Source organism: Streptomyces sp. NPDC045431 (assembly GCF_040646655.1).
GTDB lineage: Bacteria > Actinomycetota > Actinomycetes > Streptomycetales > Streptomycetaceae > Streptomyces.
In genome coordinates this window covers 564,895-678,756 of the sequence record NZ_JBEZAQ010000001.1, presented here as the reverse complement: position 1 = coordinate 678,756, position 113,862 = coordinate 564,895, and the positions used below count along the sequence as shown (strand labels likewise).

Sequence of the window (113,862 nt, the reverse complement as noted above, 5' to 3'; positions counted from 1 at the left end):
CGGTGAACTCCGGGAAGTTGTTCGTGGCGTGCAGGCGCTCGCTCGCGGCCTGCCAGTCCTCGCGGTAGGCGTAGTCGTTCCACTCGGGGATGAGGTTTCCGAGCGGGCAGCCGTTGTGGCAGAACGGGATGCCGCAGTCCATGCACCGGCCGGCCTGCTTGCTGATGATCGGCAGCAGGGAGCCGGGGACGTAGACCTCGTTCCAGTCCTTGACGCGCTCGGCCACGGGGCGGGTCTTGGCGCCCTCGCGCCCGGTGGTCAGGAAGCCCTTGGGGTCAGCCATGGGTCGCCGCCTCCATCATCTTCTCGGTGGTCTCCTGCTCGGAGAGACCGGCGAGCTCAGCGGCGTCCTTGGCGGCGAGCACTGCCTTGTACGTGGTCGGGATGATCTTGCTGAATCGGGCCACCGCGGTGTCCCAGTCGGCAAGGAGCTTCTCGGCTACGGTCGAGCCCGTCTCCTCCTGGTGGCGGCGCACGACGTCGTGCAGCCACGCCCGGTCGGTCTCGTCCAGGGCCTCGATCGCGCCCACGTTGCCGGAGTTGACGTTGTCCCGGTCGAGGTCGATGACGTACGCGACGCCACCCGACATGCCGGCCGCGAAGTTGCGGCCCGTCTCGCCGAGGACGACCGCGTGACCGCCGGTCATGTACTCGCAGCCGTGGTCGCCCACGCCCTCGGAGACGACCAGCGCGCCGGAGTTGCGGACGCAGAACCGCTCGCCGGTGCGGCCGCGGAGGAACATCTCGCCGCCGGTCGCGCCGTACCCGATGGTGTTGCCGGCGATGGTGGAGTACTCGGCCAGGTGGTCGGCGCCCCGGTCGGGGCGGACGATCACGCGGCCGCCGGACAGGCCCTTGCCGACGTAGTCGTTGGCGTCGCCCTCCAGGCGCAGCGTGACGCCGCGCGGCAGGAACGCGCCGAAGGACTGGCCGGCCGAGCCGGTGAAGGTGATGTCGATGGTGTCGTCGGGCAGGCCCGCGCCACCGAACTTCTTCGTCACCTCGTGGCCGAGCATGGTGCCGACCGTGCGGTTGATGTTGCGGATCGCGACCTGGGCGCGGACCGGCTGGGCCTGCTCCGGCGTCTCGGCGGCGAGGGCGTCGGCGGCGAGCCTGATCAGCTCGTTGTCGAGCGCCTTCTCCAGGCCGTGGTCCTGCTCGATCACCTGGTGGCGCACCGCGCCCTCGGGCAGCTCGGGCACGTGGAACAGCGGGGCCAGGTCGAGGCCCTGCGCCTTCCAGTGGTCGACGGCCTTGGCGGTGTCGAGGAGCTCGGCGTGGCCGACGGCCTCCTCCAGGGTGCGGAAGCCGAGCTCGGCGAGGAGCTCGCGCACCTCCTGGGCGATGAACTCGAAGAAGTTGACGACGAATTCGGCCTTGCCGGAGAAGCGCTCGCGCAGCACCGGGTTCTGGGTGGCGATGCCGACCGGGCAGGTGTCCAGGTGGCAGACGCGCATCATGACGCAGCCGGAGACGACGAGCGGCGCGGTCGCGAAACCGAACTCCTCGGCGCCGAGCAGCGCGGCGATGACGACGTCGCGGCCGGTCTTGAGCTGACCGTCGGTCTGGACGACGATCCGGTCGCGCAGGCCGTTCAGCAGCAGGGTCTGCTGGGTCTCGGCGAGGCCGAGCTCCCAGGGGCCGCCCGCGTGCTTCAGCGAGGTGAGCGGCGAGGCGCCCGTACCGCCGTCGTGGCCGGAGATGAGCACCACGTCCGCGTGGGCCTTGGAGACACCGGCGGCGACCGTGCCCACGCCGACCTCGGACACCAGCTTCACGTGGATGCGGGCGGCCGGGTTGGCGTTCTTGAGGTCGTGGATCAGCTGGGCCAGGTCCTCGATGGAGTAGATGTCGTGGTGCGGCGGCGGCGAGATCAGGCCGACACCCGGGGTGGAGTGCCGGGTCTTGGCGACCCACGGGTAGACCTTGTGGCCGGGCAGCTGGCCGCCCTCGCCGGGCTTGGCGCCCTGGGCCATCTTGATCTGGATGTCGTCGGCGTTGACCAGGTACTCGGACGTCACACCGAAGCGGCCGGAGGCGACCTGCTTGATCGACGACCGGCGCGCCGGGTCGTACAGGCGCTCCGGGTCCTCGCCGCCCTCACCGGTGTTGGACTTGCCGCCCAGCTGGTTCATGGCGATGGCGAGGGTCTCGTGCGCCTCCTTGGAGATGGAGCCGTACGACATGGCGCCGGTGGAGAAGCGCTTGACGATCTCGCTGACCGGCTCGACCTCGTCGATGGAGATCGGCTCGCGGTCGCTCTTGAAGTCGAACAGGCCGCGGAGCGTCATGAGCCGCTCGGACTGCTCGTTCACGCGGTCCGTGTACTTCTTGAAGATGTCGTACCGCTTGTTGCGCGTGGCGTGCTGGAGGCGGAAGACCGTCTCCGGGTCGAACAGGTGCGGCTCGCCCTCGCGGCGCCACTGGTACTCGCCGCCGATCTCCAGCGCGCGGTGCGCGGAGGGGACGCCGGAGGCGGGGTACGCCTTGGCGTGGCGGGCGGCGACCTCCTTGGCGACGACGTCCAGGCCGGCACCACCGATCTTGGTGGCCGTGCCGTTGAAGTACTTCTCGACGAAGGCCTCGTCCAGGCCGACGGCCTCGAAGACCTGCGCGCCGCGGTAGGAGGCGACCGTCGAGATGCCCATCTTGGACATGACCTTCAGGACGCCCTTGCCGAGGGCGTAGATCAGGTTGCGGATGGCCTGCTCGGGCTCCAGGCCCTCGACGAAGGTGCCGGCGCGGACCAGGTCCTCGACGGACTCCATGGCGAGGTACGGGTTGACGGCGGCGGCGCCGTACCCGATGAGGAGCGCGACGTGGTGGACCTCGCGGACGTCGCCGGCCTCGACCAGCAGGCCCACCTGGGTGCGCTGCTTGGTACGGATGAGGTGGTGGTGCACCGCCGAGGTGAGCAGCAGCGACGGGATCGGCGCGTGCTCGGCGTCGGAGTGCCGGTCGGAGAGCACGATCAGGCGGGCGCCGCCCTCGATGGCGGCGTCGGCCTCGGCGCAGATCTCCTCGATGCGGGCCGCGAGGGCCTCGCCGCCACCGGAGACCCGGTAGAGGCCGGAGAGCGTGGCGGCCTTCATACCGGGCATGTCGCCGTCGGCGTTGATGTGGATGAGCTTGGCCAGCTCGTCGTTGTCGATCACCGGGAAGGGCAGCGTGACGCTGCGGCAGGACGCCGAGGTCGGCTCCAGCAGGTTGCCCTGCGGGCCGAGCGAGGAGTGCAGCGAGGTGACGAGCTCCTCGCGGATGGCGTCCAGCGGCGGGTTGGTGACCTGCGCGAACAGCTGGGTGAAGTAGTCGAACAGCAGCCGCGGGCGCTCGGAGAGCGCGGCGATCGGCGAGTCCGTGCCCATGGAGCCGATCGGCTCGGCGCCGGTGCGGGCCATCGGCGCGAGGAGGACGCGCAGCTCCTCCTCGGTGTAGCCGAAGGTCTGCTGGCGGCGGGTGACCGAGGCGTGGGTGTGGACGATGTGCTCGCGCTCGGGGAGGTCCTCGAGCTCGATGATGCCCGTCTCCAGCCACTCCTGGTACGGGTGCTCGGCGGCGAGGGCGGCCTTGATCTCGTCGTCCTCGATGATGCGGTGCTCGGCGGTGTCGACGAGGAACATCTTGCCGGGCTGGAGGCGGCCCTTGCGGACGACCTTGGCGGGGTCGATGTCGAGGACGCCGACCTCGGAGGAGAGGACCACGAGCCCGTCGTCGGTGACCCAGTAGCGGCCGGGGCGCAGACCGTTGCGGTCGAGAACGGCACCCACCTGCACGCCGTCGGTGAAGGTGACACAGGCCGGGCCGTCCCAGGGCTCCATCATCGTGGAGTGGTACTGGTAGAAGGCGCGCCGGGCCGGGTCCATGGACTCGTGGTTCTCCCACGCCTCGGGGACCATCATCAGGACGCTGTGCGGCAGCGAACGGCCACCGAGGTGGAGCAGCTCCAGGACCTCGTCGAAGGAGGCGGAGTCGGAGGCGTCCGGCGTACAGACCGGGAAGATCCGCTCCAGCTTCTCGGCGCCGAAGAGGTCGGAGGCGAGCTGCGACTCGCGCGCCCGCATCCAGTTGCGGTTGCCCTTGACCGTGTTGATCTCGCCGTTGTGCGCGACGAAGCGGTACGGGTGGGCGAGCGGCCAGCTCGGGAAGGTGTTGGTGGAGAACCGGGAGTGGACGAGGGCCACGGCGGTGGCGCAGCGGCGGTCCGACAGGTCCGGGAAGAAGGGCTCCAGCTGACCGGTGGTGAGCATGCCCTTGTAGACGATGGTGCGCGCGGAGAGGGAGGGGAAGTAGACCCCGGCCTCGCGCTCGGCGCGCTTGCGCAGCAGGAACGCCTTGCGGTCCAGCTCGATGCCGGCGCTGGTGCCGTCGCTCACGAAGAGCTGGCGGAACTCGGGCATGGTGGAGCGGGCGGTCGCGCCGAGCAGCTCGGGGGCGACGGGGACCTCGCGCCAGCCGAGGACCGTGAGGCCCTCCTCGGCGGCGATCGCCTCGATCCGCTCGACGGCCTGTGCGGAGCCGTCGGCGGGGAGGAAGGCGATGCCGACGGCGTACTCGCCGGCTGCCGGGAGGGCGAAGTCGGTGACCTCGCGGAGGAACGCGTCGGGGACCTGGAGCAGGATGCCGGCGCCGTCGCCGGAGTCGGGCTCGGAGCCGGTGGCGCCCCGGTGCTCCAGGTTGCGCAGAACGGTCAGCGCCTGCTCCACCAGCGCGTGGCTGGCGACACCGGTGAGGGTGGCAACGAAGCCGACACCACAGGCGTCGTGCTCGTTGCGGGGGTCGTACATACCCTGCGGGGCGGGGCGACCGTCCATGGGCGACCAGGCGTCGGAACGCATCGGCTCTCCCGTCGTCGTCGTGGCATATGCAGTGCCAGAGGGACGACGTTGGCCCTCCGCGAAATTTCGTGCAGATTACATGATGGAACGTTTCTCGGAACGCGGATAGTTCATTCCAGCATGCGGACACCGCGTGGCGGTGGTGGAGTGTTCTCCAGGTACGAGCTGACCGGCATCCGACCTGCACCTTGACCGGCCTCGTCGGCCGTCCGGCGCGTCCTGGTAGGGGGAGCGGGCTTCATTGCCCGCAGCGCTAACGGCTCATGCCCGCTGATGAAGGAATCGAAACCGCCGCGTTACGGCTGAGTATGCGCCGCGGTGCATAGTGTCTCATCGGCGGGCCGGATCCCGCCATTGGAGCTTCGTCACAAGGATCGGGGGCGGCGTCGCGCCCGCCTTGTCGGGATCGCCACCGTAACCGCGAAGCGCCCACGGGGGAAGAGTGGCAGACGCCCCCGCCCCGCGGGGACGGGCGGCGCGGCGCGGAGACCGTACGGGCATGCACGGGCAGGTACGGGGCCGGGCGGCAGGTACGGGGCCCGGCCGGGAGGCGCGGGGCCCGGGCTGCAGGCGCGGGGCCCCGTCGGCACTCAGCACTCGGCACTCGGCACTCGGCCACGGTCAACGGCGCCCGGCGCCCGGTCCTGGCCAGCCCGGCCAGTCGGCAGTCGGCAGTCGGCAGTCGGCAGTCGGCAGTCGGCAGTCGGCAGTCGGCAGTCGGCAGTCGGCAGTCGGCGGAGGCTACAGCGCCGCGCCGAACAACGCCCCCAGCGCGTACGTCACCGCCGCCGCCGCGCCGCCGAGTGCGAGCTGGCGCAGGCCGCTGTACCACCAGCTGCGCGCGGTCACGCGGGCCACCAGCGCACCGCAGGCGAACAGCCCGAGCAGCGCCAGCAGCACGGCGGGCCACAGGGCGGTGGCGCCCAGCAGGTACGGCAGGACGGGGAGCAGCGCGCCGAGCGCGAAGGACCCGAAGGACGACAGCGCGGCGACCGTCGGCGACGGCAGGTCGTCCGGGTCGATGCCGAGCTCCTCGCGGGCATGGATCTCCAGCGCCTGCTCGGGGTCCTTCGACAACTGCATGGCCACCTCGCGGGCGAGCGGGGGCTCCACGCCGCGGGCCACGTACAGGGCGGCGAGCTCCTCCATCTCGTCGACGGGGTGCTTGCGCAACTGGTGGCGCTCGACGTCCAGTTCCGCCTCGACCAGCTCGCGCTGGGACGCGACGGACGTGTACTCGCCGGCCGCCATGGAGAAGGCACCCGCCGCGAGCCCGGCCAGCCCCGTGATCACGATGGTCTGCTGGGACACCGCGCCGCCGGCGACACCGGTCATCAGCGCGAGGTTCGACACGAGACCGTCCATCGCACCGAACACCGCCGGACGCAGCCAGCCGCCGTTCACGTCGCGGTGCGTGTGGTTGTCGCGGTGCGCCTCGTGAAGCGTCGCCTCGGTCTCGATGATGGACACAGCTCTCCCCTTGCGTCGTGCGGCGGGCTCGTACCGGCCCGCGCCCCCTCAACACCTCGAAAGTACGCGCGATGTAAGGGGCGCGCCAGCAAGGCAGGCTTTACTAACCAGCGGTCGTCGGGGCGTCATCGGGGTGACAGAGCGGCCCTCCGCGACAACCACCCGGGCCCGCGTGGCACGCATCCAGGAAGCGGATCGATCGACGCGCATCGAAAGGCCCACGCGATGGAGTCGAAGTCGACGGCACCTTCGGTTCTCCTCGACCGAGCCCGGGGCGCGCTGCTCGGACTGGCCGTCGGAGACGCACTCGGGGCGCCCGCCGAGAACATGCGACCGTCCGAGATCCGCCGCAGGTGGGGCCGTATCGAGGGCTTCGTCAGCGAGGACCCGGCGGGCACGGACGACACGGAGTACGCGATCTTCTCCGGCCTGCTCCTCGCCCGACACGGCTCGGCGTTGACGGTGGCGCACGTCGAGAAGGCGTGGCATCACTGGATCGCGGACCTGGACGAGGGCCCGTTCCGGGGTGCGGGTTTCAGCGAGCGCGGCACGCTGGAGAACCTCCGGCGGGGTCTCGCCGCACCCATCTCGGCGCAGCACCGGCACGCCTGGAGCGACGGGCTGGCCATACGGGCGGCGCCGTTCGGGGTGTTCGCGGCGGGGCGCCCGGCGGAGGCGGCGCGGCTGGTGGCGATCGACGGCACGGTCAGCCACGAGGGCGAGGGGATCTACGGCGGCCAGGCGGTCGCGGCGGGTGTGGCGGCGGCCATGTCCGGCGCCGACCCGGCCTCGGTCATCGCCGCCGCGCTCTCGGTCGTGCCGATGGACTCGTGGACCGCGCGCTCGATGCGCCGCGCGGTCGTCGCGGCCCAGCGCGTACAGCCCGATCCGCTGGTCCGCGAGCGCGCCGTGCGCTCCGCCGTCGTCATCGGCGGCTACCCGTGGACGGACCTGGCCCCGGAGGCGGTCGGCCTGGCGTTCGGTGCGTTCGCGGCGGCGCGCGGCGATTTCCGTACGTCGGTCCTGACCGCGGTGAACATGGGCCGCGACGCCGACACGACGGCCGCGGTGGCGGGCGCCCTGGCCGGCGCGATGTCGGGGGCGTCGGCGATCCCCCCGGAGTGGTCGGCCCCCATCGGCCCGGTCCGGGGCAGCTGCCTGCCGTCCATGCGCGGCTACCACGTCCTGGACATCGCGGACCTCCTGACCCCCGACGAATCCGAGGCCCTCTGATGCCCCAGACCCCCTTCTCAGGCGACCCGCAGGGGCGCACCGCTTCCCCGGGCGGTGACCCGCTCGGCGACGGGCGGGGAGACGCACCCGGCGCCCCATGGGGCGGCACGCTCGGACATTCGCAGGGCGCCGCACTCGGGCACCCGCCGGACGCCGCGCTCGGGCACCCGCAGGGCGGCACACTCGTGCACCCGCCGGACGCCGCGCTCGGGCACCCGCTCGGAAGCGCTCCGACGAGCAGCGACCCGCCGGTCCAGCCGTCACCGGTCCAGTCCCCGCCGATCGACCCCCTGGCGGTCCAACCCCCATCGGTTCAGCCCCCGACGGCCGGGTCCCCTTCGCCTCAGCCCCCGCCGGTCCAGGCCCCGACGGCCGGGTCCCCTTCGCCTCAGCCCCCGCCGGTCCAGGCCCCGACGGCCGGGTCCCCTTCGCCTCAGCCCCCGACGGTCCAACCCCCGGCAGCCGACACCCCTACCCCTACGGTCCAGTCCCCGGTGGCCGACTCCCCGGCGGCCCAGCCCCCGCCGATCCAGCCCCCGGCGCCTCAGCCCCCGCCGATTCAGCCCCCGGCGGCCCAGCCCCCGGCGGCCGAGTCTCGACCGGCCGAGTCTCCTTCGGCTCAGTCACCCGCGACCCGCGCCCGGACGGGCTGCGCCTCCCTGTCCGCGCCGCCGCAGGCACCGGGACCCGCGCCGGGCGGTCTCGTCGGTGCCGGCGAGTGGGGCCTGCTGGCGCCGGGGGACCTCACGGTGGCCACCCCCGAGCCGACGGGCCCCGCGGCCGGAGGCGGGCCGGCCACCGTCTCGCGCGCCGGGGACGGCGCGGCGGACGCCCCGGGGGAACGCGGCGTACGGCGCCCGGCCCACCGCCCCCGCGCGGCGAGCCGCATCGAGGGACTGCTCCTCGGCCTCGCCGCGGGCGACGCCGCCGGGTGGCCCGCCGCGCGCCACCGCGCCGCCCGGATGCCCGAGTGGACCCGCCGCCTCACCCGTGAGCTGGACACCTTCGCCGAGCAGAACGCCACCACCACCCTCCCCGTCCCCATCGCCCTCAACCAGCCGCCCGAGCCCCTCCGCCTCGGCCCCTCCGACGACGCCGAGTGGGCGGTCTTCACCGCCGAGACGCTCCTCGCCGCCGACGGCGAGCTGCTCCGCGGCCTCCCTCCCGCCCGCCGCCTGTGCGCCGCGGTCGACCTCGCCTGGAACTCCCTCGCCGCCGAGATCGCCGCCGCCGCCGACCGCGCCCCCGAGGTGGAGTCGGCCGTGCTGCCCCTGCGCGCCCGCATCTCGGTACGCGCCGGGCTGGGCAATCTCGCCACGGGCCTGCGCCCGCCCGCCACGGGCCACGACAACCCGCACTACTTCGACGACGCCGCCTGCGTACGGGCGGCCGTCCTCGCCGTCGCACACCCGGGCGACCCGCGCGCCGCGGCCGAGCTCGCGGAGTTCGACGCGCGCTACACGCAGGACGGCGACGGGGTCCACGGCGCCCGCGCCATGGCCGCCGCGGTCGCCACGGCACTCGGCGGCGCGCCGGTCGACGAGGCGGTCGACGCCGCGCTCGACCAGCTGCCGTACGCCACCGAGATCGGCCGCAACGCCCAGCACGCCACCCGGCTCGCCCGTGCCGCCGACACCGCCTTCGAGCTGGTGCCGCTCCTGGAACACCAGATCGTCGACCACGTCTACAGCTACGGCATCGCCGCCGCCGAGACGGTCCCGGTCGCCCTGGCGCTCGCCATCGCCGCCGGCGGCAGGGTCACCGAGGCGGTACCGGCGGCGGCCTGCCTGTCGCGGGTCGCCGACTCCGCACCTGCTCTCGCGGGCGCACTGACCGGCGCGTTCAGCGGCGGCGACGGGGTGCCGGCCACCTGGCGGGAGGCGTGCCGGACGCTCGCGGGCTGCGCACTCCCCCGCCTGGCGGGCACGGACCTCGTGGAACTCGCCGGGCGGCTGGCACACACGGAACTCGCCACACCGGGTGGACAATTCCGACATGACGACCATCACCCCCACGCCCTCGACCCTCGAGGACCGGATCACCGGCAGCCTCATCGGAGCCGCCGTCGGTGACGCCCTCGGCGGCCCGGTCGAGGGGTACAGCCCCGAGCAGATCGCGGAGCGCCACTTCGGCCGCGTCACCGGCATCGTCGGCCCCTGGCACGGCGACGCCTGGCGCACCGCCCGGCCCCTCGCCCCGTACCACAAGGGCGACGGGCACGTCACCGACGACACCCTGATGACCCACGCGCTGATCCGGGTGTACGACACGGTCCGCGACCACCTCGACGCGTACGCCATCGCCGACCACCTCGTCCCCGACCTGATCTCCACCCCGCGCTGGATTCCGGAGCTGGAGGCCGAGGCGCTGCCCCTCCAGCGGCTCTTCCTCGCCGAGAAGTGGCTGGTCACCCGGCTCCACTACGGCCATGTCGACCCGCGCGAGGCGGGCACCGGAAACATCGTCAACTGCGGTGCCGCGATGTACATGGCGCCCGTCGGGCTGGTCAACGCCGCCAACCCGGAGGCCGCGTACACCGAGGCCCTCGACATCGCCGGCGCCCACCAGTCGTCCTACGGCCGTGAGGCGGCGGGCGTCTTCGCGGCGGCGGTCGCCGAGGCGTGCCGGCCGACCGCGACTCCGACGACCGTGGTGGACGCGGCGCTCTCCCTCGCCAAGGACGGCACCCGGGCGGCGATCGAAGCGGTGTGCGAGGTGGCCGCGCTCCACACCGACTTCGAGTCCGCCCTGCGCCCCCTCCGCGAGGCGGTCGCCCCCTTCGACACGGTCGGCCCCGACTACCGCTCCCCCTCCCTGGCCGCGCGTCGGCCCTCCCGACTGCACTCCATCGAAGAACTCCCCATCGCCCTCGGCATGCTGCTGGTCGGTGAGGGCGACTACCGCCGTACGGTGCTGGGCGCCGTCAACTACGGCCGCGACTGCGACTCGATCGCCACCATGGCGGGAGCGATCGTGGGCGCGCTGCACGGCGAGGCGGCGATCCCGGCGTTCTGGGTGAAGCAGGTCGCCGAGGCCAGCCACCTCGACCTGCACGCCCCGGCGGCGGTGCTGGCCGAGGTGGCCCGCGAGATCTTCATGCGGGACACGGTCCGCCGCCGCGCCCACGAGACGGCGTTCATCGCCCTCTCCCCCCGGCCCGGGGTGACCCCGTGAGCGTGCGCCTCACCTGGGTCCAGCCGGAGGACCTGATCGGCCACGAGCTGCGGCAGGCCGCCGAGGACGGGCGCGACGCCTCGGCCGTCGAGGCCCGCTGGCTCGCCGCCGGCGGCACCCGCGCCCCCGCGGCGGCCGGCGCCTCCCCCACGCCCGCGCCCCCGCACCTGCGCGCCCTCGCGGAGCGCCTCCTGGACGAACTGGCCGCCGTGCCGAGTCCGTTGGCCGCGGCCGAGCCCACCTCCCTCCCCCGTATCATCCGGTCCTGCCCGGCCTGGCCGTCCCCCGAACCGCTCACCACCTCCGCCACCACGCCGACCAGCGCCTCGGCGTGCGCCCCCGCCGAAGCAGCCCCGACGGGCGGCACCCGGTACGCGGCCGCCGGACGCCCGCCGGGTCGGGCCCGGACCTGCGCCGCAGACGCCCCGCCGCGGGCCTCCGGCGACGCGCGGGGTTCCGGACCGGCGGACGCCCAGCGGACCGGCGCGCACCCCGCCCGCGCCGCGGGCCCGCACCCCGCCTGCACCGTGGCGCCCGGCCTGGGTGAGCGGCTGCACGCCGCCTGGCTCGGCCGCGCCGCCGGGTGCCTGCTCGGCAAGCCCGTCGAGAAGCTACCCCTCGCCGCCCTCCGCGCCCTCGCCCGCGCCACCGGGAACTGGCCGCTGACCTCCTGGTTCACCGCCAAGGGCCTGCCCCCGGCACTCGCCGCGGCCCACCCCTGGAACCGCCGTTCCGCCACCACCTCCCTCGCCGAGAACATCGACGGCATGCCCGAGGACGACGACCTCAACTACCCGCTGCTCACCCTCCTGCTCCTCCAGCGGTACGGCCACGGCTTCACCACCGCGGACGTCGCCCGCCTCTGGCTCGACGAACTGCCCGCCGGCCGCACCTTCACCGCCGAGCGCGTCGCCTACCGCAACCTCCTCTCCGGGCTCGAACCCCCGCTGACCGCCACCCACCGCAACCCGTTCCGCGAATGGATCGGCGCCCAGATCCGCGCCGACGTCCACGGCTGGACCCACCCCGGCGACCCGGCCGCCGCGGCCGAACAGGCCCATCGGGACGCGGTACTCACGCACACCGCGAACGGCGTGTACGGGGCGATGTTCGCCGCCGCCGTCATCGCCACCGCCGCCTCCGGCACCGCCGACGTCCACCGGTCACTCGCCGCCGGGCTCACCGTCGTCCCGCCGGACTCCCGCCTGGCCCGGGCGGTGCGCTTCGGCATCGCCACGGCCCGCGCCCACGCCGACTTCGACACGGTCACCGACCGCCTCCACACCGCCTACGGCGCCTACCACTGGGTGCACGCCGTCCCGAACGCCGCCCTCCTCTCCGCCGCCCTCACCCACGCCGACGGCGACTTCACCCTCTCCATCTGCCGCGCCGTCTCCGGCGGCTGGGACACCGACTCCAACGGCGCCACCGCCGGCTCCGTCGCCGGCCTCCTCGCCGGGCACTCCGACCGGATCCCGGACCGCTGGACCTCCCCCCTCAAGAACCGGCTCGCCACGTCCGTACGCCCCTTCGACGGCATCGGCTTCGACACACTGGCCGCACTCACGCACGACCTCGTCCACCAGGAGGCACACCGCCCATGACCCACATCGCGGTACTCGGCAGCACCAACATGGACCTGGTCGCCTATGTGCACCGGGCGCCCAAGCTCGGTGAGACCGTCACCGGGCGCGAGTTCCGTACGATCCCCGGCGGCAAGGGCGCCAACCAGGCCGTCGCCGCCGCCCGCGCCGGCGCCCGGGTGTCGATGATCGGCGCCGTCGGCTCCGACGACTTCGGCACCCGCCTGCGCGCCGAGCTCGACGGCGCCGGTGTGGCCACCGAACGTCTCCGTACCGTCGAAGGCCCCTCGGGGACCGCCCACATCGTCGTCGACGACGACGGCGACAACGCGATCATCGTCATCCCCGGTGCGAACGGCACCGTCACCTCCCTCTCCCCCGGCGACGAACCGCTCATCGCCACCGCAGACTCCCTACTGCTCCAACTCGAACTCCCCCTCTCCGCCGTCATCGCCGGCGCGGAGGCCGCCCGCCGCCACGGCGTCCGGACCGTCCTCACCCCCGCACCCGCGCAGCCGCTGCCGCCCGAACTCCTCGCGGCCACCGACCTCCTGGTGCCCAACGAGCACGAGGCCGCGGCCCTCACCGGCGTCGCCGACCCGCACGCCGCCGCCGAGCAGCTGCTGCGGTACGTCCCCGAGGTGGTCGTCACCCTGGGCTCGTCCGGCAGCCTCTACGCGGCGCGCGGCGCGCGCCCCGTCACCGTCCCCGCCCCGCGCGTGCGGGCCGTGGACACCACCGCCGCGGGCGACACCTTCACCGGCGCCCTCGCCGTGGCGCTCGGCGAGGGACGTCCCGTACCCGACGCCCTGGCCTGGGCGTCGGCCGCCGCCGCGCTGTCGGTCCAGCGCCCCGGCGCCTCCTCCTCGATGCCGTACCGCTCGGAGATCGACGCCCTATGACCAGCACACCGACGACCAGCACAGCCCCGACCGCCGCCGCGGCGACCAGCACCCCTCCCCTCCGAGGACTCCGCGTCCTCGACCTCGCCACCCTCTTCGCCGGCCCGCTCGCGGCGACCATGCTCGGCGACTTCGGCGCCGACGTCATCAAGATCGAGCACCCCCGCAAGCCCGACCCCTCCCGTGGCCACGGCCCCGCCAAGGACGGCGTCGGCCTGTGGTGGAAGCTGCTCGGCCGCAACAAGCGCACCCTCACCCTCGACCTGTCCACCCCGGGCGGCCGCACCACCCTGCTGCGTCTCGCCGCCACCGCCGACGTGGTCGTCGAGAACTTCCGCCCGGGCACCCTGGAGCGCTGGGGCCTCGGCTGGCCCGAGCTCTCCGCCGCCAACGACCGCCTGGTCCTGGCCCGCGTCACGGGCTTCGGCCAGACCGGCCCCTATGCGCACCGCCCCGGCTTCGGCACCCTCGCCGAGGCGATGAGCGGCTTCGCCGCCATCACCGGCGAGCCCGACGGCCCGCCCACGCTCCCTCCCTTCGGCCTCGCCGACTCCATCGCCGCCCTGGCCACGGCCTACGCCGTGATGACCGCCCTGCACGCCCGCACCGCCACCGGCCGTGGCCAGGTCGTCGACATGGCGATCATCGAACCGATCCTCATGGTCCTCGGCCCGCAACCGCTCTGGTACGACCAGCTCGGCTACGTCCAGCCCCGCACCGGAAACCGCTCCCGCAACAACGCCCCCCGCAACACCTACCGCACCGCGGACGGCTCCTGGGTGGCCGTCTCCACCTCCGCCCAGTCCGTCGCCGAACGCGTGATGCGCCTGGTCGGCCGCCCCGAGCTCATCGACGAGCCGTGGTTCGCCGAAGGCACCACCCGCGCGGACCACGCCGACGAGCTGGACGAGGCGGTCGGCGGCTGGATCGCCCGGCACACCCGCGAGGAGGCCATGTCCGCGTTCGAGAAGGCGGAGGCGGCGATCGCCCCGGTCTACGACATCCGCGACGTCATGGAGGACCCCCAGTACCGGGCGCTGGAGACCATCACCGAAGTCCCCGACCCCGAGCTCGGCCCGCTCCGTATGCAGAACATCCTCTTCCGCCTCTCCGAGACTCCCGGCTCCATCCGCTGGTCCGGCCGCCCGCACGGCGCGGACACCGACACCGTCCTCGGCGAACTCGGCCTGTCCGCGGACGAGATCACCGCCCTGCGCGCCGAGGGGGCCGTATGACCCCCAGCACCCCGGTGACCGGCACGACCACGGTGACCTCCAGGACCACGGTGACTTCCAGGACCACGGTGCCCCCCAACACCCCGGTGGCCTCCATGACTTCCCTCCCCTCCCTGACCCCCCTCCCCCTCACCTTCCTCTACGCGCCCGGGGACCGCCCCGACGTGGTCGCCAAGGCGCTGCGCTCCGGCGCCGACGTGGTGGTGGTCGACCTGGAGGACGCGGTGGCGCCCGACCGCAGGGCGTACGCCCTCGACGCCACCGTCGAACTGCTCTCCTCGCCCCACCCCGTACCGGTCCACGTCCGCCTCCCCGGTCCTCACGACACCGCGCACGACAACACGGCCATCACATCGCTGGCCCCCCTCCCCGGCCTCGCCGCTCTGCGTGTTCCCAAGGTGACACACGGCACTGACATTCAGCGGATCGCGGCCCTCGCCCCCGGCGTCCCACTCCACCCGCTGCTGGAATCCGCCCTGGCCATCGAGCGTGCGCACGCCATCGCCACCGCCCACCCCGCCGTCCGCTCCCTCACCATCGGCGAGGCCGACCTCCGCGCCGACCTGGGCGTACGCGACGACCGCGGCCTCGACTGGTCGCGCAGCCGCGTCGTGGTCGCCGCCCGCGCCGCCGGCCTGCCGCCGCCCGCCCAGTCGGTCCACCCCGACATCCGCGACCTCGACGGCCTCGCCGCGTCCTGCGCCCACGGCCGCGCCCTGGGCTTCCTGGGCCGCGCCGCGATCCACCCCCGCCAGCTCCCGGTCATCGAGCGGGCCTACCTCCCCACCCCCGAGGAGGTCGCGGCGGCGGAGGAGGTCGTCGCGGCGGGCGCCGCCGGTGCGGGCGCGCTGGCCCTGCCCGACGGCCGCTTCGTCGACGCGGCGATCGTCGCCGAGGCCCGCCGCACACTCGCCCTCGCCCGCCGGAGCTGACCTGTCCTGGCCTGACCTGACGAGCGCGGCCTCACCCGCGTACGCACGAGGCGGCCGCCGGAACCTCTCGGTCCCGGCGGCCGCCTCGTGGCTGCCGAGCGCGTCAGCGCGGTCCGGCGGACTTCGCCTGCGCGTCCGTCTCGCCGTCCGCCTCCGCGTCCCCTCCGGCGTCGCGCTCGGCGTCCGCCGGTACGGAATCCGCAGGCGCGGAGTCCGCGGGCGCGGTGCCGGCGACGGCGTCCTTGCCCGCCGCCGCCTTCGCCGCGGGCGCGTCCGGCTCCACGACCTCCTCGCGTCCCGGCCGTACCCGCGCCGAGATCACGATGTACGCGACCGCCGCCAGGAAGACCAGGATCGCGGTCCACACGTTGAGCCGGAGGCCCAGGATGTGGTGCGCCTCGTCGACGCGCATGTACTCGATCCAGCCCCGCCCGGCGCAGTACGCCGCGACGTACAGCGCGAAGGCGCGCCCGTGGCCGAGCGTGAAGCGGCGGTCCGCCCAGATCACCAGGAGCGCCACGCCGACGCACCACAGCGACTCGTACAGGAACGTCGGGTGGTAGAGCCCCGCCTCGCGGTTCACGCCCTCGCTGATCTCCAGCGCCCACGGCAGGTCGGTCGGCTTGCCGTACAGCTCCTGGTTGAACCAGTTGCCCCACCGTCCGATGGCCTGCGCGAAGGCGATGCCGGGCGCGATGGCGTCCGCGTACGCCGGCAGCGGGATGCCGCGGCGGCGGCAGCCGATCCAGGCGCCGAGCGCGCCGAGGGCGATCGCGCCCCAGATGCCGAGGCCGCCCTCCCAGATCTTGAAGGCGTCGACCCAGTCCTCACCCTCGCTGAAGTACAGCTGGTAGTCGGTGATGACGTGGTAGAGCCGGCCGCCGACGAGGCCGAAGGGCACCGCCCAGACGGCGATGTCGGCCACGGTGCCGGCACGGCCGCCCCGGGCGAGCCAGCGCCTGTTGCCGTACCAGACGGCGACGAAGACACCGATGATGATGCAGAAGGCGTAGCCGCGCAGCGGGAGCGGTCCGAGGTGGATCACACCGGTCGACGGGCTCGGAATGTAGGCAAGGTCCATGGCAGGACCGACGCTACCGTGCCGGGCGGGAGACACGGGAACCCGCCCGGCAAAGAGTGCATAACAAGAGAGGTGCTCAGCCCCGCCCGGGCGACGGAGAGCCCGGGGCGGAGGGCGAGGCGGGCGCGGTCGGGAAGGCCGTACCCCGCTTCTTGCCCTTGTTGGCCTCGTCGACCCACTTCTTCAGGTTCTCCACGGAGATCTGCTCCTTGCCCTTGGTCGGGAAGATCGATTCTCCGTTGAGCAGCACGGTGGGCGTCCCCCGGAAGTCGCCGTCCCGGAAGGCCTGGGCGGACTTGTTGACCCAGCCGTCGTGCTTGCCCTCCGCCACACAGCTGCGGAAGGCCGGCGTGTCGAGGCCCGGCACCTTCGCCGCCAGCTCGAAGAGCCGCTCGTCCTTGGCGAAGGCGTCGTCCGGCTCGGGGGGCTGGTTCTGGTAGAGCACGTCGTGGTACGGCACGAACTTGCCGGCGTCCTGGGCGCAGGCCGCGGCGTTCGCCGCGTTCAGCGAGCCGCTGCCGCCCATGTTGCCGTCGATGATCGTGGCGAGGTGGTATTCGACCTTGACCTGGCCCGACTCGGTCAGTTCATGGACGGTGTCCCGGACGGCGTTCTCGAACTGGGCGCAGGCCGGGCAGCGGAAGTCCTCCCAGATCGTGAGCGTCGACGGGGCGTCGGTGGCGCCGGCGGGGATCGCCAGCCCGTCCTTGCCGGCCGCTCCGGAGGGCGCGGCGACCGGACCGTCGCCGGAGCCGTCGCTCTTGTCGCCGGTGTTGGCGGCGATGACGCCGACCACCGCGGCCAGGCCGAGCACGCCGACGACGGCCGCCGAGACGAGCAGGGTGCGCCTGCGCCGCTCCCGCGCCTTCTGCTGCTCGCGTTCGATCTGGAGCCGTTCTCGCGCGCTCCGCTTGCCTGCACTGTTCTTCTCGCTCACGCCCACAGCAACGAACCGGGGAGGCGCGGGCGCGCCTCCCCGGTCCAGATCCACCCGTTCGAGCTACGACACTCCCTGGGAGCGCTTCACTCCTCGCGCGAGTTCGCCCGCCAGTTCCCGTACGGCCGCGATGCCCGCGGCGTGGTCCTCGGCGTCGAGCATGCGCTTGACGAAGGCGGAGCCGACGATGACGCCGTCGGCGAAGGAGGCGACCTCGGCCGCCTGTTCGGCGTTGGAGACGCCGAGGCCGACGCAGACCGGTAGTTCGGTGGTGGCGCGGGTGCGCCGCACCAGGTCGGCGGCCTGGGCGCCGACCGACTCGCGGGTGCCGGTGACGCCCATCAGGGAGGCGGCGTACACGAAGCCGCTGCCCGCGCGTGTGATGGTGGCCAGCCGCTCGTCCTTGCTGCTCGGCGCGACGACGAAGACGGTGGCGAGGTTCTGCTTCTCGGCGTGCTCGCGCCACAGCGCGGACTCCTGGACCGGCAGGTCGGGCAGGATGCAGCCGGCGCCGCCCGCCTCGGCCAGCTCGGCGGTGAAGCGCTCGACGCCGTACCGGTCGATGGGGTTCCAGTACGTCATCACGAGCACCGGCTTGCCGGTGGCCTCGTGGGCCTCGCGGACCGTGCGCATCACGTCGGCGATCTTCACGCCGCCGCGCAGCGCGATGTCGTCGGCGGTCTGGATGACCGGGCCGTCGAGGACCGGGTCGCTGTGCGGCAGGCCGACCTCGACGATGTCGGCGCCGCCGTCGAGGACGGCCTTGACGGCCTCGATGCCGCCGTCGACGCTGGGGAAGCCGGCCGGGAGGTAGGCGATGAGGGCGGCGCGCTCCTCCGCCTTGGCCTGCGCCAGGGTGTCCTGTAGCAGCTGGATGTTCCCGCTCACTTGGTCTCCCCCTGGGTGTCGCGCTGGATCTCGGCGGCGCCGTTCTCGGCGGAGGCGTCGGCCTCGACCACGGCGGGCGGCTCGGCGTCGTACAGGCCGAAATAGCGAGCGGCGGTATCCATGTCCTTGTCGCCGCGGCCGGAGAGGTTGACGATGATCAGGCCGTCCTCGCCGAGTTCGCGCCCGACCTCCAGGGCGCCGGCCAGGGCGTGCGCGGACTCGATGGCCGGGATGATGCCCTCCGTACGGGACAGCAGGCGCAAGGCCTGCATCGCCGCGTCGTCGGTCACCGCGCGGTACTCGCCGCGCCCGCTGTCCTTGAGGTACGCGTGCTCCGGGCCGATGCCGGGGTAGTCCAGGCCGGCCGAGATGGAGTACGGCTCGGTGATCTGGCCCTCCTCGTCCTGGAGGACGTAGGAGCGGGATCCGTGCAGGATGCCGGGCTCGCCCGCGGTGAGGGTGGCCGCGTGCTCGCCGGTCTCGACGCCGTGTCCGGCGGGCTCGCAGCCCACCAGCCGGACGGACGCGTCCGGGATGAACGCGTGGAACAGGCCGATGGCGTTGGAGCCGCCGCCGACGCAGGCGATGGCCGCGTCGGGCAGCCGCCCCGCCCGCTCCAGGATCTGGCGGCGGGCCTCGACGCCGATGACGCGGTGGAAGTCGCGCACCATGGCGGGGAAGGGGTGCGGGCCCGCGACCGTGCCGAAGAGGTAGTGCGTGTGGTCGACGTTGGCGACCCAGTCGCGGAACGCCTCGTTGATGGCGTCCTTGAGGGTGCGGCTGCCGGACTTCACGGGGATGACCTCGGCGCCGAGCATGCGCATCCGGGCGACGTTCAGCGCCTGGCGCTGGGTGTCGATCTCGCCCATGTAGATGGTGCATTCGAGGCCGAAGAGGGCGCACGCGGTGGCGGTGGCGACACCGTGCTGGCCGGCGCCGGTCTCGGCGATGACGCGCGTCTTGCCCATGCGCTTGGTGAGCAGGGCCTGGCCCAGCACGTTGTTGATCTTGTGCGAGCCGGTGTGGTTGAGGTCCTCGCGCTTGAGGAAGACCTGGGCTCCGCCGGCGTGCCGGGCGAACCGGGGCACCTCGGTGAGGGCGCTGGGGCGGCCGGTGTAGTTCATCAGCAGGTCGTCGAGCTCGGCCGCGAAGGCCGGGTCGGCCTTGGCCTTCTCGTACTCGACGGCGACCTCGTCGACCGCGGCGACGAGCGCCTCGGGGATGAACTTGCCGCCGTAGGCACCGAAGTAGCCCTCGGCGCTCGGGACGTGACCCTGGGGGTCGGGAATGAAGAACTCGCTGGGCATGCGACTGCTCCTCACGGGGGCGTGAACGCTCCCGGATGACGGTGCGGGACGGTGGTCACGGGGTGCGCCGGTGCCACCGCTCCCCCGCCCAGTCGCGCGTGACGTCGTGGAGACGTCGCGGGGCGTGCCCGTACGCGCGTACGGGGACGCTCCGGCGAGGGGCGGCGGGCTAGCGGTGGTGGGGGCGCGCGGTGCGCGCGCGCCATCGCATGCCGTTGACCTGGCCGGGCTCGTCGCCGATGACGTAGCGGACGCGGCGCCCGTGCACCCGGCGGGCCGGGGCCCGGCAGCCGCGCGGACGGCAGCCGCGGGCGAGCCGGGCGTACGCGTCGGGGAGGGCGTACGGGCCGGCCGCGAGGCCGGGCGCGTACGGGCGGCGGGGGCGGCCCGCCGTCGGGGAGCCGGCGCCCACGCCCGCACCCACGCAGGCGCGGGTGACGGCGGTGGCGGAGGCCGTGTGGGAAGCCGTGTGGGAAGCCGTAGAGGGCGCCGTGCGACCGGCCGCCCGCGCGCACGCTCCGTCGGCCGACGGCACCGGGCGCGAGGGCGCGGGGTGCGGGTTCGGCGCGAGGGCGCGGGCGGCGGCGGTCATGGCGGGGTCAGCCCCGTCCGTGCCGCAGGGCGGGGTGGGCGCCGGCGGCGACCAGGTCGGCCACCGCGGCCTTGGGGTCGCGGCCGGTGACGAGCGACTCGCCGACGAGGACGGCGTCGGCCCCCGCGTTGGCGTAGGCGATCAGGTCGTGCGGGCCGCGGATGCCGGACTCGGCGACCTTGACGATGCCGGCCGGGATCTCGGGGCCGACCCGCTCGAAGGTGGCGCGGTCGACCTTGAGGGTCTTCAGGTTGCGCGCGTTGACGCCGATGACGCGTGCACCGGCGGCGACGGCCCGTTCGACCTCCTCCTCGTCGTGGACCTCGACGAGCGGGGTGAGGCCGATGGACTCGGCCCGCTCGATGAGGGACTCCAGGGCGGGCTGGTCGAGGGCGGCGACGATCAGCAGGGCGAGGTCGGCGCCGTACGCCCGTGCCTCCCACAGCTGGTAGGCGGTGACGATGAAGTCCTTGCGGAGGACCGGGATGTCGACCCGGGCGCGGACGGCCTCCAGGTCGGCGAGGGAGCCGCCGAAGCGGCGCTCTTCGGTCAGGACGGAGATGACGGCGGCGCCGCCCGCTTCGTAGTCCGCGGCGAGCCCGGCCGGGTCGGCGATCGCGGCGAGCGCTCCCTTGGACGGGCTGGAGCGCTTCACCTCGCAGATGACCTGGACGCCGTCGCCGCGGAGCGCGGCCGCGCCGTCCTTGGCCTGGGGCGCCTTCGCCGCCCGCTCCTTGAGCTCGTCGAGGGAGACCCGCGCCTGCCGCTCCGCGAGGTCGGCGCGTACGCCCTCGATGATCTCGTCGAGCACACTCACGCGAGAGGCCCCCTTCCGGAGGGTGATGTTGGAGCCGGATCAGTCACCTCGATGGTATCCGCCGACGGCGACAGTGTGCGCACCCGGTGGTGCGCACCGCGCTGGCCTGCGGGTTCACGGAGCGAGCGCGGACCCGAAGGGCAGGTTTCGGACGACGGCGAACAGCACCAGGAGGGCGCCGAAGGACCAGACCCACAGCTGTCCGATGTCGATCCGTACGGGCTGCGCGCGTACGGCCCGTACGAGCCAGAGGGCCATCAGGACGGCGAAGGCGACGTACCCGGCGACGGCGACGGCGTTGGCCCCGAGGGCGGCGGCCAGGTCACCGTGGATGAACGCGTGGGCGCTGCGCAGGCCGCCGCAGCCGGGGCAGTACAGGCCGGTGAACCGCAGCAGCGGGCAGACCGGGTAGTGGCCGGGCTCGTTGGGGTCGACGGCGCCCACGTACGCGAAGGCCGCGGCGACCGCGGCCAGCGTGCCCACGGGCGCCGCGAGGCGCCGTACGAGCGGGGGCGGGGCCGGGGCAGGGGTCGGTGCGTGCGGCGGCCCCTGCGCGGCCGGCGGCCCCGAGGCGGGCGGGACCGGTGTGTGCGGCCCCGCGCCGTACGGGTCCGCGCCGTACGGGTCCGCGCCGTACGGGGCGGGGCTGCTCGGGCTGTTCGGCATGGCGTCGTCCACCCGGGGATTGTCCCCGGCGATACGGAAAGGCGCAGCCCGGCCGTGCCGGACCGCGCCCCGTGTCGCCGGTGCGCCCCAACGGGTCAGGAGCGGCCCGCGTGAGCGGTCTCGGGCGTGTGGTCGGCGCGGGCGGCCTCCTCGCGGGCGCGCTCGAGCTCCGGGGACGGCTTCGCGCCGAGTCCGGCGGCCTTCATGGCAGCACCGACGACACCGCCGAGCAGGACGACGCCGATGCCCGCCCAGAAGCCCACCGGGTTGGCCGCCACCATGAAGGCACCGGCGACGCAGAAGCCGGCGAAGGAGATGATGACACCGGTCCAGGCGGCCGGGGTGTGTCCGTGGTCGCTGCCCGCCATGAGTTGCTCCTCGTTGATGTTGCTCTGTTACGGCCCCGCCGAGTGCGGACGCTCGCCGATATTGTCCCGCACGCGCGCGTGCGGGGTGATCCGGGGTCACCCTCGCGCCGACGGCCGCCCGGGGCCGTCCCCTGGGCGTCAGGCGCCGCGCGTGGGGTCCTCGCCGCGGTCCAGGGCCTTCCACAGCTCCTCGGGGCGCTCCGGGTCCACCGGCCGCCGCTCCGCGCGCGCCCGGGGGGCGCCTTCGCGTTCGTACCGCCCGGACATGGCGGGCCAGGTACGGCCGTAGCGCAGGGCCAGCAGTCCGGCCAGCAGGAGCAGCAGGCCGCCGGCCGCCGTCACGTACGGCCAGGGGGTGTGCGTGAGGGCGTCCACGCGGGCGGCGGTGTCCCCCGTGGTGCGCGCCGCCTTCTCGTCCAGCGCGGCGCTGTCGGAGGCGCCCAGGTATGCGGCGGCCGCCGCTCCCGCGCCGGTCAGCGTGAGCAGCAGCGAGACCAGGAGCCGGCCGGCCCTGCGGACCGCGAAGACGGCCACCAGGGCCGCCAGGCCCACGATGGCGAGGGCGGTGGGTACGCCGGTGACGTCGCCGCCGGAGGCGTCGAGCGGGGCCGCCCCGCCGCCCACCGCGACCTCACCCTCGGCCCAGGTCTGCCCGGAGGCGAGCAGGACGACGGCCGCTCCGACGGCGCCGAGGAACAGGGCGGCGGCGAGACTGCGACGGCCGCGGGTGGCGGCCGTCGTCTCGTCCGCGCGCGTGGCACGGGGCTGGGGTACGGATGCGGCAGTCACGTACTCCACTATCCCTTACGTCGTCATGCGTGGTTCATCCGGTTGGCGGTGTGCACGGCGCGGAGCACGGCGGCCGCCTTGTTGCGGCATTCGGTGTCCTCGGCGACCGGGTCGGAGTCGGCGACGACACCGGCGCCGGCCTGGACGTACGCCGTGCCGTCGCGCAGCAGGGCCGTACGGATGGCGATGGCGGTGTCGGAGTCGCCGGCGAAGTCCAGGTAGCCCACGCAGCCGCCGTACAGTCCGCGCCGGGAGGGCTCCAGCTCCTCGATGATCTGCATGGCGCGCGGCTTGGGCGCGCCGGACAGGGTCCCGGCGGGGAAGCAGGCGGTCAGCACGTCGAAGGCGGTGCGGCCCTCGGCGACGCGGCCGGCGACGGTGGAGACGATGTGCATGACGTGCGAGTACCGCTCGATCGACATGAAGTCGACGACCTCGACGGAGCCCGGTTCGCACACCCGGCCCAGGTCGTTGCGGCCGAGGTCGACGAGCATGAGGTGCTCGGCGCGCTCCTTGGGGTCGGCGATGAGCTCCTCGGCGAGCGCCTGGTCCTCCTGCGGGGTGGCGCCGCGCGGACGGGTTCCGGCGATGGGGTGCACCATCGCACGGCCGTCCTCGACCTTGACCAGTGCTTCGGGGCTGGACCCGACGACGTCGAAGCCGTCGAACCGGAAGAGGTACATGTACGGGGACGGGTTGGTGGCCCGCAGCACCCGGTAGACGTCCAGGGCGCCGGCCGTGCAGGGGGTCTCGAACCGCTGGGAGGGCACCACCTGGAAGGCCTCGCCCGCGCGGATGCGCTCCTTGATGTCCTCGACGGCGTCCTGGTAGGCCTTTCCGCCCCACAGGGCGGTGTACGGCGGCAGCTCGGAGGGCGGCAGGGCGGCGGGCTCCGTCGCCAGCGGCTTGGCCAGGTCGGCGGCCATGGCGTCGAGGCGGGCGACGGCGTCGGCGTACGCCTCGTCGACGCCGGTGTCGAGGTCGTTGTGGTTGATCGCGTTGGCGATCAGCAGGACGGTGCCGTCCCAGTGGTCGAGTACGGCGAGGTCCGAGGTGAGCAGCATGGTGAGCTCGGGCAGCCGCAGGTCGTCGCGGCCGTGCTCGCCGATGCGCTCCAGGCGGCGCACGACGTCGTAGCCGAGGTAGCCGACCATGCCGCCGGTGAAGGGCGGGAGGCCGGAGGCGAGGTCCCTGGGGGTGTGGAGCGTCTCGATGGTGGCGCGCAGCGCCTCCAGCGGGTCGCCGTCGACGGGGACCCCGACGGGCGGGGTGCCGAGCCAGTGGGCCTGTCCGTCGCGCGCGGTGAGGGTGGCGGCGCTGCGGACGCCGATGAAGGAGTACCGGGACCAGGAGCGGCCGTTCTCGGCGGACTCCAGCAGGAAGGTCCCGGGGCGCTCGGCGGCGAGCTTGCGGTAGAGCCCGACCGGGGTGTCGCCGTCCACGAGCAGGCGGCGGCTGACGGGGATGACGCGGCGGTCGGCCGCCAGCTTGCGGAAGGTCTCGAGATCCATGGCGGCAGACCCTATTCGGCGAGGGGGAGGACGTCGGCGTCGAAGCAGGTACGGGCGCCGGTGTGGCAGGCGGCCCCCACCTGGTCGACCTTGACCAGGACGGTGTCGGCGTCGCAGTCCAGGGCGACGGACTTGACGTGCTGGACGTGACCGGAGGTGTCGCCCTTGACCCAGTACTCCCGGCGGCTGCGGGACCAGTAGGTGCAGCGGCCGGTGGTGAGGGTGCGGTGCAGGGCCTCGTCGTCCATCCAGCCGAGCATGAGCACCTCGCCGGTGTCGTACTGCTGGGCGATGGCCGGGACCAGCCCGTCGGGGCTGCGCTTGAGACGGGCGGCGATGGCCGGGTCAAGGTTGCTGGTCATGTCACCATTGTGCCGTGGTCCCGGGGTCGGCCCGGGGGTGCGTCCACTGGGCGGACCGGGCCCTGTCGCCGTACGCTGGCGCCCATGTCGACCCATGCCAAGCGTGAACGACTTCTGCTCGCCGACCTGCTGGAAGCGGCGGGCCCGGATGCCCTGACCCTGTGCGAGGGGTGGAAGACCCGGGACCTCGCGGCCCATGTGGTGGTGCGCGAGCGCCGCCCGGACGCCGCTGCGGGGATCCTGATCGGGCCGCTGCGCGCCCGCCTGGAGCAGGTGCAGGCGGAGTACGCCTCGAAGCCGTACGACGAACTGATCCAGCTGATCCGTACGGGGCCACCGAGGATGTCCCCGTACGCGCTCAAGCAGGTCGACGAGGGGGCCAACACGGTCGAGTTCTACGTCCACGCCGAGGACGTGCGGCGGGCCCAGCCGGACTGGACGCCGCGCGAGCTGGACCCGGTCTTCGCGGACGCGCTGTGGTCGCGCCTGGAGAAGGGGGCGCGGATGCTGTGCCGCAAGGTGCCGGTGGGTCTGGTGCTGCGCCGCCCGAACGGCCAGACGGCGGTGGGCCGCCGGGGCACCCCGGTGGTCACGGTGACCGGGGAGCCGGGCGAGCTGACGATGTTCGCGTTCGGCCGCCAGGACGCGGCGCGTGTGGAGGTCGAGGGCGACAAGGAGGCCGTGGAGCGGCTGCACGGGGCCAGGCAGCTGGGTCTCTGACGGCTCTGACCTGCGGCGACGGCGCGCGACCGGCCATTGTCAGTGGTGGCGGGCATCATCGGACGTACGCAGCTCATCCCGGCGAGACTCCGGAGGCGGACGATGATCAGGATCGCGATGACCAGCGTGTACGTCGACGACGAGGCGAAGGCCCACGCCTTCTACACCGGCGTGCTCGGCTTCGAGACGAGAACCGACCTCGACCTGGGTGGGGCGCGCTTCATCACCGTCGCCGCGCCCGGCCAGGACGTGGAGCTGCTGCTGGAGCCCGGGGACAGCCCGATGGCGGAGCAGTACCGGAAGGAGCTGCGCGAGGCCGGGCTGCCGTGTCTGGTGCTCTCGGTGGACGACCTGCGGGCGGAGCACGAGCGGCTGAGCGGCCTGGGGGTGCGGTTCACCCAGGCGCCCACGGAGCAGGGTCCGGTGCTGACGGCCGTGCTGGACGACACGGTCGGCAACCTCATACAGCTGGCCCAGCGGGCGGCCTGAGCCGTCCGCCGGGCTTGGCGGACGGCTCAGGCCGGTACCCCGGCCTGGAGCGCAGGTCTGCCCCGTCCGCCGGGCCTGGCGCGCGGCGGGTGCCGCGTCACTCGTCCGCCACGCCCGGCGCGCGGCGTGGGTGCCGCGTCAGCGGACCGGGTGGCCGGCCTCGCGCAGGGTGTCCTTGACCTCGGAGATCCGCAGGTCGCCGAAGTGGAAGACCGAGGCCGCCAGCACCGCGTCCGCGCCCGCGTCGATGGCGGGCGGGAAGTCGGCGAGCTTGCCGGCGCCGCCGGAGGCGATCACCGGGACCGTGACGTGCTTGCGCACGGCCGCGATCATCTCGGTGTCGTAGCCGTCCTTGGTGCCGTCCGCGTCCATCGAGTTGAGCAGGATCTCGCCCGCGCCCAGCTCGGCGGCCCGGTGGGCCCACTCGACGGCGTCGATGCCGGTGCCGCGGCGGCCGCCGTGCGTGGTGACCTCGAAGGTGCCCTGGGGGGTGCGGCGGGCGTCGACCGACAGGACCAGCACCTGGCGGCCGAAGCGCTCGGCGATCTCCTGGATCAGCTCGGGGCGGGCGATCGCCGCGGTGTTGACGCCGACCTTGTCGGCACCGGCGCGCAGCAGCTTGTCGACGTCCTCGGCGCTGCGGACGCCGCCGCCGACGGTCAGCGGAATGAAGACCTGCTCGGCGGTGCGGCGCACCACGTCGTAGGTGGTCTCCCGGTTGCCGGACGACGCGGTGATGTCGAGGAAGGTCAGCTCGTCGGCGCCCTCGGCGTCGTACAGCTTGGCCATCTCGACGGGGTCGCCCGCGTCGCGCAGGTTCTGGAAGTTGACGCCCTTGACGACCCGGCCGTTGTCGACGTCCAGGCAGGGGATGACTCGGACCGCGAGGGTCATGAGGACTGCGCTCCTCGCTCTGTTCCTCGGTACGCCTCGATCTCGACCTCGACGACCAGCCGCGGGTCGACGAAACCGGAGACGATGATCATGGATGCGGCGGGCCGGACGGCGTCGAACAGCTCCTTGTGCGCCCGGCCGACCTCGTCCACGTCCCGCGCGTGGGTGATGTACATACGGGTGCGGACCACGTCCGCCGCGCCCAGGCCGAGCTGCTCCAGCGCGCCGAAGGCCACGTTGAAGGAGTTGACCGCCTGCTCGTAGGGGCCGCCCTCGGCGATCTCGCCGTCGACCACGGAGGTGCAGCCGGAGACCAGGACCAGGCCGTTGGGCAGCTCCACGGCGCGGGAGTAGCCGAACTGCTCCTCCCAGGGCGCGCCGGTCACGACCTTGCGTACGGAACCGGTCATTCGGCCACCGCCGCGACGGCCGCGAGGGCCTCCTCCAGAGTGAACGCCTTGGCGTACAGGGCCTTGCCGACGATCGCGCCCTCGACGCCCTCGGGGACGAGCGCGGCGATGGCGCGCAGGTCGTCGAGGGAGGAGACGCCGCCGGAGGCGACGACCGGCTTGTCGGTGGCGGCACAGACGCTGCGCAGGAGCTCCAGGTTGGGGCCCTGGAGGGTGCCGTCCTTGGCGATGTCGGTGACCACGTAGCGGGAGCAGCCCTCGGAGTCGAGGCGGGCCAGCGTCTCGTACAGGTCGCCGCCGTCGCGGGTCCAGCCGCGGCCGCGCAGCGTGGTGCCGCGGACGTCCAGGCCGACGGCGATCTTGTCGCCGTGCTCGGCGATGACCTTGGCGACCCACTCCGGGGTCTCCAGGGCGGCGGTGCCGAGGTTGACCCGGGTGCAGCCGGTGGCGAGCGCGGCGGCGAGCGAGGCGTCGTCGCGGATGCCGCCGGAGAGCTCCACCTTGATGTCCATGGCCTTGGCCACCTCGGCGATCAGCTGCCGGTTGTCACCGGTGCCGAAGGCGGCGTCGAGGTCGACGAGATGGAGCCACTCGGCGCCCGCCCGCTGCCAGGTCAGGGCCGCCTCCAGGGGAGAGCCGTACGACGTCTCCGTGCCGGACTCGCCATGGACGAGCCGTACGGCCTGGCCGTCCCGGACGTCGACGGCGGGGAGGAGTTCGAGCTTGCTCATCTCAGCGGGTCCTAGATCCTTTGAGGGGGTCGGAAGGTGGGGTCAGAAGGTGTGGAGCCAGTTGGTCAGCAGCTGGGCGCCGGCGTCGCCGGACTTCTCCGGGTGGAACTGCGTCGCCCACAGCGCGCCGTTCTCGACGGCCGCCACGAACCGCTCGCCGTGCGTGGACCAGGTGACCTTCGGCGCGCGCATGGCGGGGTTCGTGATCTCCAGGTCCCAGTCGTGCACGGCGTAGGAGTGCACGAAGTAGAACCGGGCGTCGGCGTCGAGGCCGGCGAAGAGCTCGCTGTCCCCGGGCGCCTCGACGGTGTTCCAGCCCATGTGGGGCACGATCGGGGCCTGGAGCGGTCCGACCGTGCCGGGCCACTCGTCGAGGCCCTCGGTCTCCACGCCGTGCTCGATGCCGCGCGCGAAGAGGATCTGCATGCCGACGCAGATGCCCATCACGGGGCGGCCGCCGGAGAGCCGGCGCTCCACGATCCAGTCGCCGCGGGCCTCCTTGAGCCCCGTCATGCAGGCGGAGAAGGCGCCCACGCCGGGGACGAGCAGCCCGTCGGCGTTCATGGCCTTGTCGTAGTCGCGGGTGATCTCGACGTCGGCGCCGACGCGGGCGAGGGCCCGCTCGGCGGAGCGGACGTTGCCGAACCCGTAGTCGAAGACCACGACTTTCTTGGAAGTCATTCCCAGATCCCCTGAATCCGCATGACGCCGGCGACCAGGCACATCACCGACGCGATGGCCAGCAGGACGATGAGTCCCTTGGGCATCTCCTGCTTGGTGAAGGAGTACACGCCGCCGGCCAGGAAGAGGCCGACGACGATGAGGATGGTCGAAAGACCCGTCACAGCGCGCCCTTCGTGGAGGGCAGGATCCCGGCCGCGCGCGGGTCGCGCTCGGAGGCGTAGCGCAGGGCGCGGGCGAGGGCCTTGAACTGGCACTCCACGATGTGGTGGGCGTTGCGCCCGTACGGCACGTGGACGTGGAGCGCGATCTGGGCCTGCGCGACGAAGGACTCCAGGATGTGCCGGGTCATGGTCGTGTCGTACGAGCCGATCATCGGCGCCATGTTCTCCGGCTCCGTGTGCACCAGGTAGGGGCGGCCGGAGAGGTCGACCGTCACCTGGGCGAGGGACTCGTCGAGCGGCACGGTGCAGTTGCCGAAGCGGTAGATGCCGACCTTGTCGCCGAGCGCCTGCTTGAAGGCGGCGCCCAGCGCGAGGGCGGTGTCCTCGATGGTGTGGTGCGAGTCGATGTGCAGGTCGCCGTCGGTCTTGACGGTGAGGTCGAACAGACCGTGGCGGCCGAGCTGGTCGAGCATGTGGTCGTAGAAGCCGACGCCGGTCGACACGTCGACCTTTCCGGTGCCGTCGAGGTCTATCTCGACGACGACGGACGTCTCCTTGGTGGTGCGCTCGACCCGTCCTACGCGGCTCATGAACTCTGCTCCTTCTTCAGTGCGCGAACCGCATCCAGGAACGCGTCGTTCTCTTCGGGGGTGCCGGCGGTGACCCGCAGCCACCCCGGTACGCCGTTGTCACGGACCAGGACGCCCCGGTCGAGGATCCGCTGCCAGACGGCATGGGCGCCGCCCTCGCCGGTGAAGCGTCCGAACTGGACGAAGTTGGCGTCGGACTCGGTCACCTCGTACCCGATGGCGCGCAGCTCGGCGACGATCCGGTCGCGCTCGGCCTTGAGCTGCTCGACGTACCCCAGCAGCGTATCGGTGTGCTCCAGGGCGGCGAGCGCGGTGGCCTGGGTGACGGCCGACAGGTGGTACGGCAGGCGTACGAGCTGGACGGCGTCGACCACGGCCGGGTGCGCGGCCAGGTAGCCCAGGCGCAGTCCGGCGGCGCCGAACGCCTTGGACATGGTCCGGGAGACCACCAGGTTGGGCCGGCCCTCGATCAGCGGCAGCAGCGAGGGGCGGTGGCTGAACTCCACGTACGCCTCGTCGACGACGACCAGCGACGGCTTGGCGGCCTGCGCGGCCTCGTACAGCGCCAGTACGGTCTCGGCCTCGACGGCGGTGCCCGTGGGGTTGTTGGGCGAGGTGACGAAGACGACGTCGGGGCGGTGCCGGGCGATGGCGGCCCTGGCCGCGTCCACGTCCACGCGGAAGTCGTCGGTGCGAGGCCCGGAGATCCAGCCCGTCCCGGTCCCGCGTGAGATCAGGCCGTGCATGGAGTACGAGGGCTCGAAGCCGATCGCGAGGCGGCCCGGTCCGCCGAAGGTCTGCAGCAGCTGCTGGATGACCTCGTTGGAGCCGTTGGCGGCCCAGACGTTGGCGAGGCCCACGTCGTATCCGGTGGTACGCGTGAGATAGGCGGCGAGGGCCGTACGGAGCTCGACGGCGTCCCGGTCGGGGTAGCGGTTGAGCGTACGGGCCGCCTCCCGGACGCGCTCGGCGATGCGCTCGACGAGCGGCTCGGGCAGCGGGTACGGGTTCTCGTTGGTGTTGAGGCGTACGGGCACGTCGAGCTGGGGCGCGCCGTACGGGGACTTGCCCCGCAGCTCGTCGCGGATGGGCAGGTCGTCGATGCCGACGGTGTCGGGGGCGGTCACTGCTGCGGCACCTTCCAGCCGAAGCGAGCCTTGATGGCCGCGCCGTGCGCGGGCAGGTCCTCCGCCTCGGCGAGCGTCACCACGTGGTGGGCGACCTCGGCGAGCGCGTCGCGCGTGTAGTCCACGATGTGGATGCCGCGCAGGAAGGACTGGACGGACAGGCCCGAGGAGTGGCAGGCGCAGCCGCCGGTGGGCAGGACGTGGTTGGAGCCCGCGCAGTAGTCGCCGAGGGAGACCGGCGCCCAGGGGCCGACGAAGATCGCGCCCGCGTTGCGGACGCGGTCCGCGACGGCGGCGGCGTCGGCGGTCTGGATCTCCAGGTGCTCGGCGCCGTACGCGTCGACCACGCGCAGGCCCTCCTCCAGGCCGTCGACGAGCACGATCGCGGACTGCCGTCCGCGCAGGGCGGGCAGGATCCGGTCCTCGACGTGCCGGGTGGCCGCGACCTGCGGCTCCAGCTCCTTCTCGACGGCCTCGGCGAGGTCGACGGAGTCGGTGACGAGGACGGCGGCGGCGAGCGGGTCGTGCTCGGCCTGGCTGATCAGGTCGGCGGCGATGTGCACCGGGTCGGCGGTGTCGTCGGCGAGGACGGCGATCTCGGTCGGGCCGGCCTCGGTGTCGATGCCGATCCGGCCGGTGAAGTACCGCTTGGCGGCGGCGACCCAGATGTTGCCGGGGCCGGTGACCATGTTGGCGGGGGCGCAGGACTCGGTGCCGTACGCGAACATGGCGACGGCCTGGGCGCCGCCCACGGCGTACACCTCGTCGACGCCGAGGAGGGCACAGGCGGCGAGGATCGTCGGGTGCGGCAGGCCGCCGTGCTCGCGCTGCGGCGGCGAGGCGAGGGCGATGGACTCGACGCCCGCCTCCTGCGCCGGTACGGCGTTCATGATCACGGACGAGGGGTAGACGGAGCGGCCACCCGGCGCGTACAGCCCGACGCGCTCGACCGGAACCCACTTCTCGGTCACGGTGCCGCCGGGCACGACCTGGGTGGTGTGCGGGGTGCGGCGCTGCTCGCGGTGGACGATGCGGGCGCGCCGGATCGACTCCTCCAGACCGGCGCGGACGGCCGGGTCCAGCTCCTCCAGCGCGCGCATGAGCGCGGCCGCCGGGACGCGGACCTGGTCGAGGACCACACCGTCGAACTTCTCCGCGTAGTCGATCAGCGCCGCGTCCCCGCGATGATGCACGGCCTCGCAGATGGGCCGCACCTTCTCCAGGGCGGCTTCCACGTCGAACTCGGCACGGGGCAGCAGGTCGCGCAGGGCGCCGCCCGTCGGGAGGGCGTCGCCACGCAGATCGATTCGTGAGATCACAGGTCAATTCTCTCAGACGGCGTCGCACGGCCGGACGTCCGTATCACTGGCTGATACAAGCCGCAGTGGCGTCTTGTCGTCACACCTGACCGTTAGCGTTCGGTCCGTCACACAGAGGGAAGAACAACCGTACGAACAGGGGAAGCGGAGGGGGCGGCAGTGACCGAGCCGCACGACGACGACGTACCGGGCGACCTCAGCCCGAGCGAGCTGGGCATGTGGCAGGCGTTCCGGATCGGCGCGACCTACGACCTGAGCGTGGGAAACGCGGTGCTGGACGATCCGTTCTCGCCGCGCACCTGGCCGCCCGAGCGCAGCGTACGCGCCCGGGTGGTCGCGCTGCTGCTCCTCGACGGGCCGCCGGCACTGCCGGGGCGGGTGTCGGCGCTGAAGCTGCGCGGGGTGCAGATCACCGGGACGCTGGACCTGGCGGGCGGCACGGTCTCCCCGTACGTGGAGCTGCACGGCTGCCGGTTCGAGAACGAAGTGGTGCTGCCGGAGTGCCGGTTCGGCACGCTGCGCATGGTCGGGTGCGCGATACCGCGGCTGGAGGCGGCCCGGCTGCACACGGAGGGCGATCTGCATCTGCCGCGCTGCCGGGTGGAGCGCGGCATCCGGCTCACGGACGCCCAGATCGGCACGGACCTGCTCATCAACCAGATCCACGTCCGGCCGGACCGGAACGGGCGGGCGATCGTCGCGGACGGCATGTCGGTCGCGCAGGACCTCCAGGCGGAGCTGATCGAGACGTACGGCGAGCTGTCGCTGCGCGGCGCGAAGATCGGCGTGTCGCTGAACCTGCGGGGCAGCCGGCTGCGCGGCGCGGAGGGCCGGCGGGCGCTCAACGCGCCGCAGCTGAGCGTGGAGCGCACGCTCTACATGACGTACGCGTGGGTGAGCGACTCGGGGAACGTGGCGGGGACGACACCGCCGGGCGGGCTCGCCAACTTCAACACGCCGATGCGCGGAGCCCGGATTCAGCCCTTCGAGTGCCGGGGCGGGGTGCGGCTGGACGACGGGCGTTTCGGGGACGCGGTCGACTTCCACCACGCGCGCTTCCTGCTGTCGTCGGAGCGGAAGGAGGAGCTGTCGCTGCGCCGGATCGTCACCCCGGAGCTGCGGTTCAACGGCGAGCGCCCGGAGGAGGGCCGGGTCGTGCTGAACGGCGCGAAGGTCGTCACGCTGATCGACCTGTCCACCAGCTGGCCGGGGCCGGGCGGGCTGGCGATGGGCGGTTTCGTGTACGAGAACCTCGTGCCGTACGGGCACTTCCCGCTCGCCCGGCGCCTGGAGTGGGTGGCGGCGGCGACCCCCGAGTACGCGCCGGAGCCGTACGAACGGCTCGCGGCGGTGCTGCGCAACAGCGGGGAGGACGCGGACGCGCGCGAGGTGCTGCTGGCCAAGCAGCGCAGGCGGCGCGAGACGCTGCCGCTGGCCGCGAAGCTCTGGGGATACCTCCAGGACTGGACGGTGGCGTACGGCTACCGGCCGGGCCGGGCGGCGCTGTGGATGGCGGTGCTGTGGGCGGCGGGGGCGCTGGCCTTCGCGCAGTGCGACCCCGCCGCGATAAAGGGGGACGAGCACCCCGAGTGGAACGCCCCGCTGTACGCGCTCGACCTGCTGCTGCCGGTGATCAACCTGGGGCAGGACGGGTACTGGCGCCTGGAGGGCATATGGCAGTGGGCCTCGGCCGTGCTGATCCTGCTGGGATGGGTCCTGGCCACGACGGTGGCGGCGGGTGCCTCACGGCTGCTGCGCCGGAGCTGAGGCCGAGCCGCGCCTGAGCCGAGGAGCCGAGCGGCCGAGCCGAGCGCTGAACCTGATCCGCCTGAGCCGGGGCGGGCTGAGGCCGAGCTGAACAGATGGCCGCCTTCCGTACCGGCGTGCGACGGATGCGCCCCGATTCGCCGCCGGGACACCGCTTTCTTTACGGTCTCTTGACATTCCGGGGTGCAACCATTCCGCCGCTACGAAAGCTTCACAGCAGGCCCCTGGCGCGGTCCCCACCTGCGTTTTTCAATGGTCCGCACCATGTCATTGCTCCGTGCTCTGCTCAGCACCGCCCGTGCGGGACGGCGCGGCGGCCCGCAACCCGCGGACGGGCTTCCGCCGGACCACGCGGTGCTGCTCGACGCGCCGGACGAGCGGCTCGGCCCGGCGCTGGTCGCCGCCGCGCTGGGGGACCACGTTCCGGCCGCCGCACTGCTGGCGGCCACCCGCGAGGCGGCCGAGTGGGAGAGCCGCGACCGGTACGTGGTGCGGCTGGCCGCGTTCGCGCGCAGCCGCGACGAGTGGCTCAGCCGCTGGCTGGCGCGCGCCCCGCGTGACCCGGACGCGCTCCTGGTCCACGCCGAGCTGGAGATCCGCAGGGCGTGGGCGTCGCCGGCGCGCGCCGAGCGGCTGCGCGAGCTGGGGCCGCTGATCGGCGCGGCGGCCGACGCGGCTCCGCGCGACCCGGTGCCGTGGCGGCTGGCGCTGGACCACGCGCGCGGCACCCACGCCACGCACACGGCGTTCGAGTCGCTGTGGGAGCAGGCCGTGCGGCGCTCCGCGCACCACTACGGCTGCCATGTCGCCGCGCTCACCTACCTGTCGGTCCAGCGGCGCGGCGCGCACCGCGAGTGCTTCCACTTCGCCGAGCAGGCCGCGGCCGACGCGTTGCCCGGTTCGCTGATAAGGGCGCTGCCGGTGCGGGCGGCGTTCACGCAGCTGACGGCCGGCGGCGTCGGCTCCGTACAGGCGGACCGGATCGACGCGGCGGCGGACCTGGCGATCGAGCTGTCCGGACGGTACGGGGCGGGCGACCCGTGGCCGGCCGAGGTGCGCAACGTGCTGGCCTACGTGCTGGTCGGGCGGGCGCGGTGGGCGGCGGCGCTGGAGCAGTTCCGGCTCATCGGGCCGCATGCGACGTCGTTTCCGTGGGCCTCGGCCGGGGAGGATCCGCTGGGCCGGTTCCTCGACGCGCGCGCCGGTGTGCGGCTCGAAGTGGCCCGCGCCGGACGCGCGGCCGTCCCGTTGCGCGGACGGGCCGGTCGTGGCCGTACGGGTGGCCATTACGCTTAGCCGCTGTGACCACCGCTCGCCTGCCTCTCTTTCCGCTGAACGCGGTGCTGTTCCCCGGCCTCGTGCTGCCGCTCAACGTCTTCGAGGAGCGTTATCGCGCCATGATGCGCGAGCTGCTGAAGACCGACGAGGACGAACCGCGCCGCTTCGCCGTCGTCGCCATCCGCGACGGGCGCGAGGTCGCGCCGACCGCGCCCGGCCTGCCCGACCAGACCGCGCTGCCGGAGAAGGGGCCCGCCGCCGGTTTCGGCGCGGACCCGATCCAGGCGTTCCACCGGGTCGGCTGCGTCGCGGACGCGGCGACGATCCGGGAGCGGGAGGACGGCAGCTTCGAAGTGCTCGCGACCGGTACGAAGCGCGTGAAGCTGCTGTCGGTCGACGCGAGCGGGCCGTTCCTCACGGCCGAGCTGGAGGAGCTGGAGGAGGTGCGCGGCGAGGGCGCGGGCGCGCTCGCCGAGGGCGTGCTGCGCGCCTTCCGCGCGTACCAGAAGCGGCTCGCCGGGGCGCGCGAGCGGTCACTGGCGACGGGCGTGGAGCTGCCCGACGAGCCGTCGGTCGTCTCGTACCTGGTCGCCGCGGCGGCGGTGCTGGACACCCCCGCGAAGCAGCGGCTGCTCCAGGCGCCCGACACGGCGACGCGGCTGCGGGAGGAACTGCGCCTGCTCCGCTCGGAGACGGCGGTCCTGCGCCATCTGCCGTCGCTGCCGGCGGTGGACCTCACCCGCACTCCGACGAGCCCCAACTGACGCGAGGAGCACCGCAGGTGGCGAAGAAGTCGAAGAAGCAGGAGAAGGGCGCGGGCGGGACCCCGGCGACGGTGGCGCTCACCGCCGCGGGCACGCCCTTCACGGTGCACGCGTACGACCACGACCCGGCGTCCCCGTCGTACGGGGAGGAGGCCGCGGAGGCGCTCGGCGTCTCGCCGGAGCGCGTCTTCAAGACCCTGGTCGCCGACGTGGACGGGGAGCTGACCGTCGCGGTCGTGCCCGTGGCCGGGCAGCTCGACCTCAAGGCCCTCGCGGCGGCGGTGGGCGGCAAGCGCGCGGCGATGGCCGACCCCGCGGCGGCCGAACGCACCACGGGCTACGTCCGCGGCGGCATCTCCCCGCTGGGCCAGCGCAAGCGGCTGCGTACGGTCCTGGACGCCTCGGCCTCCGCGCACGCCACGATCTGCGTCTCGGCGGGCCGCCGCGGCCTGGAGGTGGAGCTGGCGCCCTCGGACCTCGCCGCCCTCACGGACGCGGTCCTCGCCCCCATCGGCCGCGGGTAGGCGGTACGGCGCCCCGCGGCCCACGTCGTGCGGCCCACGTCAGGGGGCCCGCGTCAGGGGGTGGCGCCGTCCTTCGGGGTCGTGGGGCCATAGGGCGCCTGTCTTCCGGATCTTGCCGGGCTCGCGGGGTCTGGCACGCGCATCTTCCCCCGTAGCCCTTCGGGCACGGGAGGTGCCCCCAGCGTTGTCGTCAGTCGCCAATACTCCGCAGTGGCTCCATCCTCCGCCTTGCTGCACGTACCAGACCCCGCTCCCTGACCCGGCCTGATCCGGAAGACAGGCCCTAGTAGTGCTTCGTTACGTCGGGTGATCTCACCTGGTGGTGGGCATCTTTCGGCTATGAGGCTTGGGGAGGTGGAACGGCTCCGGGGTGAGTTATCGGAGTTCGTTGCCGATGTGTTCGCCTCGTTTCCGCGGCGGGATCAGCGGCGGTGGGGCGGTTGTTATCTGCGGGGTTTGATGCTGGACGGCCGTCGGAAGTCGATCCAGCCGATGGCCGAGCGGTTGCCGGATGGGAACATGCAGGCCCTGCAGCAGTTCGTGAACCAGTCGCCGTGGGATCCGCTGCCGGTGAGGCGGCGGATCGCCGAGCGATTGAGCGAAGCGATCGCGCCGGAGGTGTGGGTCGTCGACGATGTGTCGTTCCCCAAGTGCGGCACGGCGTCGGTGGGGGTGGCCCGGCAGTACTGCGGGGCGCTGGGCAAGCGGGCGAACTGCCAGGTCGCGGTCAGCGTGCACGCGGCCACCGACACGGCATCGTGCCCGTTGGAGTGGGAGTTGTTCCTGCCCGAGGAATGGGACAGTGATGACCGGCGGCGCCGACTGGCCGGTGTCCCCGACGGGATCGGGCATGTCTCCAAGACCCGTCTGGGCCTGGGGCTGCTGGACCGGCTGGCCACGCAGGGCCTGACGGTGCCGGTGATCGTGGCGGACTCAGGTTACGGCCGCAGCGTCTCGTTCCGGCTCGCGCTGGAGGAACGAGGCTGGTCCTATGTCATGGCGGTGGACTCCAAGGAGGTCGCTCGCCCGGCCGCGGCCGAGCCCTACCAGCCGGCCTACGGCGGTCTGGGACCGCCCACGCTGCCACGCTACCGCGGGCCGGCCCAGCCTCTGACCACGTTCATCACCTCGGACACGCCCTTTGAACAGGTCACCTGGCGGCAGGGCAGCAAAGGCCGGATGACCTCGCATTTCGCTGTGATCGAGGTCCGGCCGTCGGGGAAGGAAGCCTGCCGCACCGCCCAGGACCAGGCCGGAGGACGCAACCGCTGGAACGGTGTCCTGCCGCTGCGGACCCTGCTCGTCGAACAGCCCGAAGATGCCGACGGGCCGAGCGGCTACTGGATGACCAACCTGCCCGCCAGCACACCGATCACCGACCTGGTGAGGTGGGCGAAGATGCGCTGGCGCATCGAACACGACTACCGCGAACTCAAGCACGGCCTCGGCCTGGACCACTTCGAAGGCCGCACCTGGCGCGGCTGGCACCACCACGTCACCCTCGTCACAGCCGCCCAGGCATTCCTCACCCTGCGGCGGCTCGACCCAAAAGCACACACGCCGGCCTGACCCTCTACCAGGTCCTCGACGCCCTCCAGGACCTGCTGCAGTGCTGGACCGGCACCTGCACCACCTGCGGCCGACGCCTGCCCCGCAACAGAATCAGACTGAGAACCTAACGAAGCACTACTAGGCGTCCCACTCCGAGATCGGGTACGGCTCCGGGTCCGGGTCCCGGGGCATGAAGAGGGCCGCCAGGGCCAGGTGGACGAGCATGGCGGCGACCGGCCACGCCAGCAGCGCCCCGTGCGCGTTGAGCTCCAGCGGCGCGTCGAACGTGACGCCCGGGCCCACCGCCCGGGCGTGCGCCACCACGTCGTGCGTGGGGCCCAGGAGCGTACCGACGCCCCAGCCGAGCAGGGAGCCCAGCAGGCCCCCCAGGGCGAGACCGGCGACGACCGCGATGCCGCCGTGCCGGCGCGTGAACCAGAACACGGCCGCCGCGCTCAGCGCGCCGAAGCCCAGCCCGAGCAGCGTGAACGTCCCGTCGGCGCCGACCGCGCCCTCGCCCTCGGTGTCCTTGACGAACACCGCCTTGCCGTCCGAGACCAGGCCGATCCGCGGCGCCAGCCACAGCCACAGCAGCCCCAGCGCCGCGCCCGCGAGCGTCACGCAGGCCGCCACCAGGACGCCCTGCCGTGCTTCGGCGGCCATGTCCGGCGCACCGTCCGCCCCTTCCGCCCGCTCGGCGCGCTTCGTGGCGGCGGAGGGGTACGGCGGCGGCCAGGCGGAGTCCTGCGGCGACGGCTGGTGAGGCGGCGTGGGAGGCGTAGGTGGCGTCAACGGTGCGGTCACCCTGCCATCGTGCCAGGCGCCCGCCGGGGCCGCCTCATCGGACCGCCGCCCGCCGGTACGCCCACGTCGCGGCGGTCAGCGACAGCACGCCGACCACCGCGCAGACCGCCAGGTCCACCGCGACCGCCGCCCAGTCGGGACGGGTGTCGAACGTCCGGGCGAGCGCCTCGACTCCGTACGTGGACGGCAGCAGGTCCCGCGCCCACCCGACCGGCTCCGGCAGCCGGGCGGCCGGCAGCACGCCCAGCAGCAGGGCCGCCGACATCCCGAGCTGGCCCAGCAGCGTGGCGAGTTCCTGCCGCGGCGCGAGCAGTCCGAGCGCCGCGCCGAGTCCGGCGAGCGCGGCCCCGGCGAGCGGCACGACGGCCGCAAGGATCCACAGGTGCGTCAGCGGCAGCTGGAAGAGGACGGAGCCGACGACCGCGGTGACGACGGTGCCCGGCACGGTGAAGGAGGCGTACGCCCCGGCCGCCCCCAGCACCACTGCGGCGGGCGGCACCGGCAGTGTGGCGTAGTGGTCGAGCCCGCCGCTCGCCCGCAGCTGCCCGAAGTACTGGGCGAGCAGGTTCAGTGCGACGAAGGCCACCACGAGCACGGACGACCCGGCGACCACGGCTCGCGCCTCGGCGCCGCCGTCGACGACACCGCGCATCAGGACCATGATCCCGACGGACTGGAAGGTCGCCACGAAGAGGAGGGGGATGCGCGCCACCCGGGCGCGGGACAGCTGCGCGCGGTAGACGGCGCCCAGCGCGGGCAGCAGCCGCGCGCGCGGCGCGAGCGGCGCGGCGGCGGCACCGGACGTGACCATGCCCGGCGCGGAAGCGTCCGGCGCGGGGTCATCACGCGGCGCGGGGTCACGCGGCGCGGGGTCGGCGACCGGGGCTGAGCCGACCGCGCCGGGGGATCCCGGCGACAGGGCGGCCCGTGCGGGCACGATGCTCACCTGATGCTCCTGTTCATGCCTTGACCAGCCCCTTCGCCTCGCCGCCCAGTGCCAGGTACACGTCCTCCAGGCTCGGCGTGGCGAGTGTGAAGTCGTCGAGCGCCGCGAACGCCGCGCCGCCCGTCACCGCCGCGACCGCCGCCCGCGCCTCGTCCGGCGCCAGCCGCAGCACCCACCGGCGCCCGGACTCCTGCGCGGAGGCCCGCAGCGCGGCGACCTCGGGCACGTCGAGCGGCGCCCGGTCGCGCCACACCAGCTCCACCCGTACGTCACCGGCCACCCGCTCCTTGAGTCCGGCGGGGGTGTCGCAGGCGATGACCCGGCCGCGTTCCAGGACGGCGACCCGGTCCAGTACGGTCTCGGCCTCGATGACGTTGTGCGTGACGAGGACGACGGTGGTGCCGTGCTCGGCGCGGCGCCGGTCGACGGCCGCCCACACGGCGCGCCGCGCGACCGGGTCCATGCCGGTGGTCGGCTCGTCGAGGATGAGCAGGGGCCGCCGTCCGACGAGCGCGGTGGCGAAGCAGGCGAGCCGCCGCTGGCCTCCGGAGAGCCGCTTGAGGGGCCGCCCGGCGAGCTCGGTGAGGCCCAGCTCGGCGAGGACGGCGTCCCGCTCGCTGCGCGCGTCGCGCGCCGGGAGGCCGCGCAGCCGCCCGGTGGTCTCGGCGGCGAGCGCGACGGTCAGCTCGTCGAGGGCGGTGGACTCCTGCCCCAGGTAGCCGATCAGCCGCGACGCCCGCTCCGGGTGGCGTACGAGGTCGTGGCCGAGCACCTCGACGGTGCCGGAGTCGGGCCGCATGAGCCCGGTCAGCTGGCGTACGAGGGTGGACTTGCCGGCGCCGTTCGGCCCGAGCAGGCCGAAGATCTCACCGCTGCGGACCTCCATGGTGATCCCGTCGGTGGCGCGCACCTCGGGCGTCGCGGGAGCCCCTCTTCGGGCGCGCGCGGCGGGGTACGTCTTGACCAGGTCCCGCACCACGCACACCGTACTCACGAGGGATGAGCCTAAAGGGTCGGGCTGCCCTATTCGCCCACGGGGGCGTGTTCGGCGGCCGCCCGTACGTCGATCTCGCGCCAGAAGCCGGCCCTGATGGCGTACCGGTCGTGCTCGTCGATCTGGTCGTCCTTGTGGGCGAGCAGCCCGAACCGTGCCGCGTACCGCAGCAGTTCCCCGTCGATGCGGTGCGGGATGCGCGGGTACATGCTCGACAGTTTCCCGACGTGCCCCTGGTCGGGGAGCCGCTCCATCCAGCGCCGCGCGAAGACCTGGCCGACCTCGAAGGGGTCGCCGCCGACGGTGGTGATGTCCTCCTCGCGGTCCGCCCAGCGCTGCTCGGCGCTGGTCAGCTGGGCGAGGGTGGGCAGCGACGCCGTCTCGGGCGGCTCGCCGACCTGGCTCCCGGGGCGGTCGATCCAGCCCCGGTCGGAGGACCAGCGCAGGGTCGCGTTGGCCGGCTGGGGGCTGGGCGGGGGCGTCTGGGGGTGGGCCGGGCCGCGCAGGCCTGCCAGGTCCTTCGGGGTCGGCACCGCCCTGCCGCTGCCGGAGCCGGAGGGGCCACCGGAGCCGTTGGCGGCGGCGGTCGGCGCGGGGGCCGGGGCGGGCGCCACCGGGGCCGGGGCCCCGTTGCGTACGGCGGCGGCCGCGGAGGCCGCGGCCTCGGCGGCGGCCAGGGCCGACTCGGGGAGCGGCGCGGAGAGGATGGCGGCGATCTCGGGGCGGGGGGCGGGCTGCGGGGCGCATACGCCGCCCAGCTCCTTGGCCCGCACGGCGCGGGTGATCCACGCGCGATCGAGGACGCGCCGCTCGTCGGCCTCGGCGACGAGGTCCTCGGACTGGTTGTAGTCGCCGTCGGCTGCCTGGACCGCCCAGAGGTGGACGGCGACGCCGTGCTCCTTCGCCGACATCAGGCCCGGCAGCAGGTCGCCGTCGCCGGTGACGAGCACCACGTCGGAGCAGGCGCGGTTGCGGGCGAGCTCGGTGAGCTCGGCGTGCATCGCGGCGTCGACGCCCTTCTGCGCCCAGCGGCCGTCGCTGCGGGTCAGGGCGCCGAGCCGGACGGTGACGCGGGGCATGACGCGCAGCCGTCGGTGTTCCGGCTGGGGGACGCGGTCGGGGGCGCCGTCGAACCAGTAGATCCGCAGCAGGGGCTGGGCCGTGTCGCTCTCGGCGCGTTCGCGCAGCCCCTGGATGAGGGCGGCGTGGTCGACGGTGATCCGGGAGCGGGCCGGTTCCCCGGCGAGGAGGCTGGCGGCGGCGCCCAGGAGGTAGCCGGCGTCCACCAGGACGACGCAGCGGTCCACGTGTTCCACCCTCTTTCGGGAACCTCGGGATCGGAAGTTGCTTCGGTCTCTTCGGTCGTGCGGGTTCTTCAGGCGCTTCGGGTCTTCGGTACGGCGTGTGCTGCGGGTGTTGCGGGTACGGCGGGTACGGCGGGTACTGCGGGTACGGCGAGTCTGCGGGTCTGCGGGTCTCCGGGTACGTCGGGATCTCCGGTTGCGTCGATCTTCGCGTACGCCGGGGCTTCGGGTTCTTCGAGTTCTTCGAGTCTGCCCGACTGCAGGAGGGTTAACGGCCGGAACTGGATCACCGGCGTGGCGGATCACCCTACGCGCCCCGCAGGGCTCCCGACTACGGTCCGCAATGATCCAAAATGCGCGGTTTTTACGCGTGTGTGAGTCTGAACGCGGCCCTGGCCCCTACACCCCACGGAGGCATCACCATGGCCAAGAACCGGAAGCAGGACCGCAGTCAGAAGCAGCCCGCCGCCGCCGAGCGCGGTGCTCCGCAGGCCGCCGGCACGATGGAGGCCGAGCCGCGCATGGCCCCCGTCACCCCGGCCGACGTGGCCCACAAGGGCCGGAAGAAGCGGTTCGGCCACAACTGAGCGAGCGTGAGCTGCCGAAGGGGCGCACCCGTGACGACGGGCGCGCCCCTTCGCGCGGGGTGGGGACGGGTCAGCCGGCCAGACAGGACGGGCCGAGCAGCACCTTGAGGTCGCCGAAGAGCGCCGGGTCCGGCTGGACGCGGTGCCGGTCGAGGCGGAGCACGGTGGTCTTCCGCGGTCCCTGGAGCTTGATCCGCACCTCGGTGTTGCCCTTGTGGTGGGAGAGGATCTCGCCGAGGCGGCTGATCATCGGCGGGGTCACCTTGACCGTGGGGATGGTGACGACGACGGGCGCGTTGGTGCCGGCCGAGGAGAGGTCGGGGACCATCAGCTCCATGGCGACCAGCCGGGGCACGTCCTCGCGCTTGTCGAGGCGGCCCTTGACGAAGACGACGGTGTCCTCGACCAGCTGGGTGGACACCAGCTGGTACGTCGCCGGGAAGAACATGCACTCGATGGAACCGGCCAGGTCCTCGACGGTGGCGATGGCCCAGGCGTTGCCCTGCTTGGTCATCTTGCGCTGGAGCCCGGAGATGATGCCGCCGATGGTGACGACCGCGCCGTCGGCGTGCTCGCCGCCGGTGAGCTGGGAGATCGCGGCGTCGGCCTTGTCGGACAGCACGTGCTCGATGCCGAAGAGCGGGTGGTCGGAGACGTACAGGCCGAGCATCTCGCGTTCCTGGGCGAGCAGATAGGACTTCTCCCACTCGAGGTCGGAGAACTCCACGTCGAGGCCGAAGCCGGGCTCGCTGCTGTCCTCCTCGCCCATGCCGCCGAAGAGGTCGAACTGTCCCTCGGCCTCCTTGCGCTTGACCGCCACCACGTTGTCGATCATCGACTCGTGGTGCGCGACCAGGCTCTTGCGGGTGTGGCCCATGGTGTCGAAGGCGCCGGCCTTGATGAGCGACTCGATGGTGCGCTTGTTGCAGACGACCACCTCGACCTTGTCGAGGAAGTCGGGGAAGGAGCTGTACTTCCCCTTCGACTTGCGGCACTTGATGATCGACTCGACGACGTTCGTACCGACGTTCCGCACGGCGGAGAGGCCGAAGAGGATGACGTCGTCACCCTGGGCGGCGAAGTTCGCCTCCGACTCGTTGACGTTCGGCGGGAGCACCTTGATGCCCATGCGCCTGCACTCGTTCAGGTAGACGGCGGACTTGTCCTTGTCGTCCTTGACCGAGGTGAGCAGCGCCGCCATGTACTCGGCGGGGTGGTTGGCCTTGAGGTACGCCGTCCAGTACGAGACGAGGCCGTACGCGGCGGAGTGCGCCTTGTTGAAGGCGTAGCCGGCGAAGGGGACCAGGACGTCCCAGAGCGCCTGGATGGCCTCGTCGCTGTAGCCGTTCTTCTTGGCGCCGGCCTGGAAGATGGTGAAGTTCTTCGCCAGCTCCTCGGGCTTCTTCTTGCCCATGACGCGGCGGAGGATGTCGGCCTCGCCGAGGGAGTACCCGGCGATGATCTGGGCGGCCTTCTGCACCTGCTCCTGGTAGACGATCAGGCCGTAGGTGACGCCGAGGACCTCCTTGAGCGGTTCCTCCAGCTCGGGGTGGATCGGGGTGATCTCCTGCTGGCCGTTCTTGCGCAGCGCGTAGTTCGTGTGCGAGTTCATGCCCATCGGGCCCGGCCGGTAGAGGGCCGAGACGGCGGAGATGTCCTCGAAGTTGTCGGGCTTCATCAGCCGCAGCAGCGAGCGCATGGGGCCGCCGTCGAACTGGAAGACGCCGAGGGTGTCGCCGCGCTGGAGCAGCTCGAAGGTCGTGGGGTCGTCGAGCGGGAGGCTCAGGAGATCGATGTCGATCCCCTTGTTGGCCTTCACCATCTTGACGGCGTCGTCCATGATCGTGAGGTTGCGCAGGCCCAGGAAGTCCATCTTGAGCAGGCCGAGCGACTCACAGCTCGGGTAGTCCCACTGGGTGATGGTGACGCCGTCGGTGTGCCTCACCCAGACGGGGACGTGGTCGGTGATGGTCTCGCTGGACATGATCACGCCGGCGGCGTGCACGCCCATCTGCCGCACCAGGCCCTCGACGCCGCGCGCGGTGTCGATGACCTTCTTCACGTCCGGTTCGTTCTCGTACATCGCCCGGACCTCGCCCGCCTCCGAGTAACGGGGGTGGGACGGGTCGGTGATGCCCGAGAGCGGGATGCCCTTGCCGAGGACGTCGGCGGGCATGGCCTTGGTGATGCGGTCGCCCATCGCGTACGGGTAGCCGAGGACGCGCGCCGAGTCCTTGATGGCGTTCTTGGCCTTGATGGTGCCGTACGTGCCGATCATGGCGACCTTGTCGGCGCCGTACTTCTCGGTCACGTACCTGATCACCTCGACGCGCCGACGCTCGTCGAAGTCGATGTCGACATCGGGCATGGAGACGCGCTCGGGGTTGAGGAAGCGCTCGAAGATCAGGCCGTGCGGGATCGGGTCGAGGTCGGTGATGCCGAGCGCGTACGCCACGATCGAGCCGGCCGCGGAGCCTCGGCCGGGGCCGACGGCGATGCCCTGGTTCTTGGCCCACATGATGAAGTCGGCGACGACGAGGAAGTACCCCGGGAAGCCCATCTGGATGATGACGTCCATCTCGTAGTCCGCCTGGCGCTGGCGGTCCTCGGGGATGCCGTCGGGGTAGCGGCGGTGCATGCCGCGCTTGACCTCCTCCTTGAACCACGTCACCTCGGTGTGGCCCTCGGGGATGTCGAACTTCGGCATGAGGTCGCGCTTCTCGAACATGCCGGTGGTGTCGATCTGCTCGGCGACCAGGAGGGTGTTGCGGCACCCCTCCTGCCAGGCGTCCGAGGAGTCGATGGCGTACATCTCGTCCGTGGACTTCAGGTAGTAGCCGGTGCCGTCGAACTTGAAGCGGTCCGGGTCGGAGAGGTTCTTGCCGGTCTGGATGCACAGCAGCGCGTCGTGGGCGCCGGCCTCGTGCGCGTACGTGTAGTGCGAGTCGTTGGTGACCAGCGGCGGGATGCCGAGCTTCTTGCCGATCTCCAGCAGGCCGTCGCGGACGCGGCGCTCGATCTCGATGCCGTGGTCCATCAGCTCCAGGAAGTACCGGTCCTTGCCGAAGATGTCCTGGTACTCCGAGGCGGCCTTCAGGGCCTCGTCGAACTGGCCGAGGCGCAGCCGGGTCTGGAGCTCACCGGAGGGGCAGCCGGTGGAGGCGATCAGGCCCTCGGACCACTGCGCGATGGTCTCCTTGTCCATACGCGGCCACTTCTGGAGCCAGCCCTCCTTGTACGCGTCGGAGGAGAGCCGGAACAGGTTGTGCAGGCCGGTGTTGTTCGCCGCCCAGATCGTCTTGTGGGTGTAACCACCGGAACCGGAGACGTCGTCCCGCTTCTGGTGCGGCTGGCCCCACAGGACCTTGCGCTTGTTGCGCCGGGACTCCGGGGCGACGTACGCCTCGATGCCGATGATCGGCGTGACGCCCGCCTTCTGGGCCGAGTGGAAGAAGTCGTACGCCCCGTGGAGGTTGCCGTGATCGGACATGGCGATGTGCGTCATGCCCATCTCGTTGCAGGCGTTGAACATGTCCTTGAGCCGCGCGGCACCGTCCAGCAGGGAGTACTGGGTGTGCACGTGAAGGTGCGTGAACGGCGGCTTCGACACGGCTGCGGCCTCCGGGAGAGTCGGGGATGGGGACGCTCGGAAGTCTACGTGGGCCCACTGACAGTCTTGGGGCACCGGAGAGTACGGTCGCGCGTTGAGACGGACGGAACACCTGTCCGTTTTGTCATGTACGAAGCCAAGGGGCGCGCCCGCGCGCCCCGCCCGCACGTCCGTACCAGGAGGCACCCCGCGATGTCGGTCCCCCAGCCCACCGCCGAGGAGCGCGGTGAGCAGATCCTCTCCGTCTTCGGCACCGCCTTCGGCGAGCTCCTGGCCGCCGACCCGGCGGCCTTCCGGGTCAAGTTCCGGAAGATGGCCGCCTCGGCCTTCGCCTTCTACCGGGGTACGGCCTGCCTCTTCTACGCCGACCTGGAGCAGGAGCGGGACGGCGGCCCGTACCTGGACGAGCGCACGGGCCGGGTGTGGATCCACGGTGATCTGCACGCCGAGAACTTCGGCACGTACATGGACGCCAACGGCCGGCTGATCTTCAACGTCAACGACTTCGACGAGGCGTACGTCGGCCCCTTCACGTGGGACCTGAAGCGGCTGTCCGCCTCCCTGGCGCTGATCGGCTACACCAAGGCGCTCAGTGACGGGCAGATCACCGAACTGGTACGGATCTACGCCGCGGCCTACCGCGAGCGGATCCACGCCCTGGCGGCCGGCGCCCGCCACGAGGACGTCCCGCCCTTCACGCTGGACACGGCCGAGGGGCCGCTGCTGGACGCCCTGCGCGACGCGCGCTCGCTGACCCGGTTCGGGCTGCTGGCGTCCATGACCGAGATCCGTGACTTCGAGCGGCGCTTCTCCTCCGGCGCCGGGACGATCGAGCTGGACGCGGCGACCCGCTACAAGGTGCTGGCGGCGTTCGACGGGTACCTGGAGACGCTGCCCGAGTCGAGCCTGGCCCGGCCGGACTCGTACCGCGTGAAGGACGTGGTGGGGCGGCGGGGCATCGGCATAGGTTCCGCCGGGCTGCCGTCGTACAACATCCTCCTGGAGGGCAACAGCGACGCCCTGGAGAACGACGTCGTGATCTACATGAAGCAGGCCCAGACCCCGGCCGTCTCGCGCCATGTGACCGACCCGGCCGTCCGCGCGTACTTCCACCACGAGGGGCACCGCACGGTCATCTCGCAGCGGGCGCTCCAGGCGCACGCCGACCCGTGGCTGGGCTGGACCGAGCTGGACGGGGCCGGACAGCTGGTGGCGGAGGTCTCGCCGTACGCCGTGGACCTGGACTGGTCGGACATCGACGACCCGGAGGAGATCGCGGCGACCGTCGCGGACCTGGGGCGGGCGACGGCGACCATGCACGCGGCGGCGGACGACGAGAGCGGGCACTCCCTGGTGCCGTTCTCCACGGAGCGGGCCATCGACGCGGCGATCGCGGCGGACGAGGAGGGTTTCGGCGAGCTGCTGGTGGACTTCGCCCACCGCTACGGCGCCCGGGCGCGCGCCGACCACCAGATCTTCGTCGACCTGTTCCGCAACGGCCGGATCCCGGGCCTGTAGGGGTCCCCTTTCCAGGTTCCCCGGCCTTTAGGGACCGCTTACCGTCCGGCGTGGCACACTCGTGCGGCGATGGAAGACATATCCGGGACCCGGCTCAGGTGGTTGCGGGCGGCGCTCTTCACGGCACTCGTCGTGACGCTGTCCGTGGCCTCCCACGTGCTGCTGTCCGGGGTGCCGCTGCCCCTGACGACCGTCGCCGTCGTCGCCGCCGGGGTCCTCGCGGTCGCGTACGCGCTCGCGGGCGAGGCGGAGCGCGGCTTCCGGCGCATCGCGGGGCTGCTGATCCCGCTGGAGCTCGCCGCCGACACCGTCTTCACCTCCGGTCAGCACGCCTGTTACGGGCCGTCCGGCGGGCCCGTGGCGGGCGCCCTGCGGTCGGTGGGCGTCGACGTGCTGTGCGGGGGCGGCGGGGTGGGGACCCCGCTGCCCGGCGTGGCCGCTCCGGCCGGCGGCGCGGCCGCCCTGCTGCACTCCCCCGACCCCGCCCTGCCCTGGCTGCTGCTCGCCGCGCACGTCTCGGTCGGGCTGGTCGCCGCGGCCTGGCTGCGGCGCGGTGAGAGCGCGCTGGCCGGGCTGGTGCGGGCGGTGGCCGCCTTCGCGTTCCGGCCGCTGCTGGTCGCGGTCGCCGCGGTACGCACGCGCGGCCGGGGCGTACGGCGGGGCCCGCGGCCCGCGGAGCGGCCGGTCCCGGCCCGGCACCGGCTTCTCGTGCACTGCGTGGGACGGCGTGGACCGCCGCTCCGCCCGGCGCTCACCGCCTGAGCGGAACAGCCGAGCGGAACCGAGCGGAACCGAGCGGAACAGTCCACCCCGAGAACCACCCCCACCCCACGGAGAAGTACGACCATGAGTGCACGCAACAGCCAGGCCAACAAGGCGGCGGCCCGCGAGCGGCTGCGCCAGGAGCGCGAGCGCCAGGCGAAGAAGGAGAAGGTCCGCCGGCAGGTCACCGTCGCCGTCTCGGCCGTCGCCGTCCTGGCGGTGGCCGGCGGCATCGGTTACGCCGTCGTGCAGGCGAACAAGCCCTCCCACTGGGAGGCCGTGAAGGACGCCAAGAACGTCACGGCGCCGAAGAACACCACGGGGGACGACGGCACCACCGTCGTCGTCGGCAAGGCCACCGCCAAGAAGACGCTGGAGCTGTACGAGGACTCCCGCTGCCCGGTCTGCGCCGTCTTCGAGCAGCAGGTCGGCGAGACGATCGAGAAGGACGTCGCGGCGGGCAAGTACAAGGTCCGGTACGTGGGCGCCACCTTCATCGACAACTCCGACCAGGGTGAGGGTTCCAAGAACGCCCTCTCGGCGCTGGGCGCCGCCCTGAACGTCAGCCCCGAGGCGTTCCTGGACTACAAGGCGGCCCTCTACTCCGTGAAGTTCCACCCGGAGGAGTCGCAGGACAAGTTCGCCGACGACTCGTACCTCCTGAAGATCGCGGAGACGGTGCCCGCGCTGAAGAACAACGCCGCCTTCAAGAAGGACGTGGAGAGCGGCACCTTCGACGCGTGGGCGATGAAGATGTCCGCGGCCTTCGACAAGAGCGGGGTCCGGGGCACGCCGACGCTGAAGATGGACGGCAAGACGGTCACCGACGCGGACGGTGAGGGAGCGCCGATGACGGCGCCCGAGTTCACCACCGCCGTGGACAAGGCCCTCAAGGGCTGAGCCGGGCGGGCCCTTCGGGTACGTCTTTCGGCCAACGGGCGGGTGAACTCCTGGGAGTTCACCCGCCCGTTGGCTCTACCGGTCAGTAATCTGATCGGCCGTGACCAGTCGACACACCTCCGCATCCGTCCCCACCTCCGTCCCCGCCCCCAGCCGCCGCACGGTCGTCAAGGCCGCCGCCGCCACCGCGGTGGCCGCCCCCGTGCTGGCGCCCGGCACGTCCGCCGCCGCGGACACCGCGTCTCCCGTCTTCCACCACGGTGTGGCCTCCGGCGACCCGCTCCCGGACGGCGTCCTGCTGTGGACGCGCGTCACGCCGTCCCCGGACGCCCTCCCAGGGTCCGGCAAGGGCCCGGACACGGAGGTGAGATGGGAGGTGGCCGAGGACCGGGCCTTCACGGGCGTCGTCGCCCGGGGCACGGTCACGGCCACCGCCGCCACCGACCACACCGTGAAGGTCGACGTAAGGGGCCTGCGCCAGGCGACCGCCTATTACTTCCGCTTCACCACGGGTGCCGTGGTCTCGCCCGTCGGCCGCACCCGCACCGCCCCGGCCCCCGACGCCGCCGCGCCGGGCATCCGGTTCGGCGTGGTCTCCTGCGCCAACTGGGAGGCGGGCCACTTCGCCGCGTACCGCCATCTCGCGGACCGCGCCGACCTGGACGCGGTGCTCCACCTCGGCGACTACATCTACGAGTACGCCTCCGGCGCCTACCCGGCCCTGGAGAAGGTCGTACGGCCCCACGAGCCCCGGCACGAGATCGTCACGCTGGCGGACTACCGGCTGCGGCACGCCACGTACAAGAGCGACGCCCACCTCCAGGCGCTGCACGCCGCGCACCCGCTGATCGCGATATGGGACGACCACGAGTTCGCCAACGACGCCTGGCCGGGCGGCGCCGAGAACCACACGCCGGAGACGGAGGGCGCCTGGGCGGCGCGCGTGGCGGCCGCGAAGCAGGCGTACTTCGAGTGGATGCCCGTCCGCGCCTCCACGGAGGGCACGGTCTACCGCCGGCTGCGGTTCGGCAAGCTGGCCGATCTGCACCTGCTCGACCTGCGCTCGTTCCGCTCCCAGCAGGCGTCCCACGGCAGCGGGAAGGTCGACGACCCGGACCGTACGCTCACGGGCCGCGCCCAGCTGGACTGGCTGAAGTCGGGTCTGACCGCGTCCGACACCGCCTGGCGACTGGTCGGCACCTCCGTCATGATCTCGCCGGTCGCCTTCGGGGCCCTGCCGGCCCATCTGCTGGAGCCCGTCGCGGAGTTGCTGGGCCTGGCCAAGGGCGGTCTCGCGATCAACGTGGACCAGTGGGACGGGTACACGGACGACCGCAGGGAGCTGCTCGCGCACCTGACGGACCGGTCCATCCGCAACACCGTGTTCCTCACCGGGGACATCCACATGGCCTGGGCGAACGACGTGCCGGTGACGGCGGCGACGTACCCGCTGTCGCGGTCGGCGGCGACGGAGTTCGTGGTGACCTCGGTGACGTCGGACAACCTGGACGACATCCTGCGGGTCGCGCCGGGGACGGTGTCGGTGGCCGCCGCCGGGGCGATCCGGGCGGCCAACCGCCATGTGAAGTGGGTCGACATGGACCACCACGGTTTCGGTGTGCTGGACGTGACCGCCGAGCGCACGCAGATGGACTACTACGTCCTCTCGGACCGTACGAAACCGGACGCCACGGCGGCATGGACGCGGTCGTACCTGACGCGGAGTGGAACGCAGAAGGTCGAGCGGGTGTACACCCCCGTACGCTGAGCGGACCTCGATGGTCGATTTTCGGCCAACCTGCCGCGTGTTAACAGGAGATCACACGGCTGTCGCGGGTGGTGCGTTCCGGGAGATCGAATCCGGACACACCACCCGCTCTCGGTGGCGCGTTCGTTACGTGCGTGTCTCAACACCCGGAACGGACCGAAGCTTTTCTCCCCGATGTCTTCATTTACTCAACGATTGATTGGGCTTGTTCGATGCTCATCAAGATCTGACATGGCCCCGTAATCTCCCCGCGGTGGCGAGGAAGGCCCTCTCCACAACCCCCCGCGAGGAGTCACCATGCGTGCTCTTGCCCGAATATCTCCGCGTCTGCACCGTCGTGCCCTCGGTACGGCGGTGATGGCCGGAACCCTGGCCCTCTTCCCGCTCTCCACCCCGACGGGCGCCCTGGCCGCCAAGGCACCCGCCGCGGACAGGGTCTCGGCCGAGGAGTGCGAGGAGGGTACGGGTGTGAGCACGACCGCCCGCGAGCTCCCGGGCGCCTCCCACGCCCACGAGCCCAACGAGGTCACCGACGCCAAGGCCAAGGCCATGGACGCGGACCTGAAGAAGAGACTCGAATCCGTGCGGGCGAGCGGCGCCGCGGGCCTCACCGCCACCGCCACCACCATCCCGGTGTACTTCCACGTCATCCACGACGGCGACACCGGCAAGCTCAGCACGACGGCCATCAACCAGCAGATGGCCGTCCTCAACTCCGCCTTCGGCGGCCAGGGCACCGGCAACGCCGACTCCGGCTTCCAGTTCACGCTGGCCGGCACGGACTACACGGACAACGCCGCCTGGTACAACCTGAGCTCCGGCTCCGCCGAGGAGAAGGCGATGAAGTCGGCCCTCCGCAAGGGCGGGGCGAACGCGCTCAACTTCTACACCGCCAACCTCGGCGGCGGGCTGCTCGGCTGGGCCACGTTCCCGTCCTCCTACAAGTCCAACCCGACCATGGACGGCGTCGTGGTGCTCGACGCCTCCCTGCCGGGCGGCGCGGCCACCAACTACGACCAGGGCGACACCGGTACCCACGAGGTCGGCCACTGGATGGGGCTGTACCACACCTTCCAGGGCGGCTGTAACGGCAACGGCGACTACGTCTCGGACACCCCGGCGGAGAAGAGCCCGGCGTACGAGTGCCCGACGGGACGCGACAGCTGCGCCAGCAAGACGGGTGTTGACCCGGTTCACAACTTCATGGACTACACGTACGACGCCTGCATGTACCAGTTCACGGCGGGCCAGGTGCAGCGCATGAAGGACCACTGGACGGCGTACCGCACCGTCTGACGGGAGGCCGCCCGTCTCCCCCGTGGGGCACGGTGCCGCGAGCCCGCGGCACCGTGCCCCACACGCGTGAAGCCCCTACAGGCTCTCCAGGAAGCCCAGAGCGATCTGCCAGGTCCGCTCGGCGGCGTCCTCGTCGTAGTCCGGCAGGTCCGGGTCCAGGTACAGGTGCCCGGCCCCCGGGTAGCGGTAGACCTCCACATCCGCCCCGGCCCGCCGCATCCGCAGGTACCAGGCGTTCAGCCAGTCGTCCGGCTCGAAGGGGTCGGGGTCGGCGACGTGCAGCTGGACCGGCAGCTCGTCCACGGACGCGACCTCCGCGAGGTCGGACGTGCCGTGGAACAGGAGCAGCCCGCGCGCCTTCTCGTCACCGAGGGCCAGGGTCTGGGCGATCGACGCGCCCATCGAGAACCCGGCGTACACCAGACCCCGCTCCGAGTAGGCCGCCGCGGCCAGGATCGCGCGCTTGAGCAGTGTCTCCTGGCCGATCCGGTCCTTGATCGCCATGCCTTCCTCGACCGTGCCGGCGGTTTGGCCCTCGTAGAGGTCGGGCACGTGCACGTGGTGCCCGGCGGCACGCAGCCGGTCGGCTGCGGCGTGCACGGCCGGGCGCGGACCGTAGGCCGAGTGGAAGAGCATGATGTCCATCCGGCCATCCTGCCAGCAAGCACCGGAAAGGGTCGGAGTCCCGGATCCATGGAGAACGCGCTGCGCCCGTTGACCGTCGTCGGTGGCTCGGTGGTGCTCACGCTGGTCGTCGGCTGGCTCGTCGACCTGCTGCTGCGCCGCATCGACGCCAAGCACCCCGAGACCCCGCTGTGGGACCTGCTGCGCCGCTGCCGGATACCCGTCCAGGTCGTCCTGCTGACCGCGCTCCTGCGCGGCACGTACCGGCAGACCAAGTGGCAGATCGTCGTCCGCCACCAGGAGGTCATGGGCCAGGTGCTCTCGCTCGTGCTGATCGGCGCGGGAGCCTGGCTGGTGGTGCGGATCGCCGCCGCCATAGTGGAGTCGAGTTACGCCCGTTACGCCTCCTCCACGCGCGACACCGCCCGGGTCCGCCGGGTCCGTACCCAGGTGACGCTCATCATGCGGATCGTCACGGCGGTGGTCGGGGTGGTGGCGGTCGCGGCGATGCTGCTGACCTTCCCCGACTTCCGGACCATCGGTACGTCGATGCTGGCCTCCGCCGGCATCATCGGCATCGTCGCCGGTGTCGCCGCCCAGTCCACCCTCGGCAACCTCTTCGCCGGGTTCCAGATCGCCTTCGGCGACATGGTGCGGATAGGCGACACCGTCGTGGTGGACGGCGAGTGGGGCGTGGTCGAGGAGGTCACGCTGACCTTCCTGGCCGTACGGACCTGGGACGAGCGCCGGATCACGATGCCCGTCTCGTACTTCACGAGCAAGCCCTTCGAGAACTGGTCGCGCGGCGGCGCCCAGATGACGGGCACGGTCTTCTTCCAGCTCGACCACTCGGCGCCCGTCGGGCTGATGCGCGACAAGCTCAAGGCCATCCTGCGCGACAGCCCCGCCTGGGACGGCCGCGACTGGTCGCTGGCCGTGACGGACACCACGCCCACCACGATCCAGGTGCGCGCGGTCGTCACGGCGAAGGACGCGGACGACGTCTGGACGGTGCGCTGTGCCGTACGGGAGCAGATGATCGCCTGGCTGGTCAAGGAGCACCCGTACGCACTGCCGCGCGTCACCACCGCGACCGCCGCGCCCGCGCCCTCCCCCGACGGCCAGTGGCGGGACGACAAGCCGCCGCGGGCCGCCGAGGTGCTCAGCAACAACGTGGACGCCTACGTCGTACGGAACGAGGAGAAGCGGCCGCCTCGGAAGCAGAAGCCCCGACAGCAGCGGCAGCCGGAGCCGCAGCCGCCCGAGCCGCGCACCGGCCGGGGCTGACCCCCACCGGACCCGAGCACCGGACCCGAGGGGCCGGCCGGGCGCCTCAGCGCAGGCTGTGGACGTCCAGGTGCCGCAGCACCCGGTCCACGACCTCCGGGTCCGCCCCCGGCTCGCTGCGCGCCGCCAGCACCTCGTGGCGGGCGGCCGACAGCATCTCGTGCTGGATCCGCTGCATCCGCCGGAACCGCTCGGCCCGCCGCGCCGCCGTCGACCGGCGCTCCTCGTCCACCAGGTCCGGGCTGATCCGCGCCCCCACCTCGAACGCCATCCGCTGCAACCGCTCCTGGAGCTCCTCCGGAAGCTCCTCGACCTCCTGGATCTCCTTCAGGCGCCGTTTCGCGGCCTTGGCGGCCCGGACGGCCAGCTCGCGCTCCAGCGCCCGCTCGGCGTCCGTGTCGGCCCGCACACCGAGCTTCCGGACCAGCCACGGCAGGGTGAGGCCCTGGAAGACGAGGGTGGCGATGATCACACAGAAGGCGATGAAGATGATCTCGTCGCGCCATGCGAAGGCCGCCCCCGAGTCGTCACGCAGCGGGACGGCGAGCGCCAGGGCGACGGACGCCACGCCCCGCATGCCGGACCACCACATGACGACGGTCTCCCGCCACGTCATGGGGATCTCCTCGTCGTAGTCCCCGCCCGTGTGCAGCCTCTTGGCCAGCCAGGTGGCGGGCAGCAGCCACAGCAGCCGTACGCCGACGACGCAGGCGGCGATCACGCCGCCCCAGCCGAGCATCTCCCCCAGCCGCTCCTCGGCCGTACCGAAGACGTTGTGCAGCTCCAGCCCGATCAGTCCGAAGGCGATGCCCGTGACGAGGACGTCGACGATCTCCCAGAAGGTCCGACCGGCCAGGCGGCCCATCACGTCGTCCGCGTCCACGGCGTGCTCGGCCAGGTAGAGGGCGGTGACCAGGACGGCGAGGACGCCGGAGCCGAGCAGTTCCTCGGCGAGGACGTAACTCACGAACGGCACCAGCAGCGTGAGACCTGTCTGCAGGGTCGGCTCGCCGAGCATGCCCATCAGCCGGTTCGACAGCCAGCCCAGCGCGAGCCCGACGGCGACGGCGACCACCGCGGAGAGCACCAGCTGCCCGGCGGCGCGCGGCCAGGAGAACGTGCCGCCGACCGCCGCCCCGATCGCCACGTGGTACAGCACGATCGCGGTGACGTCGTTGAACAGTCCCTCGCCCTCCAGGATCGACACCAGTCGGCGCGGCAGGCCCAGGGAGCCCGCGACGGCGGTCGCGGCGACCGGGTCCGGGGGCGCCACGAGCGCGCCGAGCACCACGGCCGCGGCGAGCGGCAGCCCCGGTACGACGGCGCTGGCGACGGCGGCGACGGCCGCCGTGGTCACGAAGACCAGCGCCACGGCGAGCAGGAAGATGGGCCGCTTGTTGGCGGCGAACTGGCTCCAGGAGGTGCGCTGGACGGCCGCGTACAGCAGGGGCGGCAGGACGAGGGGGAGGATGTAGTCGGGCGGGATGTCGACGTTCGGTACGAAGGGGAGGAGGGCGAGCACCATCCCCGCGAGCGTCATCAGCACCGGCGCGGGCAGCCGCAGCCGCTCCCCCAGGGGGACGGTCACCACCGCCCCGAGCAGCAGCACGAGCAGCAGAGCCAGCTGGTCCACGGTGCGCCCTCCACCCGGTCGGGCCGATCAGACGATCATCAACCCTGCCAGCCTGCCACGAGCGCGGTCGGCTCAGAGCGTCCGACGCATCGCCAGGTGCGGTATGCCCGCGTCATGGAACTCGGCGCCGTACGCCGCGTACCCGAGCCGCTCGTAGAAGCCGAGCGCCTGCGTCTGGGCGTGCAGGTCCACGGCGGTCAGGCCGCGCGCGCGGGCCGCCTCCTCGATGGCGCGCACCAGCGCCACGCCCACGCCGAGGCCGCGCGCCGTCTTCGTCACGGCCAGCCGGCCCAGCGAGCCGACGCCCTCGGCGCCGCCCGTCTTGCCGGCCGCGTCCGGCCCGTACAGCAGCCGGCCGGTCCCCAGGGCGGCTCCGTCGGCGCGGCGGACGGCCAGTACGTGCACCGCGGTCGCGTCGTACGCGTCGTACTCGATCCACTCGGGGACGCCCTGCTCGACGACGAACACCTCGCGGCGCACGGCGAAGCCCGCCGCGCGGTCCTCGTCGGTCACGGCCTCCCTCACCAGGAAGGGGCTCACGCGCTCTCCGCGGCGATCATGTCGAGGGCGTGCTGGAGGTCCGCCGGGTAGGTGCTCTCGAACTCGACCCAGCGGCCGTCCGCCGGGTGCTCGAAGCCGAGCCGGACGGCGTGCAGCCACTGCCGGGTCAGCTTGAGGCGCTTGGCCAGCGTCGGGTCGGCGCCGTACGTCAGGTCGCCGACGCAGGGGTGGCGGTGGGCCGACATGTGGACGCGGATCTGGTGGGTGCGGCCCGTCTCCAGCTTGATGTCCAGGAGGGACGCCGCGCGGTACGCCTCGATCAGGTCGTAGTGCGTCACGGAGGGCTTGCCCTCGGCGGTGACGGCCCACTTGTAGTCGTGGTTCGGGTGGCGCCCGATGGGCGCGTCGATCGTGCCGCTCAGCGGGTCCGGGTGGCCCTGGACGAGCGCGTGGTAGCGCTTGTCGACCGTGCGCTCCCGGAACTGCGCCTTGAGGAGGGTGTACGCCCGCTCCGACTTGGCCACGACCATGAGCCCGGACGTGCCGACGTCAAGGCGGTGCACGATGCCCTGCCGCTCCGCCGCGCCGGACGTCGAGATGCGGTACCCGGCCGCCGCGAGGCCACCGATCACGGTGGTGCCGGTCCAGCCGGGGCTCGGGTGCGCGGCCACGCCGACCGGCTTCACGATGACGACGATGTCGTCGTCGTCGTGGACGATCTCCATGCCCTCGACGGGCTCCGCGACGATCTGTACGGGCGCGGGGGCGGCCGGCATCTCGACCTCCAGCCACGCGCCGCCGCTCACCCGCTCGGACTTGCCGACGACGGCGCCGTCGACGAGCACCTTCCCGGAGGCGGCCAGCTCGGCCGCCTTCGTGCGGGAAAACCCGAACATACGGGCGATGGCGGCGTCGACGCGCTCGCCCTCAAGGCCATCGGGAACGGGCAGCGTACGGATCTCGGGAATCGTGCTCACCCGTCGAGTATGCCTTGTCAGTCCTTGTGGACGGTCCCGTCGGGGTCCAGGCCCCGGAACGACAGGATGACGATCAGGAACCCTCCGCACACGATCGCCGTGTCGGCGAGGTTGAAGACGGCGAAGTGCGCGGGGGCGATGAAGTCCACCACCGCGCCCCGGAACACACCCGGCGAGCGGAAGATCCGGTCGGTGAGGTTGCCCAGCGCGCCGCCGAGCAGCAGGCCGAGCGCGAGGGCCCACGGCAGGCTGTACAGCTTGCGCGCCAGGCGGATGATCACCACGATCACCGTCGCCGCGATGACCGTGAAGATCACGGTGAAGGCCTCACCCATCCCGAACGCGGCGCCCGGGTTCCGTACCGCCCGGAACGTCAGCAGCTCGCCGATCACCTCGATCGGCTCGTGGTGCTCCAGCTTGGCCACCACGAGCATCTTCGTGCCGAGGTCCAGCAGGTAGGCCACCAGGGCCACGGCGAACAGCGCGACGATCCTGCGCCCGCCCTTGGGCTGCTCGGCGGGCGCCGCAGCCTCGTCGTCCACATCCGGCGTACCGATGATGCGCTCCGCCTCTGCCACGTGAGTCCCTCAACCTAGGTGCCTGACTGACCACGAGGGTACGGCACACACCTACGGCTTCAGCCTCGCCGTTCCTGCTTCTGCTTGTCCTCCACGCACAGGGTGGCCCGCGGGAACGCCTGCATGCGCGCCTTGCCGATCGGCTTGCCGCACACCTCACACAGACCGTACGTCCCCGCGTCGAGCCGCTGCAGCGCGTGCTCGGTCTGTTCCAGGGTGGCGCGCGCGTTCGCGGCGAGTGCCATCTCGTGCTCGCGCGTGATGTTCTTGGTGCCGGTGTCGGCCTCGTCGTGGCCGGCGCCGTCCCCGGAGTCCCGCATCAGCCCGGACAGGGCCTCCTCGGAGGCCGCGATCTCGGCCTGGAGCCGCGCGACCTCGCCCTCCAGCTCGGCCCGCGCCTCCGCGACCTCCTCGGGGCTCCAGGGCTCCTCACCGGGCCGTACGGCCAACTCCTCGGGCGCCGCCTCGGCGACACCCCGGGCCGGCGGCACCGGCTTCGCGGTCTTCGCCGTGGTCACGTCCGCGATCTTCTTCGCTGCCACCGTCCTGGCTCCCGTCTTCTCCGCGGCCTGCGCCGCCCCCTCGGCCGCGGCTGCGGCCTTACCGGCGGCCGCCTTGGCCGCCCGCTTCTTCCCGCCCGCCGTCCCGGCCGGCGCCTCACTCTCAGCGCCACTCCTACCCGCCGGCGCCGCCTCTGCCCCGCCACCCGGCGTCTCCACGGCAGCGGCCTTGGCGGCGGCTTCGGTGGCGGGCGCCTTCTTGGTGGCCGTCTTGTGGACGGCGGCCTTCTTGGCGGGTGCCTTTCCGGCGGGTCCGGCGGGTGCTTGCCCGGCGCCTGCCGTTCCGGCGTGCGCGCGCTCGGCCGCCGCCTGCGGTGCGGTCGCTCCCTTGGCGGCCGACTCGTGGCCGGCGGCCTTCTTGGCAGACGCCTTTTTGGTGGCCGCCTTTTTGGTGGCCGCCTTCTTGGTGACCGCCTTCTTGGTGGCCGCCTTCTTGGTGACCGCCTTCTTGGTAACCGCCTTCTTGGTAACCGCCTTCTTGGTAACCGCCTTCTCGACAGGCGCGTCCTCAGGGCCCGGCTCTTGGACGGCTGCCTTCTTGGCGGTCGTCCGCTTGGCAGGCGCCTTCTCAGCCGGCGCCTCGGGGCCCGGCTCCTGGACCGCGGCCTTCTTGCCAGGGGCCCTCTTGGCAGGCGCCTTCTTGGTGTGCGCCTCACCGGCGGCCGGCTCGTGGGCGGCGGTCTTCTTGGCAGGTGTCTTCCTGGTGACCGCCTTCTTGGCAGGTACTTCCTCCGCGGCCGGGTCCTTGGCGGCCGACTTCTTCGCCACCGTCTTCTTGGCGGGCTTCTTCTCCCCGACCGCCTCCGCCAGCGCGTCGCCGTGGGTGATCTTCCGGACAGGCTCCTTCTTGGCGACGGCCTTCCTCGGCGCCGCCTCCTTGGCGGGTGCCTGCTTGGCGGTCGGCTTCTTCGCCGCCGACTTCTTCACGGGCTTGTCCGCGCCGGCCTCCAGCGCATCACCCTGGGTGACCTTCCCGGCGGGCGCCTTCTTGGCGGACTTCGCGGATTCCGCGGACTTCGCGGACTTCGCGGACTTCGCCGACGGCGGCTCCGCGACCGGTCCCGGGGCCTCCTTCGCCGCGCTCCCGGGCTTGCCGGGCTTGCGCTCGGCGCCGGAGGCCGTGCCCCCGGCACGCGCCGGCGTCCTCGCGGTCGTCTTCTTGGCGGCCGTCTTCTTCGCGGCGGTCTTCTTCGCCACCATCTCGCGGCCCCTTCACATATTGTGATCTTGCTCGCGAATCGTGCTGGGACGATAAATCGACTCCAGCCCCACGGCAACGGGGCACGCCGCCGGTTCCGATCGCCCCATGCCCGCGGCAAGACAACCTGCATCCGTTGTGCCCAGCTCGCCGCGGCGTAATCAGGCCACCGACCCGCGCCACCGGCCCGGGCACGAGGGTGTGGCATTCGGGTCAGTCCGGGCCCCGCCGAAAACCGGTCGGCCCCTCCCCCGGCGGGCCCTTACACTGGGCGGAGCGAAAGGCGTGGATGGGGACGAGTAGCGTCGTACGCAGCCATGAGCGACCCGGGGACGGTGAGAGCCCGGGGGCGAGCCCGATGTGAAGCATCACCCCGGAGCCGCCGGAAGAACGCCCTCGGGAGACCGCGGGCCAGTAGACCCGGCATCGCGACCCGAATGAGGGGGCTCAGGACGCCCAGCCGGGCGCCCGGGGCCAAGGAGGGTGGTACCGCGGGAGCACGCACGCGCTCTCGTCCCTCCGACGGAACGAGCAACAGTCCGCCGGAGGATCCGATGTCGCAGTACCGCCAGGTACCCGCCCAGGTCGACCTGCCCGCCCTCGAGCACGCCGTGCTCGATTTCTGGCGCGAGCACAAGGTCTTCGCCAAGAGCCTCGAGCAGTCCGAGGGCCGCCCGGAGTGGGTCTTCTACGAGGGCCCGCCCACCGCCAACGGCATGCCCGGCGCCCACCACATCGAGGCCCGCGTCTTCAAGGACGTCTTCCCGCGCTTCCGCACCATGCGCGGCTACCACGTCGCCCGCAAGGCCGGCTGGGACTGCCACGGCCTGCCGGTCGAGCTCGCCGTCGAGAAGGAGCTCGGCTTCTCCGGCAAGAAGGACATCGAGGCGTACGGCATCGCCGAGTTCAACGCCAAGTGCCGCGAGTCGGTGACCCGCCACACGGACGCGTTCGCCGAGCTGACGACCCGGATGGGCTACTGGGTCGACCTGGACGACGCGTACCGCACCATGGACCCGGAGTACGTCCAGTCCGTCTGGTGGTCCCTGAAGGAGATCTTCGACAAGGGCCTGCTGGTCCAGGACCACCGGGTCGCCCCCTGGTGCCCCCGCTGCGGCACGGGCCTGTCCGACCACGAGCTGGCGCAGGGGTACGAGACGGTCGTCGACCCGTCCGTCTTCGTGCGCTTCCCGCTGACCTCCGGCCCTCTCGCGGGCGAGGCGGCCCTCCTGGTCTGGACGACGACCCCGTGGACCCTGGTGTCCAACACCGCCGTCGCCGCCCACCCCGAGGTCACGTACGTCGTCGCCACCAACGGCGAGGAGAAGCTGGTCGTGGCCCAGCCCCTGCTGGAGAAGGCCCTCGGGGAGGGCTGGGAGGCCACCGGCCAGACCTTCACCGGCGCCGAGATGGAGCGCTGGACCTACGAGCGCCCCTTCACCCTCGTGGACTTCCCGGAAGCGGCCCACTTCGTCGTCAACGCCGACTACGTCACCACCGAGGACGGTACGGGCCTGGTCCACCAGGCGCCCGCCTTCGGTGAGGACGACCTGAAGGTCTGCCGCGCGTACGGCCTGCCCGTGGTGAACCCGGTCCGCCCCGACGGCACCTTCGAGGAGGAGCTCGACCTCGTCGGCGGCCAGTTCTTCAAGAAGGCCGACGAGGCCCTGACGGCCGACCTCCAGGCCCGCGGCCTGCTCTTCAAGCACATCGCGTACGAGCACAGCTACCCGCACTGCTGGCGCTGCCACACGGCGCTGCTCTACTACGCGCAGCCGTCCTGGTACATCCGTACGACCGCCGTCAAGGACCGGCTCCTGGAGGAGAACGAGAACACCAACTGGTTCCCGGACTCCGTCAAGCACGGCCGCTTCGGCGACTGGCTGAACAACAACATCGACTGGGCCCTGTCCCGCAACCGCTACTGGGGCACCCCGCTGCCCATCTGGCGCTGCGAGGACAACCACCTCACCTGTGTCGGCTCCCTCGCCGAGCTGACCGAGCTGACGGGCACGGACCAGTCCTCCCTGGACCCGCACCGGCCGTACATCGACGACGTCACCTTCCCCTGCCCGACCTGCCGGGAGACGGCGACCCGCGTCCCCGAGGTCATCGACGCCTGGTACGACTCGGGCTCGATGCCGTTCGCGCAGTACGGCTACCCGTACAAGAACAAGGACCTCTTCGAGAAGCGCTACCCGGCGCAGTTCATCTCGGAGGCCATCGACCAGACCCGCGGCTGGTTCTACACGCTGATGGCGGTCGGCACGCTGGTCTTCGACAAGTCGTCGTACGAGAACGTCGTCTGCCTCGGCCACATCCTCGCCGAGGACGGCCGGAAGATGTCCAAGCACCTGGGCAACATCCTCCAGCCGATCCCGCTCATGGACCAGCACGGCGCCGACGCGGTGCGCTGGTTCATGGCGGCCGGCGGTTCCCCGTGGGCCGCACGGCGCGTGGGCCACGGCACGATCCAGGAAGTCGTCCGCAAGACGCTGCTGACCTACTGGAACACGGTGGCCTTCCAGGCGCTGTACGCGCGGACGACCGGCTGGGCGCCGTCGGCCGCCGACCCGGCCCCGGCGGACCGGCCGCTGCTGGACCGCTGGCTGCTGTCCGAGCTGCACGCGCTCGTCGACCAGGTCACGCAGGCGCTGGAGGCGTACGACACGCAGCGCGCCGGCAAGCTCCTCTCCTCCTTCGTCGACGACCTGTCGAACTGGTACGTGCGCCGCTCGCGCCGCCGCTTCTGGCAGGGCGACAAGGCGGCGCTGCGGACCCTCCACGACGTCGTGGAGACCGTCACGCGCCTGATGGCCCCGCTGACCCCGTTCATCACCGAGCGGGTCTGGCAGGACCTGGTGGTGCCGGTGACGCCGGATGCGCCGGAGTCGGTCCACCTGGCCACCTGGCCGGAGGCGGACCTGTCCGCCATCGACCCGACGCTCTCCTCCCAGATGACGCTGGTGCGCCGCCTGGTGGAGCTGGGCCGCGCCACCCGCGCGGAGTCGGGCGTCAAGACCCGCCAGCCGCTCTCCCGGGCGCTGGTGGCGGCGGCGGGCTTCGAGGCCCTCTCCCCAGAGCTCCACGCGCAGATCACCGAGGAGCTGAACGTCTCCTCCCTCGCCTCCCTCTCCGAGGTCGGCGGCTCGCTCGTCGACACGACCGCCAAGGCGAACTTCCGCGCCCTGGGCAAGCGGTTCGGCAAGGGCGTCCAGGACGTGGCCAAGGCCATCGCGGCGACGGACGCGGCGGCGCTCTCCCTGGCCCTGCGCGGCGGCGAGGCGGCCCTGGAGGTCAACGGCGAGACGATCACCCTCACCCCCGACGAGGTGATCATCACGGAGACCCCGCGCGAGGGCTGGTCCGTCGCCTCCGACGCGGGCGCGACGGTCGCCCTGGACCTGGAGATCACGCCGGAGCTGCGGCGCGCGGGCCTGGCCCGTGACGCGATCCGCCTGATCCAGGAGGCCCGCAAGAACAGCGGCCTGGACGTCGCGGACCGGATCGCCCTGCGCTGGCGGTCCACGGACGCGGAGGTCACCGAGGCGCTCACGGACCACGCGGCCCTGATCGCCGACGAGGTCCTGTGCACGGACTACGCCGCCGGGGAGGCCGACGACACCTTCGGCGCCCCGTTCACGGACGAGTCCCTGTCCCTGACGTTCCGCCTCCGCAAGGCGTAACCCGCAGGCAGACGGAAGGGGCCCGGCCACACCTCGTGGCCGGGCCCCTTCCGCATGCCCGCCGCCCGCACGGCACGCGCACGCCCGCACGGCACGCCAAAAGGGCCGGGGCCCAGGACGTGTGTCCCGGGCCCCGGCCCTACAGCCTGCCGGCCGACGGCTACGCGCTCATCGCGCGACCCGCCCCCGTCAGTTGTCGTCCTCGTCGATGAGGAAGCCGCGCATCGGCGACGGCGCCTGCTGCATCGGCTGCGGCGCCTGCGGCCGCACCGGCGCCATCGGCTGGGTCATCGCCGGCGACATCTGCTGCTGGCCGCCGTACGACGGGCCACCACCCATGCCGGGGTTGCCGCCCATCGTCTGGTTGCCACCGTACGACGGGGCGCTCGCACCCGCGGACGCCATCGACGGGGACGGCGGCAGCGACGGCGCGGCGGACGGCGTACGCGGCGGGGCCAGCGAGTCGTCGGCCTGGGTCTCCAGCTGGCGCAGCTGGCTCTCCAGGTACGACTTCAGGCGCGTGCGGTACTCGCGCTCGAAGCCGCGCAGGTCCTCGACCTTGCGCTCCAGCGTGGCGCGGGCCGACTCCAGCGAGCCCATCGCGACGCGGTGCTTCTCCTGGGCGTCCCGCTCCAGCGCGTCGGCCTTGGCGCGCGCGTCGCGCTCCAGGCCCTCGGCGCGCGAGCGCGCCTCGCCGACGATCTTGTTGGCCTCGGAACGGGCCTCCGCGATCGCCTGGTCGGCGGTCTGCTGGGCGAGGGAGAGCACGCGGGCCGCGCTGTCGCCGCCCGGGCCCTGGCCCGGCTGCGACATCTGCGGGCCGTGGCCGCCCATGGGGCCACCCATGGTGCCGCCCATCGGACCGCCCATGGGGCCGCCCTGCATCGGTCCGGGGCCCATCGGACCGCCGTGGCCGCCACCCTGCGGGCCACCGTGGCTGGGACCGGCCGGCAGCTGAGGAGCACCACCGGGCAGCTGGGGCGGACCCATCTGCGGGGGCTGCTGCTGGACCGGCGGACCCGATATCCCGGCGGGCACGGGGGCCCCGGGACCCACGGGCCGCTGGTCCTGCTGCTCCGGAGGCTTGCGCATGCCCTGCTGCTGCTGGTTCTGCGCGGCCGCGCGCGTGGCGGCGGCCAGCTTGGCGCGCAGGTCCTCGTTCTCGCGGAGCAGGCGGGTCAGCTCGGCTTCGACCTCATCGAGGAAGGCATCGACCTCGTCCTCGTCATAGCCTTCTCGGAGGCGGACGGTCGTGAACTGCTTGTTCCGCACGTCCTCGGGGGTCAGCGGCATCTCTTCTTCACCTCTACGTAGTCGTCGGCAGTCGGCAGGACCGTTATCGCTCTACACCCTCAGACCCTCATCGCGAAGCTACCCACGATGTTGAGCAGGATGTAGACGATGATCATCAGAACGAAGAAGGACAGGTCGAGTGCCACGCCCCCGAGACGCAGCGGTGGGATGAACCGCTGCAGAAGCTTCAGTGGTGGATCGGTGACAGTGTAGGTGGCCTCCAGAACGACCACCATCGCCTTGCCGGGTTGCCATGAACGGGCGAACTGGAAGACGTACGACATGACCAGTCGGAAGAACAGCAGGACAAGGAAGCACATCAGAGCGATGTAGATCACCTGCAGTGCGACGCTCATCCCGCGCTTCCCTCTCCCCTGGCCATGTCCACCGACCCTTCCGGCCGGCCGTTCCCGGTGTCGTGCTCTCAGCTCTGGTTGAAGAATCCGCCCTCTGCGATGCGGGCCTTGTCCTCCGCCGTGACATCGACGTTAGCAGGCGACAACAGGAACACCTTCTGCGTCACTCGCTCAATGCTGCCATGCAGGCCGAAGACGAGACCGGCGGCAAAGTCGACAAGTCGCTTCGCATCCGTGTCATCCATCTCGGTGAGGTTCATGATCACAGGCGTGCCCTCGCGGAAGTGTTCCCCGATGGTACGGGCCTCGTTGTAGGTCCGCGGGTGCAGCGTGGTGATGCGGTACGGCTCCCGCTCGGACACGACCTTGGGCATGATCACCGGTGCGTTCTTCTCCAGGCTCGGACGTTCAGGTGTGATGGATGCCACGGGGGCGATTCGGGCGGGTCGTCCGCTTTCTGCCGGAAGCGGAACCGGTTCCCTCTGCACGGGTGCTTGCGGAACGACGCGTACCGGTTCTTCCCGCTCCACCTGGAGCGGGGGCTGCGAGTGGCGCCGCCGGTCCCGCTCGGGCTCCGGCTCCAGCTCGGGTTCGAAGTCGTCATCGGGGTCGAAACCCCGGCCGTCGTACCCATCGTCCTCCACGAGGCCGAGGTAGACCGCCATCTTGCGCATCGCGCCGGCCATGCTCTGAGTCCTCCGCTCTGTGGTGGATCGGCAACGTCAGCTCGTGCCCGCGATCCACTGGGCCTGTCCGCTGTTCGGCGGAAATGACCATATTTTCTGCTGTGGTCCGACTTCTTCGCGACGTTACCCGAGCCGGGGTCGGTCTCCGAGTACCGCAGTCCCGATGCGCACATGTGTCGCTCCGGCCGCCACGGCGTGTTCGAGGTCCGCACTCATCCCTGCTGACACCATGTTCGCAGTCGGATGGGCGGTGCGCAGGCGGGATGAGAATTCCATCAGCCGATCGAACGCGGCGCGTTCGCACCCGGCGTACGGGCCGGCCAGCGGCGCCACCGTCATGAGCCCGTCGAGCCGCAGCCCCGGCGCGGCCGCCACCGCGTCCGCCAACTCCTCGACGCCGTCCGGCGCCACGCCGCCACGGTCACCCCGCTCGCCCGCCTCGGCGTCGAGCGCGACCTGCACGAGGCACCCCAGTTCGCGCCCGGCGCGCTCCGCCGCACCCGCGAGTGCGCCGACGAGCTTCAACCGGTCCACGGACTGCACCACATGGGCATAACTCGCCACGGAACGGACTTTGTTGGTCTGGAGCTGACCGACGAAGTGCCAGGTCAGATCGAGATCGGCGCAGGCGGCGGCCTTGGGCGCGGCGTCCTGGTCGCGGTTCTCCGCGACGTGCCGTACGCCGAGCTCGTGCAGCAGCCGCACGTCGCTCGCCGGGTAGGTCTTGGTGACCACGATGAGGGTCACGTCCTCCCGCTTCCGGCCGGCGGCCGCGCAGGCGGCGGAGATACGTTCCTCCACCCGTGCCAGGTTCTCGGCGAGCTGGGTCTTTCGGTCCGTCATCAGGTATCAGTCCAGCCAGACATATCCGGCGAGCCGCCCGTTGGTGCGGTCGCGGCGGTACGAGTAGTGGTCGCGCGATTCGAGGGTGCAGACGTCTGACGCGCGCCGGTCGCGCACCCCCAGCGCGTCGAGCTGCGCGTGCACCCCGGCGCTCACGTCGACGGCCGGAGTGCCCCAACTCGTCTCGGAGTGCGCCTCCGGCACGACGGCGGCGACCTCGTTCCGCATGTCCGCCGGGACCTCGTAGCACCGCCCGCAGACGGCCGGACCGGTGCGCGCGGTGATACGGGACGGCTCGGCGCCGAGCGCGGTCATGGCCTCCACGGCGGCCGGTACGACCCCCGCGACCAGCCCGGGCCGCCCGGCGTGGGCCGCGCCCACCACGCCCGCGACCGGATCGGCGAGCAGGACGGGGGTGCAGTCCGCGGTGAGCACGGCGAGCGCGAGCCCGCGCCGCGCGGTGACCACGCCGTCGACGGCCGGGACGTCCCCGCCGCTCCACGGCCCCTCGACCACGGCGATGTCACGGCCGTGCACCTGGTTCATCCAGACGACGCGCTCCGGGTCGAGCCCGAGCGCCCCGGCGGCGAGCCGCCGGTTGGCCCGTACGGCCTCGGGGTCGTCGCCCACCGCGCCACCGAGGTTGAGCTCCTCGTACGGAACGGCGCTCACCCCGCCCCACCTGTCGGTGAAGGCGAAGTGCGCGCCGTTCACGATGTCGTGCTGCCCTATCACGTCACCGGGTCACTTCAGGAAGTCCGGGACGTCCAGCTCTTCGGCCGAGGTGTCCGGGTACGGGCGGGCCGGCGGCACGGCCGTCGGGCCGGTCGGCGACAGCGACGGCTCGTTCGCGACCGGTGCCGGGTCCACCGGCGGGGCCGGCGGCTCCTCGCGCATCGGTACGCTGCCGAGCCCGCCGATGGACCGGGCGGACTCGGTCGCGCGCGGCGCCGGTGCCGGCTCCTCGCGCTTGGCGGTGGACGAGGCGCCGAGGATGTTGTCGCGCCGCGCCGGGGGCTGGCCCCCGTCGAAGCCGGCGGCGATGACGGTGACGCGCACCTCGTCGCCCAGGGCGTCGTCGATGACGGCGCCGAAGATGATGTTGGCCTCGGGGTGGGCGGCCTCGCTGACCAGCTGGGCGGCTTCATTGATCTCGAAGAGGCCGAGGTCGGAGCCACCGGAGATGGAGAGGAGCACGCCGCGGGCGCCGTCGATGGACGCCTCCAGCAGCGGCGAGGAGATCGCCATCTCGGCGGCGGCCACCGCGCGGTCGTCGCCGCGCGCCGAGCCGATGCCCATGAGCGCCGAACCGGCCTCGGACATGACCGACTTGACGTCGGCGAAGTCGAGGTTGATGAGGCCCGGGGTCGTGATGAGGTCGGTGATGCCCTGAACACCGGAGAGCAGCACCTGGTCGGCGGACTTGAACGCGTCCAGCACGCTGACCTGGCGGTCCGAGATGGACAGCAGCCGGTCGTTCGGGATGACGATGAGGGTGTCGACCTCTTCGCGGAGCGCGGCGATGCCGTCCTCCGCCTGGTTGGCGCGGCGCCGGCCCTCGAAGGTGAACGGCCGGGTGACCACACCGATCGTCAGGGCGCCCAGCGAGCGCGCGATGTTGGCGACGACGGGTGCGCCGCCGGTGCCGGTGCCGCCGCCTTCGCCGGCGGTGACGAAGACCATGTCGGCCCCCTTGAGGACCTCCTCGATCTCCTCACGGTGGTCCTCTGCCGCCTTGCGGCCGACGTCAGGGTTGGCTCCGGCCCCGAGGCCGCGGGTCAGTTCGCGGCCGACGTCGAGCTTGACGTCGGCGTCGCTCATCAACAGTGCTTGCGCGTCCGTGTTGATGGCGATGAACTCGACGCCTTTGAGACCGACCTCGATCATTCGGTTGATGGCATTGACACCACCGCCGCCGACACCGATGACCTTGATGACTGCGAGGTAGTTCTGCGGTGCTGCCACGTCGAAGGCCTCTCGCCTCGAGTTACGTGTCGCCACTTCGCGGTGGTCTCGCGACGCGGCGACGGATGCCGATGGGACGGTCCGAAACGCCGACCCAAACCCTAACGTTGAAGTTTAGGGTTACCAGTGTCTCTGTTCGCTGGACTCTTCCGGACAGGACACTAAGTCGACAAGTGGCGCACGTTCAACGAACACGCCGAACCTCCCGTTTTTCTTTTCACCCTATGTGATCACCCATAGCGCTGACCAACCAGGGTGCTGGCCAGCGCATATGTGCGTCAACTCCGCGCTGCCGCAGGGGCTGTCGGGGCACTCACGTCGAAGTGCCCCGCTTTGGGCGCCGCCTTCATCAGTGCGAGCAGCGCACGGGCTTTCGCCTCGCCCTCCTCGCCGCTCCCCCAGACCACCGTCCGGCCCCCCGTCAGCTCCAGGGTGATGGAGTCGTACGAGCGGACGCCGACGATCCGGACCTCCCGGGCGACCCGCTCCGGCAGGGCCCCCGCCACGCCGACCGCCTCCCGGATGAGCCGCTCGACGCCGAAGCGGCGCAGGCTCGGCGACTGATCCACCGTCATCCGGAGCAGCGGGACGCCCTTCGGGGCCCGCTCCACGGTGGCGTAGCGGACGCCCTCGGCGTCCACCTCGACGAACTTCACGCCCGACTCCAGCAGGAGCACCGGTTCGCGCTCGGCCACCTCCAGCACGATCTCGTCCGGCCACGACCGGACGACGTCCACCGAGCCGATCCTGGGCAGCTTGCCGCGCAGCCGCCCCTCGATCGCCTCCGCGTCGACCGAGGCGAGGGCGGACCCGAGCGGTACGGCCGCGGCCGCGCGGACCTGGTCCGGCGTCAGCACGCGCGTACCCGAGACCGTGACCTCCCGGACGCGCAGCCATTTGGAGCCGTAGAGCACCCATACGCCGCCCGCGACGAGCGCGAGGGCGGTGATGATCACCAGCAGGGTGCGGGGCGAGGGAAGCCGCGTACGGCCGCTCCCGGGCCCCGGGCGAGGGGGCCGGGCCGACGAGGTGCCCCGGGGCCCCCGGGCTCCGCGCTGGGCGGTGGTCGTCGGTCCGGCCATGCTCCCTGCCTTCCGCGCGCCGCTACGCCTTCCGGTGTGCGGCGATCGCCTCGTAGACCATGCCGACCAGCAGCTGGTCGGCGTCCCGGCGGCCGAACTCGCCGGCGGCGCGGGACATCTCGTACAGCCGGTGCGGGTCGGAGAGCACCGGCAGGACGTTGTCCTGGACCCACGCGGGCGTCAGCTCGGCGTCGTCGACCAGCAGGCCGCCGCCCGCCTTGACCACCGGCTGGGCGTTGAGCCGCTGCTCGCCGTTGCCGATCGGCAGCGGTACGTACGCGGCCGGGAGCCCGACGGCCGACAGCTCGGCGACCGTCATCGCTCCCGCGCGGCACAGCATCATGTCGGCCGCGGCGTACGCGAGGTCCATGCGGTCCACGTACGGTACCGGGACGTACGGCGGCATCCCGGGCATGTTGTCGACGTGCGGCAGTTCGTTCTTCGGGCCGACCGCGTGCAGGATCTGGATGCCGGAGCGCTGGAGCACCGGGGCGACCTGCTGGACGACCTCGTTGAGGCGGCGGGCGCCCTGCGAGCCGCCGGAGACCAGCAGCGTCGGCAGGTTCGGGTCCAGGCCGAAGGCGGCGCGCGCCTCCGGGCGGACCCGGGCGCGGTCCAGCGTGGCGATGGTGTGCCGCAGCGGGATGCCGATGTAGCGGGCGTTGCGCAGCTTGCTGTCGGGGGTGGCGACGCCGACCCCGGCCGCGTACCGCGAACCGATCTTGTTGGCGAGGCCGGGCCGCGCGTTGGCCTCGTGGACGACGATCGGGACGCCGAGCCGCTTGGCCGCGAGGTAACCGGGCAGGGCCACGTAGCCGCCGAAGCCGACGACGCAGTCGGCCTTGGTCCGCTCCAGGATCTGCTCGGCGGCCTTGATCGTGCCGCGCAGCCGCCCGGGCACGGTGATCAGCTCCGGCGTGGGCTTGCGCGGCAGCGGTACGGCGGGGATGAGCGCCAGCTCGTAGCCCCGCTCCGGGACGAGCCGGGTCTCCAGGCCCCGCTCCGTTCCCAGGGCCGTGATCCCCACGGTCGGGTCCTGCCTGCGCAGGGCGTCCGCGAGGGCGAGCGCGGGCTCGATGTGGCCGGCGGTCCCCCCACCGGCGAGTACGACATGCACCGAAATTCACCGCTCTCCGGACGGACGCTTCTTGACGCGCCGTCGCATCGACTTCCAACTCACCCCGGCCCCTTTGCCCCACACCGGCTGGCGCATGGCCAGGGCCGCTTTCGCCGCGGGCTCCTGACGCGCGAAAGCGATCAGCAGACCGACGGCGAACATGGTCGGCAGCAGGGCGGAGCCCCCGTAGGAGAACAGCGGGAGGGGGACACCGGCGATCGGCAGCAGGCCGAGCACCGCACCGATGTTGACCACGGCCTGGGCCGTGATCCAGGTGGTCACGCCTCCCGCGGCATACCTCACGAAGGGGTCCTCCGTGCGTCCGGCCACGCGGATACCCGCATAGCCTAGAGCCGCGAACAGGGCGAGCACCGACAGCGTCCCCGCCAGCCCCAGTTCCTCCCCGGTGATGGCGAAGATGAAGTCGGTGTGCGGTTCGGGGAGTTGACCCCATTTTTCCACACTGGCACCGAGGCCGGAACCGAACCATCCGCCCGACGCCAGAGCATAGATGCCGTGCACGGCCTGCCAGCACGTGTCCCCGGGACCGGGGTCGGTGGCGCCGATGCAGGCGAGGCGGGCCATGCGGTTGCTGCTGGTCCTGATGAGCATCACGCCGATCGCGGCGGCGACCGTCAGCACGCCGACGAACATCCGGGTGGGGGCGCCGGCCAGCCACAGCAGGCCGAAGAGGATCGCGGTGAGGATGATCGCGGTGCCCATGTCCCCGCCGAGCATGATCAGGCCGAGCAGCAGGAAGGCGACCGGGACGAGCGGCACCAGCATGTGCTTCCACTGGGTCAGCAGCCGCCTGTCCTGCTTGCGGGCGAGCAGGTCCGCACCCCACAGGATCAGCGCCAGCTTGCCGAACTCACTGGGCTGCAGCTGGAAGGGTCCGCCCAGGTAGATCCAGTTCTGGTTGCCGTTGACCGCGTGCCCTATGCCGGGGATCTGGACGAGCACCATCAGGAAGACGGTGCCGACGAGCAGCGGGTAGGCCAGCGCCCGGTGCAGGTTGGCGGGCACGCGGGAGGCGAACAGCAGCAGCCCGGTGCCGATGGCCGCCGCCAGGAACTGCTTGCGGAAGAAGTACGTGTCGGACAGCGACAGCTCCAGCGCCTTGATCTGGGACGCCGAGTAGACCATCACGAGCCCGAGGACGGTGATCAGGAGGCTGGCACCGAGGATCACGTAGTACGCGGTCAGAGGCCGGTCCCAGGCCCGCCGTGCCCGCTCGTAGAGCGCCCGCACCCCGCTGCCGCGCGGTGGGCGGGGTGCGGGGACGCGGCGGAGCCGGCCCCCTCTGCGGACGCTGGGGGGCCGGCGTAGTCCCGCGGTCCGGGTGCGCAGGGCCAGGCCCGGTAGCCCGGCGAGCCCCGCGCGGCGCGGCATCGCGTGCGGTGCGTACGCGGGGGTGTGCTGGGCCCGCATGGTCGCCGTCCCCTCCAGTCGCTCCGGTCGTGCCCGGCGGCGCGGGACCTGGTCGATGGTCAGGCGCGGCCGGCGGCGAGGGCCCGGACCGCGTCCGCGAACGCCTCGCCCCGCTTGTTGTAGTTGACGAACATGTCCATGGAGGCGCAGGCCGGGGCCAGCAGAACCGTATCCCCGGGCTCGGCCAGCCGGGCCGCTTCCTCCACCGCCGCGGACATCGCCCCAGTGTCGGTCCGGTCGAGGTCGACGACCGGTACCTCGGGGGCGTGTCGCGCCAGGGCTTCGCGGATCAGAGCGCGGTCGGCGCCGATGAGCACCACGCCGCGCAGCCGCTTCGCCGACTTCTCGACCAGCTCGTCGAAGGTGGCGCCCTTGGCGAGGCCGCCGGCGATCCAGACGATGGGGTCGTACGCGGCGAGCGACGCCTCGGCGGCGTGCGTGTTGGTGGCCTTGGAGTCGTCGACGTACGCCACGCCCTCGACCTCCTCGACCAGCTCGATGCGGTGCGGGTCGGGACGGAAGGCGCGCAGCCCGTCGCGTACGGCCTTCGGCTCGACGCCGAAGGCGCGGGCGAGGGCGGCTGCGGCGAGGGCGTTCGCGATGTTGTGCGGCGCCGGGGGGTTCACGTCGGAGATCTCGGCGAGCTCCTGGGCCTGCTTCTGCCGGTTCTCGACGAAGGCGCGGTCCACCAGGAGGTCGTCGACGACGCCGAGCTGGGAGGGGCCGGGCGTGCCGAGGGTGAAGCCGATGGCGCGGCAGCCCTCCTCGACGTCCGCCTCGCGGACCAGGTGCTCGGTGACGGGGTCCTGGACGTTGTAGACGCAGGCGACCCGGTTGCCCTCGTAGACGCGGCCCTTGTCGGCGGCGTACGCCTCCATGGAGCCGTGCCAGTCGAGGTGGTCCGGCGCCAGGTTGAGCACGGCGGCGGAGTGGGCACGCAGCGAGGGCGCCCAGTGGAGCTGGTAGCTGGACAGCTCGACGGCGAGGACGTCGTACCGCTCCTCGCCGAGGACGGCGTCGAGGAGCGAGACGCCGATGTTGCCGACGGCCGCCGTCCGCAGGCCGGCCGCCTCCAGGATGGAGGCGAGCATCCGCACGGTGGTGGTCTTGCCGTTGGTGCCGGTCACCGCGAGCCAGGGCGCGGCGTCCGGGCCGCGCAGGCGCCAGGCCAGCTCGACGTCGCCCCAGACCGGGACGCCGGCCTCGGCCGCCGCGGCGAACAGCGGCTTGCCGGGCGCCCAGCCGGGCGTGGTGACGATGAGTTCGGTGCCCTCCGGCAGGGTCGCCCCGTCGCCGAGGCGGACGGTGATGCCTTCCGCCTCCAGCTCGGCCGCCTGCGTACGGGAGCGCTCGTCGTCGCCGTCGTTGACGACCGTGACGCGTGCCCCGAGGCCGTGCAGGACGCGGGCGGCGGGGATGCCGCTCACGCCCATGCCGGCGACGGTGACGTTCTTGCCCTGCCAGGTGGTACTCACTTGTCGGCTGCCCATCCCGCGTAGAAGAGCCCCAGACCCACGATGACGCACATGCCCTGGATGATCCAGAACCGGACCACGACCAGGACCTCGGACCACCCCTTGAGTTCGAAGTGGTGCTGGAGGGGCGCCATCCGGAAGACGCGCTTGCCGGTCATGCGGAAGGAGCCGACCTGGATGACCACGGAGAGGGTGATCAGCACGAAGAGGCCGCCCAGGAGGGCCAGCAGCAGCTCCGTGCGGGAGCAGATGGCGAGGCCCGCCAGCGCGCCGCCGAGGGCGAGGGAGCCGGTGTCACCCATGAAGATCTTCGCGGGCGAGGTGTTCCACCACAGGAAGCCGAAGCAGGCGCCCATGAGGGCGGAGGCGACGACGGCGAGGTCGAGCGGGTCGCGCACCTCGAAACAGGCGTTCGGGTTCGTCAGGGTCATGGCGTTGGCGCAGGACTCCTGGAACTGCCAGAGCCCGATGAAGGTGTACGCGCCGAAGACCATCACCGAGGCGCCGGTGGCGAGGCCGTCCAGACCGTCGGTCAGGTTCACGCCGTTCGACATGGCCAGGATCATGAAGAGCGCCCACACCACGAACAGCACCGGACCGATGGACCAGCCGAAGTCGGTGATGAAGGACAGCCTGGTGGAGGCCGGGGTCTGGCCGCGCGCGTCCGCGAACTGCAGGGCCAGGATCGCGAAGGCGATGCCGACGATCAGCTGGCCGGCCATCTTCGCCTTGGCCCGCAGGCCGAGCGAACGCTGCTTGACGATCTTGATGTAGTCGTCGAGGAAACCGACCAGGCCCATACCGGCCATCAGGAACAGCACCAGGAGACCCGAGTACGTCGGGTCCTCGCCGGTGATGACCTTGGCCAGGGCGTACGCGATGAGTGTGGCCAGGATGAAGGAGATGCCGCCCATGGTGGGCGTGCCCTTCTTGCTGCCGTGCGTGCGCGGGCCGTCGTCCCGGATGAACTGCCCGTATCCCTTGCGGGCCAGGAGCTTGATCAGCAGCGGCGTACCGATCAGGGTCAGGAAGAGCCCGATGGCCCCCGCGAAGAGGATCTGCCTCATCGGCCGGCGACCTCGCCCTCGGCAGCGTTCTCGAGCAGTGCCAGGGCGACCCGCTCGAGCCCGACCGACCTGGAAGCCTTCACCAGCACGACGTCACCCGGGCGCAGCTCACTGCGCAACAGGTCGATCGCCGCCTGCGCGTCGGACACGTGCACCGACTCCTCACCCCACGAACCCTCGTTATATGCGCCCAGTTGCAGCCAGGACGCTTCCCTGCCCCCGACCGCGACGAGCTTGCCGACATTGAGCCGGACGGCGAGCCGTCCGACCGCGTCGTGCTCGGCGAGCGACTCGTCGCCGAGCTCGGCCATCTGGCCGAGCACCGCCCACGTACGGCCCCCCTTGGCCTGTGCGGCCTTGCCCATGGCCGCGAGCGCGCGCAGGGCGGCTCGCATGGACTCGGGGTTCGCGTTGTAGGCGTCGTTGACGATCGTCACACCGTCCGGACGCTCGGTGACCTCCATGCGCCAGCGGGAGAGGGAGCCCGCCTCGGAGAGCGCGGTGGCGATCTCGTCGACGGACATGCCCAGCTCATGGGCGACGGCGGCCGCGGCGAGCGCGTTCGACACGTGGTGCTCACCGTACAGGCGCAAGGTCACGTCGCTGCACCCGGTGGGTGTGTGAAGCTTGAAAGAGGGCCGTCCGTTCTCCATGAGCCGGACATTCTCGGCACGTACGTGGGCGTTCTCGGCCTCGCCGAAGAGCGTCACGCGCGCGCGGGTGCGGCTTTCCATGGCCCGTACGAGCGGGTCGTCGGCGTTCAGGACGGCGACGCCGCCCTCGTCGGCCGGGGGCAGGGCCTCCACGAGCTCGCCCTTGGCCTGCGCGATCTGCTCGCGGCCGCCGAACTCGCCGATGTGGGCGGAGCCCACGTTCAGCACGAGCCCTATGGTCGGCGGGGTCAGCTCGGTCAGGTACCGGATGTGGCCGATTCCGCGCGCTCCCATCTCCAGGACGAGGTGCTCGGTGTCCCGGGTGGCGCGCAGCGCGGTGAGCGGCAGGCCGATCTCGTTGTTGAGGGAGCCCGGCGTCCAGACGGTGGGCCCCTTGCGCTGGAGGACCTGGGCGATGAGGTCCTTGGTGCTGGTCTTGCCGGCCGAGCCGGTCAGCGCGACGACCGGTGTGCCCAGGCGCCGTACGACCGCGCGGGCGAGCGCACCGAGGGCCGTCTGGACGTCGTCCACGACGATGGCCGGCACCCCGACCGGACGGGTCGCCAGCACGGCCACCGCACCGGCCTCGAGGGCCTGGGGCGCGTAGTCGTGGCCGTCGACGCGTTCGCCGACGAAGGCGACGAAGAGGCTGCCGGGTTCGATCTCGCGGGAGTCGCGGACGACGGGCCCGGTGACCTGAATGGCCGGATCCGGTATGTCGTGCGTCTGCCCGCCGACGATTTCGGCGATCTCGGCGAGGGAGAGGGCGATCACTACTTCATCCCTGACTGTTATGGATTGCTTCGCGCAGGACCTGGCGGTCGTCGAAGGGGCGTACCACCCCTGCGACGTCCTGGCCCTGCTCGTGGCCCTTGCCCGCGACCAGCACGGTGTCGCCGGGCTTCGCGCGCGCCACGGCGGCGGCGATCGCGGCCGCCCGGTCCTCGAACACCACGACCTCGCCGCGCTCGTGGACCGGCACCTCGGCGGCGCCGGCGAGCATCGCGGCGAGGATCGCGAGCGGGTCCTCGGAGCGGGGGTTGTCGGAGGTCAGTACGGCGGTGTCGGCGAGGCGCGCCGCGGCGGCTCCCATCGGGCCGCGTTTGGTGGTGTCCCGGTCGCCGCCGCAGCCGAGGACGACGTGCAGCCTGCCCTCGGTGACCTTGCGCAGGGCGCGCAGGACCGATTCGACGGCGTCCGTCTTGTGGGCGTAGTCGACGACCGCGAGGTACGGCTGGCCCGCGTCGACGCGCTCCAGGCGCCCGGGGACGCCGGGGACGGCGGCGACGCCGTCGGCGGCGGTCTGCGGGTCGACCCCGGCGACGGCGAGGGCGGCGACGGCTGCGAGGGTGTTGGCGACGTTGAACGTGCCGGGCAGCGGGGCCTTGGCGGCCACGCGCTCGCCGTTCGGGCCGAGGATCGTGAACGTACTGCCCAGGGGGCCGATTTCGACGCCCTCGGCGCGCCAGTCGGCGTCGGGGTGCCCCTCGGCGGAGAAGGTGACGACGGGGACGGTGGCCTCCTTGGTGAGCCTCCTGCCGTACTCGTCGTCGAGGTTGACCACTCCGAGGCGGCTGCGGCGCGGCGTGAAGAGCTGCGCCTTGGCCTGGAAGTAGTCCTCCATGTCGGAGTGGAACTCCATGTGCTCCGGGCTGAGGTTGTTGAAGACGGCGACGTCGAAGACGCAGCCGTCGACCCGGCCGAGCACGAGGGCGTGGCTGGAGACCTCCATGGCGACCGACTGGGTGCCGCGTTCGCGCATCACGGCGAACAGGGCCTGGAGGTCGGTGGCCTCGGGGGTGGTGCGTTCGGACTTGAGGCGCTCGTCGCCGATGCGCATCTCGACGGTGCCGATGAGTCCGGTGCGGTGCCCGGCCGCCTTGAGGCCGCCTTCGACGAGGTAGGCGGTGGTGGTCTTGCCGGAGGTGCCGGTGATGCCGATCTGGAGCAGGTCCTCGCCCGGCCGCCCGTAGATCTCGGCGGCGAGTTCGCCCATGCGGACGCGCGGGTCCTCGGTGACCAGGACCGGGAGTCCGGTGGCGGCGGCGCGGTCGGCGCCCGTCGGGTCGGTGAGGATCGCGACGGCGCCCAGGTCGGCGGCCTGGCCGGCGAAGTCGGCGCCGTGGAGGCGGGCGCCCGGCAGCGCGGCGTACACGTCCCCGGGGCGCACGGCCCGCGAGTCGTGGGTGATCCCGGTCACCTCTGCGCCGCCCTGCGCCGGGATGTCCAGCCGGGCGGCGAGCTCGCCCAGGGGTGTGGGGCGGACCTGGGCCGGACGGGGCGCTCCCGGGTGTTTCGCGGGGGCGTCCTTCTGGGCGGTTCGGGACTGATCAGCGTGTGGCACGGCGGTGAGCGTACCGGGCGTACCCGTGATCGGGCCAAAAGAGGCCGCCGCGGCGCCGGGGCTGCCGAAACGGTTCCCGGGATCGGGGGTGGTGGATGTCACTGGGTGCTCCCGTCGGCTCACTCGCCGGGTTTGAAGGTGACCGGCAGCCGGGGGGGCGCTTCGCCGGTCGGGGGGACTTGCAGGGTCTTGAGGGCGAATTCCATGACCTTCTTGTAGATGGGGCCGCAGATCTGGCCGCCGAAGTAGCTGCCCCTGGTGGGGTTCTGGATGGCGCAGTAGACCGTGACGCGTGGTTTGTCGGCGGGCGCGAAGCCGGCGAAGGAGGCGGTGTAGCCCTTGTACCGGCCGAGTTGGGGGTCGACGCGGTTGGCGGTGCCGGTCTTCCCGGCGACGCGGTAGCCGGGGATCGCGGCCTTGGTGCCGGTGCCCTCCTCGTCGCCGACGACCGACTCCAGCATCGCGGCCAGCGTCCTGGCGGTCTTCTCGCTGACGACCCGGGTCTCCTCGGGGGCGGGCGCCGGGGTGAACCGGCCGTCGGGGCCCTTGGTGCCGCGTACCAGGGTGGGGGCCACGCGTACGCCCCCGTTGGCGATGGTCGAGTAGACGGACGCCGCCTGCATGGCGTTGACCGACAGGCCCTGCCCGAAGGGGATCGTGTACTGCTGCGAGGTCGACCAGTCCTCCGGCTTGGCGAGGATGCCGGACGTCTCTCCGGGGTAGCCGAGCCCGGTGGGGCGGCCGATGCCGAACTTGCGCAGGTACGAGTGGAGGACGCGGTTCGCCTCGGCCTGGGTGTCGCCGAGCTGGCCGGTGGCCAGGATGGTGCCGATGTTGCTGGACTTGGCGAGGACGCCGTTGAGCGTCAGGTACCAGGTGGGGTGGTCGATGTCGTCCTTGAAGAGCCGGTCGCCGCGGTGCAGCCGGTTGGGGACGACGACGTGGGTCGAGGGCGTCGCCGCGCCCTCCTCCAGGACGGCGGCCATCGACATCACCTTGCTGGTGGAGCCGGGCTCGTACGCGTCCTGCAGGGCCGCGTTGCCCATGGCGGCGGAGTCGGCCTGGGAGAGGTCGTTGGGGTCGAAGCCGGGGGCGTTGGCCATGGCCAGGACCTCGCCGGTGCGGACGTCCTGCACGATGACGTAGCCGCGGTCCGCGCGGGAGGCCTCGACCTGCTCGGTGATGGCCTGCTGGGCGGCCCACTGGATGTCCCGGTCGATGGTCAGCTCGATGTCGGAGCCGGGGACGGCCGGGGTCTCGCGTGCGCCGGCGGTGGGCACCCGGCGGCCGCCGGACTGGGCGTAGGTGATCTCGCCGTCCTTGCCGGCCAGCTCCTTCTCGAGCATGGACTCCAGTCCTCCGCCGCCGCGGCCGTCGGACCTGACGTAGCCCAGTATCCCGGCGGCGAGGGTGCCGTTGGGGTACACGCGTGTGCTGCTGGGTTCGTTGAAGACGCCCGCGAGGACGCTGACGCCGGGGCCGCCCTTGGCCTTCTCGGCGCGGGCCTTCTCGGCGAAGACGTTCTTCAGGTCCTTGATCTGCTTCCACACCTGCGGCGTCTGGCGGCGGGCCAGCAGCGCGTAGCGGGACTTGGGCGCCTTGAGCTTCTTGACCAGCTCGGCGGGGTCCTTGCCGAGGATGGGCGCGAGGAGGGCGGCGGCCTGCTCGGGCGCGTCGGGGGCCTTGCTCTCCTCGGGCGTGAACATCTTGGGGTCGGCGGTGATGTCGTACGCGTCGACGCTGGCGGCCAGCGCGATGCCGGCGCGGTCGGTGATCTCACCGCGCTCGGCGGTGAGCTTGTGGCTGAGGTAGCGGTTCTTCCCCGCCTTGGCGGCGTACGCGTCGGCGTTGACGGCCTGGACCTGGAGGAGCCGTACGACGAACGTCAGCATCACCAGCGTCAGGCCGAGGCTGACCAGCCGCAGCCGGGGCCGGGGGCTGGCGAGCCGGACCGTACGCGGCTGGGGCCGGGACCGCGGCCGGGCGGGCCCCCTCGACGGGCGCGGGCGGCCCTGGGCGGGGCGCGCGGGGGCCGGCACACGCCGGCGCGGGGGCGGGGGCTGCGTCGGGGGCACTCGTCACCTGCCGGGGGTGTTCGGGTACGCGGGCGGCTGCGCGGGCGGGGCTCCGGCCGGGCTGGGCACGCCGCGGACGGTGCCGTCGGGGTCGAGGAAGACGGGGCTGCCGCCGGGCACCATGCCGAGCTCGCGTGCCCGCCGCTCCAGGGCGTCGGGGGCGGAACGGTCGTCCACGTCCCGCTGGAGTTCCTGTTCCTCGTCGGTGAGTTCGGTGGTCCTCTTCTTGAGTTCGCTGAGCTTGAAGGAGCCCTCGTTGAGGGAGGAGTTGAGCAGCAGCAGGGTGATCAGACCGCCGCCGAGGAGCAGCACGACCAGCAGGACGAAAGGGGTACGGGCGGCGGTACTGGGCCCGGACGGCATGAGCTGCGCGAGCCGCGCGGCCCGCCCCTTCAGAGGTCCCGCCTTGGTCACGTGTTCCTCTCCCTCGCTTCTCCGCCTGCTCGGCACAGAGGTGCGGCTTTCGTCGTCGTCCGCGGCCCGGCGGCCTCGCACGCGTCGCTCACAAAACGTCCTCCCTGATCCGTTCCGCCGCCCTGAACCGGGCGGGGGCTGCGCGGCGGTTCTCGGCGACCTCCTCCTCGGTGGGCAGCTCCGCGCCGCGGGTCAGCAGCTTCAGGCGCGGCTGGTACTGCTCGGGTACGACGGGCAGGCCGGGCGGTGCGGTGGTGGCGGCGCCCGCCGCGAAGACCTGCTTGACCAGCCGGTCCTCCAGCGAGTGGTACGACAGGACGGCGATCCGGCCGCCGACCGCGAGGGCCTTCACGGCGGCGGGGATGGCCCGTTCCAGGACCGACAGTTCGCCGTTGACCTCGATGCGCAGGGCCTGGAAGGTGCGCTTGGCGGGGTTGCCGCCGGTGCGCTTGGCGGCCTGCGGCAGGGCGTTGCGGATCAGCTCCACCAGCCGGGCGCTGTGGGTGAACGGTTCCTTCTCCCGCTCCCGCACGATCGCCGCCACGATCCGCTTGGCCTGCTTCTCCTCGCCGTACTGGCGCAGGATGCGGACCAGTTCGCCGGGCGGGTAGGTGTTGAGGACCTCGGCGGCGCTGATGCCGGTCGTCTGGTCCATGCGCATGTCGAGCGGGGCGTCCTGGGCGTACGCGAAGCCGCGGTCCGCCTCGTCGAGCTGCATGGAGGAGACGCCGAGGTCGAACAGGACGCCCTGGACGCGCGGGACCGAGAGGCGCTCGAGGACCTCGGGCAGCTCGTCGTAGACGGCGTGTACGAGGGTGGCGCGGTCGCCGAACTTCGCGAGCCGCTCGCCGGAGAGCCGCAGCGCCTCGGTGTCCCGGTCCAGGGCGATCAGCCGTGCCTCGGGGAAGCGGGTCAGCAGTGCCTCGCTGTGGCCGCCGAGGCCGAGGGTGCAGTCGACGACCACGGCGCCCGGCTTCCCCAGGGCGGGGGCCAGCATGTCCAGGCACCGCCGGAGCATCACCGGGACGTGTCGGCTCTCGCTGCGCTCGCTCATGCGCCCTCTCAGATCCGGCGCGGCCGTACGCGCTGCCGGGCCGGCGCCGGGTCGGGCGTCGGCCGACCCGGTGAGCGGGAGGAGGCCGAGCCGTACGTACCGCCGCACACGCGGGGGAGAAACTGCGGAATTCTCTGGGATTCGCTCAATGTCTCCGTGAACTTCGCGTCACTTTAGTCCACTCCCCCGCCCGGTCAATCAACCGGGCAGCGCGTCGCACGGCCCGTCCGCGCAAGGGGGCCATTCCCGGACAGCTCACCCGTACGGGGCCAATCCCCTCACCCCTGTGGGGTAGCTCACAAAAGATGCGTTGACGCTCTTTGTCCCATCTCACCACCGCTGCCCGTCCGCTGTGACGGTTAACGTCGGTGACATGTCGACTTCTGCGCACTCCTCGACCCGCGATGTACGTACCGCCGGCACGGTCACCGACCGTCTCGTCGAGGCGAACGAGCGCTACGCCGCCGACTTCAAGGACCCCGGGATGGACGCGCGGCCCGTGCTCCAGGTCGCCGTGGTCGCCTGCATGGACGCCCGCCTCGACCTGCACGCCGCGCTCGGCCTGGAGCTGGGCGACTGCCACACCATCCGCAACGCCGGCGGCGTGGTCACCGACGACGTGATCCGCTCGCTCACCATCAGCCAGCGCGCGCTCGGCACCCGCAGCGTGATGCTGGTGCACCACACGGGCTGCGGCCTGGAGATCCTGACCGAGGAGTTCCGGCAGGAGCTGGAGACCGAGGTCGGGCAGCGGCCGACGTGGGCCGTCGAGTCGTTCCGCGACGTCGACCAGGACGTGCGGCAGTCGATGCAGCGGGTGCGCACGTCGCCGTTCCTGCTGCACACCGACGACGTGCGCGGCTTCGTGTTCGACGTGCACACGGGTCTGCTGCGCGAGATCGACGCCGCCGCCGACACCGCTGCCGCCGCTTCCTGACCGGGCCCCCGGCGCGTCTCCGCGCCTTCGGGCAGCTCCGCGAATTTCTGCGAATTTTCGCGGCCCGGCACTACCCGAAAGCACCGCAACCTCCGACATATCGACCGTGGTTATCCACAGGCCGACGGTGGCCGAGTGACAGCCACGGGCAAGGCCAACAACAATGCGGGGTGACACCTTCGCTGAATGGTTCGGAGACGGTGTCCGTGTTTCAAGGGTGGGCCGGGCCGTCAGCCGCGCACGGCCCATGGAACGGGCCGAGGAGGGCCGGGTGACGACCTATGACGATCGTTATGACGATCGAGCGAGCCTCACAGATCTGACCGCCACAGCGGAGCGTGTCCGCAGGTCGGTCGAGGCTGTGATCGAGGGCAAGCCTGAGGTCGTACGGCTTTCGCTGACCGTGCTGCTCGCCGAGGGGCACCTCCTCATCGAGGACGTGCCCGGCGTCGGCAAGACCATGCTGGCCAAGGCGCTGGCGCGGTCCATCGACTGTTCGGTCCGGCGTATCCAGTTCACGCCCGACCTGCTGCCCTCGGACATCACCGGTGTCTCGATATACGACCAGCAGCGCCGCGACTTCGAGTTCAAGCCGGGAGCGATCTTCGCGCAGATCGTGATCGGCGACGAGATCAACCGCGCCTCGCCGAAGACCCAGTCCGCGCTGCTGGAGTCGATGGAGGAGCGCCAGGTCACCATCGACGGACAGACCTACGAACTGCCCAGCCCCTTCATGGTGGTGGCCACGCAGAACCCGGTGGAGATGGAGGGCACCTATCCGCTGCCCGAGGCGCAGCGCGACCGCTTCATGGCACGCGTCTCGATGGGCTACCCCAGCCCCGAGGCCGAGCTGGCGATGCTCGACGTCCACGGCGCCGTGTCGCCGCTCGACGACCTCCAGCCGGTGGCGCACGCGCACGACATCGTGAAGCTCGTCGACGCGGTCCGGTCGGTCCATGTCGCCGAGGCCGTCCGGCGGTACGCCGTGGAGCTGGTCTCCGCGACCCGCAGCCACCCGGAGCTCCGGCTCGGCGCCTCGCCGCGCGCCACGCTGCACCTGCTGCGCGCCGCCAAGGCCTCGGCCGCGCTCCAGGGCCGGGACTACGCCCTGCCGGACGACGTCCAGGCGCTGGCCGTCGCGGTCCTGGCGCACCGGCTGCTGCCGACCGCGCAGGCGCAGCTGAACCGGCGCACCTCCGAGCAGGTGGTGCTGGAGATACTCCAGCGCATCCCGGTGCCGACGGCCGCCCCGCAGCCGGCCGCCCCGGCTCCGATGCCGGGTGCCGGTCCGGCCCCGCTCTACGGCCGGCAGCAGCCCGGCGTACGGCGGCTTTGATGGCGGCCTCCGGGCCCGCCGCCGACGGCGCGGGCACGGGCGGCGACAGCAGGGGCGGGGAGAGCAGAGGCGGCGGGGCACGGGCCGCCCTCGCCGGGCTGACCACGCGCGGCCGGTCGTTCCTCGCGGCCGGTGTCGCGGCGGTGATCTGCGCCTATGTGCTGGGCCAGGGCGACCTGCTGCGGGTCGGGCTGCTGCTCGCCGTGCTGCCGCTGGTGTGCGTGGTCGTGCTCTACCGCACCCGCTACCGGGTGGTGGCCGGACGGCGGCTCAGCCCCCAGCGGGTTCCCGCCGGGGCGGAGGCGCGGGTGCACCTGCGCATGGACAACGTCTCGCGGCTGCCCACCGGGCTGCTGATGCTCCAGGACCACGTGCCGTACGTGCTGGGGCCGCGGCCCCGGTTCGTACTGGACCGGGTCGAGGCGGGCGGGCGCCGCGAGGTGTCGTACCGGGTCCGCTCCGACCTGCGCGGCCGCTATCCGCTGGGGCCGTTGCAGCTGCGGCTGAACGACCCGTTCGGCATGTGCGAGCTGACCCGTTCGTTCAGCGCCTACGACACACTCACGGTCGTACCGCGCACGGAACCGCTGCCGCTGGTGCGGCTGGCGGGTGACGCGCCGGGGTACGGCGACGGGCGGCAGCGCGCGCTGGCGGTGGCCGGCGACGACGACGTCATCCCGCGCGAGTACCGCTACGGCGACGACCTGCGGCGGGTGCACTGGCGCTCCACCGCCCGCTACGGCGAGCTGATGGTGCGGCGCGAGGAGCAGCCGCACCGGGCCAGGTGCACGGTGCTGCTGGACACCCGCGCCGTGGCGTACCAGGGCGGCGGGCCGGACTCGGCCTTCGAGTGGGCGGTCACGGGCGCGGCCTCCGTGCTGGTGCACATGCTGGAGCGGGGCTTCGAGGTGCGGCTGCTGACGGACACCGGGAGCCCGCTGCCCGGTGAGGGCTCGGACGGCTTCGTCGGTGCCACGCAGGACTCGGCGGACGCCGCCGGGCTGCTGATGGACACGCTCGCGATCGTGGACCACTCCGACGGCCTGGGCCTGTCGCGCGCGTACGACGTGCTGCGCCTCGGGAGCGAGGGGCTGCTGGTCGCCTTCGTCGGCGACCTCGACGAGGAGCAGGCGGCGGTGGCCGCCCGGATGCGGCAGCGCAGCGGCGCGGCGGTCGCCTTCGTCCTCGACAGCGGCGCCTGGCTGTCCGGCGGCGAGGTGCCGAGGACCGCCGAGGACAGCGTGCGCCGTCTGTCCGAGGCGGGGTGGACCGCGCTGGCCGTGGCGCCGGGTGCGTCGCTGGCCGGCCTGTGGCGGCTCGCCGGGCACACGCGGATGGAGTCGGGCGCGCCGGGCGGCGGCACGACAGGGTCTTCAGGGGGTTGGTCATGAGCGGTCGCGCGAGGCTGGCGCTGTGCGCGTACGCCGCCACGCTGATGGCGTCGGGTGCGCTGCTGCCGCTGGTGATCCAGGTCGGCTGGTTCGTGCAGGCGGCGCTGCTGCTGGCGGTCCTGAGCGGGGCGGGCGCGCTGGTGCGGCGGTTCACGCCGGCCAGGGCGCTGACCCTGGCGGCCCAGGTCGTGCTGGCCGTGCTGACGCTGACGGTGGTCTTCGCCCGCGAGCAGGCGGTGGCCGGTGTGCTGCCGGGACCGGAGGCGGTCCAGCGGCTCGCCGCGCTGCTGCAGGCCGGCGCCGAGGACGTCGGGCAGTACGCGACGCCCGCGCCCGCGACCGACGGCATCCGGCTGATGCTGATCGGCGGGGTGCTGCTGATCGGGCTGGCGGTGGACGCGCTGGCGGTGACGTTCCGCAGCGCCGCTCCCGCGGGGCTGCCGCTGCTCGCGCTGTACTCGGTGGCCGCCGGCCTGTCCGACGGCGGTTCCACCTGGCCGTGGTTCCTGCTGGCCGCCTCCGGCTATCTGCTGCTCCTGCTGGCGGAGGGCCGGGACCGGATCTCCCAGTGGGGCCGGGTCTTCGGCGGCGCGCCGGCGAAGCCGGCGGGGCGCGCCGGGACCGGATTCCCGGTGTCGGGCGGCGGTACCGCTCCGGTGCGTACGGGGCGGCGGATCGGCGTGGTGGCCCTCGGTATCGCGCTGGTGGTGCCGGCCGCGCTGCCCTCGCTCAGCGGCGGGTTGCTGGCCGAGGCGGGCACCGGCGGGAGCGGGGGCGGCGGGGGCACGATATCCGCGGTCAACCCGCTGGTGTCGCTGCAGAACGACCTGAACCAGCCGGAGGACCGGGAGGTGCTGCGCTACCGCACCAACGCCCCGGACTCCTCGGACATGTACCTGCGGATGGTGACGCTCGACCGGTTCGACGGCACCTCCTGGAAGTCGTCGGAGCGCAGGGTCGGGGACGTGCCGGAGCAGCTGCCCCGGCCGCAGGGGCTCGGCTATGACGTCGAGACGTCGTCGGTGACCACCAACATCACGGCCGCCGACTCCTACGAGCAGAAGTGGCTGCCGTTGCCCTACCCGGCGACGGCCGTCGACATCGAGGGCCGCTGGAGGTACGAGCCGGAGGGGCGGATGCTCGTCGGGGACGACGGGCAGACCACCCGGGGCACGCAGTACTCCGTGACGAGTCTGGTCCTGAAACCGACGCCGAGCCGGCTGGCGAACGCGCCGGCGCCGCCGGAGTCGGTGGTGCGCGAGTACACGAGCGTGCCGGAGTCCCTGCCCGAGGACGTGCGGACGACCGCGCGGGAAGTGACCATGGGCGCGGGCAGCGACTACGAGCGGGCCGTGAAGCTGCAGGACTGGTTCGCCGTGGAAGGCGGGTTCACCTACGACACCGAGGTGGACTCGGGCACGGGCGTCGCCGCGGTCTCCCGGTTCCTGAGGGACAAGGAGGGCTTCTGCGTCCACTTCTCCTTCTCGATGGCGGCGATGGCCCGGACGCTGGGGATACCGGCGCGGGTGGCGGTCGGCTTCACGCCGGGGACGCAGCAGGGCGACGGTGTCATGTCCGTCGGCATACGCGACGCGCACGCCTGGCCGGAGCTGTACTTCGACGGCGTGGGCTGGCTCCGGTTCGAGCCGACGCCGACGCGGGGCACGGCGCCCGAGTACACCCGGCCGCAGGCGCCGTCGGGTGCGACGCCCACCCCGGCTCGGCCCGAAGCGAGCGCCTCCGCCGCGCCGTCGCCGACGCCCTCCTCGGACCCGAGCTGCACGCCCCGGATGCAGCGTCTGGACGAGTGCGGCGAGGCCGCGGCGCCGGGCGAACTGCCGCCCGCCGATCCGGGTACGCCGGTCGGGACGGTGCTGCTGGCCGCGCTCGGTGTGGTGGCGGTCGCGCTGATACCGCTGCTGCCGATGCTGTGGCGGACACGGGTCCGGGCACGGCGGCTGTCGTCGGGCGGACGCGGCGGCCGGACCGCCGAGGACGCGGGGGCCCGGACGCTGGCGGCCTGGCGGGAGGTCATCGACACGGCCTGGGACCACGGCATCGTCCCGGACGAGTCGCGCACGCCCCGCAGCACGGCCGAGCGCGTCGTGCGCCTGGGCGGGCTGGAAGGCGGCCCGGCCGAGGCGGTGCACCGGATGGCGAGCGCGGTGGAGCAGGTGCTCTACGCCCCGTGGCCGCGCCCCGCGAGCGGGCTCGCCGAGGACGCCGCCCGGGTGCGGAGCGGGCTGCGGGCCGCGCTCGGCCCGGCGGCCCGTCTGCGCGCGACGCTGCTGCCGCGCTCAGCCGTCCGGGTGCTGTGGGCGGTCTCGGAGCGCTGGGCGACGGTCATGGACCGGTGGGCGGCGAGCCGCCGCCGGGTGGCCGACCGGTGGTCGGCCCTGCTGCGCCGGCCGTCCCGGCAGCGCGGCTGAGCCGGGGCCGATAGCACGGATACGGATACGGGTGAGGGGTGACCGCTGGGAAGCGGTCACCCCTCACCCGTGGAAGAAGCGCGTGGAGTCGGACGAGTGATGTCTGCGGCGCGCTCAGTGGCCCTGCTCGTCGCGGCGGCGCTGCCACCGCTCTTCGATCCGGTCCATCATCGAGCGGCGCTGCCGGGGCTGCCGGCCCGGGGCCGCGCCTCCTGGTGACTGCTGCTGCTCGCCGGGCTTGGGCGCCTTGCGCCAACCGGTGACCGCCAGGACCGCACAGCCGAGCATGACGAGAAAACCCACCACGCTGATCCAGATTTGCTGGGCGACCATTCCGGCCATGAGGAGCGCGATACCCACCAAGAAGCCGGCGACCGCCTGGTAGACCCGTCGCCGGGTGTACGTACGCAGCCCGCTTCCCTCGAGCGCTGTCGCGAACTTGGGATCTTCGGCGTACAGCGCTCGCTCCATCTGCTCGAGCATTCGCTGCTCGTGCTCCGAGAGCGGCACGGAGTCCTCCTCGTCGTCGGTCGCGGGGGGCGACCGGTATGCGGCCCTTTCAGGATAGGCAGGGAATCGCCCCCGTGAAACCCGCCCTCAATGCCAAATCACCGATCGGGCCGCCATGCCGGTTCGGCTGGTGAGGCGTTGATTCCCCGTCCTCCGAACCGTCATGCCGGATGGTGTCCCTCGATCATACGGGGATCCGGCGGCGATCGGGGGGCCTGTGACGTACTCCGTCCGCCGCTGCTCCGCTGATCAGCCCGTTGCCCGCGTCAGCCGCGCTTTTCACCCAGGACGTGCAGCTGGGTGGCGACCGACTGGAAGGCGGGCAGTTCGGCGGCGGCGGCTTCCAGCCGGAGCAGCGCCTCCAGGGCGCCGGGCTCGGTGTCCACGAGCACGCCGGGGACCAGATCGGCGAAGACGCGCACGCCGTGGACCGCGCCGACCTCCACACCGGCGGCCTCGACGGCCTCGGTGAGCTGGTCGACGGTGAAGCGGCGGGGCACCGGGTCGCCCTCGCCCCAGCGGCCGGCCGGGTCGGTCAGCGCGTGGCGGGCCTCGGTGAAGTGGCCGGCGAGCGCGCGGGCCAGGACGGCGCCGCCCAGGCCGGCGGCGAGCAGGCTCAGCGCACCGCCCGGGCGCAGGGCCTCGACCGCGTGGCGCACGCCCTCCGCCGGATCGTCGACGTACTCCAGGACGCCGTGGCACAGCACCGCGTCGTAGCCGCCGCGCTCGACGACGTCGAACAGGCCGTGGATGTCGCCCTGGACGCCGTTGACCCGGTCGGCGACCCCCGCCTCGGCGGCGCGGCGCTCCAGGGCGAACAGGGCGTTGGGGCTGGGGTCGACGACGGTGACGCGGTGGCCGAGGCGGGCCACGGGCACGGCGAAGTTGCCACTGCCGCCACCGGTGTCGAGGACGTCCAGGCTGTCCTTCCCGGCCGCCTTGACCCTGCGGTCAAGGGCGTCCTCGAGAACGTCCCACACCACGGCGGTACGAAGGGAGGCGCGGGGGCGCTGCGGGTCCGACACGGCAGTTGACTCCTCGGGAGGGTTGCGAACGCATCCCACCCTATGGCCTCACGTGCGATCTTCGGTCACCCCTGGACGTCCTCCTCCCCCGGCCTTCCCGCTCGCGGACGCGGCAGGGCGGGCTGGAGCGCGAGCAGCCGCTCCACCAGGCGTATGAACACGGCGACGTCGCGGATCAGGTCGTCGGCGTCCCGGGCGCCGGCCGCGCCCGGTATCCCCGCTTCGGCGCGCGCCCTGCGGGCCGCTCCGGCGGCGAACAGGGCGCTCCACTCGTCCAGCTCGGGGGCGATCTCGGGCAGCACGTCCCAGGCGCTGCGGATCTGCTGCCGCTTGCGCGGGGTGGATTCGGGGCGCCCGCGCGCGGCGAGGACCGCGGCGGCGGTGCGCAGGGCGGCGAGATGGGCCGTGGCGTACCGCTCGTTGGGGCTGTCGAGGGAGCCCGCCTCGTCGAGTCCGGCGCGGGCCTTGGCGAGCAGGTCGAGGGCGGCGGGCGGTGCGGAGGAGCGCCGCAGCACGGGGTGGACGTCGCGCGCTGCCGCGTTCGAGCTGCCGGGCATGACGAACCTCCTGTCGTCGCGTGACGGCGCTGTGGCCGTATGTGTCCATCGTGCAGGCCGCCACTGACAATCGCGCTGACCTGGGATTTTGCCTCGCGCGCACGTTCGCAGTAGTTTTTGCACTGACTGGTCAGTTCAAAATCTCTGGGGGAGGCCGCGTGGACAACGACGACGACCACGACGACGACCGGGACACCATGGAAAAGGCCGCCGGGACCGCCGAAGGCACCGAGGCCGCCGAAGCCACCGAGGCCACGGAGGTCGCGGAGAGCGCTCGGGCGGCCGAGGCCGAGAAGCCCGCCGAGACCGCCCCGGCGGCCCCGGCGGCCCCGGCGGCCCAGAAGGCTCAGAAGGCTCAGAAGGCCCCCACGACCCCGGCAGCCGCCACGGCCGGAAAGGCCGAGGCGGAGGCCGCGCGCGGCGCGGTCCTCCTCGCCGAGGGCCTGGGGATGAAAGGGCCCCGGGGGTGGGTCTTCCGGGGGGTGTCCGTGAAGGCGGAGCCCGGGGCGCTCATCACCATCGAGGGGCCGTCCGGCTCCGGTCGCACCTGCCTGCTGCTGGCCCTCACGGGCCGCATGCGCCCCACCGAAGGCCACGCCGAGGTCGGCGGCCTGCCGCTGCCCCGCAAGATGGCCGCCGTGCGCCGCGTCAGCGCGCTGGGGCACGTGCCCGGGGTCAGCGACCTCGACCCGGCGTTCACCGTCGCCGAGCACCTGCGGGAGCGCGCGCTGCTCCAGCGCCACTTCGACGCCTCGCCGCGGGCCCTGCTGCGCACCCTGCTGCGCCCGCGGGCCGAGCGCGCCGCCGCCTCCCGCGCCCGCATCGAAGCGGCGCTCCAGGCCGCCGGGCTGGACACGGCCGCGCTGCCCAAGGGCGAGCGCACCTCCGTCCGCGATCTGGAGCGGCTGGAGGCCCTGCGCCTGTCCGTCGCCCTCGCCCTCATCGGCGAACCGCGCCTGCTGGCCGTCGACGACACCGACCTCAAGCTCTCCGACGCCGACCGCGTCCAGGCCTGGTCGATGCTGCGGTCCATAGCCGCCGGCGGCACCACCGTGCTCGCCGTGTGCAGCGAGGCCCCCGGGAACACGATCACGATCCGCACCACCGAGTCCGAGGAGGGGGCGGCCGATGCGCTCGCCGAAACTGGCCGCGCTTGAGCTGAAGCGGTTCGGCAGGGGCAAGCTGCCGCGCGCCGCACTCGTCGCGATCCTGCTGCTGCCGCTCCTGTACGGCGCGCTGTACCTGTGGTCCTTCTGGGACCCGTACGGCAGGCTCGACAAGATCCCCGTGGCGCTCGTCAACGAGGACAAGGGCGCCACCGCCGACGGCAAGAAGCTCAACGCCGGCGACGAGATCACCGACAACCTGCGCGACAGCAAGGTCTTCGACTGGCACGAGGTGAGCGACGCCGAGGCTCGGGAGGGCGTGGAGGACGGCACGTACTACCTGTCGCTGACCATGCCGCACGACTTCAGCGAGCGGATCGCCTCCAGCTCCGGCGACTCGCCGGAGACGGGCGCCCTCCGGGTGCGTACGAACGACGCCAACAACTACATCGTCGGGCAGATCTCCCGGACGGTGTTCTCCGAGGTGCGCACCGCCGCCTCGACGAAGTCGTCCCGCTCCTTCCTCGACAAGATCTTCATCTCCTTCTCGGACATCCACGACGCGACCGAGAAGGCCGCCGAGGGCGCCGACCAGGTGAAGGAAGGCGTCGGCAAGGCCAAGAAGGGTTCCGAGGACCTGTCCAAGGGCCTGACGGACGCCAAGGAGGGCAGCGGCAAGCTGGCCGGCGGCCTGAAGGAGCTCGACAAGGGCGCGGGCCGGGTGGAGAACGGCGCCCGGGAGGTGGCGGACGGCACCCAGCAGCTGGCCGACAAGGTCAACGGCGTGGCCGCCGACGTCCGCCCGTACCTGAAGGACAACGGCAAGAAGATCGGCGACTCGGCCCGGCTGGTCTCCGACCTGTCGCAGGCCATGCGCCACAACCTCGACCTCATCGTGAAGACCGGCCCCACCGCGCGCGAGGGCGCCCACAAGGCGGCCGACGAGCTGGCGGCCATCCACAAGGAGCGCTGCGAGGACGCGACGCTGCCCGACCCGCAGCTGTGCCCGGCCATGGAGCGCGCGAAGGTCTCGGCCGCCGACGTGGCGAAGATCGCCGACGACCTCCACGAGCTGTCGAAGGACGGCAACGGCGACCTGAAGAAGCTGGACGCGCAGCTGGCCGACCTCCAGAAGAAGGCCGACGCCCTGGCCAAGCGGGCGCCGAACCTGGACAGCGACCTCGCGGACGCCGTCAAGAAGATCAACGAGCTCAACAAGGGCGCCCACGCGGTCGCCGAGGGCGCCGACAAGGTGCACTCCGGCGTGACGAGCGCCAAGACGGGATCCAGCGATCTCGACACGGGCGTCGGCAAGCTCAAGAAGGGCGCCGGGGAGCTCAGCGGCGGCCTGTTCAAGCTCGCCGACGGCTCCACCGAGCTCGCCGCCGGCCTCAACGACGGCGTCGACAAGATCCCGGACTACGACAAGGAGGCCCGGGACCGCCGCACCGAGGTGATGGCCGACCCGGTCAAGCTCGCTGCCCAGTCGCTGCACAAGGCGGACAACTACGGCACCGGCTTCGCCCCGTACTTCATCCCGCTCTCCCTCTGGGTGGGCGCCATGGTGGCGTACATGCTGATCCAGCCGCTCAACCGGCGCGCCCTCGCCGCCGGTGCCTCCGCCTGGCGGATCGCACTGGCCGGCTGGCTCCCGGTCGCCACCATCGGCCTCCTCCAGGTGGCCGCCCTGATGTCCGTCCTGCACTGGGGCCTGGGTCTGAAGATGGCCAACGCCGCGCTGACGGTGGCCTTCCTGGCCCTGGTCACCTGCTGCTTCGCGGCGATCATCCAGTGGCTGAACGCCCGCTTCGGCGCGGCCGGCCGGATCCTGGTGCTGGCGCTGCTGATGCTCCAGCTGACCTCCGCGGGGGGCACGTACCCCGTACAGACCAGCCCGGGCTTCTTCAACGCGATCCACCCCTTCCTGCCGATGAGCTACGTCGTCGAGGCGCTGCGCCGCCTCATCACGGGCGGCGGCCTGGGCCCGGTCTGGCAGGCCTCCGCGGTCCTGGCGGCCTTCACCCTGGGCGCGCTGGCGCTGACGGCCGTCTCCGCCCGTCGCAAGCAGGTGTGGAGCCTGGACCGGCTTCACCCGGAGCTGACACTGTGACCGGTCCTGTGAGAATCGACGCCATGGACACCCAGAGCAGCCGACGGCAGGCCACCCGTACCAAGTTGTACGAGGCCGCCGTGACCCTCATCGCCGAGCAGGGCTTCTCGGCGACGACGGTGGACGAGATCGCGGAACGGGCCGGGGTGGCCAAGGGCACCGTCTACTACAACTTCAAGAGCAAGACGGAGCTCTTCGAGGAGCTGCTGCGGCACGGGGTCGGTCTGCTCACGGCCTCCCTGCGGGCCGCCGCCGACGAGACGGCGGCCCGCGGCGGGACGAGGGTCGAGGCGCTGGACGCGATGATCCGCGCGGGTCTGGTCTTCATCGAGCGCTACCCGTCCTTCACCCAGCTGTACGTGGCCGAACTGTGGCGCACCAACCGGGCCTGGCAGTCCACCCTCCTGGTGGTGCGCCAGGAGGCGGTGGCCGTCGTCGAGGGGGTCCTGCGGGAGGCCGTGGCGGCCGGTGAGCTGAGCGAGGAGATCGACGTCTCGCTGACGGCGGCCGCGCTGGTCGGGATGGTGCTGGTGGCGGCGCTGGACTGGCGGGCGTTCCAGAGCGAGCGCTCCATCGACGACGTCCACGCGGCGCTGTCCCGGCTGCTGCACGGGCGCGTGAGCGGACGCGGATAGCAGTCCGACAGCAGGAGCAGGTAACGCGGAAGCCGGTCCGGATGGGCTCGATCCCCCCGAGCCCGCCCGAACCGGCGTTTCCCCCGTGTCCCCCGTTCTTCCCCCGTCCCCCGTGTCCCCCGTACTCCCCCGTGCGTTCCCCCGGTTCCCCGTTCCGGCAGGTGCGCGGGTGCCGTTCCGCCGCCCCGTGTCGGCGGTGCGGGACCCGCGCCCCTTCCGTGGTCTCCACTCTTCCGTCCCGGCGGGTCGGGCCCCATCCGCGTCCCTACTCATCTCGCCGCCTAGGTACGGGTACTCAGACCTCCGCGTTCATGCCCAGACGCGGCGCTGTCAGAGGGGCCGGATATGGTCCCTGACATGGCACGGATTGCGGTGATCGGCGCCGGGATGGGCGCCATGGCGGCGGCGGCCCGGCTGGCCGTCGCGGGCCACCGGGTGACGGTGTACGAGCGGACGGCGACGTACGGCGGCGCGGTGGGCCGGTTCGAGCGCGACGGCTTCGCCTTCGACACCGGCCCCGGCCTGCTGCACCTGCCCGCGGTCTACCGGGACCTGTTCGTCAAGACGGGCAAGGAGCCGCTGGAGCGGTGCGTCGAGATGACCCAGGTGGACCCGGCCGTCCGGCACGTCTTCGCCGACGGCACGGCGGTCTCCCTGCCGAACGCGTCGCGCGCGGGTGTCGTCTCGGCGCTGGACGCGGCGCTCGGCGCGGGGGCGGGCGAGCGGTGGGGCGACTTCCTCACGCGTGCGCGGGACGCCTGGGACCGCTCGCGGCGCCCGCTGCTGGAGGAGCCGCTGCCGGCCGACGTGTCGCCGTTCCGCCGCGACCCGTACCCGGCGCTGAAGACCGGGCTGCTGCGCCGGGCGGCGACGACGCTCGCCGAGGTGGGCGGCCGGGAGCTGCGCGACCCCCGGCTGGCGGCGCTGCTGGAGAGCTACGCCCTCGCCTACGGCTTCGATCCGGCCACCGCGCCCGCCTCCGCCGCCGTCCTGCCGTACATGGAGCAGACCTTCGGCAGCTGGTACGTGACGGGCGGCATCCGGGCGCTGGCCGACGCCGTGTACGAGCGCTGCCGGGCCCGCGGGGTCGACTTCGTCTTCGGCACCGAGGTCACGGGGGTGGTGGCGGAGGGCGGCCGTGCCGCGGGCCTGGAACTGGCCGACGGGACCCGGGTGGACGCGGACCAGGTGGTGGCGGGCGCGCCCGTGCCCGCGCTCTACCGGGACCAGGTCCTGGAGTGGGAGGGCCAGGACGAGTGGCCGCGCCACCAGGAGGCGGTGCGCACCGGACGGGTGACCCTGTGCCTCGCCCTGCGCGGGGCGCGGCCCGCCGACGCGGTGCACCGGACGGTGGTGCACTCCACCGACCGCGCGGACGAGCTGGACGGCCTCGCGCACGGCCGGCTCTGCGAGCGGCCGACGGTGACGGTGCTGCGGCCCGACGACGCGCGGCTGCGTCCGGACGAGGGCCATGAGGCGATCACGGTCACCGCGACCGTCGCCGCGGGCGGCGCCTGGTCCTCGGACAACCTGTGGGGCGAAGGCGGAGCGGACACGGCGGTGAGCGCCTTCGCCGACCGGATGCTCCAGGCCGCGGAGGCCGCCGTACCAGGGTTGCGGGAGCGGCTGCTGTGGCGGGAGGTGCGCACCCCGGCGGACACCTTCCGGGAGACGGGCACGTACCGGGTGCCGGGCCCGGCGCTGGCGGGCGCGGGCGGCCGGCTGCTTCCGGCGGCGAACGCGGCGCCGCTGCCGGGGCTCCACTTCGCCGGGGGCTGGGCGCACCCGGGCGGCGGGCTGGCGCACGCCGGGATGTCCGGCGCCCTGGTGGCGGGGCTGATCGTGGAGGGCGCCGCCTTCCGCGGCTCCCGGTAGCGGGGCGCGGGTGGCGGCGCCCCGGGGCAGTGCCCCCGGGCCTCAGTAGCGGTACTGCGGGTCGTTCGGGTCGTAGCCGTACGGGGACGGCTGCCCGGGCGGCGGCGGGGGGTACTGCCCCTCCGCGTCGCGCTGCTGCGGCACCCACACACCGCCGGGGGGCGTGTCGCCGCCGTACTGCCCGGTGTAGGGGTCGGCGTAGGGCTGCTGGCCGCCGTAGCCGTCGTACGCGCCGTACGGCTGGGAACCGGGCACGGGCCCGGCGGCGCTGGGGCCGATGTACGGGTCGGAGTAGGTGGCGTACTGCTGCTGGCCGGTGCCGTAGTCGTACGAGGCGGTGTACGTGTACGCGTCCTGCTGGTCGTAGCCGGCCGGAGCGGGGCTCCCGAAGCCGGTGTCGTACGCGGGGGTCCGGTCGGCGGCACCGCCCGGGCCGTCGGCCTGGTCGGTGCCGTAGCCGGTGGGGCCGGTGTAGACGCCGTACTGCCCGGTCTCGTCCGGGAGCGGCTGCGGCTCGTAGACGGCCGTGGTCTCGGCGGGCCCGGCCTCGGGCGCCGACTCGGGCGTGTCGTACGCCACGTCCGTGACCTCCAGCGTGGGCCCGGCGGCGCTCCCCCCGCTGCGGCGACGGCGGCTCGCGCCGGGGCGGCCGCCGAGCGCCCAGCCGGTGGAGAAGCCGCGCCGGAAGGAGAGCGTGACGTACGTCTGGCCGACGGCGAACGCGAGCGCGCCCGCGATGATCACCGAGACGGAGGGCAGCAGCACCCCCAGCACCACGCCCAGGAAGCCGGCGAAGGCGAGCAGGCGCCACCGCAGCCGGGCCTTGTACTGCAGGAGCACTTCACCGAGCAGCCACAGCGCGACGATTCCGAACGCGATGTAGAGGACCGTCCAGCCCATGCCCGCCCCTCTCATACGGCCGCCGCCCCGGGACGTGGCGGGTACGGCCGGTCAGGACTGCGTGTGCAGTCCGAGATTTTCGTAGATCTCGAGCGTCGCGGTGGAGTTGTTCAGCGTGATGAAGTGCAGCCCGGGTACGCCCTCGGACAGCAGACGAGCGCTGAACTCCGTTGCGAACTCGATGCCAATGGAGCGTACAGCGGCCGGATCGTCCTTGACGGCGAGGATGCGCTCTTTCAGGGCGGGCGGGAAGTGCGCATTGCTCAGCCGGGCGAATCGCTCGATCTGCTTGACGTTCGTCACCGGCATGATCTCCGGGATGATCGGCGTCTCGCAGCCCTTCGCCGCGACCCGGTCGCGGAGCCGCAGGTAGTCCTCCGGGTTGAAGAACATCTGGGTGATGGCGTAGTCCGCGCCGGCCCGGCACTTGTCCACGAAGTGGCGGATGTCCGTGTCCCAGTCGGCGGAGCGGGGGTGCATCTCCGGGAAGGCGGCGACGCCCACGCAGAAGTCGCCGGACTCCTTGATCAGCCGGACGAGGTCGGCGGCGTACATCACGCCCTGCGGGTGCGGGACCCACTCGGCCATCGGGTCGCCGGGCGGGTCACCCCGGACGGCGAGGATGTTGCGGATGTCGGCGTCGGCGTACTGGCCGATCATGTTGCGCAGCTCGGCGATGGTGTGGTTGACCGCGGTGAGGTGCGCGACGGGCGTGAGGGTGGTGTCGGCGGCGATCTGCTCGGTGGCCTTGACGGTCCCGGCACGAGTGGAGCCACCGGCTCCGTAGGTCACGGAGACGAAGCTCGGCGCCACCGCCTCGACCCGGCGCAGCGCGTTCCAAAGGTTCCGCTCGCCCTTCTCGGTCTTGGGCGCCCAGAACTCGAAGGAGTACGTCGTCTTGCCGGTCGCGAGCAGATCGCGCACGGTGCGGGCGCGATCTGTCCTGGTGGAGGGTGTGCCAAGGGCCATACGGGCAGGTTAACGACGGTGGGTCCGTCACCCAACCAGAGCAGGGGAATTCGTCCGATTTGCCGGATTGTTGTCCACCCATCGGACAAAACGGGGCTCATATCGCCCTCAAGGGCCGCTCAGCCCGCCCTCCCGACGGCCATCTGAGACGGCCGTCTCAGAGAGTGAGCTCGCGCACCCGCTTGGCCAGGGACGCCGCCGCGGCCGCCGGGTCGTCGGCCTCGGTGATCGCCCGTACGACGACGATCCTGCGGGCGCCGGCGTCCAGGACCTGGTCCAGGTTGTCCGCGTCGATGCCGCCGATCGCGAACCAGGGCCGCCGCTGCTCCAGCGACGCGGCGTACCGGACGAGGTCCAGCCCCGGCGCGTACCGCCCGGGCTTGGTGGGCGTGGGCCAGCAGGGGCCGGTGCAGAAGTAGTCGACGCCGGGCTCGGCGACCGCCGCGTCGACCTCCGCCTCGCCGTGCGTGGAGCGGCCCACCAGCACCTGGTCGCCGAGGATCGCGCGCGCGGCCGGGACCGGCAGGTCGCCCTGGCCCAGGTGCAGCACGTCGGAGCCGATGGCGTGCGCCACATCGGCCCGGTCGTTCACCGCGAGCAGCTTGCCGTGGCGGCGGCAGGCGTCCGCGAACACCTCCAGGTGCTCCAGCTCCTCACCGGCCTCCATGCCCTTGTCGCGCAGCTGGACGATGTCCACACCGGAGGCGAGCACGGCGTCGAGGAACTCGGGGAGGTCCCCCTGCCGCTTGCGGGCGTCCGTGCACAGGTAGAGCCGGGCGTCGGACAGGAACGCGCGTGCGGTGGCCATGAGAGGTTCCCCCCGTTGGTGCGGCGGTGCACGGACCGGCACGGGCGCGCGAGCGTGGCCGGCCGGCCCGTACACCGCCTGGTGTCGGTGTTCGGGTGTCAGTACGTCAGACGGCGAGCGCCTGGGCGCGGCGCTTCACCTCCGTGCCGCGATTCTCGCTGAGCGCCTGCGCGGGGGTGCCCGGCAGGGACGGGTCGGGGGTGAAGAGCCACTCCAGCATCTCTTCGTCGGTGAAGCCGTCGTCCCGCAGCAGCGTCAGGGTCCCGGAGAGGCCCTTGAGGACCTTGCCGTCCTTGATGAAGACGGCAGGGACCTGCAGCGTCCGGTTCTCACCACGGCGCACGGCGATCAGCTGGCCCTCCTTGACCAGCTGCCGCACGCGCGTCACCTCGACACCCAGCATTTCCGCGATGTCGGGCAGGTGGAGCCAGGCGGGGACGAGAGCATCGATTTTTGCGTCAATCTCGGTCACGGGACAAGCGTGCCATCCCGGACTGACACTCGGTACCCGGGCTGGGCCAAGGGCGCGTCGGACCCGGTGCGCCCTATGCCGCGGCCGCGGCCTTCAGGGGGACGGACGGGTCCGCGACGCGCTCCGCGTCGAGGGGTGTGCCCGCCTCGATCAGCTTGCGGCCCTGCGCCAGGTCCCGGGGGCGGCCGACCGCCAGCAGGGCGACCAGGACGTTCTCCCGCAGCCACGCGACGGACCAGGCGGCACCGGCCGGGTCGCCGCGCCACACCATCGCGTCGGCGGCCCCGTGATGGCCCGCGTACTGCACGAAGCGGCCGAACTGCTCGGACCAGAAGTACGGCACCGGGTCGTACGGGTGCGGCGCCTCGCCCACGATGCCGGCCGCGACCGTGCGCGGCCCCTGGAGGGCGTTGTCCCAGTGGTGGACCAGCAGCCGCTCGCCGTAGCGGGCGGAGGGGAAGGAGGCGCAGTCGCCGACGGCGTACACATCGGACACGGAGGTGCGCAGGTGGTCGTCCGCGAGGACGGCGCCGTCCTTGGCGAGGTCGATGCCGGAACCGGCCAGCCAGTCGGTGGCGGGCCGGGCGCCGATGCCGACGACCACCGCCCCGGCGGGCAGGAGCCGGCCGTCCTCCAGGGCCACCTCGCCCGGTTCGACGTGACCCACGCGCGCGTTGGTCAGGAGTTTCGCGCCGCCCTCCTCGTACCAGTCGGCCATCGGAGCGGCGACCTCGGCCGGCAGGGCGCCCGCCAGCGGCCGCTCGGCGGCCTCGACGACGGTCACGGCGCAGCCCGCCTCGCGGGCGGCCGTGGTGAACTCGGCGCCGATCCAGCCGGCGCCGACGACCACGATGTCGTGCTGCTCGGCGAGGACCGGGCGCAGCCGCTCGGCGTCGTCGAGGGTGCGCAGCAGGTGGACGCCGGGGACGCCCTCGGAGCCGGGCAGCGACAGCGGCACGGCGCCGGTCGCGATGACCAGCACGTCGTACGGAAGGGGTCCCTCCTCCGTGTCGATCTCGTGGGCGAGGGGGCGTACGCCGGTCACGGCCAGGCCGAGGCGCAGGTCGATGGAGAGGGCCTCGAAGTCGACCTCGAAGGCCGAGCCCTCCGCCGTGCCGAGCAGCACCGCCTTGGAGAGCGGCGGCCGGTCGTACGGCTGGTGCGGCTCGGCGCCGATCAGCAGCACCTGCCCCGCGAAGCCCTGGTCGCGCAGGGCCACGGCGGTCTGCACACCCGCTATCCCCGCCCCGACGATGACGACGCGCCGCTCGGCCGTCGGCCGCTCTGTATGCATCCGCTCGCTCACGCGATCACCTTACGTAGGTGACGGGTCGTCGGGCCAGAGTGAAGGCACCCTTACTGGCCGTTGGGGGGTCGGGTTAGGCTGGCCACCGTAGAGCACTCGCGGGAGCCCGGACGCACCGGGCTGAGAGGGAGGCTGGACGGCCTCCGACCGTACGAACCTGATCCGGGTCATGCCGGCGAAGGGAGGGGCTGGACGCCCATGCATCCACGTGGATCGACACGTACGGGATCGACACGTACAGGCTCGGATGTCCTCGTCATCGGGGGCGGCATCATCGGCCTGGTCACGGCCTGGCGGGCGGCGCAGCGGGGGCTGCGCACGGCCGTCGTCGACCCGGAGCCGGGCGGCGGGGCCGCCCAGGTGGCGGCGGGCATGCTCGCCGCGGTCACCGAGCTCCACTACGGCGAGGAGACGCTCCTCGGCCTCAACCTCGCGTCGGCGCGCCGCTACCCGGACTTCGTCACCGAGCTCCGGGAGGCGGCGGGCGGCCTCGACGTCGGCTACCGCGCGTGCGGCACGCTGGCCGTCGCGCTGGACGCCGACGACCGCGCGCACCTGCGCGAGCTGCACGCGCTGCAGAGCCGCTGCGGCCTCCAGTCCGAGTGGCTGAACGGCCGTGAGTGCCGCCGCCTGGAGCCCATGCTGGCGCCCGGTGTGCGCGGCGGGCTGCGGGTGGACGGCGACCACCAAGTCGATCCGCGACGGCTCACGGCGGCCCTGCTGGCCGCGTGCGAGCGGGCCGGGGTGGAGTTCCACCGCGCCTGGGCGGAGCGGCTGCTGGTGGTCGGGGGCCGGGCGGCCGGGGCGGCCCTGAAGGACGGCACGGAGCTCGCCGCCGATCAGGTGGTGCTGGCCGCGGGCAGTCTCAGCGGCCGGCTCGGCGGCGTACCGGACGACGTCCTGCCGCCGGTACGGCCCGTCAAGGGGCAGGTGCTGCGGCTGACGGTGCCGCGCGCGTACGCGCCGTTCCTCTCCCGGACGGTACGGGCGGTGGTGCGCGGCAGCCATGTGTACCTGGTGCCGCGCGAGAACGGCGAGCTGGTCGTCGGCGCCACGAGCGAGGAGCTCGGCTGGGACACCACGGTCACCGCGGGCGGGGTCTACGAACTGCTGCGCGACGCGCACGAGCTGGTGCCGGGCATCACCGAGCTGCCGCTCACCGAGACCCGCGCGGGGCTGCGCCCGGGATCGCCCGACAACGCGCCGCTGCTGGGCCCGAGCGCGCTGCCGGGGCTGCACCTGGCGACCGGGCACTACCGCAACGGGGTGCTGCTGACGCCCGTCACGGGGGACGTGATGGCCGAGGTGCTGGCGAGCGGGGAGCTGCCGGGGGAGGCGCGTCCGTTCGCCCCGGCCCGCTTTCTCTCCGGCACCACCTCCTCTCCCTCCGCGGCCTCCTCTGCCGCCTCCGCGGCCCCTTCCGCAGCCACTTCCGCAGCCTCTTCCGTCTCTTCCGTCTCTCCGGTTGGAGTGTCATGAACGTCTCCGTCAACGGCGAGGCCCGCGAGCTCGCCGCCCCGACCACGCTCGACGCCCTGGTCGCCACCCTCACCACCGCGCCGTCCGGTGTCGCCGCCGCCGTCAACGAGACCGTCGTCCCGCGCAGCCAGTGGGCCGGGACGCTGCTCGGCGACGGCGACCGCGTCGAGGTCCTCACCGCGGTCCAGGGGGGCTGAACCATGGCCGACGACCGTCTCACCATCGCCGGGACCGCCTTCGACTCCCGGCTGATCATGGGTACGGGCGGGGCGCCCAGCCTCGACGTGCTGGAACGCGCCCTCGTCGCCAGCGGCACCGAGCTGACGACCGTGGCGATGCGCCGCCTGGACCCGACCGTCCGGGGCTCGGTCCTGTCGGTCCTCGACAAGCTGGGCATCCGCGTCCTGCCGAACACCGCGGGCTGTTTCACCGCGGGCGAGGCGGTCCTGACGGCCCGGCTCGCGCGGGAGGCGCTCGGCACGGACTGGATCAAGCTGGAGGTGGTGGCCGACGAGCGGACGCTGCTGCCCGACCCGATCGAGCTGCTCGACGCCGCCGAGACCCTGGTCGACGACGGCTTCACGGTCCTGCCGTACACCAACGACGACCCGGTGCTCGCGCGCAGGCTGGAGGACGTCGGCTGCGCGGCGATCATGCCGCTGGGCTCGCCGATCGGCTCGGGGCTCGGCATCCGCAACCCGCACAACTTCCAGCTGATCGTGGAGCACGCGCGCGTGCCGGTGATCCTGGACGCGGGCGCCGGTACGGCGTCGGACGCGGCGCTCGCCATGGAGCTGGGGTGCGCGGCGGTGATGCTGGCGTCGGCGGTGACGCGGGCGCAGGAGCCGGTGCTGATGGCCGAGGCGATGCGCCACGCGGTCGAGGCGGGCCGCCTCGCGTACCGCGCCGGGCGGATCCCGCGCCGGCACTTCGCGGAGGCGTCGTCCCCGGTGGAGGGACGCGCGGTCCTGGACCCGGAGCGGCCGGCGTTCTGACGGCGTCCCGACGGCGCCCCGCCACGGGGCGCCGGAGGTGCCGTCGGTGTCACAGCTCGGCTGCAGTCACGGCAGGGGCCCGTACGGGGCGGCAGGGGTGTCGGTGCGGGCTCGTAGACTCGGGCGGGTGGATACGACCCTGCACGACCCGCTCGTGGGCCAGCTGCTCGACGGCCGCTACCGAGTCGAGGCGCGCATCGCCGTCGGGGGCATGGCCACGGTGTACCGGGCGGTGGACACCCGGCTCGACCGGGTGCTCGCGCTCAAGGTGATGCACCCGGCCCTCGCCACGGACGCGACCTTCGTCGAGCGGTTCATCCGCGAGGCCAAGTCCGTGGCGCGGCTCTCGCACCCGAACGTGGTCGGGGTCTTCGACCAGGGCGCCGACGGGGCGTACGTGTACCTCGCCATGGAGTACGTCGCGGGCTGCACCCTCCGCGACGTGCTGCGCGAGCGCGGTGCCCTGCGCCCGCGGGCCGCGCTCGACATCCTGGAGCCGGTGCTCGCGGCGCTGGGGGCCGCGCACCGGGCGGGCTTCGTCCACCGGGACATGAAGCCGGAGAACGTGCTGATCGGGGACGACGGCCGGGTCAAGGTCGCCGACTTCGGGCTCGTCCGGGCCGTCGGCGCCGCCACGAACACCACCGGTTCCGTGCTCGGCACCGTGTCCTACCTGGCGCCGGAGCAGATCGAGGACGGCGCCGCCGACACGCGTACCGATGTGTACGCGTGCGGTGTGGTCCTGTACGAGATGCTGACCGGCGCCAAGCCGCACTCCGGCGACACGCCCGCCCAGGTCCTCTACCAGCACCTGAACGCCGACGTTCCGGCCCCGTCCGCCGCCGTGCCCGGGCTGGCGGTCGAGCTGGACGAGCTGGTGGCGCTGGCCACGGCCCGCAACCCCGAGGTCCGCCCGTACGACGCCGTGGCGCTCCTCGCGCACGCCCGCGAGGCGCGGGCCGCGCTCGGCGACGAGCAGCTGGACCTGGACCCGCCGTCGGTACGGGCACAGCCGCCGGCCGAGGTGCCCGCGGCGGACGGGGCCGGCGGTCCTGAGGACGTGACCAGCGTGATCGCGCGCCCGCTGCCCGAGCCGCAGGAGCCGGTCCACCACACCAGCCGCCTGGAGGTGCCGCCGGCCCTGCAGCCCCCGGCCCCGGCGCCCGACCGGCCGACGGCGGTGCGCGCCCCCCGGCGCGGCCTGATCGCCGCGCTGGTGGCCGTCCTGCTCGTGCTGGGGGTCGGCGCGGGCGTCTGGTACATCAACTCGGGGCAGTTCACCCGCGTCCCGACGCTCCTCGGCCAGACCCAGGCCGAGGCGGAGAAGCGGCTCACGAGCGCAGGCCTGGACGTCAAGGGGGTCAAGCGGGCCTACAGCAGCGCCTACGAGCGGGGCACGGTCATGGCCAGCGATCCCGCCCCCGGCGAGCGGATCCGTGACAACGGCTCCGTGACGCTCACGATCTCGCGCGGCCCCGAGATCGTGAAGGTCCCCGACCTCAAGGGCAAGCCGCTCGCGGAGGCGAAGCGCGAGCTGACCAAGGCCGGTCTCGCGCCGGGCGTGGTCACCAAGGCCTTCAGCGAGGACGTCGAGCAGGGCGCGGTGATCGGCACCGACCCGGAGCCCGGCACCGAGCGCAACCCCGACTCCGCCGTCGCCCTCGTGGTCAGCCGGGGCGCCCCGGTCGACGTCCCGGACGTCACCGGCGACCCGGTCCGGAACGCCACCCGTACGCTGGAGGAGGCCGGGTTCACCGTGAAGGTCGCCCCCGAGCGGGTGCACTCGGCCCAGGACGCGGGCGCGGTCGCCAGCCAGTCCCCGGCCGACGGCCGCCAGGCCGCCAAGGGCGACACGGTCACGCTCACCGTCTCCAAGGGCCCCCGCATGGTCGCCGTGCCCGACGTCACGGGCGACGGCGTCGACGACGCGCGGCGCGAACTGGAGGCCGCGGGCTTCCAGGTGAAGGTCGAGAAGGCCTTCCCCTTCCTGAGCGACACCGTGAGCGAGCAGTCCGTACCCGGCGGCGAGAAGGCCCCCGAGGGCAGCACCATCACCATCAAGACCAAGGGAATCTGAGCACCCATGCGCAACCCCGTCGGCGGCCATGTCCCCGTGGCCGGCGGCCTCGCCAAGACCGGCCTGTCGTACGCACGCGAGCTCGGCGCCGAAACCGTCCAGGTCTTCGTCGCCAACCCCCGCGGCTGGGCGACCCCCGCCGGGAACCCGGTGCAGGACGAGCTGTTCCGCGCCGAGTGCGCCGCCGAGGGGATACCGGCGTACGTCCACGCCCCGTATCTGATCAACTTCGGCTCCCACACCGAGGCGACCGTCGAGTTCTCGGTGGCGTCGCTGCGCCACTCGCTGCGGCGCGCCCGGGAGATCGGCGCGCTGGGCGTGGTGGTGCACACCGGTTCGGCGACCGGGGGCCGCCCCCGCGAGGAGGCCCTCGCGCAGGTGCGCACCCATATGCTGCCGCTGCTCGACGAGCTGACGCACGACGACGACCCGTTCCTGCTGCTGGAGTCGACGGCCGGGCAAGGCGCCTCGCTCTGTTCCCGGACCTGGGACTTCGGCCCGTACTTCGAGGCGCTCGACGCCCACCCCAAGCTGGGCATCTGCCTCGACACCTGCCACATCTTCGCGGCCGGGCACGACCTCACCGGGGAGCACGGCATGCGGCAGACGCTGGACCTGCTGGTGGAGACGGTCGGGGAGGGCCGGCTGAAGCTGATCCACGCCAATGACTCCAAGGACGTGGTCGGCGCCCACAAGGACCGTCACGCGAACATCGGCGCCGGCCACATCGGCGAGGAGCCGTTCCGCGAGCTGATGCGCCACCCGGCGACGGAGGGCGTGCCGCTGATCATCGAGACGCCCGGCGGGAAGGAAGGCCACGCGGCGGATGTGGAGCGGCTGAAGAAACTCCGGTGACGGTGACCCCTTGAGGGAATACCCCTAGGGGGTATACGGTTCTTGCTGTCGGCAGGAACCGCTACCAGGCGTTGGGGAATCTCATGCGACACGACAGCCGCGCGGAGCACAGCGAGCAGGCGCACCAGCACCAGGCGCAGCACCAGCAGCCCGAGAGCCACGAGCACCACGGCCACGAGCACCACGCACCGCAGGACCAGCACGACCATGAGCAGCACCAGCATCACGAACATCACCAGCACCACACGGGCGCGGGCAAGGTCAGCTGGTCCATGGCCGCCCAGGCCACCCTCCACTGCCTCACCGGCTGCGCCATCGGCGAAGTCCTGGGCATGGTCATCGGCACCGCCCTCGGCTGGGGCAACGTCCCCACCATGGCCCTGGCGATCGTCCTCGCCTTCACCTTCGGCTACGCGCTCACCCTGCGCGGCATCCTCAAGGCCGGCGTCGACTTCAAGACCGCCTTCCGGGTCGCCCTCGCCGCCGACACGCTGTCCATCGCCGTCATGGAGATCATCGACAACGGCGTACTCGCCCTCTGGCCCGGCGCCATGGACGCCCACCTGACGGACGCGTTCTTCTGGGGGGTCCTCGCCTTCGCCCTCTTCGCCGCCTTCGTCATCACCACACCCGTCAACAAGTGGATGATCGGCCGCGGCAAGGGCCACGCGGTGGTGCACCAGTACCACCACTGACGACGCGACCGGCTACCCGGCAGGGGTACTACAGCTCCGGGCCGTCCCCCGGCTCCTCCTGGTACGAGTACCGCTGCTCCCGCCACGGGTCGCCGATGTTGTGATAGCCGCGCTCCTCCCAGAAGCCGCGGCGATCGGCGGTCATGTACTCCACGCCCCGGACCCACTTGGGCCCCTTCCAGGCGTACAGGTGCGGCACGATCAGCCGCAGCGGGAAGCCGTGCTCGGCGGTAAGGAGCTCACCGTCCTTGTGGGTGGCGAGAATCGAGCGGTCCGACGCGAAGTCCGAGAGCCGCATGTTGGCACTGAAGCCGTACTCCGCCCACACCATCACATGGCTGACCCCGGCGGCCGGCGGCGCCAGCTCCAGGATCGTACGGGCGGGGACGCCACCCCATTCGGCCCCCACCATGCTGAATTTCGTCACGCAGTGCAGGTCGGCCACGACCGTGGAGAACGGCAGGGCCGAGAACTGCTCGTGGGTCCAGCTGTGCTTCTCGCCGTCCGCCGTGGCGCCGAAGACCTGGAACTCCCAGCGGTCCGGCTTGAACTTGGGGACGGGGCCGTAATGGGTCACCGGCCAGCCGCGCTGCAGCCGCTGGCCCGGCGGAAGCTCGGACTCCCCTGACGCCCGGTTTTCCTCGCTCCCTGGGTGACCCATGCCTCAATGGTGACAGACCGGGAGGGGTGGTCATGACCAGGGACGGGACGGTACAGGCCCGCATTCGGGCAAGTCCCACTAAGCCTGTACTTACTGGACGACCTCTCTCAGCGGTGCGAGGATGCGCGGCATCGGCATGTGCCATCGTTCACACGCGCGGAAGGAGCCTCTGCGATGCAGGGCGACCCCGAGGTCATCGAATTCCTCAACGAGCAGCTGACCGCCGAGCTGACGGCGATCAACCAGTACTTCCTGCACGCGAAGATGCAGGAGAACATGGGGTGGACGAAGCTCGCGAAGTACACGCGTGCGGAGTCGTTCGACGAGATGAAGCACGCCGAGGTGCTGACCGACCGCATCCTCTTCCTGGACGGCCTGCCGAACTACCAGCGGCTGTTCCACGTCCGGGTGGGCCAGACGATCACCGAGATGTTCCAGGCGGACCGGCAGGTCGAGGTCGAGGCGATCGACCGGCTCAAGCGCGGCATCGAGGTGATGCGCACCAAGGGCGACATCACGTCGGCGAACATCTTCGAGTCGATCCTCGCGGACGAGGAGCACCACATCGACTACCTCGACACGCAGCTGGACCTGATCGACAAGCTCGGCGAGGCGCTCTACATCGCCCAGCTGATCGAGCAGCCGGACAGCTAGCCGACCTGGGCCTTACGCGGCTTCGGCCAGCGGTTCGGCGGTCTCCGGGACGTCGGCGGTGAGAGCGGGCCTGCCCTGGTCCACCAGCTCACGCCGCGGGCAGTTGCCACGGCCGAGGATGGCCTGGATGCGGCGTACGCAGGACCCGCAGTCGGTGCCGGCCTTGCAGGCGGACGCTATCTGGCGGGGCGTGCAGGCGCCGGCGTCCGCGTGTTCCTTAACCTGCTTCTCCGTGACACCGAAGCACGAGCAGACGTACACGCGGTCACCTCCCTGCGGATCCGGAAACGGGTCGGACGGCCAATGGTTCTGGAAGCCCTTCCCGATTCCTCGGTGAGGCTAACCTAACCTTACCCCGCACCCCCGGAGCGCAACAGCGGGGAAGCCGACGAAAACGCCGATGGGGCGCGGATCACATGGATCCGCGCCCCATCGGCACGTCAAGGCTGTTTCAAGCCAAGATCACTGGTCGCGGTACATCTCCGCCACCAGGAAGGCCAGGTCCAGCGACTGGCTGCGGTTGAGCCGGGGGTCGCAGGCGGTCTCGTACCGCTGGTGCAGGTCGTCGACGAAGATCTCGTCGCCGCCGCCCACGCACTCGGTGACGTCGTCGCCGGTCAGCTCCACGTGGATGCCGCCCGGGTGCGTACCGAGCTCCTTGTGGACCTCGAAGAAGCCCTTGACCTCGTCGAGCACGTCGTCGAAGCGGCGCGTCTTGTGGCCGGAGGCCGCCTCGAAGGTGTTGCCGTGCATCGGGTCGGTCACCCAGGCCACCGTGGCACCGGACGCCGTGACCTTCTCGACCAGCTCGGGGAGCTTGTCGCGGACCTTGTCGGCGCCCATGCGGACGATGAAGGTCAGCCGGCCCGGCTCGCGGTCCGGGTCGAGACGGTCGATGTACGTCAGCGCGTCGTCGACCGTCGTCGTCGGGCCCAGCTTGATCCCGATGGGGTTGCGGATCCGCGACGCGAACTCGATGTGCGCGCCGTCCAGCTGGCGGGTGCGCTCACCGATCCAGACCATGTGGCCCGAGGTGTCGTACAGGTGCCCGGTCCGCGAGTCGACGCGGGTCAGCGCCGACTCGTAGTCCAGCAGCAGCGCCTCGTGCGAGGCGTAGAACTCGACGGTGCGGAACTCGGCCGGGTCGGTGCCGCAGGCCTTCATGAAGTTCAGCGCGTTGTCGATCTCGCGCGCCAGCTGCTCGTAGCGCTGACCGGACGGCGACGACTTCACGAAGTCCTGGTTCCAGGCGTGCACCTGGCGCAGGTCGGCGTAACCGCCGGTGGTGAAGGCGCGCACCAGGTTCAGCGTCGAGGCGGACGCCTGGTACATGCGCTTGAGCCGCTGCGGGTCCGGGACGCGGGCCGCCTCGGTGAACTCGAAGCCGTTGACGGAGTCGCCGCGGTAGGTCGGCAGGGTCACGCCGTCGCGGGTCTCGGTCGGCTTGGAACGCGGCTTGGAGTACTGACCGGCGATCCGCCCCACCTTCACGACGGGCACGGAGGCGGCGTAGGTGAGGACGGCACCCATCTGGAGCAGCGTCTTGAGCTTGTTACGGATGTGGTCGGCGGACACGGCGTCGAAGGCCTCGGCGCAGTCGCCGCCCTGGAGCAGGAACGCCTCGCCCCTGGCGACGGCTCCCATCCGGGCGCGCAGCTGGTCGCACTCGCCTGCGAAGACGAGCGGCGGATACGACTCGAGGTCCGCGATCACATCGCGCAGAGCCTCGGCATCCGGGTACTCGGGCTGCTGCGCCGCGGGCAGGTCTCGCCAGGTGTTGCCACCGGTAGCGGTGGTCTTAGCGTTCACGGTCACCTGACCAACCTTACGGGTTCTTCCGATACGTCCATCTGTGAGCCCACCTGATGAGACAAGGAATCTTGGGGTAGTGTGCGGCGCATGTACGCGCAGAAGACCCAGACGATCCAGAACTGGTGGTGGACCGCTCATCCGGCGGCCCACTGACTCGCGTACGCACCGACACCGCGAAGGCCGCCCGAGGGGCGGCCTTCTTCCGTTTCACGGGCCGTTCCTCCCCCTCCCCCCGGAAGGAACGCACACACCATGGACCTCGGTCGACTCCTCGACGACACCTGCCCGCCCTTCGCCCTGCTCCGCCGCCGAACACCCGGCCGTGACCATGACACCGTCGAGGTGCTGATCGGCGCGGTCCACGAGGCGGAACGCCTCGCCGACCTCCCCGTCGGGGCGCGGCCCACGCTCGCCCTGGTGCCGTTCCGGCAGCTGCGGGAGCGCGGCTTCGACGTACGCGACGACGGGACGCCGCTGTCGGTGCTCGTCGCCGACGAGGCGTACGAGCTGCCACTCGCGGAGGTGCTGGAGCGGCTGCCCGCGCACGACGTGGTGGTGGAGGGCGGGGCCTTCGACGTCTCGGACGAGGAGTACGCCGGGACCGTGCGGCGGGTCATCGAGGACGAGATCGGGCGGGGCGAGGGCGCGAACTTCGTCATCCGGCGTACGTACCGGGGCGCGGTCCCCGGGTTCGGGCGGCGGGACGCGCTGGCGCTGTTCCGGCGGCTGCTCGCCGGTGAGCGGGGCGCCTACTGGACCTTCGTCGTCCACACCGGCGAGCGCACCCTGGTGGGCGCGAGCCCGGAGGTACACGTCCGCATGTCGGGTGGGAGGGGCGAGCGCGAAGCGCTCTCGTTCGAGGGTGGTGGTGGGAGACGGGCGGGGACGGTGGTGATGAACCCGATCAGCGGCACGTACCGCTATCCGGCGGGCGGACCGACGGCCGAGGACCTGCTCGCCTTCCTCGCCGACCGCAAGGAGACCGACGAGCTCTCCATGGTCGTCGACGAGGAACTGAAGATGATGTGCACCGTCGGCGACATGGGCGGCGTGGTGGTCGGGCCGCGGCTGAAGGAGATGGCCCACCTGGCGCACACCGAGTACGAGCTGCGCGGCCGCTCCTCGCTGGACGTGCGGGAGGTGCTGCGCGAGACGATGTTCGCGGCCACGGTCACCGGGTCGCCGGTGCAGAACGCCTGCCGTGTCATCGAGCGCCATGAAACCGGTGGGCGGGGGTATTACGCGGGCGCCCTGGCGCTGCTCGGGACGGACGCGAGCGGGGCGCAGACGCTGGACTCGCCGATCCTGATCCGTACGGCCGACATCGCGGCCGACGGCGAGCTGCGCGTCCCGGTCGGCGCCACGCTGGTGCGCCATTCGGTCCCGGAGAGCGAGGTCGCCGAGACGCACGCCAAGGCGGCGGGGGTGCTGACCGCGCTGGGCGTGCGCCCGGGGCGGCCGCGCGAGGAGTCCGTACGGCCGGCCCGGCTGGCGGAGGACCCGCGGGTGCGGGCGGCGCTGGACGCGCGCCGCGCCGACCTGGCGCCGTTCTGGCTGAAGATGCAGGACCGGCCCGCCGCCCCGGCCGCCGGGCACGCGCTGGTGGTGGACGCGGAGGACACCTTCACGGCGATGCTCGCGCACGTGCTGCGCGCCTCGGGCCTGGAGGTGACGGTCCGCCGCTACGACGAGCCGGGGCTGCGGGAGGCGGCGCTCGCGCACGAGGGTCCGGTGGTGCTGGGGCCCGGGCCCGGCGACCCGGGCGACCTCACCGACCCGAAGATGCGGTCGCTGCGGGCGCTCGCCGCCGACCTCGTACGCCGGGCGGGCGGCCACCCGCACTGCCTGCTCGGGGTGTGCCTCGGGCACGAGCTGATCGCGGCCGAGCTGGGGCTGCCGATCGTGCGCAAGGAGGTGCCGTTCCAGGGGGCCCAGGTGCGGATCGACCTGTTCGGCACGCCGGAGACGGTGGGCTTCTACAACAGCTTCACGGCCCGCTGCGACGACGGGGCCGCCGCCGAGCTCGCGGCACACGGCGTGGAGATCAGCCGCGAGGCGGCGACGGGCGAGGTGCACGCGCTGCGCGGGCCGGGCTTCGCGGGCGTGCAGTTCCACCCGGAGTCGGTGCTGACGCTGCGCGGCGCGGCGGTCGTACGGGAGTTGCTGCGGGAGCTGGAGATCAGCCCGCGGTGAGGTCGCCGGGCGGCGGGACCAGGACGTTCTCGCTGCGGCGGTCGGCCTCGTAGTCGGTGATGTTCCGCACCGTCGTCGCGATGATCTCGGTCACCGCGTCGACGGTGTAGTACGCCTGGTGGGAGGTGACCACGACGTTCGGGAAGGTCATCAGCCGGGCGAGGGTGTCGTCGGTGACGGGCTCCAGGGACTTGTCCAGGTAGAAGAGCCCGGCCTCCGCCTCGTAGACGTCGAGGCCGACGCCGGTGAAGCGGCCGGCGCGCAGCTCGGTGACGAGGGCGTCCGTGTCGATCAGGCCGCCGCGGCTGGAGTTCACCAGGATGGCGTCGTCCTTCATGGCCTTGAGCGCGGCGGCGTCGACCAGGTGGCGGGTCTCCGGCACCAGCGGCACGTGCAGGCTGAGGACGTCGGAGGCGGCGAAGAGCTCCTCCTTCTCGACGTACCGCATGCCGAGCGCGACGCAGGCGGGGTTGGGGGCGACGTCCCAGCCGAGGAGCTCCATGCCGTAGCCGTGGGCGATCCGGGTGAACGCCTCGCCGATCCTGCCGGTGCCGACGACGCCGGCCGTGCGGCCGTGCAGGTCGTGGCCGAGCAGTCCGTCGAGGCGGAAGTCGAAGTCGCGGGTGCGGATGGCGGCGCGGACGAGGCGGCGGTTGACCGCCATCGCGAGGGCCCAGGCGAATTCGGCGACGGAGTACGGCGAGTAGGAGGAGACGCGGGCGACGGTGAGGCCCAGCTGCTGGGCGGCGGTCAGGTCGATGTTGTTGAAGCCGGTGGAGCGCTGGGCGATCATCCGCGTGCCGCCGGCCGCGAGGGCGTGCAGCACGCGGGCGTCGAGGTCGGCGTTGACGCTGGTGGAGACGGCTTCGTACCCGGCGGCGAGGGGGGCGGTGTCCCCGGTGAGGAAGACGTCCAGGCAGCGGAGGTCGTGCCGGCCCGCGAAAGCCGCCTCCATCAGCGGCTTCTCGTCCGTTTGCACGCCGAAGGCCAGGACTTCCACGGTTTGTCTCCCTTCGCCCGGATAGGGCGAATATATGACCGCCCCCGGGCCCGCGCCGGTCGGCCGGAACCGGCCGGCGCGGCCCGTCAGCCGAAGAAGACGCCGGCCTCCTCGTACAGCTTCGGGTCGACCGTCTTCAGGCGGGCCGTCGCCTCGCGGATCGGGACGCGGACGATGTCCGTGCCCCGCAGGGCGACCATGGTGCCGAAGTCGCCGTCGCGTACGGCGTCGATGGCGTGCAGTCCGAAGCGGGTGGCCAGCCAGCGGTCGAAGGCGCTCGGTGTGCCGCCGCGCTGGACGTGGCCGAGGACGGTGGTCCTGGCCTCCTTGCCGGTGCGCTTCTCGATCTCCTTGGCCAGCCACTCGCCGACCCCGGAGAGCCGGACGTGGCCGAAGGAGTCGAGCGTGCCGTCCTTCAGCACCATGTCGCCGTCCTTGGGCATGGCTCCCTCGGCGACGACGACGATCGGCGCGTACGAGGCCCGGAAGCGCGAGGTCACCCAGGTGCAGACCTGGTCGACGTCGAAGCGCTGCTCGGGGATGAGGATGACGTTGGCGCCGCCGGCGAGGCCGGAGTGGAGGGCGATCCAGCCCGCGTGACGGCCCATCACCTCGACGACGAGGACCCGCATATGGGACTCGGCGGTGGTGTGGAGGCGGTCGATGGCCTCGGTGGCGATCCCGACGGCGGTGTCGAAGCCGAAGGTGTAGTCGGTGGCGGACAGGTCGTTGTCGATGGTCTTGGGCACGCCGACACAGGGGACGCCGTACTCGTCGCCGATGCGGGCGGCGACACCGAGGGTGTCCTCACCGCCGATCGCGATGAGCGCGTCCACCTCCTGCTTGGCGAGGTTCCGCTTGATGCGGCGGATGCCGTCCGCCGCCGTGAGGGGGTTGGTGCGCGAGGAGCCGAGGATGGTGCCGCCGCGCGGCAGGATGCCGCGCACGGCGGGGATGTCGAGGCGCACGGTGTCGCCCTCCAGGGGGCCGCGCCAGCCGTCCCGGAAGCCGGTGAACTCGTAGCCGTACTCCTGGACACCCTTGCGGACGATGCCGCGGATGACCGCGTTCAGGCCGGGGCAGTCTCCGCCGCCGGTCAGTACTCCCACCCGCATGGACCGTTTCCCTTCGTCGTCGCCGAGGGCTGCACGGTCACGGTAAGGGTGACCCAGCTCACTCCGGGACGGTACGAAAGGTGAATTCCGGGCGGGCGTAGGGAAGTTACGCGCGCCCCGCGCATGCGTCAGCGCGCTTACGCGTCGTCCAGGCCGCGCTCTATCGCGTACCGCACGAGCTCGACGCGGTTGTGCAGCTGGAGCTTGCCGAGCGTGTTCTGGACGTGGTTCTGGACGGTGCGGTGGGAGATGACCAGGCGCTCGGCGATCTGCTTGTAGCTCAGGCCCTTGGCGACCAGCCGCAGCACCTCGGTCTCGCGCTCGGTGAGCTGCGGCGCCTTCGGCTCGTCCCGTCCCGTGGCGGGGGCGGGATCGGAGGCCAGCCGCCGGTACTCTCCGAGGACGAGCCCGGCCAGACCCGGCGTGAAGACCGGGTCCCCGACGGCGGTACGGCGCACGGCGTCGATCAGCTCCTCGGTGCTGGCCGACTTCAGCAGATAGCCGGTCGCGCCGGACTTCACCGCCTCCAGCACGTCGGCGTGCTCGCCGCTCGCGGACAGCACCAGCACGCGCAGCGCCGGGTTGGCGGCGACGAGCTCCTTGCAGACCTGGACCCCCGGCTTGGCGGGCAGGTTCAGGTCCAGGACGAGGACGTCCGGGGAGACCGCCTGGGCGCGGCGGACCGCCTGCTCCCCGTCCCCCGCGGTGGCGACCACGTCGAAACCGGCCTCGGCCAGGTCGCGGGCGACCGCGTCCCGCCACATCGGATGGTCGTCGACGACCATCACCTTCGTCTGCTGCTGCGTCATCTCGTCGCCTTCCCCCGTGGAACCTTCAATTCGACTTCTGTGCCCTGGCCCGGGACCGAGATCAGCTCGGCC

General features: G+C 72.5%; 103 protein-coding genes and 1 riboswitch (2 of these 104 cut by a window edge). Of the genes, 39 read left to right on the top strand and 64 right to left on the bottom strand.

Features of this window, described 5'->3' with window-relative positions; genetic code table 11:
- From AB0A69_RS03055 to AB0A69_RS03045, 3 genes are all read right to left on the bottom strand, one after another.
- Positions 1-283, bottom strand: the start of a protein-coding gene (locus tag AB0A69_RS03055; RefSeq protein ID WP_361414661.1) for a glutamate synthase subunit beta. The gene continues 1,178 nt to the left of window position 1, outside the view; the window shows 283 of its 1,461 coding nt (coding positions 1-283); its start codon is at positions 281-283; the stop codon falls past the left edge of the window.
- Complete coding sequence (gltB, locus tag AB0A69_RS03050) at positions 276-4,835, bottom strand: glutamate synthase large subunit (RefSeq protein ID WP_361414659.1); 4,560 nt, start codon at positions 4,833-4,835, stop codon at positions 276-278. The genes AB0A69_RS03055 and gltB overlap by 8 nt, the downstream gene beginning before the upstream one ends.
- A 741-nt stretch (positions 4,836-5,576) precedes the next feature.
- Entirely contained in the window at positions 5,577-6,305 is a 729-nt protein-coding gene (locus tag AB0A69_RS03045) for a VIT1/CCC1 transporter family protein (RefSeq protein WP_361414657.1), read from the bottom strand.
- Positions 6,306-6,530: 225 nt separating this feature from the next.
- Between AB0A69_RS03045 and AB0A69_RS03040 the strand changes: the two genes are divergently transcribed.
- From AB0A69_RS03040 to AB0A69_RS03010, 7 genes are all read left to right on the top strand, one after another.
- Positions 6,531-7,538 carry an ADP-ribosylglycohydrolase family protein gene (locus tag AB0A69_RS03040; protein ID WP_361414655.1) on the top strand — a complete coding sequence of 336 codons (1,008 nt, stop codon included), beginning with the start codon at positions 6,531-6,533 and terminating at the stop codon, positions 7,536-7,538.
- Between the two features lie 494 nt (positions 7,539-8,032).
- A complete protein-coding gene (locus AB0A69_RS03035; protein ID WP_361414653.1) occupies positions 8,033-9,610 on the top strand; it encodes an ADP-ribosylglycohydrolase family protein in 1,578 nt (525 codons plus the stop codon).
- Positions 9,534-10,712, top strand: a complete 1,179-nt coding sequence (locus AB0A69_RS03030) for an ADP-ribosylglycohydrolase family protein (RefSeq protein ID WP_361414651.1) — start codon at positions 9,534-9,536, stop codon at positions 10,710-10,712. Before AB0A69_RS03035 ends, AB0A69_RS03030 begins: the two co-directional genes overlap by 77 nt.
- Positions 10,709-12,316, top strand: a complete 1,608-nt coding sequence (locus AB0A69_RS03025) for an ADP-ribosylglycohydrolase family protein (RefSeq protein WP_361414649.1) — start codon at positions 10,709-10,711, stop codon at positions 12,314-12,316. The genes AB0A69_RS03030 and AB0A69_RS03025 overlap by 4 nt, the downstream gene beginning before the upstream one ends.
- Positions 12,313-13,197, top strand: coding sequence for a ribokinase (gene rbsK, locus AB0A69_RS03020; protein ID WP_361414647.1), 885 nt, complete (start codon positions 12,313-12,315; stop codon positions 13,195-13,197). Before AB0A69_RS03025 ends, rbsK begins: the two co-directional genes overlap by 4 nt.
- Positions 13,194-14,432 carry a CoA transferase gene (locus AB0A69_RS03015; RefSeq protein ID WP_361414645.1) on the top strand — a complete coding sequence of 413 codons (1,239 nt, stop codon included), beginning with the start codon at positions 13,194-13,196 and terminating at the stop codon, positions 14,430-14,432. The genes rbsK and AB0A69_RS03015 overlap by 4 nt, the downstream gene beginning before the upstream one ends.
- A 95-nt stretch (positions 14,433-14,527) precedes the next feature.
- Positions 14,528-15,364 (top strand): CoA ester lyase, encoded by an 837-nt coding sequence (locus AB0A69_RS03010; RefSeq protein WP_361414643.1) that lies wholly within the window; start codon positions 14,528-14,530, stop codon positions 15,362-15,364.
- 103 nt (positions 15,365-15,467) lie between these two features.
- Here AB0A69_RS03010 and lgt read toward each other — a convergent pair whose 3' ends face one another.
- The 11 genes from lgt to hisI all read right to left on the bottom strand — a co-directional run bounded on the left by lgt (position 15,468) and on the right by hisI (position 24,682).
- Positions 15,468-16,445 (bottom strand): prolipoprotein diacylglyceryl transferase, encoded by a 978-nt coding sequence (gene lgt / locus AB0A69_RS03005; protein WP_361414641.1) that lies wholly within the window; start codon positions 16,443-16,445, stop codon positions 15,468-15,470.
- Positions 16,446-16,521: 76 nt separating this feature from the next.
- Positions 16,522-17,382: a thioredoxin domain-containing protein gene (locus AB0A69_RS03000; protein ID WP_361414639.1), complete on the bottom strand. Its 861-nt coding sequence runs from the start codon at positions 17,380-17,382 to the stop codon at positions 16,522-16,524.
- 63 nt (positions 17,383-17,445) lie between these two features.
- Positions 17,446-18,270, bottom strand: coding sequence for a tryptophan synthase subunit alpha (gene trpA / locus AB0A69_RS02995; RefSeq protein ID WP_361414637.1), 825 nt, complete (start codon positions 18,268-18,270; stop codon positions 17,446-17,448).
- Positions 18,267-19,577, bottom strand: coding sequence for a tryptophan synthase subunit beta (gene trpB / locus AB0A69_RS02990; RefSeq protein WP_361414635.1), 1,311 nt, complete (start codon positions 19,575-19,577; stop codon positions 18,267-18,269). The genes trpA and trpB overlap by 4 nt, the downstream gene beginning before the upstream one ends.
- A gap of 169 nt (positions 19,578-19,746) precedes the next feature.
- Positions 19,747-20,169 (bottom strand): hypothetical protein, encoded by a 423-nt coding sequence (locus AB0A69_RS02985; protein ID WP_361415225.1) that lies wholly within the window; start codon positions 20,167-20,169, stop codon positions 19,747-19,749.
- A gap of 7 nt (positions 20,170-20,176) precedes the next feature.
- A complete protein-coding gene (trpC, locus tag AB0A69_RS02980) occupies positions 20,177-20,986 on the bottom strand; it encodes an indole-3-glycerol phosphate synthase TrpC (RefSeq protein WP_361414633.1) in 810 nt (269 codons plus the stop codon).
- 114 nt (positions 20,987-21,100) lie between these two features.
- Positions 21,101-21,664 carry a DUF2752 domain-containing protein gene (locus AB0A69_RS02975; RefSeq protein ID WP_361414631.1) on the bottom strand — a complete coding sequence of 188 codons (564 nt, stop codon included), beginning with the start codon at positions 21,662-21,664 and terminating at the stop codon, positions 21,101-21,103.
- Positions 21,665-21,747: 83 nt separating this feature from the next.
- Positions 21,748-22,020 (bottom strand): HGxxPAAW family protein, encoded by a 273-nt coding sequence (locus tag AB0A69_RS02970; protein ID WP_361414629.1) that lies wholly within the window; start codon positions 22,018-22,020, stop codon positions 21,748-21,750.
- A gap of 138 nt (positions 22,021-22,158) precedes the next feature.
- A complete protein-coding gene (locus AB0A69_RS02965) occupies positions 22,159-22,818 on the bottom strand; it encodes a TIGR02234 family membrane protein (RefSeq protein WP_361414627.1) in 660 nt (219 codons plus the stop codon).
- Between the two features lie 14 nt (positions 22,819-22,832).
- Positions 22,833-24,320 carry an anthranilate synthase component I gene (locus AB0A69_RS02960; RefSeq protein WP_361414625.1) on the bottom strand — a complete coding sequence of 496 codons (1,488 nt, stop codon included), beginning with the start codon at positions 24,318-24,320 and terminating at the stop codon, positions 22,833-22,835.
- 11 nt (positions 24,321-24,331) lie between these two features.
- Positions 24,332-24,682, bottom strand: coding sequence for a phosphoribosyl-AMP cyclohydrolase (gene hisI / locus AB0A69_RS02955; protein ID WP_355358359.1), 351 nt, complete (start codon positions 24,680-24,682; stop codon positions 24,332-24,334).
- An 84-nt stretch (positions 24,683-24,766) separates the two neighbouring features.
- Here hisI and AB0A69_RS02950 point away from each other — a divergent pair, with 84 nt between their 5' ends.
- Both AB0A69_RS02950 and AB0A69_RS02945 read left to right on the top strand, forming a co-directional pair.
- Positions 24,767-25,402, top strand: a complete 636-nt coding sequence (locus tag AB0A69_RS02950) for a TIGR03085 family metal-binding protein (RefSeq protein WP_361414623.1) — start codon at positions 24,767-24,769, stop codon at positions 25,400-25,402.
- Between the two features lie 102 nt (positions 25,403-25,504).
- The gene (locus AB0A69_RS02945; RefSeq protein WP_361414621.1) at positions 25,505-25,891 is read left to right on the top strand and encodes a VOC family protein; all 387 of its coding nucleotides are present in this window, start codon (positions 25,505-25,507) and stop codon (positions 25,889-25,891) included.
- Between the two features lie 138 nt (positions 25,892-26,029).
- Here AB0A69_RS02945 and hisF read toward each other — a convergent pair whose 3' ends face one another.
- Genes hisF through hisD form a run of 8 tightly spaced genes read right to left on the bottom strand, consistent with a single transcriptional unit; the run spans position 26,030 to position 31,807 of the window.
- A complete protein-coding gene (gene hisF / locus AB0A69_RS02940; protein ID WP_361414619.1) occupies positions 26,030-26,785 on the bottom strand; it encodes an imidazole glycerol phosphate synthase subunit HisF in 756 nt (251 codons plus the stop codon).
- A complete protein-coding gene (locus AB0A69_RS02935) occupies positions 26,782-27,195 on the bottom strand; it encodes a RidA family protein (protein ID WP_361414617.1) in 414 nt (137 codons plus the stop codon). The genes hisF and AB0A69_RS02935 overlap by 4 nt, the downstream gene beginning before the upstream one ends.
- A complete protein-coding gene (gene priA / locus AB0A69_RS02930; RefSeq protein WP_361414615.1) occupies positions 27,192-27,926 on the bottom strand; it encodes a bifunctional 1-(5-phosphoribosyl)-5-((5-phosphoribosylamino)methylideneamino)imidazole-4-carboxamide isomerase/phosphoribosylanthranilate isomerase PriA in 735 nt (244 codons plus the stop codon). The genes AB0A69_RS02935 and priA overlap by 4 nt, the downstream gene beginning before the upstream one ends.
- 42 nt (positions 27,927-27,968) lie before the next feature.
- A complete protein-coding gene (gene hisH / locus AB0A69_RS02925) occupies positions 27,969-28,607 on the bottom strand; it encodes an imidazole glycerol phosphate synthase subunit HisH (RefSeq protein ID WP_361414613.1) in 639 nt (212 codons plus the stop codon).
- A complete protein-coding gene (locus tag AB0A69_RS02920; RefSeq protein ID WP_361414611.1) occupies positions 28,604-28,771 on the bottom strand; it encodes a hypothetical protein in 168 nt (55 codons plus the stop codon). The genes hisH and AB0A69_RS02920 overlap by 4 nt, the downstream gene beginning before the upstream one ends.
- On the bottom strand, positions 28,768-29,361 hold the full coding sequence (gene hisB / locus AB0A69_RS02915) for an imidazoleglycerol-phosphate dehydratase HisB (protein ID WP_030492957.1): 594 nt from the start codon (positions 29,359-29,361) through the stop codon (positions 28,768-28,770). The genes AB0A69_RS02920 and hisB overlap by 4 nt, the downstream gene beginning before the upstream one ends.
- Positions 29,358-30,488 (bottom strand): histidinol-phosphate transaminase, encoded by a 1,131-nt coding sequence (locus AB0A69_RS02910; protein WP_361414609.1) that lies wholly within the window; start codon positions 30,486-30,488, stop codon positions 29,358-29,360. Before AB0A69_RS02910 ends, hisB begins: the two co-directional genes overlap by 4 nt.
- Positions 30,485-31,807: a histidinol dehydrogenase gene (gene hisD, locus AB0A69_RS02905; protein ID WP_361414607.1), complete on the bottom strand. Its 1,323-nt coding sequence runs from the start codon at positions 31,805-31,807 to the stop codon at positions 30,485-30,487. Before hisD ends, AB0A69_RS02910 begins: the two co-directional genes overlap by 4 nt.
- A gap of 159 nt (positions 31,808-31,966) precedes the next feature.
- Here hisD and AB0A69_RS02900 point away from each other — a divergent pair, with 159 nt between their 5' ends.
- The 5 genes from AB0A69_RS02900 (at position 31,967) to AB0A69_RS02880 (ending at position 37,709) form a co-directional block, all read left to right on the top strand.
- Entirely contained in the window at positions 31,967-33,574 is a 1,608-nt protein-coding gene (locus tag AB0A69_RS02900) for an oxidoreductase (RefSeq protein ID WP_361414605.1), read from the top strand.
- A 252-nt stretch (positions 33,575-33,826) separates the two neighbouring features.
- A complete protein-coding gene (locus AB0A69_RS02895; protein WP_361414603.1) occupies positions 33,827-34,870 on the top strand; it encodes a hypothetical protein in 1,044 nt (347 codons plus the stop codon).
- Positions 34,871-34,875: 5 nt separating this feature from the next.
- A complete protein-coding gene (locus AB0A69_RS02890; RefSeq protein ID WP_361414601.1) occupies positions 34,876-35,616 on the top strand; it encodes an LON peptidase substrate-binding domain-containing protein in 741 nt (246 codons plus the stop codon).
- 17 nt (positions 35,617-35,633) lie between these two features.
- Entirely contained in the window at positions 35,634-36,140 is a 507-nt protein-coding gene (gene ybaK / locus AB0A69_RS02885) for a Cys-tRNA(Pro) deacylase (protein ID WP_361414599.1), read from the top strand.
- A 339-nt stretch (positions 36,141-36,479) separates the two neighbouring features.
- Positions 36,480-37,709: an IS701 family transposase gene (locus AB0A69_RS02880; RefSeq protein WP_361414597.1), complete on the top strand. Its 1,230-nt coding sequence runs from the start codon at positions 36,480-36,482 to the stop codon at positions 37,707-37,709.
- 120 nt (positions 37,710-37,829) lie between these two features.
- Here AB0A69_RS02880 and AB0A69_RS02875 read toward each other — a convergent pair whose 3' ends face one another.
- The 4 genes from AB0A69_RS02875 to AB0A69_RS02860 form a co-directional block, all read right to left on the bottom strand.
- Positions 37,830-38,495, bottom strand: a complete 666-nt coding sequence (locus tag AB0A69_RS02875) for a DUF2567 domain-containing protein (RefSeq protein ID WP_361414595.1) — start codon at positions 38,493-38,495, stop codon at positions 37,830-37,832.
- A 34-nt stretch (positions 38,496-38,529) separates the two neighbouring features.
- Positions 38,530-39,306 (bottom strand): ABC transporter permease, encoded by a 777-nt coding sequence (locus AB0A69_RS02870; RefSeq protein WP_361415189.1) that lies wholly within the window; start codon positions 39,304-39,306, stop codon positions 38,530-38,532.
- Between the two features lie 148 nt (positions 39,307-39,454).
- Positions 39,455-40,426 (bottom strand): ABC transporter ATP-binding protein, encoded by a 972-nt coding sequence (locus AB0A69_RS02865; protein WP_361415187.1) that lies wholly within the window; start codon positions 40,424-40,426, stop codon positions 39,455-39,457.
- A 38-nt stretch (positions 40,427-40,464) separates the two neighbouring features.
- A complete protein-coding gene (locus AB0A69_RS02860; RefSeq protein ID WP_361414593.1) occupies positions 40,465-41,751 on the bottom strand; it encodes an NYN domain-containing protein in 1,287 nt (428 codons plus the stop codon).
- Positions 41,752-42,161: 410 nt separating this feature from the next.
- Between AB0A69_RS02860 and AB0A69_RS02855 the strand changes: the two genes are divergently transcribed.
- Positions 42,162-42,326 (top strand): hypothetical protein, encoded by a 165-nt coding sequence (locus AB0A69_RS02855; RefSeq protein ID WP_361414591.1) that lies wholly within the window; start codon positions 42,162-42,164, stop codon positions 42,324-42,326.
- A gap of 70 nt (positions 42,327-42,396) precedes the next feature.
- Here AB0A69_RS02855 and dnaE read toward each other — a convergent pair whose 3' ends face one another.
- A complete protein-coding gene (dnaE, locus tag AB0A69_RS02850; RefSeq protein WP_361414589.1) occupies positions 42,397-45,936 on the bottom strand; it encodes a DNA polymerase III subunit alpha in 3,540 nt (1,179 codons plus the stop codon).
- 192 nt (positions 45,937-46,128) lie between these two features.
- Between dnaE and AB0A69_RS02845 the strand changes: the two genes are divergently transcribed.
- The 5 genes from AB0A69_RS02845 (at position 46,129) to AB0A69_RS02825 (ending at position 52,180) form a co-directional block, all read left to right on the top strand.
- Positions 46,129-47,454, top strand: coding sequence for a DUF2252 domain-containing protein (locus tag AB0A69_RS02845; protein ID WP_361414587.1), 1,326 nt, complete (start codon positions 46,129-46,131; stop codon positions 47,452-47,454).
- 69 nt (positions 47,455-47,523) lie between these two features.
- Positions 47,524-48,216: a hypothetical protein gene (locus AB0A69_RS02840; RefSeq protein WP_361414585.1), complete on the top strand. Its 693-nt coding sequence runs from the start codon at positions 47,524-47,526 to the stop codon at positions 48,214-48,216.
- A gap of 84 nt (positions 48,217-48,300) precedes the next feature.
- Complete coding sequence (locus AB0A69_RS02835) at positions 48,301-49,116, top strand: DsbA family protein (RefSeq protein WP_361414583.1); 816 nt, start codon at positions 48,301-48,303, stop codon at positions 49,114-49,116.
- Between the two features lie 100 nt (positions 49,117-49,216).
- Positions 49,217-50,884: an alkaline phosphatase D family protein gene (locus AB0A69_RS02830; RefSeq protein ID WP_361414581.1), complete on the top strand. Its 1,668-nt coding sequence runs from the start codon at positions 49,217-49,219 to the stop codon at positions 50,882-50,884.
- Between the two features lie 297 nt (positions 50,885-51,181).
- Entirely contained in the window at positions 51,182-52,180 is a 999-nt protein-coding gene (locus AB0A69_RS02825; RefSeq protein ID WP_361414579.1) for a zinc metalloprotease, read from the top strand.
- A gap of 75 nt (positions 52,181-52,255) precedes the next feature.
- Here AB0A69_RS02825 and AB0A69_RS02820 read toward each other — a convergent pair whose 3' ends face one another.
- Positions 52,256-52,825, bottom strand: coding sequence for a dienelactone hydrolase family protein (locus tag AB0A69_RS02820; protein ID WP_361414577.1), 570 nt, complete (start codon positions 52,823-52,825; stop codon positions 52,256-52,258).
- A 48-nt stretch (positions 52,826-52,873) separates the two neighbouring features.
- On the opposite strand from AB0A69_RS02820, the gene AB0A69_RS02815 reads away from it, so the two are divergent.
- Positions 52,874-54,091 (top strand): mechanosensitive ion channel domain-containing protein, encoded by a 1,218-nt coding sequence (locus AB0A69_RS02815; RefSeq protein ID WP_361414575.1) that lies wholly within the window; start codon positions 52,874-52,876, stop codon positions 54,089-54,091.
- Between the two features lie 46 nt (positions 54,092-54,137).
- Here the strand turns inward: AB0A69_RS02815 and AB0A69_RS02810 are convergent, their stop codons facing one another.
- The 5 genes from AB0A69_RS02810 to AB0A69_RS02790 form a co-directional block, all read right to left on the bottom strand.
- The gene (locus AB0A69_RS02810; RefSeq protein WP_361414573.1) at positions 54,138-55,724 is read right to left on the bottom strand and encodes a Na+/H+ antiporter; all 1,587 of its coding nucleotides are present in this window, start codon (positions 55,722-55,724) and stop codon (positions 54,138-54,140) included.
- A gap of 72 nt (positions 55,725-55,796) precedes the next feature.
- The gene (locus AB0A69_RS02805) at positions 55,797-56,264 is read right to left on the bottom strand and encodes a GNAT family N-acetyltransferase (RefSeq protein ID WP_361414571.1); all 468 of its coding nucleotides are present in this window, start codon (positions 56,262-56,264) and stop codon (positions 55,797-55,799) included.
- Positions 56,261-57,202 (bottom strand): RluA family pseudouridine synthase, encoded by a 942-nt coding sequence (locus AB0A69_RS02800; RefSeq protein ID WP_361414569.1) that lies wholly within the window; start codon positions 57,200-57,202, stop codon positions 56,261-56,263. The genes AB0A69_RS02805 and AB0A69_RS02800 overlap by 4 nt, the downstream gene beginning before the upstream one ends.
- 17 nt (positions 57,203-57,219) lie before the next feature.
- Positions 57,220-57,780: a signal peptidase II gene (lspA, locus tag AB0A69_RS02795; protein ID WP_361414567.1), complete on the bottom strand. Its 561-nt coding sequence runs from the start codon at positions 57,778-57,780 to the stop codon at positions 57,220-57,222.
- A 59-nt stretch (positions 57,781-57,839) separates the two neighbouring features.
- The gene (locus AB0A69_RS02790) at positions 57,840-59,540 is read right to left on the bottom strand and encodes a histone H1-like repetitive region-containing protein (RefSeq protein WP_361414565.1); all 1,701 of its coding nucleotides are present in this window, start codon (positions 59,538-59,540) and stop codon (positions 57,840-57,842) included.
- 552 nt (positions 59,541-60,092) lie between these two features.
- Between AB0A69_RS02790 and ileS the strand changes: the two genes are divergently transcribed.
- Complete coding sequence (ileS, locus tag AB0A69_RS02785; RefSeq protein WP_361414563.1) at positions 60,093-63,224, top strand: isoleucine--tRNA ligase; 3,132 nt, start codon at positions 60,093-60,095, stop codon at positions 63,222-63,224.
- Between the two features lie 189 nt (positions 63,225-63,413).
- Here the strand turns inward: ileS and AB0A69_RS02780 are convergent, their stop codons facing one another.
- From AB0A69_RS02780 to rsmH, 16 genes are all read right to left on the bottom strand, one after another.
- Complete coding sequence (locus AB0A69_RS02780; RefSeq protein WP_361414561.1) at positions 63,414-64,517, bottom strand: DivIVA domain-containing protein; 1,104 nt, start codon at positions 64,515-64,517, stop codon at positions 63,414-63,416.
- 59 nt (positions 64,518-64,576) lie between these two features.
- Entirely contained in the window at positions 64,577-64,873 is a 297-nt protein-coding gene (locus tag AB0A69_RS02775; protein WP_355358450.1) for a YggT family protein, read from the bottom strand.
- Positions 64,874-64,941: 68 nt separating this feature from the next.
- The gene (gene sepF, locus AB0A69_RS02770; RefSeq protein WP_355358453.1) at positions 64,942-65,559 is read right to left on the bottom strand and encodes a cell division protein SepF; all 618 of its coding nucleotides are present in this window, start codon (positions 65,557-65,559) and stop codon (positions 64,942-64,944) included.
- Positions 65,560-65,682: 123 nt separating this feature from the next.
- Positions 65,683-66,402, bottom strand: coding sequence for a YggS family pyridoxal phosphate-dependent enzyme (locus tag AB0A69_RS02765; RefSeq protein WP_361414558.1), 720 nt, complete (start codon positions 66,400-66,402; stop codon positions 65,683-65,685).
- 6 nt (positions 66,403-66,408) lie between these two features.
- The gene (gene pgeF / locus AB0A69_RS02760) at positions 66,409-67,137 is read right to left on the bottom strand and encodes a peptidoglycan editing factor PgeF (RefSeq protein ID WP_361414556.1); all 729 of its coding nucleotides are present in this window, start codon (positions 67,135-67,137) and stop codon (positions 66,409-66,411) included.
- A 9-nt stretch (positions 67,138-67,146) separates the two neighbouring features.
- Entirely contained in the window at positions 67,147-68,367 is a 1,221-nt protein-coding gene (ftsZ, locus tag AB0A69_RS02755) for a cell division protein FtsZ (protein ID WP_361414554.1), read from the bottom strand.
- A gap of 278 nt (positions 68,368-68,645) precedes the next feature.
- The gene (locus tag AB0A69_RS02750; RefSeq protein WP_361414552.1) at positions 68,646-69,449 is read right to left on the bottom strand and encodes an FtsQ-type POTRA domain-containing protein; all 804 of its coding nucleotides are present in this window, start codon (positions 69,447-69,449) and stop codon (positions 68,646-68,648) included.
- Positions 69,450-69,471: 22 nt separating this feature from the next.
- Positions 69,472-70,566: an undecaprenyldiphospho-muramoylpentapeptide beta-N-acetylglucosaminyltransferase gene (gene murG / locus AB0A69_RS02745; RefSeq protein WP_361414550.1), complete on the bottom strand. Its 1,095-nt coding sequence runs from the start codon at positions 70,564-70,566 to the stop codon at positions 69,472-69,474.
- A 6-nt stretch (positions 70,567-70,572) separates the two neighbouring features.
- Positions 70,573-71,958 (bottom strand): putative lipid II flippase FtsW, encoded by a 1,386-nt coding sequence (gene ftsW / locus AB0A69_RS02740; protein ID WP_361415185.1) that lies wholly within the window; start codon positions 71,956-71,958, stop codon positions 70,573-70,575.
- A 98-nt stretch (positions 71,959-72,056) separates the two neighbouring features.
- Complete coding sequence (murD, locus tag AB0A69_RS02735; RefSeq protein ID WP_361414548.1) at positions 72,057-73,487, bottom strand: UDP-N-acetylmuramoyl-L-alanine--D-glutamate ligase; 1,431 nt, start codon at positions 73,485-73,487, stop codon at positions 72,057-72,059.
- The gene (gene mraY / locus AB0A69_RS02730) at positions 73,469-74,539 is read right to left on the bottom strand and encodes a phospho-N-acetylmuramoyl-pentapeptide-transferase (protein ID WP_361414546.1); all 1,071 of its coding nucleotides are present in this window, start codon (positions 74,537-74,539) and stop codon (positions 73,469-73,471) included. Before mraY ends, murD begins: the two co-directional genes overlap by 19 nt.
- Complete coding sequence (murF, locus tag AB0A69_RS02725) at positions 74,536-75,966, bottom strand: UDP-N-acetylmuramoyl-tripeptide--D-alanyl-D-alanine ligase (protein ID WP_361414544.1); 1,431 nt, start codon at positions 75,964-75,966, stop codon at positions 74,536-74,538. The genes mraY and murF overlap by 4 nt, the downstream gene beginning before the upstream one ends.
- 4 nt (positions 75,967-75,970) lie before the next feature.
- A complete protein-coding gene (locus AB0A69_RS02720) occupies positions 75,971-77,566 on the bottom strand; it encodes a UDP-N-acetylmuramoyl-L-alanyl-D-glutamate--2,6-diaminopimelate ligase (protein ID WP_361415183.1) in 1,596 nt (531 codons plus the stop codon).
- Positions 77,567-77,655: 89 nt separating this feature from the next.
- The gene (locus tag AB0A69_RS02715; protein ID WP_361414542.1) at positions 77,656-79,611 is read right to left on the bottom strand and encodes a penicillin-binding protein 2; all 1,956 of its coding nucleotides are present in this window, start codon (positions 79,609-79,611) and stop codon (positions 77,656-77,658) included.
- Between the two features lie 3 nt (positions 79,612-79,614).
- Positions 79,615-80,025, bottom strand: coding sequence for a septum formation initiator family protein (locus tag AB0A69_RS02710; RefSeq protein WP_361414540.1), 411 nt, complete (start codon positions 80,023-80,025; stop codon positions 79,615-79,617).
- A gap of 88 nt (positions 80,026-80,113) precedes the next feature.
- Positions 80,114-81,079: a 16S rRNA (cytosine(1402)-N(4))-methyltransferase RsmH gene (gene rsmH, locus AB0A69_RS02705; RefSeq protein WP_361414538.1), complete on the bottom strand. Its 966-nt coding sequence runs from the start codon at positions 81,077-81,079 to the stop codon at positions 80,114-80,116.
- A 373-nt stretch (positions 81,080-81,452) separates the two neighbouring features.
- On the opposite strand from rsmH, the gene AB0A69_RS02700 reads away from it, so the two are divergent.
- The 4 genes from AB0A69_RS02700 to AB0A69_RS02685 all read left to right on the top strand — a co-directional run bounded on the left by AB0A69_RS02700 (position 81,453) and on the right by AB0A69_RS02685 (position 87,172).
- Positions 81,453-82,016: a carbonic anhydrase gene (locus tag AB0A69_RS02700; RefSeq protein WP_361414536.1), complete on the top strand. Its 564-nt coding sequence runs from the start codon at positions 81,453-81,455 to the stop codon at positions 82,014-82,016.
- 247 nt (positions 82,017-82,263) lie between these two features.
- Positions 82,264-83,352 (top strand): MoxR family ATPase, encoded by a 1,089-nt coding sequence (locus tag AB0A69_RS02695; RefSeq protein ID WP_361414534.1) that lies wholly within the window; start codon positions 82,264-82,266, stop codon positions 83,350-83,352.
- Positions 83,352-84,743, top strand: coding sequence for a DUF58 domain-containing protein (locus tag AB0A69_RS02690; protein WP_361414532.1), 1,392 nt, complete (start codon positions 83,352-83,354; stop codon positions 84,741-84,743). Before AB0A69_RS02695 ends, AB0A69_RS02690 begins: the two co-directional genes overlap by 1 nt.
- The gene (locus tag AB0A69_RS02685) at positions 84,740-87,172 is read left to right on the top strand and encodes a DUF3488 and transglutaminase-like domain-containing protein (RefSeq protein WP_361414530.1); all 2,433 of its coding nucleotides are present in this window, start codon (positions 84,740-84,742) and stop codon (positions 87,170-87,172) included. The genes AB0A69_RS02690 and AB0A69_RS02685 overlap by 4 nt, the downstream gene beginning before the upstream one ends.
- A gap of 114 nt (positions 87,173-87,286) precedes the next feature.
- On the opposite strand, the gene AB0A69_RS02680 is transcribed toward AB0A69_RS02685, so the two are convergent.
- The 3 genes from AB0A69_RS02680 to AB0A69_RS02670 all read right to left on the bottom strand — a co-directional run bounded on the left by AB0A69_RS02680 (position 87,287) and on the right by AB0A69_RS02670 (position 89,264).
- Positions 87,287-87,682, bottom strand: coding sequence for a DUF3040 domain-containing protein (locus AB0A69_RS02680; protein WP_361414528.1), 396 nt, complete (start codon positions 87,680-87,682; stop codon positions 87,287-87,289).
- 266 nt (positions 87,683-87,948) lie between these two features.
- Positions 87,949-88,707: a methyltransferase gene (locus AB0A69_RS02675; RefSeq protein WP_361414526.1), complete on the bottom strand. Its 759-nt coding sequence runs from the start codon at positions 88,705-88,707 to the stop codon at positions 87,949-87,951.
- Between the two features lie 65 nt (positions 88,708-88,772).
- A complete protein-coding gene (locus AB0A69_RS02670) occupies positions 88,773-89,264 on the bottom strand; it encodes an SAV_6107 family HEPN domain-containing protein (protein ID WP_361414524.1) in 492 nt (163 codons plus the stop codon).
- Positions 89,265-89,713: 449 nt separating this feature from the next.
- Between AB0A69_RS02670 and AB0A69_RS02665 the strand changes: the two genes are divergently transcribed.
- The 4 genes from AB0A69_RS02665 to AB0A69_RS02650 all read left to right on the top strand — a co-directional run bounded on the left by AB0A69_RS02665 (position 89,714) and on the right by AB0A69_RS02650 (position 94,990).
- Positions 89,714-90,421 (top strand): ATP-binding cassette domain-containing protein, encoded by a 708-nt coding sequence (locus AB0A69_RS02665; RefSeq protein WP_361415181.1) that lies wholly within the window; start codon positions 89,714-89,716, stop codon positions 90,419-90,421.
- Positions 90,393-92,480, top strand: a complete 2,088-nt coding sequence (locus AB0A69_RS02660; RefSeq protein WP_361414522.1) for a YhgE/Pip domain-containing protein — start codon at positions 90,393-90,395, stop codon at positions 92,478-92,480. Before AB0A69_RS02665 ends, AB0A69_RS02660 begins: the two co-directional genes overlap by 29 nt.
- Before the next feature lie 23 nt (positions 92,481-92,503).
- A complete protein-coding gene (locus tag AB0A69_RS02655; RefSeq protein WP_361414520.1) occupies positions 92,504-93,115 on the top strand; it encodes a TetR/AcrR family transcriptional regulator in 612 nt (203 codons plus the stop codon).
- 357 nt (positions 93,116-93,472) lie between these two features.
- Complete coding sequence (locus AB0A69_RS02650; RefSeq protein ID WP_361414518.1) at positions 93,473-94,990, top strand: NAD(P)/FAD-dependent oxidoreductase; 1,518 nt, start codon at positions 93,473-93,475, stop codon at positions 94,988-94,990.
- A gap of 42 nt (positions 94,991-95,032) precedes the next feature.
- On the opposite strand, the gene AB0A69_RS02645 is transcribed toward AB0A69_RS02650, so the two are convergent.
- From AB0A69_RS02645 to AB0A69_RS02625, 5 genes are all read right to left on the bottom strand, one after another.
- A complete protein-coding gene (locus tag AB0A69_RS02645) occupies positions 95,033-95,890 on the bottom strand; it encodes a hypothetical protein (protein WP_361414516.1) in 858 nt (285 codons plus the stop codon).
- A 51-nt stretch (positions 95,891-95,941) separates the two neighbouring features.
- Complete coding sequence (gene metF / locus AB0A69_RS02640; RefSeq protein ID WP_361414514.1) at positions 95,942-96,859, bottom strand: methylenetetrahydrofolate reductase [NAD(P)H]; 918 nt, start codon at positions 96,857-96,859, stop codon at positions 95,942-95,944.
- A gap of 157 nt (positions 96,860-97,016) precedes the next feature.
- Positions 97,017-97,667 carry a thiamine phosphate synthase gene (gene thiE / locus AB0A69_RS02635; RefSeq protein WP_361414512.1) on the bottom strand — a complete coding sequence of 217 codons (651 nt, stop codon included), beginning with the start codon at positions 97,665-97,667 and terminating at the stop codon, positions 97,017-97,019.
- Positions 97,668-97,773: 106 nt separating this feature from the next.
- Positions 97,774-98,139, bottom strand: a complete 366-nt coding sequence (locus AB0A69_RS02630) for an Rv2175c family DNA-binding protein (protein ID WP_361414510.1) — start codon at positions 98,137-98,139, stop codon at positions 97,774-97,776.
- 73 nt (positions 98,140-98,212) lie between these two features.
- Positions 98,213-99,433: an FAD-dependent oxidoreductase gene (locus AB0A69_RS02625; protein ID WP_361415179.1), complete on the bottom strand. Its 1,221-nt coding sequence runs from the start codon at positions 99,431-99,433 to the stop codon at positions 98,213-98,215.
- 100 nt (positions 99,434-99,533) lie between these two features.
- Positions 99,534-99,646: riboswitch (TPP riboswitch) on the top strand.
- Here AB0A69_RS02625 and thiO point away from each other — a divergent pair.
- The 6 genes from thiO to AB0A69_RS02595 all read left to right on the top strand — a co-directional run bounded on the left by thiO (position 99,644) and on the right by AB0A69_RS02595 (position 105,546).
- Entirely contained in the window at positions 99,644-100,924 is a 1,281-nt protein-coding gene (gene thiO, locus AB0A69_RS02620) for a glycine oxidase ThiO (protein ID WP_361414508.1), read from the top strand. Its footprint overlaps the riboswitch before it by 3 nt.
- Positions 100,921-101,121, top strand: coding sequence for a sulfur carrier protein ThiS (gene thiS / locus AB0A69_RS02615; RefSeq protein ID WP_355366970.1), 201 nt, complete (start codon positions 100,921-100,923; stop codon positions 101,119-101,121). The genes thiO and thiS overlap by 4 nt, the downstream gene beginning before the upstream one ends.
- A gap of 3 nt (positions 101,122-101,124) precedes the next feature.
- Positions 101,125-101,919, top strand: a complete 795-nt coding sequence (locus tag AB0A69_RS02610) for a thiazole synthase (protein WP_361414506.1) — start codon at positions 101,125-101,127, stop codon at positions 101,917-101,919.
- Between the two features lie 127 nt (positions 101,920-102,046).
- Positions 102,047-103,996, top strand: a complete 1,950-nt coding sequence (pknB, locus tag AB0A69_RS02605; protein ID WP_361414504.1) for a Stk1 family PASTA domain-containing Ser/Thr kinase — start codon at positions 102,047-102,049, stop codon at positions 103,994-103,996.
- Positions 103,997-104,002: 6 nt separating this feature from the next.
- Positions 104,003-104,851: a deoxyribonuclease IV gene (locus AB0A69_RS02600; protein WP_361414502.1), complete on the top strand. Its 849-nt coding sequence runs from the start codon at positions 104,003-104,005 to the stop codon at positions 104,849-104,851.
- Positions 104,852-104,934: 83 nt separating this feature from the next.
- Positions 104,935-105,546 (top strand): DUF4396 domain-containing protein, encoded by a 612-nt coding sequence (locus tag AB0A69_RS02595; RefSeq protein ID WP_361414500.1) that lies wholly within the window; start codon positions 104,935-104,937, stop codon positions 105,544-105,546.
- A gap of 28 nt (positions 105,547-105,574) precedes the next feature.
- On the opposite strand, the gene AB0A69_RS02590 is transcribed toward AB0A69_RS02595, so the two are convergent.
- Positions 105,575-106,207 carry a sulfite oxidase-like oxidoreductase gene (locus AB0A69_RS02590; protein ID WP_361414498.1) on the bottom strand — a complete coding sequence of 211 codons (633 nt, stop codon included), beginning with the start codon at positions 106,205-106,207 and terminating at the stop codon, positions 105,575-105,577.
- A 174-nt stretch (positions 106,208-106,381) separates the two neighbouring features.
- Between AB0A69_RS02590 and bfr the strand changes: the two genes are divergently transcribed.
- Positions 106,382-106,861, top strand: a complete 480-nt coding sequence (bfr, locus tag AB0A69_RS02585; protein WP_361414496.1) for a bacterioferritin — start codon at positions 106,382-106,384, stop codon at positions 106,859-106,861.
- Positions 106,862-106,873: 12 nt separating this feature from the next.
- Here the strand turns inward: bfr and AB0A69_RS02580 are convergent, their stop codons facing one another.
- Both AB0A69_RS02580 and AB0A69_RS02575 read right to left on the bottom strand, forming a co-directional pair.
- Entirely contained in the window at positions 106,874-107,122 is a 249-nt protein-coding gene (locus tag AB0A69_RS02580) for a (2Fe-2S)-binding protein (RefSeq protein ID WP_361414494.1), read from the bottom strand.
- Between the two features lie 201 nt (positions 107,123-107,323).
- The gene (locus AB0A69_RS02575; protein WP_361415177.1) at positions 107,324-108,670 is read right to left on the bottom strand and encodes a class II 3-deoxy-7-phosphoheptulonate synthase; all 1,347 of its coding nucleotides are present in this window, start codon (positions 108,668-108,670) and stop codon (positions 107,324-107,326) included.
- 90 nt (positions 108,671-108,760) lie between these two features.
- Here AB0A69_RS02575 and AB0A69_RS02570 point away from each other — a divergent pair, with 90 nt between their 5' ends.
- Positions 108,761-108,826 carry a trp operon leader peptide gene (locus tag AB0A69_RS02570; RefSeq protein ID WP_355367039.1) on the top strand — a complete coding sequence of 22 codons (66 nt, stop codon included), beginning with the start codon at positions 108,761-108,763 and terminating at the stop codon, positions 108,824-108,826.
- 99 nt (positions 108,827-108,925) lie between these two features.
- Positions 108,926-110,866 carry an anthranilate synthase family protein gene (locus tag AB0A69_RS02565; RefSeq protein WP_361414492.1) on the top strand — a complete coding sequence of 647 codons (1,941 nt, stop codon included), beginning with the start codon at positions 108,926-108,928 and terminating at the stop codon, positions 110,864-110,866.
- Here the strand turns inward: AB0A69_RS02565 and AB0A69_RS02560 are convergent.
- The 4 genes from AB0A69_RS02560 to AB0A69_RS02545 form a co-directional block, all read right to left on the bottom strand.
- The gene (locus AB0A69_RS02560) at positions 110,853-111,866 is read right to left on the bottom strand and encodes a 2-hydroxyacid dehydrogenase (protein WP_361414490.1); all 1,014 of its coding nucleotides are present in this window, start codon (positions 111,864-111,866) and stop codon (positions 110,853-110,855) included. The two genes, AB0A69_RS02565 and AB0A69_RS02560, sit on opposite strands and share 14 nt — an antisense overlap.
- An 86-nt stretch (positions 111,867-111,952) precedes the next feature.
- Positions 111,953-112,981, bottom strand: coding sequence for a 6-phosphofructokinase (locus AB0A69_RS02555; RefSeq protein ID WP_361414488.1), 1,029 nt, complete (start codon positions 112,979-112,981; stop codon positions 111,953-111,955).
- Between the two features lie 137 nt (positions 112,982-113,118).
- Complete coding sequence (locus AB0A69_RS02550; protein ID WP_361414486.1) at positions 113,119-113,790, bottom strand: response regulator transcription factor; 672 nt, start codon at positions 113,788-113,790, stop codon at positions 113,119-113,121.
- On the bottom strand, positions 113,787-113,862 hold the end of the coding sequence (locus AB0A69_RS02545; protein WP_361414484.1) for a DUF5931 domain-containing protein. Its footprint extends 1,139 nt past the window's final position; the window shows 76 of its 1,215 coding nt (coding positions 1,140-1,215); its start codon lies beyond the right edge, outside the window; its stop codon occupies positions 113,787-113,789. The genes AB0A69_RS02550 and AB0A69_RS02545 overlap by 4 nt, the downstream gene beginning before the upstream one ends.

What these genes read in the sequence shown, in the direction of transcription:
- AB0A69_RS02895 (WP_361414603.1), top strand. Translation starts at nt 33,827, where the DNA reads ATGGTCCGCACCATGTCATTGCTCCGTGCTCTGCTCAGCACCGCCCGT.
- hisB (WP_030492957.1), bottom strand. Translation starts at nt 29,361, where the DNA reads ATGAGCCGCGTAGGACGGGTCGAGCGCACCACCAAGGAGACGTCCGTC.
- AB0A69_RS02960 (WP_361414625.1), bottom strand. Translation starts at nt 24,320, where the DNA reads ATGGATCTCGAGACCTTCCGCAAGCTGGCGGCCGACCGCCGCGTCATC.
- gltB (WP_361414659.1), bottom strand. Translation starts at nt 4,835, where the DNA reads ATGCGTTCCGACGCCTGGTCGCCCATGGACGGTCGCCCCGCCCCGCAG.
- AB0A69_RS03010 (WP_361414643.1), top strand. Translation starts at nt 14,528, where the DNA reads ATGACTTCCCTCCCCTCCCTGACCCCCCTCCCCCTCACCTTCCTCTAC.
- AB0A69_RS02695 (WP_361414534.1), top strand. Translation starts at nt 82,264, where the DNA reads ATGGAACGGGCCGAGGAGGGCCGGGTGACGACCTATGACGATCGTTAT.
- AB0A69_RS02650 (WP_361414518.1), top strand. Translation starts at nt 93,473, where the DNA reads ATGGCACGGATTGCGGTGATCGGCGCCGGGATGGGCGCCATGGCGGCG.
- AB0A69_RS02985 (WP_361415225.1), bottom strand. Translation starts at nt 20,169, where the DNA reads ATGACCGCCGCCGCCCGCGCCCTCGCGCCGAACCCGCACCCCGCGCCC.
- murD (WP_361414548.1), bottom strand. Translation starts at nt 73,487, where the DNA reads ATGGGCAGCCGACAAGTGAGTACCACCTGGCAGGGCAAGAACGTCACC.
- sepF (WP_355358453.1), bottom strand. Translation starts at nt 65,559, where the DNA reads ATGGCCGGCGCGATGCGCAAGATGGCGGTCTACCTCGGCCTCGTGGAG.
- AB0A69_RS02780 (WP_361414561.1), bottom strand. Translation starts at nt 64,517, where the DNA reads ATGCCGCTGACCCCCGAGGACGTGCGGAACAAGCAGTTCACGACCGTC.
- hisH (WP_361414613.1), bottom strand. Translation starts at nt 28,607, where the DNA reads ATGACTTCCAAGAAAGTCGTGGTCTTCGACTACGGGTTCGGCAACGTC.
- AB0A69_RS02775 (WP_355358450.1), bottom strand. Translation starts at nt 64,873, where the DNA reads ATGAGCGTCGCACTGCAGGTGATCTACATCGCTCTGATGTGCTTCCTT.
- AB0A69_RS02765 (WP_361414558.1), bottom strand. Translation starts at nt 66,402, where the DNA reads ATGACGGACCGAAAGACCCAGCTCGCCGAGAACCTGGCACGGGTGGAG.
- AB0A69_RS02595 (WP_361414500.1), top strand. Translation starts at nt 104,935, where the DNA reads ATGCGACACGACAGCCGCGCGGAGCACAGCGAGCAGGCGCACCAGCAC.
- lgt (WP_361414641.1), bottom strand. Translation starts at nt 16,445, where the DNA reads ATGGACCTTGCCTACATTCCGAGCCCGTCGACCGGTGTGATCCACCTC.
- AB0A69_RS02790 (WP_361414565.1), bottom strand. Translation starts at nt 59,540, where the DNA reads ATGGTGGCGAAGAAGACCGCCGCGAAGAAGACGGCCGCCAAGAAGACG.
- AB0A69_RS02690 (WP_361414532.1), top strand. Translation starts at nt 83,352, where the DNA reads ATGGCGGCCTCCGGGCCCGCCGCCGACGGCGCGGGCACGGGCGGCGAC.
- AB0A69_RS02550 (WP_361414486.1), bottom strand. Translation starts at nt 113,790, where the DNA reads ATGACGCAGCAGCAGACGAAGGTGATGGTCGTCGACGACCATCCGATG.
- thiE (WP_361414512.1), bottom strand. Translation starts at nt 97,667, where the DNA reads ATGGCCACCGCACGCGCGTTCCTGTCCGACGCCCGGCTCTACCTGTGC.
- AB0A69_RS02820 (WP_361414577.1), bottom strand. Translation starts at nt 52,825, where the DNA reads ATGGACATCATGCTCTTCCACTCGGCCTACGGTCCGCGCCCGGCCGTG.
- bfr (WP_361414496.1), top strand. Translation starts at nt 106,382, where the DNA reads ATGCAGGGCGACCCCGAGGTCATCGAATTCCTCAACGAGCAGCTGACC.
- AB0A69_RS02750 (WP_361414552.1), bottom strand. Translation starts at nt 69,449, where the DNA reads ATGGCCGGACCGACGACCACCGCCCAGCGCGGAGCCCGGGGGCCCCGG.
- AB0A69_RS02565 (WP_361414492.1), top strand. Translation starts at nt 108,926, where the DNA reads ATGGACCTCGGTCGACTCCTCGACGACACCTGCCCGCCCTTCGCCCTG.
- AB0A69_RS02935 (WP_361414617.1), bottom strand. Translation starts at nt 27,195, where the DNA reads ATGACCGGTTCCGTACGCAAGGTCGTGACCGGCGCGCCCTGGGAGGAG.
- AB0A69_RS02815 (WP_361414575.1), top strand. Translation starts at nt 52,874, where the DNA reads ATGGAGAACGCGCTGCGCCCGTTGACCGTCGTCGGTGGCTCGGTGGTG.
- AB0A69_RS02870 (WP_361415189.1), bottom strand. Translation starts at nt 39,306, where the DNA reads ATGGTCACGTCCGGTGCCGCCGCCGCGCCGCTCGCGCCGCGCGCGCGG.
- AB0A69_RS02945 (WP_361414621.1), top strand. Translation starts at nt 25,505, where the DNA reads ATGATCAGGATCGCGATGACCAGCGTGTACGTCGACGACGAGGCGAAG.
- AB0A69_RS02660 (WP_361414522.1), top strand. Translation starts at nt 90,393, where the DNA reads ATGCGCTCGCCGAAACTGGCCGCGCTTGAGCTGAAGCGGTTCGGCAGG.
- rbsK (WP_361414647.1), top strand. Translation starts at nt 12,313, where the DNA reads ATGACCCACATCGCGGTACTCGGCAGCACCAACATGGACCTGGTCGCC.
- AB0A69_RS03015 (WP_361414645.1), top strand. Translation starts at nt 13,194, where the DNA reads ATGACCAGCACACCGACGACCAGCACAGCCCCGACCGCCGCCGCGGCG.
- AB0A69_RS02665 (WP_361415181.1), top strand. Translation starts at nt 89,714, where the DNA reads ATGAAAGGGCCCCGGGGGTGGGTCTTCCGGGGGGTGTCCGTGAAGGCG.
- hisI (WP_355358359.1), bottom strand. Translation starts at nt 24,682, where the DNA reads ATGACCAGCAACCTTGACCCGGCCATCGCCGCCCGTCTCAAGCGCAGC.
- rsmH (WP_361414538.1), bottom strand. Translation starts at nt 81,079, where the DNA reads ATGAGCGAGCGCAGCGAGAGCCGACACGTCCCGGTGATGCTCCGGCGG.
- AB0A69_RS02700 (WP_361414536.1), top strand. Translation starts at nt 81,453, where the DNA reads ATGTCGACTTCTGCGCACTCCTCGACCCGCGATGTACGTACCGCCGGC.
- mraY (WP_361414546.1), bottom strand. Translation starts at nt 74,539, where the DNA reads ATGAGGCAGATCCTCTTCGCGGGGGCCATCGGGCTCTTCCTGACCCTG.
- priA (WP_361414615.1), bottom strand. Translation starts at nt 27,926, where the DNA reads ATGAGCAAGCTCGAACTCCTCCCCGCCGTCGACGTCCGGGACGGCCAG.
- AB0A69_RS02600 (WP_361414502.1), top strand. Translation starts at nt 104,003, where the DNA reads ATGCGCAACCCCGTCGGCGGCCATGTCCCCGTGGCCGGCGGCCTCGCC.
- trpB (WP_361414635.1), bottom strand. Translation starts at nt 19,577, where the DNA reads ATGCCCAGCGAGTTCTTCATTCCCGACCCCCAGGGTCACGTCCCGAGC.
- AB0A69_RS02880 (WP_361414597.1), top strand. Translation starts at nt 36,480, where the DNA reads ATGAGGCTTGGGGAGGTGGAACGGCTCCGGGGTGAGTTATCGGAGTTC.
- AB0A69_RS02855 (WP_361414591.1), top strand. Translation starts at nt 42,162, where the DNA reads ATGGCCAAGAACCGGAAGCAGGACCGCAGTCAGAAGCAGCCCGCCGCC.
- AB0A69_RS02825 (WP_361414579.1), top strand. Translation starts at nt 51,182, where the DNA reads ATGCGTGCTCTTGCCCGAATATCTCCGCGTCTGCACCGTCGTGCCCTC.
- AB0A69_RS02840 (WP_361414585.1), top strand. Translation starts at nt 47,524, where the DNA reads ATGGAAGACATATCCGGGACCCGGCTCAGGTGGTTGCGGGCGGCGCTC.
- thiO (WP_361414508.1), top strand. Translation starts at nt 99,644, where the DNA reads ATGCATCCACGTGGATCGACACGTACGGGATCGACACGTACAGGCTCG.
- ftsW (WP_361415185.1), bottom strand. Translation starts at nt 71,958, where the DNA reads ATGCCGCGCCGCGCGGGGCTCGCCGGGCTACCGGGCCTGGCCCTGCGC.
- AB0A69_RS02970 (WP_361414629.1), bottom strand. Translation starts at nt 22,020, where the DNA reads ATGGCGGGCAGCGACCACGGACACACCCCGGCCGCCTGGACCGGTGTC.
- AB0A69_RS02610 (WP_361414506.1), top strand. Translation starts at nt 101,125, where the DNA reads ATGGCCGACGACCGTCTCACCATCGCCGGGACCGCCTTCGACTCCCGG.
- AB0A69_RS02835 (WP_361414583.1), top strand. Translation starts at nt 48,301, where the DNA reads ATGAGTGCACGCAACAGCCAGGCCAACAAGGCGGCGGCCCGCGAGCGG.
- ileS (WP_361414563.1), top strand. Translation starts at nt 60,093, where the DNA reads ATGTCGCAGTACCGCCAGGTACCCGCCCAGGTCGACCTGCCCGCCCTC.
- AB0A69_RS02555 (WP_361414488.1), bottom strand. Translation starts at nt 112,981, where the DNA reads ATGCGGGTGGGAGTACTGACCGGCGGCGGAGACTGCCCCGGCCTGAAC.
- metF (WP_361414514.1), bottom strand. Translation starts at nt 96,859, where the DNA reads ATGGCCCTTGGCACACCCTCCACCAGGACAGATCGCGCCCGCACCGTG.
- AB0A69_RS02845 (WP_361414587.1), top strand. Translation starts at nt 46,129, where the DNA reads ATGTCGGTCCCCCAGCCCACCGCCGAGGAGCGCGGTGAGCAGATCCTC.
- thiS (WP_355366970.1), top strand. Translation starts at nt 100,921, where the DNA reads ATGAACGTCTCCGTCAACGGCGAGGCCCGCGAGCTCGCCGCCCCGACC.
- AB0A69_RS02645 (WP_361414516.1), bottom strand. Translation starts at nt 95,890, where the DNA reads ATGGGCTGGACGGTCCTCTACATCGCGTTCGGAATCGTCGCGCTGTGG.
- AB0A69_RS03030 (WP_361414651.1), top strand. Translation starts at nt 9,534, where the DNA reads ATGACGACCATCACCCCCACGCCCTCGACCCTCGAGGACCGGATCACC.
- AB0A69_RS03040 (WP_361414655.1), top strand. Translation starts at nt 6,531, where the DNA reads ATGGAGTCGAAGTCGACGGCACCTTCGGTTCTCCTCGACCGAGCCCGG.
- AB0A69_RS02655 (WP_361414520.1), top strand. Translation starts at nt 92,504, where the DNA reads ATGGACACCCAGAGCAGCCGACGGCAGGCCACCCGTACCAAGTTGTAC.
- AB0A69_RS02685 (WP_361414530.1), top strand. Translation starts at nt 84,740, where the DNA reads ATGAGCGGTCGCGCGAGGCTGGCGCTGTGCGCGTACGCCGCCACGCTG.
- hisF (WP_361414619.1), bottom strand. Translation starts at nt 26,785, where the DNA reads ATGACCCTCGCGGTCCGAGTCATCCCCTGCCTGGACGTCGACAACGGC.
- AB0A69_RS02625 (WP_361415179.1), bottom strand. Translation starts at nt 99,433, where the DNA reads ATGCATACAGAGCGGCCGACGGCCGAGCGGCGCGTCGTCATCGTCGGG.
- AB0A69_RS02670 (WP_361414524.1), bottom strand. Translation starts at nt 89,264, where the DNA reads ATGCCCGGCAGCTCGAACGCGGCAGCGCGCGACGTCCACCCCGTGCTG.
- AB0A69_RS02950 (WP_361414623.1), top strand. Translation starts at nt 24,767, where the DNA reads ATGTCGACCCATGCCAAGCGTGAACGACTTCTGCTCGCCGACCTGCTG.
- AB0A69_RS02590 (WP_361414498.1), bottom strand. Translation starts at nt 106,207, where the DNA reads ATGGGTCACCCAGGGAGCGAGGAAAACCGGGCGTCAGGGGAGTCCGAG.